116 protein-coding genes, 3 tRNA genes, 1 other RNA gene and 1 pseudogene are annotated in these 110,051 nt (G+C 65.4%); 56 read left to right on the top strand and 65 right to left on the bottom strand.

Annotated elements, in window-relative coordinates; all coding sequences use genetic code 11:
- Positions 1-50 precede the first annotated feature (50 nt).
- Positions 51-602 carry a hypothetical protein gene (locus J1N50_RS04545; protein WP_215350562.1) on the bottom strand — a complete coding sequence of 184 codons (552 nt, stop codon included), beginning with the start codon at positions 600-602 and terminating at the stop codon, positions 51-53.
- Positions 603-1,033: 431 nt separating this feature from the next.
- On the bottom strand, positions 1,034-1,201 hold the full coding sequence (locus J1N50_RS17735) for a hypothetical protein (RefSeq protein WP_343227840.1): 168 nt from the start codon (positions 1,199-1,201) through the stop codon (positions 1,034-1,036).
- Positions 1,202-1,446: 245 nt separating this feature from the next.
- Here J1N50_RS17735 and J1N50_RS04535 point away from each other — a divergent pair, with 245 nt between their 5' ends.
- The 8 genes from J1N50_RS04535 (at position 1,447) to J1N50_RS04500 (ending at position 9,888) form a co-directional block, all read left to right on the top strand.
- The gene (locus J1N50_RS04535; protein WP_215350561.1) at positions 1,447-2,931 is read left to right on the top strand and encodes a DUF5677 domain-containing protein; all 1,485 of its coding nucleotides are present in this window, start codon (positions 1,447-1,449) and stop codon (positions 2,929-2,931) included.
- A 118-nt stretch (positions 2,932-3,049) separates the two neighbouring features.
- Positions 3,050-4,099, top strand: coding sequence for a substrate-binding domain-containing protein (locus tag J1N50_RS04530; protein WP_215350560.1), 1,050 nt, complete (start codon positions 3,050-3,052; stop codon positions 4,097-4,099).
- A gap of 264 nt (positions 4,100-4,363) precedes the next feature.
- On the top strand, positions 4,364-5,740 hold the full coding sequence (gene pstC / locus J1N50_RS04525; protein ID WP_215350559.1) for a phosphate ABC transporter permease subunit PstC: 1,377 nt from the start codon (positions 4,364-4,366) through the stop codon (positions 5,738-5,740).
- On the top strand, positions 5,733-6,989 hold the full coding sequence (gene pstA / locus J1N50_RS04520) for a phosphate ABC transporter permease PstA (protein ID WP_215350558.1): 1,257 nt from the start codon (positions 5,733-5,735) through the stop codon (positions 6,987-6,989). The genes pstC and pstA overlap by 8 nt, the downstream gene beginning before the upstream one ends.
- Before the next feature lie 17 nt (positions 6,990-7,006).
- A complete protein-coding gene (pstB, locus tag J1N50_RS04515; RefSeq protein ID WP_425516926.1) occupies positions 7,007-7,789 on the top strand; it encodes a phosphate ABC transporter ATP-binding protein PstB in 783 nt (260 codons plus the stop codon).
- A gap of 172 nt (positions 7,790-7,961) precedes the next feature.
- Entirely contained in the window at positions 7,962-8,684 is a 723-nt protein-coding gene (gene phoU, locus J1N50_RS04510) for a phosphate signaling complex protein PhoU (RefSeq protein ID WP_215350556.1), read from the top strand.
- Positions 8,684-9,382, top strand: a complete 699-nt coding sequence (gene phoB / locus J1N50_RS04505; protein ID WP_058456099.1) for a phosphate regulon transcriptional regulator PhoB — start codon at positions 8,684-8,686, stop codon at positions 9,380-9,382. Before phoU ends, phoB begins: the two co-directional genes overlap by 1 nt.
- Before the next feature lie 293 nt (positions 9,383-9,675).
- Positions 9,676-9,888 (top strand): hypothetical protein, encoded by a 213-nt coding sequence (locus J1N50_RS04500; protein WP_215350555.1) that lies wholly within the window; start codon positions 9,676-9,678, stop codon positions 9,886-9,888.
- A 748-nt stretch (positions 9,889-10,636) separates the two neighbouring features.
- Here J1N50_RS04500 and J1N50_RS04495 read toward each other — a convergent pair.
- Entirely contained in the window at positions 10,637-12,007 is a 1,371-nt protein-coding gene (locus J1N50_RS04495) for an OprO/OprP family phosphate-selective porin (protein ID WP_215350554.1), read from the bottom strand.
- A 194-nt stretch (positions 12,008-12,201) separates the two neighbouring features.
- Here J1N50_RS04495 and J1N50_RS04490 point away from each other — a divergent pair, with 194 nt between their 5' ends.
- On the top strand, positions 12,202-13,104 hold the full coding sequence (locus tag J1N50_RS04490; protein WP_215350553.1) for an SDR family oxidoreductase: 903 nt from the start codon (positions 12,202-12,204) through the stop codon (positions 13,102-13,104).
- Between the two features lie 114 nt (positions 13,105-13,218).
- Positions 13,219-14,292: a hypothetical protein gene (locus J1N50_RS04485; RefSeq protein ID WP_215350552.1), complete on the top strand. Its 1,074-nt coding sequence runs from the start codon at positions 13,219-13,221 to the stop codon at positions 14,290-14,292.
- Here J1N50_RS04485 and J1N50_RS04480 read toward each other — a convergent pair.
- The 7 genes from J1N50_RS04480 to eno form a co-directional block, all read right to left on the bottom strand.
- Entirely contained in the window at positions 14,270-14,617 is a 348-nt protein-coding gene (locus J1N50_RS04480; RefSeq protein ID WP_215350551.1) for a DUF2794 domain-containing protein, read from the bottom strand. The genes J1N50_RS04485 and J1N50_RS04480 overlap by 23 nt on opposite strands.
- Entirely contained in the window at positions 14,617-15,336 is a 720-nt protein-coding gene (gene cysE, locus J1N50_RS04475; protein WP_215350550.1) for a serine O-acetyltransferase, read from the bottom strand. Before cysE ends, J1N50_RS04480 begins: the two co-directional genes overlap by 1 nt.
- A gap of 86 nt (positions 15,337-15,422) precedes the next feature.
- Complete coding sequence (locus tag J1N50_RS04470; protein ID WP_246553087.1) at positions 15,423-15,998, bottom strand: hypothetical protein; 576 nt, start codon at positions 15,996-15,998, stop codon at positions 15,423-15,425.
- A 46-nt stretch (positions 15,999-16,044) separates the two neighbouring features.
- A complete protein-coding gene (locus J1N50_RS04465) occupies positions 16,045-17,418 on the bottom strand; it encodes a pyruvate dehydrogenase complex E1 component subunit beta (protein ID WP_215350549.1) in 1,374 nt (457 codons plus the stop codon).
- Between the two features lies 1 nt (position 17,419).
- Entirely contained in the window at positions 17,420-18,490 is a 1,071-nt protein-coding gene (gene pdhA, locus J1N50_RS04460) for a pyruvate dehydrogenase (acetyl-transferring) E1 component subunit alpha (protein WP_215350548.1), read from the bottom strand.
- Between the two features lie 129 nt (positions 18,491-18,619).
- The gene (locus tag J1N50_RS04455; RefSeq protein WP_167541763.1) at positions 18,620-18,916 is read right to left on the bottom strand and encodes an FtsB family cell division protein; all 297 of its coding nucleotides are present in this window, start codon (positions 18,914-18,916) and stop codon (positions 18,620-18,622) included.
- 99 nt (positions 18,917-19,015) lie between these two features.
- Entirely contained in the window at positions 19,016-20,290 is a 1,275-nt protein-coding gene (gene eno, locus J1N50_RS04450; protein WP_215350547.1) for a phosphopyruvate hydratase, read from the bottom strand.
- Between the two features lie 216 nt (positions 20,291-20,506).
- Between eno and J1N50_RS04445 the strand changes: the two genes are divergently transcribed.
- The 5 genes from J1N50_RS04445 (at position 20,507) to J1N50_RS04425 (ending at position 22,566) form a co-directional block, all read left to right on the top strand.
- Complete coding sequence (locus tag J1N50_RS04445; protein ID WP_215350546.1) at positions 20,507-21,049, top strand: hypothetical protein; 543 nt, start codon at positions 20,507-20,509, stop codon at positions 21,047-21,049.
- A 19-nt stretch (positions 21,050-21,068) separates the two neighbouring features.
- Entirely contained in the window at positions 21,069-21,521 is a 453-nt protein-coding gene (locus J1N50_RS04440; RefSeq protein WP_215350545.1) for a hypothetical protein, read from the top strand.
- Positions 21,521-21,895: a hypothetical protein gene (locus J1N50_RS04435; protein WP_215350544.1), complete on the top strand. Its 375-nt coding sequence runs from the start codon at positions 21,521-21,523 to the stop codon at positions 21,893-21,895. The genes J1N50_RS04440 and J1N50_RS04435 overlap by 1 nt, the downstream gene beginning before the upstream one ends.
- Entirely contained in the window at positions 21,879-22,268 is a 390-nt protein-coding gene (locus tag J1N50_RS04430) for a hypothetical protein (RefSeq protein ID WP_215350543.1), read from the top strand. The genes J1N50_RS04435 and J1N50_RS04430 overlap by 17 nt, the downstream gene beginning before the upstream one ends.
- An 82-nt stretch (positions 22,269-22,350) precedes the next feature.
- Complete coding sequence (locus J1N50_RS04425) at positions 22,351-22,566, top strand: DUF4170 domain-containing protein (RefSeq protein WP_215350542.1); 216 nt, start codon at positions 22,351-22,353, stop codon at positions 22,564-22,566.
- A gap of 38 nt (positions 22,567-22,604) precedes the next feature.
- Here the strand turns inward: J1N50_RS04425 and J1N50_RS04420 are convergent, their stop codons facing one another.
- The 4 genes from J1N50_RS04420 to J1N50_RS04405 form a co-directional block, all read right to left on the bottom strand.
- Positions 22,605-22,883, bottom strand: a complete 279-nt coding sequence (locus J1N50_RS04420) for an ETC complex I subunit (protein WP_215350541.1) — start codon at positions 22,881-22,883, stop codon at positions 22,605-22,607.
- Positions 22,884-23,061: 178 nt separating this feature from the next.
- Complete coding sequence (gene hrpB, locus J1N50_RS04415; protein ID WP_215350540.1) at positions 23,062-25,527, bottom strand: ATP-dependent helicase HrpB; 2,466 nt, start codon at positions 25,525-25,527, stop codon at positions 23,062-23,064.
- Positions 25,524-25,901, bottom strand: a complete 378-nt coding sequence (locus tag J1N50_RS04410; protein WP_215350539.1) for a DUF1801 domain-containing protein — start codon at positions 25,899-25,901, stop codon at positions 25,524-25,526. Before J1N50_RS04410 ends, hrpB begins: the two co-directional genes overlap by 4 nt.
- A gap of 148 nt (positions 25,902-26,049) precedes the next feature.
- The gene (locus J1N50_RS04405; protein ID WP_215350538.1) at positions 26,050-27,063 is read right to left on the bottom strand and encodes a polyprenyl synthetase family protein; all 1,014 of its coding nucleotides are present in this window, start codon (positions 27,061-27,063) and stop codon (positions 26,050-26,052) included.
- 104 nt (positions 27,064-27,167) lie between these two features.
- Between J1N50_RS04405 and J1N50_RS04400 the strand changes: the two genes are divergently transcribed.
- Together J1N50_RS04400 and J1N50_RS04395 are read left to right on the top strand one after the other, a co-directional pair.
- Entirely contained in the window at positions 27,168-27,452 is a 285-nt protein-coding gene (locus J1N50_RS04400) for a chorismate mutase (RefSeq protein ID WP_215350537.1), read from the top strand.
- Positions 27,449-28,138: a glutathione S-transferase N-terminal domain-containing protein gene (locus J1N50_RS04395; protein ID WP_215350536.1), complete on the top strand. Its 690-nt coding sequence runs from the start codon at positions 27,449-27,451 to the stop codon at positions 28,136-28,138. The genes J1N50_RS04400 and J1N50_RS04395 overlap by 4 nt, the downstream gene beginning before the upstream one ends.
- 107 nt (positions 28,139-28,245) lie before the next feature.
- On the opposite strand, the gene J1N50_RS04390 is transcribed toward J1N50_RS04395, so the two are convergent.
- The 11 genes from J1N50_RS04390 to J1N50_RS04340 form a co-directional block, all read right to left on the bottom strand.
- Positions 28,246-29,643 carry a sensor histidine kinase gene (locus tag J1N50_RS04390; protein WP_215350535.1) on the bottom strand — a complete coding sequence of 466 codons (1,398 nt, stop codon included), beginning with the start codon at positions 29,641-29,643 and terminating at the stop codon, positions 28,246-28,248.
- Between the two features lie 3 nt (positions 29,644-29,646).
- Positions 29,647-30,309, bottom strand: coding sequence for a response regulator transcription factor (locus J1N50_RS04385; RefSeq protein ID WP_215350534.1), 663 nt, complete (start codon positions 30,307-30,309; stop codon positions 29,647-29,649).
- A 105-nt stretch (positions 30,310-30,414) separates the two neighbouring features.
- Positions 30,415-30,723: a hypothetical protein gene (locus tag J1N50_RS04380; RefSeq protein ID WP_215350533.1), complete on the bottom strand. Its 309-nt coding sequence runs from the start codon at positions 30,721-30,723 to the stop codon at positions 30,415-30,417.
- A gap of 97 nt (positions 30,724-30,820) precedes the next feature.
- Positions 30,821-30,895, bottom strand: a tRNA-Val gene (locus tag J1N50_RS04375).
- A 164-nt stretch (positions 30,896-31,059) separates the two neighbouring features.
- Positions 31,060-31,332 carry an HU family DNA-binding protein gene (locus tag J1N50_RS04370; protein WP_003044445.1) on the bottom strand — a complete coding sequence of 91 codons (273 nt, stop codon included), beginning with the start codon at positions 31,330-31,332 and terminating at the stop codon, positions 31,060-31,062.
- Positions 31,333-31,514: 182 nt separating this feature from the next.
- Entirely contained in the window at positions 31,515-33,911 is a 2,397-nt protein-coding gene (gene lon / locus J1N50_RS04365) for an endopeptidase La (RefSeq protein ID WP_215350532.1), read from the bottom strand.
- Positions 33,912-34,044: 133 nt separating this feature from the next.
- A complete protein-coding gene (locus J1N50_RS04360; RefSeq protein WP_215350531.1) occupies positions 34,045-34,380 on the bottom strand; it encodes a YbaB/EbfC family nucleoid-associated protein in 336 nt (111 codons plus the stop codon).
- A complete protein-coding gene (locus J1N50_RS04355; protein WP_215350530.1) occupies positions 34,377-36,080 on the bottom strand; it encodes a DNA polymerase III subunit gamma/tau in 1,704 nt (567 codons plus the stop codon). Before J1N50_RS04355 ends, J1N50_RS04360 begins: the two co-directional genes overlap by 4 nt.
- A 185-nt stretch (positions 36,081-36,265) precedes the next feature.
- Positions 36,266-36,363, bottom strand: an RNA gene (ffs, locus tag J1N50_RS04350) — signal recognition particle sRNA small type.
- 78 nt (positions 36,364-36,441) lie between these two features.
- Complete coding sequence (locus tag J1N50_RS04345) at positions 36,442-36,777, bottom strand: 2Fe-2S iron-sulfur cluster-binding protein (protein WP_215350529.1); 336 nt, start codon at positions 36,775-36,777, stop codon at positions 36,442-36,444.
- On the bottom strand, positions 36,778-37,869 hold the full coding sequence (locus J1N50_RS04340; RefSeq protein ID WP_215350567.1) for a cysteine desulfurase family protein: 1,092 nt from the start codon (positions 37,867-37,869) through the stop codon (positions 36,778-36,780). It abuts the gene before it with no gap.
- Between the two features lie 291 nt (positions 37,870-38,160).
- Between J1N50_RS04340 and J1N50_RS04335 the strand changes: the two genes are divergently transcribed.
- Positions 38,161-38,817: an alpha/beta hydrolase gene (locus J1N50_RS04335; protein WP_058453864.1), complete on the top strand. Its 657-nt coding sequence runs from the start codon at positions 38,161-38,163 to the stop codon at positions 38,815-38,817.
- A gap of 120 nt (positions 38,818-38,937) precedes the next feature.
- Here J1N50_RS04335 and J1N50_RS04330 read toward each other — a convergent pair whose 3' ends face one another.
- Positions 38,938-39,102 (bottom strand): hypothetical protein, encoded by a 165-nt coding sequence (locus J1N50_RS04330; protein ID WP_215350528.1) that lies wholly within the window; start codon positions 39,100-39,102, stop codon positions 38,938-38,940.
- 111 nt (positions 39,103-39,213) lie between these two features.
- Between J1N50_RS04330 and rpiB the strand changes: the two genes are divergently transcribed.
- Genes rpiB through J1N50_RS04300 form a run of 6 tightly spaced genes read left to right on the top strand, consistent with a single transcriptional unit; the run spans position 39,214 to position 42,657 of the window.
- Positions 39,214-39,666 carry a ribose 5-phosphate isomerase B gene (gene rpiB, locus J1N50_RS04325; RefSeq protein WP_215350527.1) on the top strand — a complete coding sequence of 151 codons (453 nt, stop codon included), beginning with the start codon at positions 39,214-39,216 and terminating at the stop codon, positions 39,664-39,666.
- A complete protein-coding gene (glyA, locus tag J1N50_RS04320; protein WP_215350526.1) occupies positions 39,663-40,970 on the top strand; it encodes a serine hydroxymethyltransferase in 1,308 nt (435 codons plus the stop codon). The genes rpiB and glyA overlap by 4 nt, the downstream gene beginning before the upstream one ends.
- A 4-nt stretch (positions 40,971-40,974) precedes the next feature.
- Entirely contained in the window at positions 40,975-41,193 is a 219-nt protein-coding gene (locus J1N50_RS04315; protein WP_215350525.1) for a hypothetical protein, read from the top strand.
- A gap of 3 nt (positions 41,194-41,196) precedes the next feature.
- On the top strand, positions 41,197-41,664 hold the full coding sequence (gene nrdR, locus J1N50_RS04310) for a transcriptional regulator NrdR (RefSeq protein ID WP_215350524.1): 468 nt from the start codon (positions 41,197-41,199) through the stop codon (positions 41,662-41,664).
- Positions 41,661-42,389: an RNA methyltransferase gene (locus J1N50_RS04305; RefSeq protein WP_215350523.1), complete on the top strand. Its 729-nt coding sequence runs from the start codon at positions 41,661-41,663 to the stop codon at positions 42,387-42,389. Before nrdR ends, J1N50_RS04305 begins: the two co-directional genes overlap by 4 nt.
- 28 nt (positions 42,390-42,417) lie before the next feature.
- Positions 42,418-42,657: a hypothetical protein gene (locus tag J1N50_RS04300; protein WP_215350522.1), complete on the top strand. Its 240-nt coding sequence runs from the start codon at positions 42,418-42,420 to the stop codon at positions 42,655-42,657.
- A 12-nt stretch (positions 42,658-42,669) separates the two neighbouring features.
- Here J1N50_RS04300 and J1N50_RS04295 read toward each other — a convergent pair whose 3' ends face one another.
- Complete coding sequence (locus tag J1N50_RS04295) at positions 42,670-42,978, bottom strand: chorismate mutase (protein WP_215350521.1); 309 nt, start codon at positions 42,976-42,978, stop codon at positions 42,670-42,672.
- Between the two features lie 201 nt (positions 42,979-43,179).
- Here J1N50_RS04295 and rpsD point away from each other — a divergent pair, with 201 nt between their 5' ends.
- Positions 43,180-43,791 carry a 30S ribosomal protein S4 gene (rpsD, locus tag J1N50_RS04290; protein ID WP_215350520.1) on the top strand — a complete coding sequence of 204 codons (612 nt, stop codon included), beginning with the start codon at positions 43,180-43,182 and terminating at the stop codon, positions 43,789-43,791.
- A gap of 70 nt (positions 43,792-43,861) precedes the next feature.
- Here rpsD and J1N50_RS04285 read toward each other — a convergent pair whose 3' ends face one another.
- Positions 43,862-45,844 (bottom strand): alpha/beta hydrolase family protein, encoded by a 1,983-nt coding sequence (locus J1N50_RS04285; protein ID WP_215350519.1) that lies wholly within the window; start codon positions 45,842-45,844, stop codon positions 43,862-43,864.
- A gap of 170 nt (positions 45,845-46,014) precedes the next feature.
- Here J1N50_RS04285 and J1N50_RS04280 point away from each other — a divergent pair, with 170 nt between their 5' ends.
- From J1N50_RS04280 to J1N50_RS04260, 5 genes are all read left to right on the top strand, one after another.
- Positions 46,015-47,694, top strand: coding sequence for a M28 family metallopeptidase (locus J1N50_RS04280; protein ID WP_215350518.1), 1,680 nt, complete (start codon positions 46,015-46,017; stop codon positions 47,692-47,694).
- Positions 47,695-47,800: 106 nt separating this feature from the next.
- Positions 47,801-48,784, top strand: a complete 984-nt coding sequence (locus tag J1N50_RS04275; protein ID WP_215350517.1) for an agmatine deiminase family protein — start codon at positions 47,801-47,803, stop codon at positions 48,782-48,784.
- A 5-nt stretch (positions 48,785-48,789) separates the two neighbouring features.
- Positions 48,790-49,143: an energy transducer TonB gene (locus tag J1N50_RS04270; RefSeq protein ID WP_215350516.1), complete on the top strand. Its 354-nt coding sequence runs from the start codon at positions 48,790-48,792 to the stop codon at positions 49,141-49,143.
- Positions 49,140-49,991 carry an N-carbamoylputrescine amidase gene (gene aguB, locus J1N50_RS04265; RefSeq protein WP_215350515.1) on the top strand — a complete coding sequence of 284 codons (852 nt, stop codon included), beginning with the start codon at positions 49,140-49,142 and terminating at the stop codon, positions 49,989-49,991. Before J1N50_RS04270 ends, aguB begins: the two co-directional genes overlap by 4 nt.
- A gap of 20 nt (positions 49,992-50,011) precedes the next feature.
- Entirely contained in the window at positions 50,012-50,656 is a 645-nt protein-coding gene (locus tag J1N50_RS04260) for an FABP family protein (RefSeq protein WP_215350514.1), read from the top strand.
- A 3-nt stretch (positions 50,657-50,659) separates the two neighbouring features.
- On the opposite strand, the gene J1N50_RS04255 is transcribed toward J1N50_RS04260, so the two are convergent.
- From J1N50_RS04255 to J1N50_RS04230, 6 genes are all read right to left on the bottom strand, one after another.
- On the bottom strand, positions 50,660-51,280 hold the full coding sequence (locus J1N50_RS04255; protein WP_215350513.1) for a PilZ domain-containing protein: 621 nt from the start codon (positions 51,278-51,280) through the stop codon (positions 50,660-50,662).
- Between the two features lie 290 nt (positions 51,281-51,570).
- The gene (locus tag J1N50_RS04250; RefSeq protein ID WP_281414803.1) at positions 51,571-52,611 is read right to left on the bottom strand and encodes a rod shape-determining protein; all 1,041 of its coding nucleotides are present in this window, start codon (positions 52,609-52,611) and stop codon (positions 51,571-51,573) included.
- A gap of 213 nt (positions 52,612-52,824) precedes the next feature.
- Positions 52,825-52,909, bottom strand: a tRNA-Leu gene (locus tag J1N50_RS04245).
- A 65-nt stretch (positions 52,910-52,974) separates the two neighbouring features.
- A complete protein-coding gene (locus tag J1N50_RS04240) occupies positions 52,975-54,429 on the bottom strand; it encodes a coniferyl aldehyde dehydrogenase (protein WP_215350511.1) in 1,455 nt (484 codons plus the stop codon).
- A 148-nt stretch (positions 54,430-54,577) separates the two neighbouring features.
- Complete coding sequence (locus tag J1N50_RS04235) at positions 54,578-55,792, bottom strand: glycosyltransferase family 4 protein (RefSeq protein ID WP_215350510.1); 1,215 nt, start codon at positions 55,790-55,792, stop codon at positions 54,578-54,580.
- A gap of 35 nt (positions 55,793-55,827) precedes the next feature.
- On the bottom strand, positions 55,828-56,547 hold the full coding sequence (locus J1N50_RS04230) for an exosortase C-terminal domain/associated protein EpsI (RefSeq protein ID WP_215350509.1): 720 nt from the start codon (positions 56,545-56,547) through the stop codon (positions 55,828-55,830).
- 401 nt (positions 56,548-56,948) lie between these two features.
- Here J1N50_RS04230 and J1N50_RS04225 point away from each other — a divergent pair, with 401 nt between their 5' ends.
- From J1N50_RS04225 to J1N50_RS04215, 3 genes are all read left to right on the top strand, one after another.
- The gene (locus J1N50_RS04225) at positions 56,949-58,136 is read left to right on the top strand and encodes an acetyl-CoA C-acyltransferase (protein WP_215350508.1); all 1,188 of its coding nucleotides are present in this window, start codon (positions 56,949-56,951) and stop codon (positions 58,134-58,136) included.
- A 190-nt stretch (positions 58,137-58,326) separates the two neighbouring features.
- Positions 58,327-58,791, top strand: coding sequence for a hypothetical protein (locus J1N50_RS04220; protein WP_215350507.1), 465 nt, complete (start codon positions 58,327-58,329; stop codon positions 58,789-58,791).
- 109 nt (positions 58,792-58,900) lie between these two features.
- The gene (locus J1N50_RS04215; RefSeq protein ID WP_215350506.1) at positions 58,901-59,296 is read left to right on the top strand and encodes a hypothetical protein; all 396 of its coding nucleotides are present in this window, start codon (positions 58,901-58,903) and stop codon (positions 59,294-59,296) included.
- A 34-nt stretch (positions 59,297-59,330) separates the two neighbouring features.
- On the opposite strand, the gene J1N50_RS04210 is transcribed toward J1N50_RS04215, so the two are convergent.
- Positions 59,331-59,789: an SH3 domain-containing protein gene (locus J1N50_RS04210; RefSeq protein ID WP_215350505.1), complete on the bottom strand. Its 459-nt coding sequence runs from the start codon at positions 59,787-59,789 to the stop codon at positions 59,331-59,333.
- Positions 59,790-59,913: 124 nt separating this feature from the next.
- Here J1N50_RS04210 and J1N50_RS04205 point away from each other — a divergent pair, with 124 nt between their 5' ends.
- Positions 59,914-60,912: a 2-hydroxyacid dehydrogenase gene (locus J1N50_RS04205; protein WP_215350504.1), complete on the top strand. Its 999-nt coding sequence runs from the start codon at positions 59,914-59,916 to the stop codon at positions 60,910-60,912.
- A gap of 117 nt (positions 60,913-61,029) precedes the next feature.
- On the opposite strand, the gene J1N50_RS04200 is transcribed toward J1N50_RS04205, so the two are convergent.
- The 4 genes from J1N50_RS04200 to J1N50_RS04185 form a co-directional block, all read right to left on the bottom strand.
- Positions 61,030-61,332, bottom strand: a complete 303-nt coding sequence (locus J1N50_RS04200; protein ID WP_215350503.1) for a GIY-YIG nuclease family protein — start codon at positions 61,330-61,332, stop codon at positions 61,030-61,032.
- Between the two features lie 44 nt (positions 61,333-61,376).
- The gene (locus J1N50_RS04195) at positions 61,377-62,780 is read right to left on the bottom strand and encodes an NAD(P)H-dependent flavin oxidoreductase (RefSeq protein WP_215350502.1); all 1,404 of its coding nucleotides are present in this window, start codon (positions 62,778-62,780) and stop codon (positions 61,377-61,379) included.
- Between the two features lie 100 nt (positions 62,781-62,880).
- Positions 62,881-64,026 (bottom strand): glycosyltransferase, encoded by a 1,146-nt coding sequence (locus tag J1N50_RS04190; RefSeq protein ID WP_343227839.1) that lies wholly within the window; start codon positions 64,024-64,026, stop codon positions 62,881-62,883.
- Complete coding sequence (locus J1N50_RS04185) at positions 64,023-64,898, bottom strand: alpha/beta fold hydrolase (protein ID WP_215350501.1); 876 nt, start codon at positions 64,896-64,898, stop codon at positions 64,023-64,025. The genes J1N50_RS04190 and J1N50_RS04185 overlap by 4 nt, the downstream gene beginning before the upstream one ends.
- A 163-nt stretch (positions 64,899-65,061) precedes the next feature.
- Between J1N50_RS04185 and astD the strand changes: the two genes are divergently transcribed.
- From astD to J1N50_RS04155, 6 genes are all read left to right on the top strand, one after another.
- Complete coding sequence (gene astD, locus J1N50_RS04180; RefSeq protein ID WP_215350500.1) at positions 65,062-66,507, top strand: succinylglutamate-semialdehyde dehydrogenase; 1,446 nt, start codon at positions 65,062-65,064, stop codon at positions 66,505-66,507.
- A 172-nt stretch (positions 66,508-66,679) separates the two neighbouring features.
- The gene (cobA, locus tag J1N50_RS04175) at positions 66,680-67,477 is read left to right on the top strand and encodes a uroporphyrinogen-III C-methyltransferase (RefSeq protein WP_215350499.1); all 798 of its coding nucleotides are present in this window, start codon (positions 66,680-66,682) and stop codon (positions 67,475-67,477) included.
- A complete protein-coding gene (locus tag J1N50_RS04170) occupies positions 67,474-67,770 on the top strand; it encodes a DUF2849 domain-containing protein (RefSeq protein WP_215350498.1) in 297 nt (98 codons plus the stop codon). The genes cobA and J1N50_RS04170 overlap by 4 nt, the downstream gene beginning before the upstream one ends.
- A 1-nt stretch (position 67,771) precedes the next feature.
- Positions 67,772-69,403 carry a nitrite/sulfite reductase gene (locus J1N50_RS04165; RefSeq protein ID WP_215350497.1) on the top strand — a complete coding sequence of 544 codons (1,632 nt, stop codon included), beginning with the start codon at positions 67,772-67,774 and terminating at the stop codon, positions 69,401-69,403.
- The gene (locus J1N50_RS04160) at positions 69,396-69,809 is read left to right on the top strand and encodes a DUF934 domain-containing protein (protein ID WP_215350496.1); all 414 of its coding nucleotides are present in this window, start codon (positions 69,396-69,398) and stop codon (positions 69,807-69,809) included. The genes J1N50_RS04165 and J1N50_RS04160 overlap by 8 nt, the downstream gene beginning before the upstream one ends.
- On the top strand, positions 69,802-70,602 hold the full coding sequence (locus tag J1N50_RS04155; RefSeq protein ID WP_215350495.1) for a phosphoadenylyl-sulfate reductase: 801 nt from the start codon (positions 69,802-69,804) through the stop codon (positions 70,600-70,602). Before J1N50_RS04160 ends, J1N50_RS04155 begins: the two co-directional genes overlap by 8 nt.
- A 50-nt stretch (positions 70,603-70,652) precedes the next feature.
- On the opposite strand, the gene J1N50_RS04150 is transcribed toward J1N50_RS04155, so the two are convergent.
- A complete protein-coding gene (locus J1N50_RS04150; protein WP_215350494.1) occupies positions 70,653-72,164 on the bottom strand; it encodes a replicative DNA helicase in 1,512 nt (503 codons plus the stop codon).
- Positions 72,165-72,296: 132 nt separating this feature from the next.
- Between J1N50_RS04150 and J1N50_RS04145 the strand changes: the two genes are divergently transcribed.
- From J1N50_RS04145 to J1N50_RS04115, 7 genes are all read left to right on the top strand, one after another.
- A complete protein-coding gene (locus J1N50_RS04145) occupies positions 72,297-72,794 on the top strand; it encodes a UPF0262 family protein (RefSeq protein WP_215350493.1) in 498 nt (165 codons plus the stop codon).
- Positions 72,795-72,796: 2 nt separating this feature from the next.
- Positions 72,797-73,546, top strand: a complete 750-nt coding sequence (locus tag J1N50_RS04140) for a glycoside hydrolase family 25 protein (protein WP_215350492.1) — start codon at positions 72,797-72,799, stop codon at positions 73,544-73,546.
- Positions 73,543-73,995 (top strand): cytidine deaminase, encoded by a 453-nt coding sequence (locus J1N50_RS04135; protein ID WP_215350491.1) that lies wholly within the window; start codon positions 73,543-73,545, stop codon positions 73,993-73,995. Before J1N50_RS04140 ends, J1N50_RS04135 begins: the two co-directional genes overlap by 4 nt.
- Before the next feature lie 39 nt (positions 73,996-74,034).
- Positions 74,035-74,589, top strand: coding sequence for a dCTP deaminase (gene dcd, locus J1N50_RS04130; protein ID WP_215350490.1), 555 nt, complete (start codon positions 74,035-74,037; stop codon positions 74,587-74,589).
- A gap of 171 nt (positions 74,590-74,760) precedes the next feature.
- Positions 74,761-76,482: a cellulase family glycosylhydrolase gene (locus J1N50_RS04125; protein WP_215350489.1), complete on the top strand. Its 1,722-nt coding sequence runs from the start codon at positions 74,761-74,763 to the stop codon at positions 76,480-76,482.
- Between the two features lie 74 nt (positions 76,483-76,556).
- Positions 76,557-77,720 carry a saccharopine dehydrogenase family protein gene (locus J1N50_RS04120; protein WP_215350488.1) on the top strand — a complete coding sequence of 388 codons (1,164 nt, stop codon included), beginning with the start codon at positions 76,557-76,559 and terminating at the stop codon, positions 77,718-77,720.
- 124 nt (positions 77,721-77,844) lie between these two features.
- A complete protein-coding gene (locus J1N50_RS04115) occupies positions 77,845-78,651 on the top strand; it encodes an acyl-CoA thioesterase (protein ID WP_215350487.1) in 807 nt (268 codons plus the stop codon).
- Here J1N50_RS04115 and J1N50_RS04110 read toward each other — a convergent pair.
- From J1N50_RS04110 to J1N50_RS04090, 5 genes are all read right to left on the bottom strand, one after another.
- Complete coding sequence (locus tag J1N50_RS04110) at positions 78,642-79,988, bottom strand: sensor histidine kinase (RefSeq protein WP_343227838.1); 1,347 nt, start codon at positions 79,986-79,988, stop codon at positions 78,642-78,644. The genes J1N50_RS04115 and J1N50_RS04110 overlap by 10 nt on opposite strands.
- The gene (locus J1N50_RS04105) at positions 79,985-80,713 is read right to left on the bottom strand and encodes a response regulator (protein ID WP_215350564.1); all 729 of its coding nucleotides are present in this window, start codon (positions 80,711-80,713) and stop codon (positions 79,985-79,987) included. The genes J1N50_RS04110 and J1N50_RS04105 overlap by 4 nt, the downstream gene beginning before the upstream one ends.
- Positions 80,714-80,845: 132 nt before the next feature.
- Complete coding sequence (locus tag J1N50_RS04100; protein WP_215350486.1) at positions 80,846-81,457, bottom strand: EF-hand domain-containing protein; 612 nt, start codon at positions 81,455-81,457, stop codon at positions 80,846-80,848.
- 159 nt (positions 81,458-81,616) lie between these two features.
- Positions 81,617-82,699, bottom strand: coding sequence for a 2OG-Fe(II) oxygenase (locus J1N50_RS04095; RefSeq protein WP_215350485.1), 1,083 nt, complete (start codon positions 82,697-82,699; stop codon positions 81,617-81,619).
- Positions 82,700-82,902: 203 nt separating this feature from the next.
- Positions 82,903-83,076 carry a DUF1328 domain-containing protein gene (locus J1N50_RS04090; RefSeq protein ID WP_215350484.1) on the bottom strand — a complete coding sequence of 58 codons (174 nt, stop codon included), beginning with the start codon at positions 83,074-83,076 and terminating at the stop codon, positions 82,903-82,905.
- 235 nt (positions 83,077-83,311) lie between these two features.
- On the opposite strand from J1N50_RS04090, the gene J1N50_RS04085 reads away from it, so the two are divergent.
- The 3 genes from J1N50_RS04085 (at position 83,312) to dinB (ending at position 85,903) form a co-directional block, all read left to right on the top strand.
- Positions 83,312-84,559, top strand: a complete 1,248-nt coding sequence (locus J1N50_RS04085) for a bifunctional alpha/beta hydrolase/OsmC family protein (protein ID WP_215350483.1) — start codon at positions 83,312-83,314, stop codon at positions 84,557-84,559.
- 58 nt (positions 84,560-84,617) lie between these two features.
- Positions 84,618-84,691 (top strand) — tRNA-Gly (locus tag J1N50_RS04080).
- 84 nt (positions 84,692-84,775) lie between these two features.
- Complete coding sequence (dinB, locus tag J1N50_RS04075) at positions 84,776-85,903, top strand: DNA polymerase IV (RefSeq protein ID WP_215350482.1); 1,128 nt, start codon at positions 84,776-84,778, stop codon at positions 85,901-85,903.
- A gap of 122 nt (positions 85,904-86,025) precedes the next feature.
- Here dinB and J1N50_RS04070 read toward each other — a convergent pair whose 3' ends face one another.
- Both J1N50_RS04070 and J1N50_RS04065 read right to left on the bottom strand, forming a co-directional pair.
- Positions 86,026-86,499: a hypothetical protein gene (locus J1N50_RS04070; protein ID WP_215350481.1), complete on the bottom strand. Its 474-nt coding sequence runs from the start codon at positions 86,497-86,499 to the stop codon at positions 86,026-86,028.
- A gap of 56 nt (positions 86,500-86,555) precedes the next feature.
- On the bottom strand, positions 86,556-88,163 hold the full coding sequence (locus J1N50_RS04065) for a peptide chain release factor 3 (RefSeq protein ID WP_215350480.1): 1,608 nt from the start codon (positions 88,161-88,163) through the stop codon (positions 86,556-86,558).
- Between the two features lie 77 nt (positions 88,164-88,240).
- Between J1N50_RS04065 and J1N50_RS17730 the strand changes: the two genes are divergently transcribed.
- Entirely contained in the window at positions 88,241-88,879 is a 639-nt protein-coding gene (locus J1N50_RS17730; RefSeq protein WP_246553083.1) for a hypothetical protein, read from the top strand.
- A 122-nt stretch (positions 88,880-89,001) separates the two neighbouring features.
- On the opposite strand, the pseudogene J1N50_RS17725 reads toward J1N50_RS17730, so the two are convergent.
- From J1N50_RS17725 to J1N50_RS03995, 14 genes and pseudogenes are all read right to left on the bottom strand, one after another.
- Positions 89,002-89,172 (bottom strand): annotated as a pseudogene (locus J1N50_RS17725) (hypothetical protein); the annotation flags it as partial.
- Between the two features lie 356 nt (positions 89,173-89,528).
- Positions 89,529-89,762 (bottom strand): helix-turn-helix domain-containing protein, encoded by a 234-nt coding sequence (locus J1N50_RS17915; RefSeq protein WP_051035681.1) that lies wholly within the window; start codon positions 89,760-89,762, stop codon positions 89,529-89,531.
- Between the two features lie 4 nt (positions 89,763-89,766).
- The gene (locus J1N50_RS04050; RefSeq protein WP_017499928.1) at positions 89,767-89,979 is read right to left on the bottom strand and encodes a DUF2274 domain-containing protein; all 213 of its coding nucleotides are present in this window, start codon (positions 89,977-89,979) and stop codon (positions 89,767-89,769) included.
- The gene (locus tag J1N50_RS04045; RefSeq protein WP_017499929.1) at positions 89,972-91,210 is read right to left on the bottom strand and encodes a TraB/TrbI/VirB10 family type IV secretion system protein; all 1,239 of its coding nucleotides are present in this window, start codon (positions 91,208-91,210) and stop codon (positions 89,972-89,974) included. The genes J1N50_RS04050 and J1N50_RS04045 overlap by 8 nt, the downstream gene beginning before the upstream one ends.
- Entirely contained in the window at positions 91,207-92,058 is an 852-nt protein-coding gene (gene trbG / locus J1N50_RS04040) for a P-type conjugative transfer protein TrbG (RefSeq protein ID WP_006635655.1), read from the bottom strand. Before trbG ends, J1N50_RS04045 begins: the two co-directional genes overlap by 4 nt.
- Positions 92,055-92,897: a conjugal transfer protein TrbF gene (trbF, locus tag J1N50_RS04035; protein WP_026108910.1), complete on the bottom strand. Its 843-nt coding sequence runs from the start codon at positions 92,895-92,897 to the stop codon at positions 92,055-92,057. Before trbF ends, trbG begins: the two co-directional genes overlap by 4 nt.
- Positions 92,898-92,900: 3 nt before the next feature.
- Positions 92,901-94,208: a P-type conjugative transfer protein TrbL gene (gene trbL / locus J1N50_RS04030; RefSeq protein ID WP_017499931.1), complete on the bottom strand. Its 1,308-nt coding sequence runs from the start codon at positions 94,206-94,208 to the stop codon at positions 92,901-92,903.
- A 136-nt stretch (positions 94,209-94,344) separates the two neighbouring features.
- The gene (trbJ, locus tag J1N50_RS04025; RefSeq protein WP_017499932.1) at positions 94,345-95,097 is read right to left on the bottom strand and encodes a P-type conjugative transfer protein TrbJ; all 753 of its coding nucleotides are present in this window, start codon (positions 95,095-95,097) and stop codon (positions 94,345-94,347) included.
- 6 nt (positions 95,098-95,103) lie between these two features.
- Complete coding sequence (gene trbE, locus J1N50_RS04020) at positions 95,104-97,572, bottom strand: conjugal transfer protein TrbE (protein WP_017499933.1); 2,469 nt, start codon at positions 97,570-97,572, stop codon at positions 95,104-95,106.
- On the bottom strand, positions 97,566-97,796 hold the full coding sequence (locus J1N50_RS04015; protein WP_051035683.1) for a VirB3 family type IV secretion system protein: 231 nt from the start codon (positions 97,794-97,796) through the stop codon (positions 97,566-97,568). The genes trbE and J1N50_RS04015 overlap by 7 nt, the downstream gene beginning before the upstream one ends.
- Positions 97,797-97,846: 50 nt before the next feature.
- Entirely contained in the window at positions 97,847-98,200 is a 354-nt protein-coding gene (locus J1N50_RS04010; protein WP_017499935.1) for a TrbC/VirB2 family type IV secretion system protein, read from the bottom strand.
- Entirely contained in the window at positions 98,197-99,219 is a 1,023-nt protein-coding gene (gene trbB, locus J1N50_RS04005; RefSeq protein ID WP_017499936.1) for a P-type conjugative transfer ATPase TrbB, read from the bottom strand. Before trbB ends, J1N50_RS04010 begins: the two co-directional genes overlap by 4 nt.
- The gene (locus J1N50_RS04000; protein ID WP_017499937.1) at positions 99,216-99,641 is read right to left on the bottom strand and encodes a hypothetical protein; all 426 of its coding nucleotides are present in this window, start codon (positions 99,639-99,641) and stop codon (positions 99,216-99,218) included. Before J1N50_RS04000 ends, trbB begins: the two co-directional genes overlap by 4 nt.
- A gap of 2 nt (positions 99,642-99,643) precedes the next feature.
- Positions 99,644-101,671 (bottom strand): conjugal transfer protein TraG, encoded by a 2,028-nt coding sequence (locus J1N50_RS03995; RefSeq protein ID WP_038292469.1) that lies wholly within the window; start codon positions 101,669-101,671, stop codon positions 99,644-99,646.
- Positions 101,672-102,013: 342 nt separating this feature from the next.
- On the opposite strand from J1N50_RS03995, the gene J1N50_RS03990 reads away from it, so the two are divergent.
- Genes J1N50_RS03990 through J1N50_RS03970 form a run of 5 tightly spaced genes read left to right on the top strand, consistent with a single transcriptional unit; the run spans position 102,014 to position 105,175 of the window.
- On the top strand, positions 102,014-102,352 hold the full coding sequence (locus J1N50_RS03990; RefSeq protein ID WP_017499939.1) for a hypothetical protein: 339 nt from the start codon (positions 102,014-102,016) through the stop codon (positions 102,350-102,352).
- Positions 102,349-102,723, top strand: a complete 375-nt coding sequence (locus J1N50_RS03985) for a helix-turn-helix domain-containing protein (protein ID WP_017499940.1) — start codon at positions 102,349-102,351, stop codon at positions 102,721-102,723. The genes J1N50_RS03990 and J1N50_RS03985 overlap by 4 nt, the downstream gene beginning before the upstream one ends.
- Positions 102,724-102,726: 3 nt before the next feature.
- Positions 102,727-103,737: an ImmA/IrrE family metallo-endopeptidase gene (locus tag J1N50_RS03980; protein WP_017499941.1), complete on the top strand. Its 1,011-nt coding sequence runs from the start codon at positions 102,727-102,729 to the stop codon at positions 103,735-103,737.
- A gap of 6 nt (positions 103,738-103,743) precedes the next feature.
- Positions 103,744-104,424 (top strand): C1 family peptidase, encoded by a 681-nt coding sequence (locus J1N50_RS03975; RefSeq protein WP_017499942.1) that lies wholly within the window; start codon positions 103,744-103,746, stop codon positions 104,422-104,424.
- Complete coding sequence (locus tag J1N50_RS03970) at positions 104,396-105,175, top strand: thymidylate synthase family protein (RefSeq protein ID WP_017499943.1); 780 nt, start codon at positions 104,396-104,398, stop codon at positions 105,173-105,175. The genes J1N50_RS03975 and J1N50_RS03970 overlap by 29 nt, the downstream gene beginning before the upstream one ends.
- Here J1N50_RS03970 and J1N50_RS03965 read toward each other — a convergent pair.
- The 4 genes from J1N50_RS03965 to rlxS are packed head-to-tail and all read right to left on the bottom strand — an operon-like array spanning position 105,142 to position 109,234.
- Positions 105,142-105,846, bottom strand: a complete 705-nt coding sequence (locus J1N50_RS03965; protein WP_017499944.1) for a uracil-DNA glycosylase — start codon at positions 105,844-105,846, stop codon at positions 105,142-105,144. The genes J1N50_RS03970 and J1N50_RS03965 overlap by 34 nt on opposite strands.
- A complete protein-coding gene (locus J1N50_RS03960; RefSeq protein ID WP_017499945.1) occupies positions 105,843-107,021 on the bottom strand; it encodes a nucleoside triphosphate pyrophosphohydrolase family protein in 1,179 nt (392 codons plus the stop codon). Before J1N50_RS03960 ends, J1N50_RS03965 begins: the two co-directional genes overlap by 4 nt.
- Positions 107,018-107,218, bottom strand: coding sequence for a hypothetical protein (locus J1N50_RS03955; protein ID WP_017499946.1), 201 nt, complete (start codon positions 107,216-107,218; stop codon positions 107,018-107,020). Before J1N50_RS03955 ends, J1N50_RS03960 begins: the two co-directional genes overlap by 4 nt.
- A 51-nt stretch (positions 107,219-107,269) precedes the next feature.
- Positions 107,270-109,234 carry a relaxase/mobilization nuclease RlxS gene (gene rlxS, locus J1N50_RS03950; protein WP_017499947.1) on the bottom strand — a complete coding sequence of 655 codons (1,965 nt, stop codon included), beginning with the start codon at positions 109,232-109,234 and terminating at the stop codon, positions 107,270-107,272.
- Between the last annotated feature and the right edge of the window lie 817 nt (positions 109,235-110,051).

Raw genomic sequence — 110,051 nt, 5'->3', positions numbered from 1 at the left:
TTCCTCCCTGTCGCTGCTGGGCCCCGGCTTTCGCCGGGGATCGCATCGGATCAATGCCACACCGCCGACAGCGGGTAGAGCGCGATCAGCCAGATCAGGCAGGCGCAGGCGACGCGCCGGTCCTTCGTCCAGATCGCGAGCAGCGCGACGGGAAAGAAGCTCCAAGCAACGATGACGGTGCGGATGCTGGTCGCCGCGGGCAGGCCGTGCAGCCAGCCGACGGTGGCCAGCAACGCGACGTTGCACAGGAACACGCCGCCGATCACCTTGCGCCGATGCGCGTCGAAATGGGCGTTCAGATCGTGCCACGCCTCCGGCTCGTCGGGAAAGACGAGGCTGGCCGCGACGAAATAGAGGGCGGTGACGATGAAGCCGCCGAACAGCACGGGCCAGCTCAAGGGCAGCAGGTCGCGCAACGACCAGCCGTACATCCAGAAGGTGACGACGTCGCACGACACGAACAGGCCGAGCAGCGCGGTCGGCCAGCCGATGCGGACGCGGTGGCTGGCCTTCAGCGCGCGGCTCAAGCCGCCCAGCCCCTCGGCGAGCGCGAGGCCGAGGATCAGCCCGAACAGCGAAAAGATGAATTCGAACCCGCTCATATGCCCCCGGCCCCGTCGCGCTGGTGTCCCGTCCTCGCCCCGGATTCGATCCGGGGTCGGTCGATCAGCCCTATCGCAACCGAGCCCCCGATCAAGCCCGTCGGGGGGCGGGTGGCGCGTCGGGGCCGGCCAAGCGGCGCCGAAGTCCAAAGTTCAGGAAAGTTCAGCCTTGTGCGCCGCCCTTTCGCGGTCCGGTTTCGGAGCCGGAAAAAACCGGACAAGGCCGCCCGGACATCGAACGGCACCTGTATTCGTGCAGGATTTGAAAGAGCCGGATGAAGGCTGACACAGCCGGATAATGTAGGAAAGCGGTTTTTTGAGAAGCCCCTCCCGCTTGCGGGAGGGGTTTGGGGAGGGCCTGTAACCTCTCCCGTTTTCCGGCCAGAAACACGCCCTCCCCCGGCCCCTCCCTGAAGGGAGGGGAGATCGCGTCACCCCATCAGCTTTGCCGTGATATCCTCGGCGGCATAGATGCGGATCGCGGGCGGCTGCGGCGAGAGCGCGCGCATTTCGGCGACGAAGGCGGCGGACGCGGGGACCGCGCTCCCGGATCGGGGTCCGGGATGACGCGGGTGCGCACCGCGTCGACGCTGTCCCACTCCTCTACGAACATCAGCCGGTCGGGGTTCTCGACATCGATATGGCAGTTATGCGCCAGACACCCCGGCTCGCCCCGCGACCGCGCGCCGTCACCCCTGACTTGATCCGGGGTCGACGCCGAGCGTAATCATGCGCTCGCGATGCTCGGGGGTCATGATGACGTGGCCGGTGATGAGGATCATTTGCGTTACCCTAGGTCTATTTTTTCGATATCGCATAGTTCGATTCAGAGTAAAGAAGTACCATGACAAGAAAGAAAAAATCTAACCGAAAAAAATGGTCCTCAGGAACCAGGCTGGAAGATCACAAACGAGACAAAAATACGCTTTTTTCTCGAATGTCTCGCCTTCCGGCCGTAACGCTCTCGTCATGGAGGGACGAGAGACTGCCAGAAATGCTCTGGGCAGCCATTCTGACCGCCAGATTGAATAGAGAGAACTATCTCAACATCTTTAGAGCAATAGCAGACGCTGCTTCGGGGATGAAAGACCTAAAATGGGACGGCATCGGGCACTCAAGGCTCGCATCCCTAACCGAGGCAGAATTTGACGCACTCTTGGGGCCGATTCTCAACGACGAAACGCTATCAATTCTGAGCCCCTTATCTCTCTACCCGGACATCCCCGATGCGAAACATTGGGCAAGGCACCTAAAGAATTGGGGTGAGCCTGACCCCGAGGATTATTCAATTGTCGGCATGGCGATCGGACTGAACAGCTGGCATCAATCCGAAACCGCCACCGACATAAGGTGGGCCCGAGTGCTTTCCATGGTTCTGGCTGCCAAGGTGATCTTCCAGCCAGAGATGAAGCACCTCGTTGACGAGATCGTCGGCTATCCGGATGTCGGAGATTTAAGAAAGGTCCGGCCTTCAATTCGAGCAATGGAACAAAGCTTTGGCGCGCCAGAATTGCAGGCCGAGGCCACACAACAAGGTTCTTGGACCGAAAATTTCTGGACGCAATCAAAGCGCGAAACGGAGTGTTATTTACTTCCTAGGAACATAGTATCGAGCGCAGATCACTCTGAGATATCTCGACAAATAATCTCATGCTACCGCGCTCTCGCTAAGCATTTCAACGATCAGGAGTCCTACGTCGTTGCGGACGCCCGTTTGGACGCATCCTTTGGGATCGCATTCTATATGATCCAACTGCTGGCGACAATGATCCACGGCAGGTCCGGTAGCAGACTAGAAGGACGAATTATTCTCCGTACGATGGCCGAGTGCCACATCGTTCTATCTTATCTCAAAGAGATAGATGCAGACGCGACTTGGGCCCAATATCGAAATTACGGAACAGGCCAAGCCAAGCTGGCATTCTTGAAGATAGTTGATCTTGACTCTAAAGACTTGCCTTCCTTCGTGAAAAAGGACGATCTGGAAGAGCTAGCGAACGAGGATAGATGGTTAGAATTTGTTGATATCGACTTAGGAAGCTGGGCGAAGATGAGCCTTAGAGATATGAGCGAGCGAGCGAAGAAGAAGGATATCTACGATAAATACTATGGATGGGCATCGGGCTACGTCCATGGCCATTGGTCGGCCGTTAGGGACACCGTTTTTGACCTTTGCGGCAATCCACTCCACCGCTTCCACAGAATTCCCGGCCCGCCCAGAATTAACATGGCTGATGCGACTCCTGATGCCGTCAAGCTCACAAACTTGACGCTCGATTTGGTCAATGCTCTATATCCATCGTTCAAGCCTCGCATCAAAATCTCATGACACTTCCATGACACTCCCTGTCACAAACACGTCACACAATTCCCCCAGAGGGCAGTCAGCGAGTCGCCGCAGGGGTGGCGGCTTGGTTCGGTAACGACCCCCTCTACAGGATTACTCCATGGCCAAGACATTTGCCCTCATCGCCTGCGTCGCGACCGCCGCGCTGGCGCTTTCCGCCTGTCAGGACCAGGCGTCCTCGGGCGGCGCGGCGCGCGATTATATCAGCGCGGTCGGATCGTCGACCGTCTATCCCTTTGCGACCGCGGTGGGCGAGAAGTTCGCCGAGGCGACCGGCAACAAGGTTCCGAAGATCGATTCGACCGGCACCGGCGGCGGCTTCGAGCGTTTCTGCGCCGGCGTCGGCGGCGACACCCCCGACATCGCGAACGCTTCGCGCCGCATGAAGAAGAAGGAATTCGACACCTGCGCCAAGAATGGCGTCAAGGACATCGTCGAAATCCAGGTCGGCATCGACGGCATCGCGCTCGGCGAAGCGCAGCGCGGCCCCGGCTTCAAGCTGACCGAGGAAGACGTCTATAAGGCGCTCGCCGCGAACCCCTATGGCAAGGCGAACACCGCGAAGACGTGGAAGGACGTCAACCCGGCGCTGCCCGCGGTCGCGATTTCGGTCTTCGGGCCGCCGTCGACCAGCGGCACGTACGATGCGTTCAAGGAGCTGATCCTCGGCAAGGGCTGCGACGCCAACCCCGAGATGAAGGCGCTGAAGGACAGCGACAAGGACAAGCACGAGGCGACCTGCACCACGCTGCGCGGTGCGCCCTTCTATGTCGAGCAGGGCGAGAATGATAACCTGATCATCTCGAAGCTGGACAAGAACCCCGACAGCCTGGGCATCTTCGGCTTCAGCTATCTCGACGCCAACAAGGACAAGATCAAGGCGGTGCCGGTGCAGGGCGTCAGCCCGACCTATGCCGCGATCGCCGACGGCAGCTATCCGGGGTCGCGCCCGCTGTTCATCTATGTCAAGAAAGCGCATGTCGGCGTGATCCCCGGCCTCGCCGAATATGTCGCCGAGTTCCTGAAGGGCGCGGCGTCGGGCGGCTACCTCGCCGCCAAGGGCCTGGTCGTGTCGCCGAAGGACGTCGCGGACAAGGCCGCGGCGAACGCCAAGGGCATGACCGTGCTGGACGGCGCGGAGCTGAACTGATCTCCCCCGCGGGTGGCCGGTGGAAGGGGCCCACATCCCCTTCCCCGGCCACCACTTTTTACGTCACCTTCCCACCCCGTTCGTGTCGAGCGAAGTCGAGACACCCATCGGGTCGGCGCATGGTCGAGGGGCATCTCGACTTCGCTCGATGCGAACGGGATTGGCAAATCCGGTGATTTTGGAAATTGTGACGCAGAGTCATGAAACTGCCACGTCATACCGCTTGGGGTGACGGGGGTATCCGGACAGGATAACGGGGACACAGTGACTTTCAACGCCGCCGCCCTACTGCTGCTGATCGCGGGGCTTGCCCTGATCGGCTGGCTCGCCGGCCGCGCGCGCTCGCTGATGCTGGCGGGCCGCGCGGGCGCCAAGCTGCATTCGCGCCCGCAATATCACGGCTGGTACGTCGCGCTGTGGCTGTTCGCCCCCGCCGCGATCTTCCTCGCCGTCTGGTCGGCGGTGTCGCCGGCGCTGGTCACCAACAGCGTGCTGGCGAGCGAGGCGGCGCAGAGCCTGCCCGCCTTCGGCTTCGAGCGCGGGGCGATCCTGAGCGATGCGCGGAGCGTCGCGCAGGGCGCGCAGTCCGCCGTGCGGATTCCCGCCGCGGCGCCGCTGGTCCAGCCCTATGCCGACGCGACGCATTTCTATGCGTGGATCGGCATCGCCGCGATGCTGGCGCTGGCGCTGGCGGGCGGGCTCTACGCCTTCACGCGAATCCGGCCCGATTTCCGCGCGCGGACGCGGGTCGAGAAGATCGTCATGGCGCTGCTCCTCGTCGCGTCGCTGGTGGCGATCCTGACGACCTTCGGCATCGTGCTGTCGCTGCTCTTCGAATCGATCCGCTTCTTCCGCCTCGTCTCGCCCGCCGAGCTGCTGTTCGGGACGACATGGGCGCCCACCAGCGGCGCGCCGCAGCCCGATACCTTCGGCGGCATCCCCCTTTTCTGGGGTACGGTGCTGATCGGCGCGATCATCGCGATGATCGTCGCGATTCCGATCGGGATGATGACCGCGGTGTATCTGACCCAATATGCCGCGCCGCGCGTGCGCCGCTGGGTGAAGCCGCTGCTCGAGATCCTCGCGGGGGTGCCAACGGTGGTCTATGGCTATTTCGCCGCGCTGACCGTCGCGCCCGCGCTGCGCGAGTTCGCCGCGGCGATCGGCATTCCGAACGCTTCGACCGAAAGCGCGCTTGCCGCGGGCATCGTGATGGGGGTGATGATCATTCCCTTCGTCTCGTCGATGGCCGACGACAGCATCAACGCGGTGCCGCAGGCGATGCGCGACGGATCGCTGGCATTGGGCGCAACGCCGAACGAGACGATCCGCCAGGTGCTGATCCCCGCCGCGCTTCCCGGCGTGATGGGCGGCATATTGCTCGCGGTCAGCCGCGCGATCGGCGAGACGATGATCGTGGTGATGGCCGCGGGCCTCTCCGCCAACCTCACCGCCAACCCCTTCGCCAGCGTCACCACGGTGACCGCGCAGATCGTCAAGCTGCTGACCGGCGACCAGGAATTCGACAGCGCCAAGACGCTCGCCGCCTTCGCGCTCGGCCTCGTGCTGTTCATCGTGACCTTGCTGCTCAACATCGTCGCGCTGCGCATCGTCAAAAAGTATCGCGAAGCTTATGAATAGAGAGACGGCCCCGACCGACTGGAAAGGCGCCGCGATGCAGAAGCGCATCGCGGGCCGCTACGCCGCCGAGCGCCGCTTCAAGCTGTTCGGGCTGGGCGCGGTGCTGCTTTCGGGCCTTTTCCTCGCCTTTCTGCTGTTCGTGATGGTCGGCAACGGCCTGCGCGGCTTCACCTATACGAATGTCGAGGTGCCGATCGACTTCAAGGCGATGCCGCTGACGGTCGATGCGTCGCGGCTCGGCGATGCCGACGCCGATCAGGCGATCGCCAATGCGGGGCTCGCCGATATCGTCGCCTTCGCCGCCGACGAGGCGCTCGGCGCCGATGGCGCGAAGATGATCAGCGAGAATGCGTGGAAGGAAGTGCGCAAGCAGATCAAGGCCGACCCCGCGATCCTGCAGGGCAAAACGGTCTTCCACCTCCCCGCCTCGTCCGAAGTCGACATCGCCGCGAAAGAAGGCGCGAAGGGCGCGCTGGGGGCGAAGATCGACGCGCTGCAGCGCGACGGCAAGCTGTCGACCGGCATCCACTGGCCCTTCTTCAAGAATGCCGACGCGACCGATCCGGCGGTTGCGGGCATCTGGGGGGCGCTCAAGGGATCGGTGCTGACGATCTTCATCGCCTTTCTGATCGCCTTTCCGACCGGGGTGCTCGCGGCGCTGTACCTCGAGGAATATGCGCCGAAGAACCGCTGGACCGACCTCATCGAAGTGTCGATCAACAACCTCGCCGCGGTGCCCTCGATCATCTTCGGCCTGCTCGCGCTGGCGGTGTTCATCAACTGGTTCGGCATCTGCCAGGCGAGCCCGCTCGTCGGCGGCCTGACGCTGGCGCTGATGACGATGCCGGTCATCGTCATCGCCAGCCGCAACGCGATCAAGTCGGTGCCGCCGTCGATCCGCGACGCGGCGCTCGGCGTCGGCGCGAGCCCGGTGCAGGTGGTGTTCCACCATGTCCTGCCGCTCGCGCTGCCCGGCATATTGACCGGCACGATCATCGGCATGGCGCGCGCGCTGGGCGAGACCGCGCCGCTGCTCCTCGTCGGGATGCGCGCCTTTATCGGCGACGTGCCGGGCGGCATCTGCTCGCCCTCGACGGTGCTGCCGATGCAGATCTTCCTCTGGTCGGACGAAGTCGACCGGGGCTTCGTCGAGAAGACCTCCGCCGCGATCATCGTGCTGCTCATCGTGCTGCTGTCGATGAACGCGCTCGCGATCTATCTTCGCAACAAATTCGAAAAACGCTGGTGAGCCAGAAAAACATGACCATGACCCAAGATGATCTGACCATCGCCGACCCCAAGATGACCGCCAAGGGCGTCGACGTCTTCTATGGGCAGAAGCAGGCGATCAACGACGTGTCGATCGACGTCGGCACCGACCTGGTCACCGCCTTCATCGGCCCGTCGGGCTGCGGCAAGTCGACCTTCCTTCGGTCGCTGAACCGGATGAACGACACGGTCGCGAGCGCGCGCGTCACCGGCACGATCCTGCTCGATGGCGAGGACATCTACGCGCCGTCGATGGACGTGGTGCAGCTGCGCGCGCGCGTCGGCATGGTGTTCCAGAAGCCGAACCCCTTTCCCAAGTCGATCTATGACAATGTCGCCTATGGTCCGCGCATCCACGGCCTCGCGCCCGGCAAGGCCGACCTCGACGTCATCGTCGAGCGCGCGCTGGTGCGCGCCGGCCTGTGGGACGAGGTCAAGGACCGCCTGGCCGAAAGCGGCACCGCGCTGTCGGGCGGCCAGCAGCAGCGGCTGTGCATCGCGCGCGCGATCGCGGTCGACCCCGAAGTGATCCTGATGGACGAGCCCTGCTCGGCGCTCGACCCGATCGCGACCGCGAAGATCGAGGAGCTGATCCACGAACTGCGCGGCAAATATGCGATCGTGATCGTGACGCACAACATGCAGCAAGCAGCCCGCGTGTCGCAGCGCACCGCCTTTTTCCACCTCGGGACGCTGGTCGAATATGGCAAGACCACCGACATCTTCACCAACCCGAAGCAGGAACGCACCAAGGACTATATCACGGGGCGCTATGGATAGATTTTCGATCCCCTTCCCGTCTCCCCGAGCGAAGACGAGGGGTTATGCCGAGCGAAGTCGAGGCAGGGGCGGTGCTGGTTCTCGCTTCGCTCGAACGGGCCCCTCGTCTTCGCTCGGGGATACGGAAATTGGGGATGGTTTTCTGGCCTGAGGCCACAAAAGGACGAAGCAGATGGCAGTTACCAACGATCATACCGTCAAGGCCTTCGACGAGGATCTGAATCGCCTCCGCGGCCTGATCAGCGAAATGGGCGGGCGCGCCGAACAGGCGCTGCTGCAGGCGATGAGCGCGCTGAACAATGGCGACCTCGCACTCGCGGCGCAGGTAGTGGAGGGCGACAAGAAGATCGACGCGCTCGAAGCCGAGATCGAGCAGCTCACCACGCAGACGATCGCGCTGCGCGCTCCGATGGCCGACGACCTGCGCGAGATGATCGCGGCGCTGAAGATCGTCTCGGTCGTCGAACGGATCGGCGACTATGCGAAGAATATCGCCAAGCGCGTCGCGCTGATGGACCAGACGCGCTCGATCGAGGCGATCCCGGTGCTGATGTCGATGTCGGCGGCGGTCGCCGAGTTGATCCACGACGCGCTCGACAGCTTCGCGGCGCGCGACGCCGAGCTGGCGGTGCGGGTGACCGCGCGCGACAAGAATGTCGACGATTTCTACAACAGCATCTTCCGCACGCTGGTGACCTTCATGATGGAAAATCCGAAGCATATCACCGAAAGCGCGCACCTGCTGTTCGTCGCCAAGAACCTCGAGCGGATGGGCGACCATGCGACGAACATCGCCGAAATGGTCTATTATGTCGTGACCGGCGAGCGGATGGAGGAACGCGAACGCGGCGAGACGCCCGAAGGCGCGGCCTCTTCGGGACAGGAGAAGGGCTGATGCCGCAACCCGACCTGCTGCTGATCGAGGACGACGAGGCGATCGCCGAGCTGATCGTCTGGCACTTCGCACGCGAAGGCTTTTCGGTCCGCCAGACCCCCGACGGCGAGCAAGCGCTCGTCCTCGTCGAGGAACGCGTGCCCGACATCGTCCTGCTCGACTGGATGATCGAGAGCCTGCCGGGGATCGAGGTCTGCCGCCGCCTGCGCCGCAACCCCAAGTCCGCGAACGTCCCCATCATCATGCTCACCGCGCGCGGCGAGGAAGAGGACCGCATCCGCGGTCTCGAAACCGGCGCCGACGATTATGTGACCAAGCCGTTCAGCCCGCGCGAACTCGTCGCGCGCGTGTCGGCGGTGCTGCGCCGCCTGCGCCCGGCGCTGGCGGGCGAGCTGCTCGCCTATGCCGATATCGAGCTCGACTCGGTCGCGCACAAGGTGGTGCGGGGCGGCCAGATCGTCGCGATGGGCCCGACCGAATTCCGCCTGCTGCGTCATTTCATGGAGCATCCCGGCCGCGTCTTTTCGCGCGGGCAATTGCTCGACAGCGTATGGGGCCAGGACAGCGACATCGAACTGCGCACCGTCGACGTCCATATCCGCCGCCTGCGCAAGGCGATCAACCTGCCGGGCACCGCGGATATCATCCGCACCGTGCGTTCGGCGGGCTATGCGCTGGATGCGGGGAAGAGCATCTGAGGGTTTTCGGGCCCGGAAGCTGCCTAACCTACCGCCGTTCGCATCGAGCCCTTCGACTGCCCTGACAGGCGCTCAGGATAAACTTCGGCCACTGGCCGAAGTCGAGATGCCCCTCGGCGTGGCGCAAGGTCAATGGGTGTCTCGACTGCGCTCGACACGAACGGAAAAGAGAGATCACCGGTTTCGACCGGTTGCGGACACCGGGCGGTGTGGTTAGCAGGAGTGGAACTCCGTCGCCTTGGCCGCGCTTCGTGCCGACCCAAAACGACTATGGACTCGGAGCTAGGTCAGACGTGAAATACATCGTTGTGATCGGGGCGGCACTCTTTGCCATTCTCTGCATTGCAGCCGTGTTTTCAGCGCTCGAGAGCGGGCGGTCATACTGGAAACCTGGATTCGTTGAGCGAACAGAAGATCCGGCGCTTTATTGGTTCTCGATTGCCACTTACGGGATAATGGCTGTCGCAGCGCTTCTTATGGCGCTGGGCGTTTTGCTCTTCCGCTGATCACGGCAACCCACCGTCCGCAAACCACCTCAAAGTCGCCGTTCGCCGCCGATCTGGATCGAATGACCGGAAACGACCGGAAGCTGCCTAACCTACCGCCGTTCGCATCGAGCCCTTCGACTGCCTTGACAGGCGCTCAGGATAAACTTCGGCCATTGGCCGAAGTCGAGATGCCCCTCGGCGTGGCGCAAGGTCGATGGGTGTCTCGACTGCGCTCGACACGAACGGAAAAGAGAGGTGACCGGTTTCGACCGGAAGGCGACATCTCTTTCATCGTCACCCTGAACTTGTTTCAGGGTCCATGGTCGGTCGCGTCCTTCACTGCAGCGGCCGACCGGAGCTCAGCCCATGGATGCTGAAACAAGTTCAGCATGACGGCTTTTGAACGTCCGCTCCCTACCCCGTTTCGGTCAATCGTCGGCGGTCTGGTGCGAATGACCGGTAACGACCGGAAGCGGTCCTTAATCCTCCCTGTGGCGCAGCCATGGGGAGGGGCACCGCTTGCGAAGCAAGTGGTGGAGGGGCGGCGAGCGTTAGCGAGCGCTACGCGCCCGGCCCCTCCGTCAGCCCTGCGGGCTGCCACCTCCCCATCGCAAGTCGATGGGGAGGATTTACCCTTCATCGTCATCCCGGCGAAGGCCGGGATCTCACCCTCTCGGATTTACGCACCGGAGAGATCCCGGCCTTCGCCGGGATGACCGATTAAGGAAGGTCCGCTAACCACCCCAAAGCGGAAATTCCGGGGCCGTCAAAAGTCGATCTGCGTCCGGAGACCGAAGGCGTCGGCCGAATAGTCGCGATCGCCGGTGGCGGAGCCGATCGTGGCGTCCTCGAACATCAGGTGGCCATAGTTCGCGGTGAGACGGACGTAGGAGATCGGCGCCCAGACGAGCGACACCCCGAACGTCTGCTGACGTCCGCCGACGATCCCCGCATCGTTGAGGTCGAGATAGTCGTAGCGCGCATTGACCTCGATCGCGCCGGGTCCGCCGGCGTTGATCGGGCGCGACGGGGCGAGGCGGTCGAAGGCGCCGTCCTTGTAGATGCGCGCGTCGCCGCGCGTCAGCACATAGCCGACCTCGGCATAGCCGCCGAAGAAGGTCGGATCGGCGAGGCCCGGACGGCGCGCGGTCTGCCAGAAGCCTTCGCCCGCGACGTGGAACGGACCCGCGAGGGCCGCGGCTTCGACGCCAAGGCCGCGTTCGCTGGTCGCGTTGAACGTGCCCGTGTCGACGATCCGGCTGTTCGTCGTATGAACGAACGGCCGCGGCGCGTAGCGCACGGCAGGCGCGTCGTTGATGTTGCGCCAGTGGCCCGAGCCGCCGAGATGAAGCTGGGCGTTGCCGAACTTCGGCATCCAGATCGCCCGCGCGTCGAGGCTGACGCTGTTGTTCGAATCGCTGTTGAGGTCGTTCGCATTGTCGCCGAACACCCCGCCCTGCAGCAGCACGGCCTTGCCCTTGTACTGCGCCGACAGCCCGACGCGGCGTTCGAAGCCGAAGGCCTGCGTGAAGGCCGCGCGCTCGAGCATCGAGGTGAAGAGGTCGCTGGTCAGCTCGTCGAGCGACCAGAAGGGCTTTTGCTGCCCCGCCGTGACGGTCAGCGGGCCGGTCGCGTAGGTCAGATAGACGTCGGTCAGGTCGACCGCGCTATTGGCGAAATCGGCCTCGATCCGATAGCCGAAACCGCCCGGAATCTTGCCTTCCATGCCGAGATAGGCGCGCCGGAATTCGGTGGCGAGGCCGCCGTGCGTGCCGGTCACGCCCGCGGGCGCGTCGATGCTGGCGACATCGACCTGCAGGCGGCCGCGCGGCTTGAAGCTCCAGCCGTCGGCGGTCTTGAGCTCGGGGGCACCCTTCCACGCGATTTCAGTCGCAGGCTTGGCCGTGACGCTCGGCGCGGCGGGCGCCGGAGCAGCAACCACGGGGGCCGGAGCGGGTGCGGACGGGGTCGTTGCCGCGTCGAGCCGCGCCTCGAGCGTCTGTACCTTTGCTTTCAGCGCATCGAGTTCGGCGCGCAGCGCGGCGGCTTCGTCGGCCGACATCGCCTGCGCATGGGCGGTCGAAGGCAGGCTGAGCATCGTGGTCGCCAGCAGGCTGGCGGCGAAAAGGTGGCGCATGGGGAATTTGCTCCGTTGCGAAAGGTGACAATCTCGCTGCGCCGCTATGACACGCGGATGACAGTTGCACGTCAATTCGATGACATTTTTGTTGCACAGGCCCATTTTCCTGACCCCTTGCCTGTCGGGCCCGAACGGGTAAGGACGTTCCGGTTTTACCGGGCAACCTCTCGTTGCCCCCCAGGGAGATCATCATGACGATCAAATTTGACGGACGTGTTGCCATTGTGACCGGCGCGGGCGGCGGGCTCGGCCGCGCCTATGCGCTCGAACTCGCGCGGCGCGGGGCGAAAGTGGTGGTCAACGACCTCGGCGGCGCGCGCGACGGCACCGGCCATTCGGATGCCGCGCTGGCGGTCGTCGAGGAAATCCGCGCGGCGGGCGGCACCGCGATGTCGAACGGCGGCAGCGTCACCGAATATGAGCAGATGGTCGAGATGGTGGCGCGCGCGAAGGAAGAATGGGGCGGCGTCCACGTCCTCATCAACAACGCCGGCATCCTGCGTGACAAGAGCTTCGCGAAGATGGAGCCCGCCGACTTCGACCTGGTGGTCAAGGTCCACCTGCTCGGCAGCGCCAATGTCACCAAGGCGGCGTGGGACATCATGCGCGAGCAGGCCTATGGCCGCATCCTGATGACCGCCTCGTCGACCGGCCTCTACGGCAATTTCGGGCAGGCCAATTACGGCGCGGCGAAGCTGGGGCTGGCGGGGCTGACCAAGACGCTCCACCTCGAGGGCGCGAAGTACAACATCCGCTGCAACACGATCGCGCCGGTCGCGGGCACGCGCATGACCGAAGACATTTTCCCGCCGGAACTGTTCGAAAAGTTCACGCCCGAGAATGTCGTCCCGGCGGCGCTCTATCTCGTCAGCGAGGATGCCCCGACGAACATGATGGTCGGCGCGGGCGCGGGGGCGTTCCACGCCGCCTATGTCACCATGACCCCCGGCGTCGCGCTGCCCGAAGGCGAGCGGACACCCGAGGGCGTCGCCGCGGCGTGGGAGAAGATCATCGACCGCAACGGCGAGATTGTCCCGCAATCGGGCGCCGAGCAGTCGATGGGCGTGATGCGCGCCTTGCAGGCGCTCGGCTGATCTGGTCGCGCCGCCGCCTCGCCGGGCGGCGGCGCATCACTGTATTGACACACCAATACGCCTATGCCATAAAATCGGCGGGGCAAGGGGATCGGTCTAAGAAGGACGACCCCGATGTATAGTGAAACCGACCTGCAAGCCGCGGTCGATGCAAAGATACTGACGCCGGAGGCCGCCGCGGCTTTCCGGTCGCATATCGCATCGGTGCGCGCCGCCCCCGGAGCGGACGAGGAATCGTTCCGCCTGATTACCGGGTTCAACGATATCTTCGTCAGCATCGCGGCGGTGATCCTGCTCGTAGCGGTGGCGTGGATCGGCGAATCGATCCACCCCGCCCTCGCCGGTGCGTTCGTCGCGGGATCGGCCTGGTTCCTCGCCGAATATTTCACCCGCGTCCGCCGCATGGCGCTGCCCAGCATCGTCCTCGTCCTCGCCTTTTCGGCGGGCGTCTGCGCGACGATGATCGGCTTCCTCGTCAAGCATGGCGAGGATATTTTCGGCCGCGATCCCGGCGAAACGACGCTTGCCGTCGTCGCCGGCACGATCGCCGCAGTGACCGCGGCGGCGACCTGGTTTCACTGGAAGCGCTTCATGGTGCCGATCACCGTTGCGGCAGGCACGGCGGCGCTGGCCGCGACCGCGGTCGCGCTGGTGCTCGCGATCACCGGCGTCCCGAGCCCCGACGGCACGCTGCCGATGATCCTCGTTCTCATCGCGGGCATCGGCGTCTTCGCGCTCGCCATGTGGTGGGACAAGAGCGACCGGCTGCGCCAGACGCGCCGCAGCGACGTCGCCTTCTGGCTCCACCTGCTCGCCGCACCGATGATGGTCCACCCGATCTTCCACCTGCTCGGCGTCACCCGGGGCGACGATATCGGCAGCGGCGCCGCGATCCTGGTGGTCGCCATCTACATTGCCTTCGGCTTGATCGCGCTCGCGATCGACCGCCGCGCGCTGCTCGTCTCGGCGCTCGCCTATGTGCTGTTCGCGATGACGCAGTTGTTCCGCACCTTCGGCGCGGTCGAGCTTAACGTCGCGCTGACCGCGTTCGTGATCGGATCGGCGCTGCTGCTGCTGTCGGCCTTCTGGCAGAATGCCCGCGCCGCGGTGGTGGGGATGCTGCCCGACAATCTGGCGAACCAGCTGCCCGCAACGATCCGCGCGGTCAGCCCCCAACCAGCTTCATAAGCTTTCGCTCGACGGGGGCGAGCACATTCGCGAGCTCGTCCCCGCGCTTCAAGATCGCCCCGGCTTCGGAGACAAGGGCCCACATGCCCTGCCGGCTCCGCAAGGCGGGGCGTTTTTCTATGCGATATTCAGGACGCTCGGCGGTACGGCGGAAGGCGGAGAAGATTGCGACGTCGCGGTGGAAATCCATCGCATAGTCGCGCCAATGCCCCGCCGCGACCATGCGGCCGTAGAGATCAAGGATGCGTAAAAGCTCGGTGCGCTCGAAGCCGGTTTGCTGCGATGCCGCCCTGTCGGGAAACGGCAGGGGCGTCACAGTCCCCATCAGGCGCTTTTCCGGCTCCCTTTGCGCCGCGGCGCGTCGAGTTCGGCAGCAAGCGCGTCGCGTTCCTCGAGCAGGGTCGCGAGCTGCTTCTGCATCTGCTCGAGCTGGCATTGCAGGATTTCGAGCTTTTGCGTCGCCGGATCGAAGATTTCGCTGCACGGCGTGCCATAGGGCACGAACTCGCGCGCATATTCGGATGCGTCGAGCAGGGTCGAGCGCGCGGGGATGCCGACCATCACCGCCCCCTCGGGCACGTCCTTGGTGACGACGGCATTGGCGCCGACGCGCGCGCGCGGGTTGACGGTGATCGGGCCCAGAACCTGCGCACCCGAACCGACGATCACGTCATCTGCCAGGGTCGGGTGGCGCTTGCCGCCGATGCCGTTGGCGGGATCCGTGCCGCCGAGCGTCACGCCCTGATAGATCGACACATTGTCGCCGATCTCGGCGGTTTCGCCGATGACGACGCCGAATCCATGATCGATGAAGAGGTGACGGCCGATCTTCGCGCCCGGGTGGATGTCGATACCCGTCATCCAGCGCGAGAAATGATTGACGAAACGCGCGAGGAAAAACAGGTCCGCCTCGAACAGCCAGTGCGCGACGCGGTGCATACCCACGGCGAGCAGCCCCGGATAAAGGAGGATTTCCCAGCGCGACCGCGGCGCCGGATCGCGCGCCTTGATCGAATCCAGATAGGCGATCAGCCCGTTGAACATCCCTATGTCCCCTGCGACCCTATTTCTGTACCGCGCAAGATAGATGTTCGGCGGCGGCTTTTCCAGTCCCGACCGCATTTATTCGGTCAGCGGCCGATCAGGCCGATCCGCAGCAGCAACAACCCTTCGCCTCGCCAGCGCCGTTCGCCGTCATGTCTGGCGATGGCGGCGGCCCAGCGGTCAAGCATCACCAAGGCACGGCTTCCATCGAAGGATACGCGCGGCGGCGCGGGCCGGTTACGCGCGTCGGCAAACAAATCGCGGCCTTCCTGCCCGCCCTCCTGCAGCATTGCGCCCCAGACCAGGCCCCAGCGCGCGCCGCCGCCGCCGCCCGAAAGCGTGAACAGCGCGTCGCCGAACGCGGCAGCAGCATCGCGGCGCGCCGTCGCATCCCCGGCCAGCAGCATCGTTTCGGCCGCATCGACAAGCGTGTCGAGCCCCCGCTGCCCCGCCCAGCTCGCCTGCAGTTCGGCAAGCAGCGGCTCGCCCTTCGGCAGCGCTTCGGGATCGCTCGCGAGCATCGCCATCATGTCGCGCCACCAGGCGAGCTTGATCTGCCCGATCAGCGGCTCACGCGCGTCCTGCAACAGCTTGGTCAGCCGTCCGGCAAGCGCCCACAGCGCGGCGATCGCAGCGCGCCGCTCGCGCGGCACCGCCACCATCACGCGCGGATCGCGGATGTCCGGATAGGCTACCGCTTCCGGTGCGTCAGGCGCGATTTGTGATCGCCTTTACGGCCGCGATGACGCGCGGGGTGTCGACCAGTGCCGCCTTTTCGAGATTGTGCGCATAGGGGAGCGGCACATCCTCGTTGCAGACGCGGACGACCGGCGCGTCGAGATCGTCGAAGCCCTGCTCCATCGCGACCATCGCGAGTTCGCTGGCGATCGAGCAGACCGGCCAGCCTTCCTCGACGACGACGAGGCGGTTGGTCTTTTTGAGGCTTTCGAGCACCGTCGCGGTGTCGAGCGGACGCAGCGTGCGCAGGTCGATGACCTCGGCCTCGATCCCCTCGCCCGCGAGCGCGTCGGCGGCTTCGAGCGCCAATCCGACGCCGATCGAATAACTGACGATCGTCACGTCGCGACCCTCGCGCATGATGCGCGCCTTGCCGATCGGCAGGACATAGTCGGCGACGTCGGGCACCTCGAAGCTGCGGCCGTAGAGCAGCTCGTTCTCGAGGAAGACGACGGGATCCTCGCTGCGGATCGCGGCCTTGAGCAGGCCCTTCGCGTCGGCGGCGTCATAGGGCGAGATCACGATCAGGCCGGGGACGCTGGCGTACCAGGGGGCATAATTCTGGCTGTGCTGCGCAGCGACGCGGCTGGCCGCGCCGTTGGGTCCGCGGAACACGATCGGACAGCGCATCTGGCCGCCCGACATATAGTTGGTCTTCGCGGCCGAGTTGATGATGTGGTCGATCGCCTGCATCGCGAAGTTGAAGGTCATGAACTCGATGACCGGCTTCAAACCGCCCATCGCGGCGCCCGAACCAAGCCCCGCGAAGCCATATTCGGTGATCGGCGTGTCGATGACGCGGCGGGCGCCGAATTCGTCGAGCAGCCCCTGCGTCACCTTGTACGCGCCCTGATATTCGGCGACTTCCTCGCCCATCACGAAGACGCGGTCGTCGGCGCGCATTTCCTCGGCCATCGCATCGCGCAGCGCCTCGCGGACGGTCAGGCGGACGGTCGCGGTGCCTTCGGGGATCGACGGATCTGCGGCGCGGGCGGTCGGCGCCGGTGCGGCGGATGCCGGCGCAGCGACCGGGGCCGGTGCCGGCGTTTCGACAGGCGCCGGGGCAGCGACGGGCGCAGGCGCCGGAGCGGCAGCCTCTTCGCCCTCGCCCGCGATCGTCGCGATCACGGTGCCGACCTTCACATTGTCGGTGCCCTCGGCGACCAGGATCGACGCGATAGTGCCCTCGTCGACGGCTTCATATTCCATCGTCGCCTTGTCGGTCTCGATCTCGGCGAGGATGTCGCCCGACTTGACCGTATCGCCTTCCTTGACGAGCCACTTGGCGAGCGTGCCCTCTTCCATCGTCGGCGACAGTGCCGGCATCTTCAGTTCGATGGCCATCTCAATATTGCTCCACCAGCACGTCGGTATAAAGTTCATGCAGTTCGGGTTCGGGCGCACTTTCGGCGAAGTCGGCCGCGTCGCTGACGATCTGGCGGATTTCCTTGTCGATCGCCTTGAACTTGTCCTCGCCGATCCCGGCCTCTTCCATCAGCTTCTTGAGATGTTCGATCGCGTCGCTCTTGTCGCGCACCGCCTGCACTTCCTCGCGGCTGCGATATTTGGCGGGATCGGACATCGAGTGGCCGCGATAACGGTAGGTCTTAAGCTCCATCAGCACCGGACCCTTGCCCGCGCGCACCCATTCGATCGCCGCCTCGGCCGCGCCGCGCACCGCGAGCACGTCCATGCCGTCGACCTGCATACCGGGAATGCGGAAACTCTCGCCGCGCCGATAAAGCTGGTCCTCGGCGCTACTGCGGTTGACCGAGGTGCCCATGGCGTACTGGTTGTTCTCGATCACGAAGATGATCGGCAGCTTCCAGAGCTCCGCCATGTTGAAGCTCTCGTACACCTGGCCCTGGTTCGCGGCGCCGTCGCCGAAATAGGCCATCGCGATGCCGCCGTCGCCGCGATATTTGTGCGCGAAGGCAAGTCCGGTGCCGAGCGACACCTGTGCGCCGACGATGCCGTGGCCGCCATAGAATTTATGCTCGACGCTGAACATGTGCATCGAGCCGCCCTTGCCGCGCGAAATGCCGGCGGCGCGGCCGGTCAGCTCGGCCATGATGACCTTCGGGTCGATGCCATAGGCGAGCATGTGGCCATGGTCGCGGTAGCCGGTGATGACGCTGTCCTTGTCGCCGTCGAGCGCCGACTGCAAGCCGACCGCAACGGCTTCCTGACCGATGTAGAGGTGGCAGAAGCCGCCGATCAGGCCGAGGCCGTAGAGCTGGCCCGCCTTTTCCTCGAAGCGGCGGATGAGCAGCATCTCGCGATAGAATTTCTCGAGCTCTTCGGGCGTCGCATCATAGGGTGCGGGGTCGCGCGGGGACTCGCGATTGGTCGCGGGAGCCGGGGTGGAGGCGGTGTTTTTCGGCGCAGCAGCTTTGCGCGCTGGGGCTTTGGCCAAGGCGGGTTTCCTTTACGGTTAGCCGTTACGGCAGGGCTCCCCTATAGGAGCGCCAAGCCCTGTTTGGCAACGCCCGCTTGGGTATGGCAATGTTGCTGTTTTCGTATGCAGCGAAGGCAGCGACGCCGCTCAGGGCTTCGCGCCGGGCTCCAGCGGAATCGCGATCTCGTCGGGGTGCATCACGCCCAGTTTCTCGCGCACATATTCGTCGGCAAGGTCGGGATCGACGCGGCGCCGGTCGAGCAGGTTGACGCGGTTCTGCAGCTCGGTCTGCTTCTTCGTCAGTTCGCTCAGGATGACGCGCTTCTTCTCGACCGACTGGCTGTAATCGCCCCAGGCATAGAGCCCGGTCGGACCGAAGATGATATAGCCGATCATCGCCAGCACCGCGATCAGCGCCACCGCAGGGCCAACCGCCCGATTCATCGATTTCCGGAATTTGTGCCGCTGCGTCATTTCAGCCCTTGAATCAGAGTTGATTCGCGGCGTCAAGGCGTCAAACAGCACTTATCCATCAGTATGGCCTTATCCGAAGATCGACGCGCCCGGATAGCGCGCCATGTCGCCCAGTTCCTCCTCGATACGGATCAGCTGGTTGTATTTGGCGAGCCGGTCCGAGCGCGCGAGGCTGCCGGTCTTGATCTGGCCGCAATTGGTCGCAACCGCGAGGTCGGCGATGGTCGAATCCTCGGTTTCGCCCGAGCGGTGCGACATGACGGCGGTGTAGCGTGCGCGGTGCGCCATATCGACCGCGTCGAGCGTTTCCGACAGGGTGCCGATCTGGTTGACCTTGACGAGCAGCGAATTGGCGAGGCCGGTCTTGATGCCGTCCTCCAGCCGCGCCGGATTGGTGACGAACAGATCGTCGCCGACGAGCTGGCACTTGTCGCCGATGAGGTCGGTCAGCGCCTTCCAGCCGGTGAAATCATCCTCGCTCATACCGTCCTCGATCGACTTGATCGGATAGTCGTTCACCAGAGCAGCGAGATAGTCGGCCATCTGTTCGGGGCTCAGCGACAGGCCTTCGCCGCTGATCTCGTACTTGCCGTTCCGGAAAAACTCGGTCGCGGCGCAGTCGAGCGCGAGCACGACGTCGGTGCCGAGCTTGAAGCCCGCCTGGTCGATCGAGGCGGCGATGAAGTCGAGCGCATCGCGCGTCGAGGCGAGGTTCGGGGCGAAGCCGCCCTCATCACCCACGGCGGTCGCGAGGCCCTTCGCCGACAGGCCCTTCTTCAGCGTGTGGAAAATCTCGCTGCCCCAGCGCACGGCTTCGGCGAGGCTGCCGGCGCCGACGGGCATGATCATGAACTCCTGCACGTCGATCGGATTGTCGGCATGTTCGCCGCCGTTGATGATGTTCATCATCGGCACCGGAAGCGTGCGCGCCGAGACGCCGCCGACATAGCGATAGAGCGGCAGGCCGCGCGCGTCGGCGGCCGCCTTTGCGGCGGCGAGGCTGACGCCGAGGATCGCGTTGGCGCCGAGGCGGCCCTTGTTCGGGGTGCCGTCGAGGTCGATCATCGCCATGTCGAGCTCGCGCTGGTCCTCGGCATCGAGGCCGATCAGCGCGTCGGCGATTTCGCCGTTCACCGCATCGACCGCCTTGGTCACGCCCTTGCCGAGATAGCGCGCCTTGTCGCCGTCGCGCAGCTCGACGGCCTCGTGCGCGCCGGTCGATGCGCCCGAGGGCACCGCGGCGCGGCCGAAGCTGCCGTCCTCCAGCAGCACATCGACTTCGACGGTCGGATTGCCGCGGCTGTCGAGGATTTGGCGGCCGTGGATGTCGATGATGGCGGTCATGGAGGATCGTCCTGCTGAACGGCCCGCGACGGGCCGGGTGGGAAAGGCGCCCGCCTGTTATCGGCGCCGTGCCGCCAGCGCAACCGTCCGCATAGGAATTTAGCGGGAATTTTGCGCGGGGATGGAACCATTCGGCATGTGTTGCTATATTGATGCAGACAGAGGGAAAACCGCCGCGCCCGCTCGGCGCATGGAATAAGAAGAAGAGGATAAACCATGGCCAAAGCCGCTACTCCCGCCGCCAAGAAAGCCACTCCCCGCGCCCCTGCCAAGGCCGCCGCGACAAAGGCCGCGCCCGCGCGCAAGCCCGCGGCGAAGAAGGCCGCAGCCAAGGATCATCCGATCCGCGACCAGCTCGCCGCGACGCGCGACACGATCAAGTCGGAAGCGTCGAAGAAGGCGGCGTCGCTGAAGGACGAAGCGGCCGCGTTGAAGAGCCAGGCCTCGGCAAAGGCGCGCGAAGCCGCAACCAAGGGCAAGGACAAGGCGGCCGAAGCGGTCGGCAGCCTCGCGAAGCTGCTCGAAGATGGCGCCGGCACCGTCGACAGCAAGTTCGGCAAGCAGTACGGCGACTATGCCCGCTCGGCCGCCGCGACCGTCGCCGGCCTCGCCTCGAGCCTCGACAAGAAGGATCTCGACGAGCTTGCGGCCTCGACCCGCGACCTGGTGAAGAAGAATCCGGCGATCGCGGTCGGCGCGGCGACGGTGGTCGGCTTCGTGCTCGCGCGCCTGCTCAAGGGTGGTTCGAGCAGCGACTGACCGCTACAGTCGTCCCGCGATGCCTGCACCCGATTCCGATACGCCGCCGCAGGGCGAAGCGCGTGGCTATGACCGCGTGAGCCACGGCTATGCGCCGGACGGGCGGCCGCTCGCGCCGCCGCCCGTCCCGCTCAAGGATATTGTCGACGAGGTGGTGGAGAACCTGTCGGCGACCGCGAAGGCAGAGATCGCGCTGATCGAGGCGCGGAGCGAGCTGGCGCTGCATGGCGTCAGCTGGACCGCAGGCTGGGGCGCCGTCGCCGCATCGGCGGCGGGCATAGCGATGCTGGCGCTCGCCTTTGGCGCGATCCTTGTGCTGTTGCCGCACGTCGGCCCGCTGCTCGCGACCCTGATCGTCGTCGGCGTGCTGCTGGCGATCGCGGCCTTTGCCGGATGGCGGGCGCAGGTCGCCTATGGCGACATCCGCACCGCGCTACGCCGCGATCTCACGAACGAGGAGCCCGACGACTGATGCCGCGCACCCGCAACCGCCTGATCAACGCCGCGCGCCGCTCGATGCTCCAGCGCGCCGAACTGCACCGCCGGCTCGACGTCGCGAAAGCGGCGTTCAAGCCGCAGGCGCTCTATGCGCGCGGGAAGTACAATATCGATGCGAAGGTCGACGAAGCGGCGCAGGCCGTCCGGCAGCAATTCCGCGACAACCGCCTGCCGATCGCGATCGCCGCCGTGGCCGGGCTTGCGTGGATTTTTCGCGAGCCGATCAAGGACCATGCCCCGAAGCTGGCGCAGAAGGTACAGGAGCTGGCCGACGCGGCCAGGGCGAAGTTTCAGCCCGGTGCGGCTGAGGATGATTTGACGGAGGACCAGGATGAAGCCGCTGAGTGAAACCGCAAACGAAGCCCGCGCGAAGGCGGCCGAGCTTGCCGAGAAGACCGCCGAAAACGCCCGAGCGACCGCCGAGGCGGCCAAGGCGCGCATCCAGGACGGCTATGGCCGCGCCCGCGCCGCGACGAGCGAGCTTGCCGACCGCACGCGCACCGCGACCGGCGAACTCGCCGCGAAAGGCCGCGAGCAGGCCGAAGCGGCGCGCGAGGTTGCCAGCGAAGCCTATGAAAAGGGCAAGGCACAGGCGAGGCGCGCGAACAGCAAACTGAAGGACGTCGCCGAAAAGCAGCCGCTCGCGCTCGTCGCGGGCGCGGTCGCGATCGGGGCGTTGCTCGGCTCGCTGCTGCCGAAAGGGCGCAAGGACGAGGATTGAGGCGGACTTGCCGTAAGGGCGAAGCGCTGATAGGGGGCCGCCATCTCCCCCTCCCCGCGCTAACCCGCAAGGAAAGCTAGCCATGAGCAAATTGCACCTCGTGTTCGGCGGACGCGTCAGCGATCCGCAGGGCCTCGACTTCGTCGACCTGAACAACCTTGATGTCGTGGGCCTGTTCCCCGATTATAAATCGGCCGAAAAGGCCTGGCGCAGCGCCGCGCAGCGCACCGTCGACGACGCCGAGATGAAATATGTCGTCGTCCACCTGCACAAATTGCTGCAGCCCGAGGCGGAATGATCGGTCGCCCCCGCCGTCGCGGGGCGACGCTTATTTGATCAACGGAAATTGTCGGCGTAGGCTTGGATCTTCAGCGTGCGGACGGGCGTCGGCATAACCTCCGCCTCGATACCGTTCTTTTCGGCATAGGCGACCGCCTCTTCGCGCGTCGCGAAGCCGAGACGAAGCTGGCGCTGCGTGTCGCCGCTGCCTGCCCAACCCATCAGCGGATCGGCCTTGCGCGCCTCGGCGGGCGCAAATTCGAGAAACCAGCGCTGCGTGCCCGCACGGCCCGACTGCATCGCATTCTTGGGCTTCTGGAAGATACGCGCTTTCATGGGTGGTCGTCCTGACTGGGATGCTTCTGTCGTCGCCTTAGCGTCAAGCATTTCAGACGAAAAGAGGGAAAGCCGTGCGCTCCCTCTTCGTCATCCCGGACTTGATCCGGGATCCATCTATCCAACATCGCGTCGGTGGACCCGGGATCAAGTCCGGGGTGGCGAATGATGGAGAGGCCTATTGCGTATCACGCCGCGCCTGCGCCGCCTTGGTGAGCAAGGTCGCCCGCGCGTTCGCCGGATCGTCGGGCCAGCTATGCTTGGGATAGCGGCCGCGCATCTCCTTCGCGACCTCCGACCAGCTGCCGCGCCAGAAACTTGCGATGTCGCGGCTGGTCTGGATCGGCCGGTGCGCGGGCGAGGTCAGCGCGAGAACGAGCGGAACCGGCGGTTCGCCGATCACCGGGTGCCGCGCGAGGCCGAACATCTCCTGCACGCGCACGCTGACCGTCGGGCCGCCGTCGGCGCCATAATCGATCGCATGGCGGCTGCCCGCGGGCGTGATGAAATCGGCGGGGGCGAGCTTTTCGAGCGACTGCCGAGCGGGCCAGTCGAGCAGGGCCGCGAGCGCATCGGCCAGGCGCTGGTCGCCGATGTCGCGCAAGCCGCGCGATTTTTCGAGCAGCGGCGCGAGCCAGATATCGAGGCTGTCGGCAAGCGCGGGCGCCGACAGCGCATCGAGCCCCGCGAAGGACGCGCGCTGACGCAATGCCTGCGACACCGGCCCCCAACCGATCAGGCCGAGGCCCTTTTCGCGCACCGCGGCGAGGCGCACCGCGACATCGTCTTCGGCGCCCTCGCTTCGCGCCGCCTGCCCGCTCGACAGCGCAATCGCGCCGAGGCGGCGTTCGCGGCGATGGTCGACGCGGTCGGTCTCGGCATCGTAGCGGCTCGCCGAGCGGCTTTCGATCCGGTCGGCGAAGATCGTTTCGACCTCGGCCAAGCCGATCGGCGCCGCGCCCAGAATGCGCACCCCGGCGGCATGGCCCTGCGCGTCGGCGATGGCGAGCCATTCGCTGTTCGCCAGCGGATCGAGCGGGTCGAGCTTGTAGGCGCGGCCGCCCGCGCTCAGATAGTCGCCGCGCTGCCCCGCGCGCCGGCGCGCGACCCGGTCGGGCCAGGCGGTCGCGATCCAGCCGCCCACCGACCGTCCGCCGGGTTTGCTCTCGCCCGATGCGCGTTTCTCGCCAAGCTCGGCAAGGCGTCGTGCCAGCCGCCACGCGCCTTCGGAACGGTCGCCGCGCATCGCCTTCCAGCGTTGCAGCCGCGCCTCGACATCGACGCCGCGCCCGCCCAGGCCCGGCTCGGTGAGCAGAACCGCCAGCTTTGCCGCAAGATCGGCCTCCCCCGCACGCGCCGCGTCGAGCAGCATGTGCGCGAGCGGCACCGGCAGCGGGATCGAAGCAAGCGCCTTGCCGTGCGCTGTGATGCGCCCGTCGTCGCCGAGCGCGCCGATCGCCCGCAAACGCGCTTTCGCCTCGGCGATCGCGGCGGGCGACGGCGGATCGAGCCAGCCCAATTGCCGCGGATCGACAATGCCCCAGCTCGCGCAGTCGAGCACCACGGGCATCAGGTCATTCTCGTGGATTTCGGGCGGGTCGAACGGCGGCATACCCGCGGTCGCCGCGGCTTCCCACAGGCGATAGGCGACCCCCGGCCCCTGCCGCGCCGCGCGTCCCGCGCGCTGGGTCGCCGATGCCTGGCTGGCGCGTTCGGTGACGAGCCTGGCGATCCCCGCCGCCTTGTCGAAGCGCGGGCGCCGCGACAGGCCGGCGTCGATCACGATGCGCACGCCCTCGATCGTCAGGCTGGTTTCGGCGATGCTCGTCGCGAGGATGAGCTTGCGGCCGCCGTCGGGGTCGCGGACGAGCGCTTTCCGCTGCTGCGCCGGGTCGATCTGGCCGTGCAGGCGATGGACGACGAGCGGCAGCCCCGCCGCCTCGACCGCCGCCGCGGCGCGCTCGATGTCGGCCGCGCCGGGCAGGAATACGAGCATGTCGCCGTCCGCCTCGTCGGCCATCGCCTGTCGCACCGCCGCCAACACCGAGGCCTCGAGCCGATCCTCGGCGCGGCGGCCGATATGGCGCAACTCGAGCGGCCAGCTCTTGCCTTCGCTCTTCACCACCCGCGCATCGCCAAGCAGTGCACCAAAGCGCGCGCCGTCGAGCGTCGCCGACATCGCGACGAGGCGCAGGTCGTCGCGCAGCCCCTGTTGCGCGTCGATCGCGAGCGCGAGCGCGAAATCGCCGTCGAGGCTGCGTTCATGCACCTCGTCGAAGAGCACCGCCGACACCCCCTGAAGCTCTGGATCGGCGAGGATACGGTTGCGGAAAAGGCCCGGCGTCATCACCAGCAGCCGCGTCGCCGCCGACTGTTTGCTGTCGAGGCGAGTCGCATAGCCGACCCTGCCGCCGACCGCCTCCCCCATCTCTTCGGCGATCCGTTCGGCGGCAGCGCGCGCGGCGAGACGGCGGGGCGAGAGCAGCCACACCGCGCCCTTGCACCACGGCTGGTCGAGGATCGCGGGGGCGACGCGAGTCGTCTTGCCCGCCCCCGGCGGCGCCACGACCACGACATTGGGTTTCAGCACCAGCGCCGCCATGATGTCGGGCAGCACGGCATCGATCGGCAGCGGCTGCGTCATGTGCGGGCTGCGGGATTGCCCAGTTCGGCGTTGAGTCGGAACGCTTCGGCCGCGAGCGCCGCGACCTGTTCGGCCGTCACCTCGGTCGCCTCGGTCATCACCAGGTTGCCGAGTTCATATTTGCCGCTCGCCTTGATCCGCGGATCGACCTCGCGCAGCCTTTTGCCGCGCCAGAAGCCGAGCAGCACGCGATGCTGTTCGGCGCGGATCAGGATGCACGGACCGTTCGCCATGAAGACAAGGTTGGTCCATTTGATTGTCTCTTCGAACGGGGCGGCGCCCATGATCGCGGCGCGCATCATGGCGCATCGTTCGAGCTGCCAGCCCGAGAGGGCGGCGATATAGGCATCGGGCGTTTCGGCGGCTGGACCCATCGTCGGCATATTTCATACCTGGCCTAAAAAGATCGTGTTTCCCAGCGAAGGCGGGGATCCATCATCTGCCGGTGCTATCTGGCGCCGACCGGAGATGGCCCCCCGCCTTCGCGGGGCAACACCAAGAAAGGATGGTGGTCAAAAGCCACTAATAAGCGCGCGCGACCGCGAAGGCGACCGCTTCGGTCAGCGCCGATTTCGCCTGGCTCGCGCGGAAGCCGCCGATCGCGTCGACCGCGCGCTGACCATAGTGGCGCGCGCGCGCGAGCGTGTCGGCGATCGTGTCATGCTTCAGCAGCAGCGACTTGGCGTAGGCGAGATCCTCGTCCGACGTCTTGTGTCCGACGATCGCCTGCTTCCAGAATTCGCGTTCCTCGGCGCTGCCGCGCGCATAGGCGAGGATGACCGGCAAGGTGACCTTGCCGTCGCGGAAATCGTCGCCGACGCCCTTCCCCATCGTCTCCGCGTCGGAGACATAGTCGATCGCATCGTCGACGAGCTGGAACGCGATGCCGAGATTGCGGCCATAGGTGTCGAGCGCCGCTTCGGTCGCGTCGTCGCGTTCGGCGACGACCGCCGCGATCTTGCACGCGGCGGCGAACAGTTCGGCGGTCTTGGCGTTGATGATCGCGAGATACTGGTCTTCGCTCGTCTCGATCCGGCGCTGCGCCGAGAGCTGGTTGACTTCGCCCTCCGCGATCACCGCCGAGGCGCGGCTGAGGATCTTCAGCACCTTCAGCGACCCGTCCTCGACCATCACCTCGAACGCGCGGCTGAACAGGAAGTCGCCGACCAGCACCGAGGCGCTGTTGCCCCAGATGGTGTTCGCGGTCTTGCGGCCGCGACGCAGGTCCGATTTGTCGACGACATCGTCGTGGAGCAAGGTCGCGGTGTGGATGAATTCGACCGCGGCGGCGAGCTTGCAATGGCGGCGCCCCGGATAGTCGAGCAGCTTGCCGCACGCGAGCGTCAACATCGGGCGCATCCGCTTGCCGCCGCCCGCGATCAGATGCCCCGCCAGCTCGGGGATCAGCGGCACTTCGGACTGCATCCGGTCGAGAATGACCGAATTCACCTCGTTCATATCGGCGGCGACGAGCGCCATCATCGGGTCGAGCGAGGGCGGCCGGTCGCCGTGGAGGAGGTGGATTTCCGCAGTCATGACAAGCGCCGCCTTGGCCGGAGGGGCATAAATTTGCAACGACTTTCGGCTTGCCTTGCAGGCCCGCGCGGTGCCAAGCGTTCGGGACACCAAAGGAGCCGCGCATGGACCAACTCAGCCGTTACCGCCAGAGCATCGACAATATCGATGCGGCGCTCGTCTATATGCTCGCCGAGCGGTTCAAGGTGACGAAGGCGGTCGGCGAGCTGAAGGCGCGCGAGGGCCTGCCCCCCGCCGATCCGGGCCGCGAGGAGCGCCAGATCGGCCGGCTGCGCGAGCTGGCGCGCGACGCCGACCTCGACCCCGATTTCACCGAGAAATTCCTGCGCTTCATCATCGACGAAGTGATCCGCCACCATCAGCAGGCGAAGCGGGAGACCGAGGCGTGACGCATCCGATTTTCGCCAGATGGCCCGCCGAGCATCCCGACCGCTTGCAACTGTTCGGGGCGCCGACGCCGAACGGGGTGAAGGTCAGCATCATGCTCGAGGAATGCGGCCTGCCCTATGAAGCGCACCGCATCGACATCATGGCGAACGAAAGCCACGACCCGGCGTTCCTCGCGCTCAATCCGAACGGCAAGATTCCGGCGATCTACGACCCCGACGGGCCGGGCGGGACGCCGCTGGCGCTGTTCGAATCGGGGGCGATCCTCCTCTATCTCGCCGACAAGACCGGCCGCTTCCTGCCCGCCGATCCGGGTCGGCGCTATGAGGCGATCCAGTGGCTGATGTGGCAGATGGGCGGCGCGGGACCGATGTTCGGCCAGCTCGGCTTCTTCCACAAATTCGCCGGGCGCGGCTATGAGGACAAGCGTCCGCGCGACCGCTACGCGGCCGAATCCGCCCGCCTGCTGGGCGTTCTCGACGGGCGGCTCGACGGGCGCACGTGGATCATGGACGACGATTACAGCATCGCCGACATCGCGCTGCTCGGCTGGGTGCGCAATTTGATCGGTTTCTATGACGCCGCCGAGATCGTCGGCTTCGAGCGGTTCGGGCATGTGCAGGCGTGGCTGGAGCGCGGCCTGGCACGACCCGCGGTGCAGCGCGGGCTGCTGGTGTGTTCGACTTAGCGGTTAGGTGACCGCTGGCGACCGGAAGCGGACGGTCTTCTCCCCTCCCGCAAGCGGGAGGGGAGTGAGCGGACGTCTTCAACCCTGGCTCCCCACCGCTGAGCAGCCTAACCAGCCGGCAATCTCAGCCGCACCAGCAGTCCGCCCAGATCCTCGCTCTCTTCGAGCGCGATGCTGCCGCCGTATATTTCCGCGACGTCGCGGACGATGGCGAGCCCCAGCCCTGTTCCCGGCTTGCCGCTGTCGAGCCGGACGCCGCGGTCGATGACGCGCTGGCGATCGGCGGGCGAGATACCCGGCCCATCGTCCTCGACGAGGATTTCGGCCATGGCCCCGGCGCGCTGGATGGTGACGAACACGCTGCCGCCGCCATATTTCGCGGCATTTTCCAGCAGATTGCCGATCAGCTCGTCGAGATCCTGCCGTTCGACGCGCACGACCAGCGTCTTGTCGCCCTCGGCATCGAGCCGGACATTGGGGTAAAGCAGGCCGACCGCACGCGAGACGCTTTCGACGCTGTCGCGCACATTCGCGCGCGCCTGCGCGGCGCCGCGGCGCCCGACGGCGCGCGCGCGGGCAAGATGATGGTCGACCTGCCGCTGCATCGTCGCCGCCTCGCGCCGCACCGTTTGCGCAAGCTCGCTGTCCGACCCGGTCGCGCTGTTGACGAGCACGGTCAGCGGCGTCTTGAGCGCGTGCGCCAGATTGCCCGCGTGGAGCCGCGCCTCCTCCGCCTGCTTCTCGTTGTGCGCAAGCAGCGCGTTCAATTCGTCGACCATCGGCTGCACCTCGAGCGGGAGCGGCGCGACGATCCGGCGGTTCTCGCCGCCGCGCATCGCGGCGATCGCGCGGCGGATCTGGCGCAGCGGCAGCAAGCCGTAGAAGGTTTGGAGCGCCGCAAGCACGATCAGCCCGAGCCCGAGCAGACCGAGGCTGGGGATCAGCGTCGCGCGCACCGCGCGGATCTGCAGGTCGAGCGCGTCGCGCGACTGGGCGATCTGGAACCGCCAGCTCACCTTGCTGCCCGGCAGGATGACGTTGCGTTCGAGGACGCGAAGCTGTTCGTCGGGAAACTGGTTGCTGTTGTAGGTGTGAAGCGCGTTGTCGATATGCGCGTGCGGCGGCGTTAGCGTGCGTTCCCACAGCGAGCGCGACCGATAGGGTTCCTGCCCGCCGCCGCTGATCTGCCAGTAGAGGCCGCTATAGGGTTCGAGGAAGCGCTGGTCGCCGAGCGGTTCGATCAGCCGCACCTCGCCATCGGGCCCGATCTCCGACGAGCGGATCATCGCGATCAGCACATATTCGAGGCTGGCATCGAAGTTGCGCGTGATCGCGCCGGTCAGCACGCGATCGAGCGCGAAGCCGCCGCCGATCAGCAGCACCGAAATCCAGATCGTCGCGATCGCGATCATGCGCCGCGCGAGCGAGCCGGTGATACGGCGCGTCAACGCGGCGGGCTTTGCGGCTTCGGTCGCTATCGCAGGGGCGGCATCGGCCTCCGCCATGCCTTACTGCGGATCGTCGAGCTGGTAGCCGAGACCGCGGATGGTGGTGATGATGTCGGCCCCGAGCTTTTTGCGGATGCGCGTCACGAACACCTCGATCGTGTTCGAATCGCGGTCGAAATCCTGATCGTAGATATGCTCGATCAGCTCGGTGCGCGACACGACCTTACCCTTGTGATGGAGCAGGTAGGACAGGAGCTTATATTCCTGCGCGGTGAGTTTCACCGGCGCGCCGTCGAGCGTCACGCGGCCCGAACGCGTGTCGAGGCGGACGTTGCCCGCGATCAGCTCGCTCGACGCATTCCCCGCGGCGCGGCGGATGAGCGCGCGCAGGCGGGCGATCAATTCCTCGGTCTGGAAGGGCTTGGCGAGATAATCGTCGGCGCCCGCGTCGAGCCCCGCAACCTTGTCCGACCAGCTGTCGCGCGCGGTCAGAACCAGCACCGGGAAGTTGCGCTTTTCCTTCCGCCAGCGGTCGAGCACCGTCAGCCCGTCGATTTCGGGCAGTCCGAGGTCGAGGATCGCGGCGTCGTAATTTTCGGTCGAGCCCAGGAAATGGCCGTCCTCGCCGTCGGTGGCGAGGTCGACGGCATAGCCGGCGCCTTCGAGCGTCGCCTTGAGCTGCGGACCCAGCGTGGGTTCGTCCTCGACAATCAAAATCCGCATTCAGGCGCCTTTCCTTTGCGCGGCCGGTGCGTCCCGCGCCGCGATGGTGCAACTCTGTACCAAGTCCCAACGATCATCGCAAAATGTCGTTGCGCTCGAAAAATGTCAGGGTTTGCGTCCGACGATCCGACCGGTCCGCGCATCGACATAGACGACAACGACCTGCGCGCCGTCCATGAATTTCAACGCATAGAGCATCCGGTCGGCATCGAACTGCGGCCCGCCGAGATAGGTCATGCCGCTGTAGGGCGGGCGCGATTTGACGTCGGCGATCAGCCGGTTGAGCGGAATCACCTGCCCCTGCGCCGCGGCTTCGCGCAGATTGTCCTGGTCACGGTCGCCGCGGGCGAACGCGGGCGTGCCCGCGGCAAGCAGCGAGGCGGATGCAAGGGTTATGGTCAAAATACGGAACATGCCCATGGTCCTAGTGCGAACGCATTGAATAGGCGATGAATGGGGTCGACAGGCGATATTCGGCCTTTGCCGCCGCGCAGCGAAGCGCTTCGGGGAATGGTGGGCGCGACAGGGATTGAACCTGTGACCCCACCCGTGTGAAGGGTGTGCTCTACCGCTGAGCTACGCGCCCATTCCGAGGCCGGCCGATCGACCGGCGCGTCCGAAAGCCGGACGGCCATAGCCGCTCGCGCCGGTAATGCAATGTCCATTTGCCGAAAATTCATCCGTCGATGCAAATCGGGCCGCAGCTTGCGCCACGGCCCGAGATGTTTTCACCAAAAGGGTCCAGCCAACTTAGTTGACGGCGTCCTTGAGGGCCTTGCCGGCCTTGAACTTCGGCTGGTTCGACGCCGCGATGGTCATCGTTTCGCCGGTGCGCGGGTTGCGACCGGTCGAGGCCTTGCGCTTGCTGACCGCGAACGTGCCGAAGCCGACGAGACGAACTTCGCCGCCCTTCTTCAGCGCGCCGGTGATCGAATCGAACACGGCTTCGACCGCCTTGCTCGCGTCGCCCTTGGTCAGGCCGCTCGAGTCAGCGACGGCGGCGATCAGGTCTTGTTTGTTCATGCCTAAGGAACCCCTGCATTATGGTTGGATAATCGATTCATGGCCCGAAGCCATGGCGCGCCACTAACGATGTTTCCCCCCGCCTTGTCAAAGCAAAAAACGGCGAAAAACGCCCCAAAAAGCCGATTATGCGACGAATTTGGGTCCAAAAAGGGCCGGTTGCGCGAACCGGCCCTTCGGGGTCAGTGCCGAATCGCGGATTCGGGGTCGCTGCCGGGCGAAATCGGCGGCGATGCGGCGAGTTCGTCGGCCTCGGTCCACTCGATCGGTTCGACCGGCGCCACCAGCGCCTCGGCGAGCACCTGGTCGACATGGCTGACCGGAATGATCTTCAGCGACGACGTGATGTTCGCCGGAATCTCGACCAGATCCTTTTCATTCTCCTCGGGAATGAGAACGGTGGTGATCCCGCCGCGCAGCGCCGCGAGCAGCTTTTCCTTGAGCCCGCCGATCGCGAGCACACGGCCACGCAGCGTGACCTCGCCGGTCATCGCGACATCCTTGCGAACCGCGATGCCGGTGAGGGTCGAGACCATCGCCGTGACCATGCCGACGCCGGCCGACGGACCATCCTTCGGCACCGCGCCTTCGGGAAGGTGGATATGGATGTCCTTGCGCGCGAACAGGCTGGGCTTGATGCCATAGGCCGGGGCGCGCGCCTTCACGAACGACAGCGCCGCCTGCACCGATTCGGTCATCACTTCGCCGAGCTTGCCGGTGGTCCGCACCTGGCCCTTGCCCGACGCGGTGACCGCCTCGATCGTCAGCAGTTCGCCGCCGACCTCGGTCCAGGCGAGCCCGGTGACCGCGCCGACCTGATCCTCGCGGTCCGAAACGCCGTGGCGGAATTTCCGCACACCGGCGAATTCGGCAAGATTGTCGGGGGTGACGACGACGCTTTCCGCCTTGCCCTCCAGGATCTTGCGCAGCGCCTTGCGCGCCAGACGCGCGATCTCGCGCTCGAGCGTGCGGACGCCGGCCTCGCGCGTGTAATAGCGGATGAGGTCGCGCAAGCCTTCTTCGGTCAGCTCGAACTCGCCGGCCTTCAGGCCGTGCGCCTCGATCTGCTTCGCGATCAGGTGACGCTTGGCGATCTCGACCTTCTCGTCCTCGGTATAGCCCTCGAGCCGGATGATCTCCATGCGGTCGAGCAGCGGCTGCGGCAGGTTCAGCGAGTTGGCGGTCGTCACGAACATGACGTCCGACAGGTCGACATCGACCTCCAGATAATGGTCCTGGAACTTCGCATTCTGTTCGGGGTCGAGCACTTCGAGCAGCGCCGACGCCGGATCGCCGCGGAAATCCTGGCCGAGCTTGTCGATCTCGTCGAGCAGGAACAGCGGGTTCATCGTGCCGGCCTTCTTGAGGTTCGTCACGATCTTGCCCGGCAGCGATCCGATGTAGGTGCGGCGGTGGCCGCGGATTTCGGCCTCGTCGCGCACGCCGCCGAGCGACTGGCGGACGAATTCACGGCCGGTCGCCTTGGCGATCGAACGGCCGAGCGAGGTCTTGCCGACGCCCGGAGGGCCGACGAGGCAGAGGATCGGCCCCTTCAGCTTGTTGGTGCGCGCCTGCACCGCCAGATATTCGACGATCCGGTCCTTGACCTTCTCGAGCGCGAAATGGTCGGCGTCGAGGACGTCCTGCGCCTTTGCGATGTCCTTCTTGAGCTTCGACTTCTTGCCCCACGGCAGGCCGATCAGCGTGTCGAGATAGTTGCGCACCACGGTCGCCTCGGCCGACATCGGGGCCATCGCGCGCAGCTTCTTGAGCTCGGCATTCGCCTTGGCCTTGGCTTCCTTCGACATTTTGAGGCTGTCGATCTTGAGCTGCAGTTCGGCGAGGTCGTCGCCGCCCTCGCCATTGTCGTTGCCGAGCTCGCGCTGGATCGCCTTCAACTGTTCGTTGAGGTAATATTCGCGCTGGCTCTTCTCCATCTGGCGCTTCACGCGGCCGCGGATCTTCTTCTCGACCTGCAGCACGCCGAGTTCGCCTTCCATAAAGGCGAACACCATCTCGAGCCGCTTCGCGGGCGCGTCCTCGACGAGCAGCGCCTGCTTGTCGGAGACCTTGATGTTGAGGTTGCCCGCAACCGAGTCGGCGAGGCGCGAGGCGTCGTCGATCTGCGAGAGTTGCACCGCGGTTTCGGCCGGCATCTTCTTGTTGAGCTTGGCGTAGCTTTCGAACTGGTCGACGACCGAACGCATCAACGCGGCGGTGTCGACGCTGTCGTCGATGGTGTCGGCGATCGGCTTCACGCTCGCGAGCACGGCCTTGCCTTCGTCCTCGAGGCTGACGAGCCTGGCGCGCTCCTTGCCCTCGACGAGCACGCGGACGGTGCCGTCGGGAAGCTTGAGCAACTGCAGAACGGTGGCGATCACGCCGGTGTCATAGAGGTCGTCGCGCTGCGGGTCGTCCTCGCCGGGATCGAGCTGGGCGACGAGGAAGATTTCCTTGTCGCTTTCCATAGCGGTTTCGAGCGCGGCGACCGAGCGGTCGCGGCCCACGAACAAGGGAACGATCATGTGCGGGAATACGACGATATCGCGCAGCGGCAACAGGGGATAGGATTGCGTCATCGGGGCTCCTGGACGCGCGCCGCGACCCGGCGCGCCGTCCTTCTTATAGGCGGTTCATCGCTAATATGGCGTAACTTGCCGCGCATTCAATGACGCAGGCCTGAACGGGCAGCGGAAGCGGGGGACAAGACCGTCAGAAAGGCAGCTTGAACCCCGGCGGCAGCGGCAGGCCGCTCGTCATCTTGCCCATTTCCTCGTTGCTCGCCGCATCGGCCTTTTCGCGCGCATCGTTGAACGCAGCGGCGAGCAAATCCTCGAGCATCTGCTTGTCGGATGGGACGATCAGGCTGTCGTCGATATGGATCGCCTTGATCCGGCCCTTGGCGCTGGCACGAATCCTGACGAGCCCGCCGCCCGACACGCCTTCGACCTCGACGGTGTCGAGCTTCGCTTGCGCCTCCCGCATCTGCGCCTGTACGGTGGCGGCGGCTTCCTGTGCCGCCTTCATCATTTCTTCGATCGATTTCATGGGTTCAGCCTTTGATGGTTGGCGTCGTCTTCGACAAGCCTTGCGTCGGGGAAAGCCGCGAGCGCGGCCTTCACGACCGGCAGTTCGCGAATACGGGACTCATTGTCGGCCAGTTTCGCGGCGCGCATCTGGCCGAGGCTCGGGCGCCCCTCGCCCTCGCCCGACCGGACCTGCCAGCGGCTGCCGGTCTGGGCAAGCAGCGCCTCGCCCAGCCGGCGCGCGAAATCGCCGTCGAGCGCCGGAACGGGGGCATAGACGAGCAGGCCGGGTTCGAGCTCGACAAGTTTGAGATCGTCATAAACCTGGCGCGCAAGCTGATGATGACCGGTGCTTTCCAGCAGCTGGTGGATTTGCGCGATGGTGAGCGCCGAGGCGGGAGTTTCGGCGCTTTCCGGCACCGGTCCGGCCGCAGCCGCGCTCTCGCGCCCGGTCGGTGCGGGCGGCGCACCGAGCGGCATCGCCGGCACGCCGCCCGATTCGAGCAGCTTCGCAAGCTCGCCCGGATCGGGAAGCGAGGCGGCGTAGATGACGCGCAGCAGCAGCATTTCGAGATGTTCGAGCGGGTTGGTCGCGCGCAGCACCTCGTCATGCCCCTTGAGCAACAGCTGCCAGAGGCGGTTGAGCGGCGCGAAACCCAGCTTTTTCGCCCAGTCGCCGATGCGTTCGCGGTCGCTCGCGGCGAGCGCGGGATCGTCGTGGCGCGACACTTTGGCGAGCGTCACCGCGTGCGTCAGGTCCATCAGCCCGCGCACCATCGCGACGGGCTCGATCCCCAGCGCATATTGGGCGCGGGCAAGGTCGATCGCGCCGCCGCTGTCGCCCTCGAGGATCGCCGCCATCAATTGCGCGATCGCGGTGCGATCGGAGAGGCCGAGCATCGTCCGCACCTGATCGGCGCCGATCCTGCCGCCTCCATCGAGATCGGCGTGGGCGATCGCCTGGTCGAGGATCGACAGGCCGTCGCGCACCGACCCTTCGGCGGCATTGGCGATCAGCCAGATCGCCGGCGCTTCGGCCTCGACGCCTTCCTTCTGCAGGATCGCGCTGAAATGCGCGAACAGCATGTCGGGGGTGATACGGCGCAGGTCGAAGCGCTGGCAGCGCGAGAGCACCGTCACCGGCACCTTGTTCACTTCGGTCGTCGCGAACAGGAACTTGACGTGCGGCGGCGGCTCTTCGAGCGTTTTGAGGAGCGCATTGAAGGCGTTACGCGACAACATATGCACTTCGTCGATGATGTAGATCTTGTAGCGCGCCGACACCGCGGCATAGCGCACCGCCTCGATGATCTCGCGGACGTCGTCGACCCCGGTGTTCGACGCGGCGTCCATCTCGATCACGTCGATATGACGCCCCTCGGTGATCGCGCGGCATGGTTCGCAGACACCGCACGGATCGATCGTCGGCCCGCCCTGCCCGTCGGGGCCGATGCAGTTCAAGGCCTTGGCGATGAGGCGCGCGGTCGAGGTCTTGCCGACCCCGCGCACCCCGGTCATCAGAAAGGCATGCGCCAGCCGGTCGCGGGCAATCGCGTTGCCCAGCGTCTTGACCATCGCATCCTGCCCGATCAGTTCGGCGAAGGTTTGCGGGCGATATTTGCGGGCGAGGACGCGGTATGGGCCGCTCGATGCCGCGGGCGCGGGCGTCTCCGGCAAATCCATGCCCGGCATCGTCGGTTCGTCGTCGGCGGAATCGTCCATAGCCCCGTCTTAAGGGGCGGCGGCACGCTTGTCGAAGGGGAATGCGGACCGTGCCTCCCGCCCCTCGTCATGCTGGACTTGTTTCGGCATCCATGGCGCGCCGTTGCCCGCGGACGCAGCGTCGAACGAGAGCAAGGGGCCATGACCCCTGAAACAGGTTCAGGGTGACGAGGTTAAAAATGTCCGAGGGTGGGAGCCGGAACGACCCGCAGCGAATTCGTTGCGGCTGCTTCCTTCCGGACCTGACCGGGTTGGCGAAGACTGCGTCCGCCCGACTCCCGCGGCGCATATGGCGGCGGACGCGGAGAAATGCAAGGTTGGTCCTTTTGTCCGCTTTGGGGCAACAACCGGTCGCAACCTGTTACCGCGATCGCTGCATATTGCGGCTTTCAGCGGGAATATGGACGGTCAGCCCGTCCAGCTCCTCGGTCAGCACGATCTGGCACGACAGGCGGCTGGTGCGGCGCACCCCGGCGGCAAGGTCGAGCATATCCTCCTCCATCTCGCTGGCTTCGGGGAGGCGGTCGAAGTCCTGCCTGTCGACGATGACGTGGCAGGTCGAGCACGCCATCTGCCCCTCGCACGTCCCTTCGAGCGGCATCAGATGCGCCTGCGCGACATCGAGCAGAATGGAACCCGGCTCGGCCTCGGCCTCGGTGCGGCCCTTGCCGTCGGCGTGGATGAAGGTGACGCGCACTCAATTCACTCCCTGCAGCCGCGCCGCATCCTTGATGGCGTTCAGCCCCTCGCGCAACGCCTCTTCGGTCGTGTAGCGCCCCCAGCCGAGGCGGATCGACGCGCGCGCGTCGGCTTCGCCGACCCCCATCGCGCGCAGCACATGGCTGACCTTGCCCGACCCGCTGCCGCACGCGCTGCCAAGCGAGAAAGCGACATTGCGGGCGTCGGACATCAGACGAAGGCCGTTCACGCCGTCGCGGCGGACGTTGAGATTGCCGTGATAGCGCGGGCTTTCGGCGCCGTTGAGCGTCCATTCGGGCAGCATGTCGCGCGCGACCGACCACAGGCGCTCGACATGCGCGGCATCCTGTTCGAACCGCTCCGCCGCCAGCGCCGCCGCGGCGCCGAAACCGGCGCACAGCGCGGGCGAGACGGTGCCCGACCGCATCCCCTGTTCCTGCGCGCCGCCGAACATCAGCGGCTCGAGGTCGATTCCGTCGCGCACCCACAGCGCACCGATGCCCTTCGGCCCGTGAATCTTGTGCGCCGAGATCGCGATCAGGTCGGCCTCGCCCGGAATCGCGACGCGCCCATAACCCTGCACGGCGTCGCAGAGCAGCAGGCTGTTCTTTGCATGGGCGGCGGCGGCGAAGGCGGCGACCGGCTGGATCGTCCCGACCTCGTTGTTGACCAGCATCGTGGCGACGATGCCGTTTTCGGGAATCAGGACATCATCGGGCGCGACGGCGACCCCTTCGCCATCGACCGGCAAAATCGTGGCATTCAGCCGTTCGAGGCATTGCAGCGAGGCGGCATGTTCGATGCTCAGTCCCGCGACGCCGCCCGGCTTCGCCTTCGCGCCGCTGAACAGCGCCCAGTTGAGCGCCTCGGTCGCGCCCGAGGTGAAGAACACGCGCCCGCCCCTCGGCAGCAGCGCCGCGACCTGGTCGCGCGCCACTTCGACCGCGGCCGCGGCAGCGCGGCCGGCCTTGTGCGTGCTCGACGGGTTGGCGAAGCCGTCTCCTTCGCCGGCTCCTTCCAGCCAGCGCAGCATCGCCTCGCGCGCCTCGGGGGCGAGCGGCGTCGTGGCCTGATAGTCGAGGTAAATCATCGGTGGCATTTGCCCATTAATCTCTTTGGTGTCGAGCGATGCTCTGGATCGTCGTCATCCCGGACCCTTCGACAGGCTCAGGACAGGCTTGATCCGGGATCCCTTCTAGCGGCGCCGGAATAGTGGATCCCGGATCGAGTCCGGGATGACGAACCGGGCTGAACGCCTTATTGCGAGCGATTCGCAAAAGTTGCAACTTGCTACCCGATTTCTATATAGGCGCCACCTTCGCTCCGCCACCCCGCCAGCCGGCGATTCGGCCTTGAGCTCAAAAAGACAAGAGGTGCGCCCATGCCCGACGTGATTTTTCCCGGCCCCGAGGGCCGCATCGAAGGCCGATTCTCGCCGCCGCCGCGCCCGCGCGCGCCGGTCGCGCTCATCCTGCACCCGCACCCGCAGGGCGGCGGCACGATGAACGACCGCATCACGCAGGCGATGTACAAGAGCTTCGTCGCGCGCGGATTTGCGGTGCTGCGCTTCAACTTCCGCGGCGTCGGGCGCAGCCAGGGCACGTTCGACAACGGCATCGGCGAACTCAGTGACGCCGCCTCGGCGCTCGACTGGGTGCAGTCGATCCATCCCGAGGCGCAGACGACGTGGGTCGCGGGCTTCAGCTTCGGCGCGTGGATCGGGATGCAGCTGTTGATGCGCCGCCCCGAAATCCGCGGCTTCCTGTCGGTCGCGCCGCCGGCGAACATGTATGATTTCAGTTTCCTTGCGCCCTGCCCCTCGTCGGGCATCATCGTCGCGGGCGGGCAGGACGAGATCGTGCCCCCGGCCGCGATCCAGAAGCTGGTCGACAAGCTGCGCACCCAAAAGGGCATCACGATCCACCACGACGAAATCCCGCGCGCCAACCACTTCTTCGAGCATGAGCTCGACCAGCTGATGAAGTCGCTCGACAACTATCTGGACATGCGGCTCGCCCCCGATTCGCCGATCCGTTGACCTGCTGATCCAGCCATCTTCGTCATTGCGAGGAGCCGAAGGCGACGCGGCAATCTCCAGCGATCGGTATTGACGATCGTTAGCTGGAGATTGCTTCGCTTCGCTCGCAATGACGATGCGCTATTTCGTGGGCACCAGCCAGATCGCGACATTGGCGAACATCACCAACGCGGCGACGAGCATCAGCAGCGCGCGGCGCCGGTCGCCCTTGCGGAAGACATAGACGGCGCCGCCGGTCAAAATGACGCCGGTCAGCATCAGCACGGACAGGATCGTGTCGGACATGGCGCGCCCATATCGCCGGCGTCACAAATTTGCCACCTCGCTTATGGCCAATCGGCCGCGCTTCGCCTAAAGGCGCGTCATCGATTCCCTTTCTCCAGCGGGAGCCGCGCCATGCGCATCGCGATAGCCTCTGACCACGCCGCCTACGAGCTGAAGGCCGTGCTCGCCGACTGGCTGCGCGGCGAGGGGCACGAGGTCGCCGACCTCGGCACCAACGGCCCCGACAGCGTCGACTACCCCGATTATGGCTATCGCCTCGCAGCGGCCGTCGCGAGCGGCAGCGCCGACAAGGGCGTCGCCCTTTGCGGTTCGGGGATCGGCATCTCGATCTCGGTCAATCGCAACCCGGCGTGCCGCTGTGCGCTCGTATCCGAACCGCTGTCGGCCAAACTGGCGCGCGAGCATAACGACGCCAATGTCATCGCACTCGGCGCGCGGCTGACCGGCATCGACATGGCGAAGGCGTGCATCGCCGCCTTCCTGACCACCGACTTCGCGGGCGACCGCCACGCACGCCGCGTCGACAAGCTTTCCCACCCGCCCATCCTGGAGACCAGCCGATGACCACCGAAACGCTCGCCAAGCCCATCAAGTCGGCCGGCTATTTCACCGATGGGGTCGGCGCGACCGACCCGGCGGTCGCCGCCGCGATCAAGCACGAGCTCGAGCGCGAGCAGTATCAGATCGAGCTGATCGCCAGCGAAAACATCGTCTCGAAAGCGGTGCTGGAGGCGCAGGGCAGCGTCTTCACCAACAAATATGCCGAGGGCTATCCGGGCAAGCGCTATTATCAGGGCTGCGCCCCGTCGGACGAGGTCGAGACACTGGCGATCGACCGCGCGAAGACGCTGTTCGACTGCAATTTCGCCAACGTCCAGCCGCATTCGGGCGCGCAGGCGAACGGCGCGGTGATGCTTGCGCTGACCAAGCCCGGCGCGACGATCCTCGGCATGAGCCTCGACGCCGGCGGCCACCTGACCCACGGCGCGCCGCCCGCCATGTCGGGCAAATGGTTCAACGCGGTGCAATATGGCGTCCGCGCCGACGATCATCTCGTCGATTTCGACCAGGTCGAGGCGCTGGCGAAGGAACATCGCCCCTCGCTGATCATCGCGGGCGGTTCGGCCTATCCGCGCACACTCGATTTCGCGCGCTTCCGCGCCATCGCCGACGATGTCGGCGCGCTGCTGATGGTCGACATGGCGCATTTCGCGGGCCTCGTCGCCGGCGGCGCACACCCCTCGCCGCTGCCGCACGCGCATGTCGTCACCACGACGACGCACAAGACGCTGCGCGGCCCGCGCGGCGGCATGATCCTGACCAATGACGAAGCGATCGCCAAGCGCATCAATTCGGCGGTCTTCCCGGGCCTGCAGGGCGGGCCCCTGGTCCATGTCATCGCCGCCAAGGCGGTGGCGTTCGGCGAAGCGCTGCGCCCCGAGTTCAAGGATTATGCGAAGGCAACCATCGCCAATGCGCAGGCACTCGCGAACCGGTTGAAGGCGCGCGGCGCCGACGTTGTCGCGGGCGGCACCGACACGCACCTCGCGCTGATCGACCTGCGTCCGCTGGGCGTCACGGGCCGCGACGCCGACGAGGCGCTCGAACGCAGCGCAATCACCTGCAACAAGAATGGCGTTCCCTTCGACCCGCTGCCGCCGGTCAAGACCAGCGGCATCCGCGTCGGATCGCCCGCGGGCACGACGCGCGGTTTCGGCATCGCCGAGTTCGAGGAAATCGGCGACATGGTCGCCGACGTGCTGGAAGCGCTGCGCGACAAGGGCGAGCATGGCGACGCCGATGTCGAGGCCGACGTTCGCGGTCGCGTCCGCGCGCTTTGCGAACGCTTCCCCATCTATCAGGGATAAGGCGATGGCGCGGCAGCACCCCGAGGAACCGACGCTGGTCGAGCTGACGATCGAAGAGGTCAAGGCGATGGGCAAGCAGGGGATGGCGCACCCGTCGACGCGGCCGGTGCTGATCGGCGGTGCGATCGGGGCTGCGCTCGGACTGGTGCTCGACGCGATCAGCTGGCCCGTCGGTCTGTTCATCGGCGCGGCGATCGCGCTGCTCATGCGGGTGCGTCGCTGATCCATGCGCTGCCCCTATTGCGGACATGAAGACAGCCAGGTGAAGGACAGCCGTCCGACCGAGGACGGTGCGGCGATCCGTCGCCGCCGCCAGTGCGAGGATTGCGGCGCGCGCTTCACGACCTTCGAGCGCATCCAGCTCCGCGAGGTCGCGGTGCTGAAGGCGGGCGGCGGCCGCGAGCCCTTCGACCGCGAGAAACTAATGCGCAGCGTCCAGATCGCGTGCCGCAAGCGCCCGATCGACGGCGCGCGCATCGAAAGGCTCGTCTCGGGGATCCAGCGCCAGCTCGAAACCTCGGGCGAGAATGAGGTGCAGGCGGCGCAGATCGGCGCGATGGTGATGGAAGCGCTCAAGGGCTTCGACAATGTCGCCTATATCCGCTTCGCCAGCGTCTATCGCGATTTCACCGAAGCCAGGGATTTCGAGGAATTCGCCTCTTCGATCACCGAGGCGGCACGGCCCGGCAAATGAGCGCGGCCGCCCCGCCCCCCGTCATCGTTCTGGTACGGCCGCAGCTTGGCGAAAATATCGGCAAGGCGGCGCGCGCGATGCTCAATTTCGGGCTGACCGAGCTGCGTCTCGTCGCGCCGCGCGATGGCTGGCCGAACCCCGATGCGGGGCCGGCAGCGTCCGGCGCCGACATCGTGCTGGCAAGGGCCGAGGTCTTCGACACGCTGGCGGACGCAGTGGCCGATTGCACGACCATCTATGCGACCACCGTCCGCAAGCGCGGCGTGAGCAAGCCCGTCCTCACGCCCGAGGAGGCGGCGAAGCAGGTCCATGCGACGGCGGGCCGGTCGGCCTATGTCTTCGGCCCCGAACGATCGGGGCTGGAAACCGACGACGTCGCGCTCGCCCACACCATCGTGACGGTGCCGATCAACCCCGAATTCGGCTCGCTGAACCTCGCGCAGGCAGTGATCCTGCTCGCCTATGAATGGTCGAAGGGCATCGCGCTGGCGAGTCCGCCCGAAGTGCCGCTCGACCCGCCCGCCGAGCATGGCGAGATGGAGCAGCTGATCCAGCATTTCATCCGCGACCTCGACGCCGCGGGCTATTTCTTTCCCGCCGACCGCACCGAAGCGACGCTGCGCACCTTGCGGACCGCGCTCACCAAGACCGGCTGGTCGTATAATGATATCAGGATGATGCACGGCATCATTACGATACTTGGCAGGACGCCGCGGCCGCGATAACGGAGCGCATCCTCATTCGGAGATTATGATGCTCTCTCTCGTTCTTTCGCTGATGCTGTCCGCGGCCGCCCCCGAAGCCGCCACCCCTGCCGATCCGGCAACGACCACCGTCAAGGCCAAGAAGCCCAAGAAGATCTGCCAGAGCCACACCAACACCGGCTCGCGCATGAAGCGCCAGACCTGCAAGACGCAGGAAGAGTGGGAAAGCGAGCAGCAGACCAACGTCGGCAGCGATGCGCGCCTGACCCACGGCGCAGCAGGGAATTGAGCCTTTCCGGCGTCAGCCGCGAAGGGCGTCCCACCTGATCGCTTCATAGGCGATCGACTGTTCGACCAGTTCGTTCCAGACGGCGCGCAGCCGCGCGGGCTCCAGCCCCGCGGCCTCGGCTGCGCGCGCGACATTGTCGAGAACCTCGGCCTTGCGGGCTTCGTCGCGCACGGAATTCCGGTCGGTCTTGATCCGGGCCGCGGCATCCATATAGCCGAACCGGCGCGCCAGCAGCGCGACGAGCTCGCGGTCGATCTGGTCGACCCCGGCGCGCACCTCGATCATCGTTTCGCAATCGTCGGGTAGTTTGATGACGGTCATGCGCGCTGCCTTTAGCGGCTTTTTCCGCGCCGTCCAGCATGGGACGCGGACTTGACTCCTCCCTCCCCACCGTCTAACGGCGCGCCTTCGCAAATTGACCCCGCACCCCGGTGAAGCGGTGGTCGCATATGGAGCCTTCCATGTGGTGCGATCCGGGAAACCGCCGAAATCCTTCGGCACACAGCAAATTGGAGACGACATATGTCGAAGCGCCAGAGCGCCAAATATAAACTCGACCGCCGGATGGGCGAAAACATCTGGGGTCGCCCGAAGAGCCCGGTCAACCGCCGCGAATATGGCCCCGGCCAGCACGGTCAGCGCCGCAAGGGCAAGATGTCGGACTTCGGCATCCAGCTCCGCGCGAAGCAGAAGCTGAAGGGCTATTACGGCGACATCACCGAGAAGCAGTTCAAGAAGAATTATTTCGAGGCGTCGCGCATGAAGGGCGATACCGGCCAGAACCTGATCGGCCTACTCGAACGCCGCCTGGACGCGGTCGTCTATCGTTCCAAGTTCGCGCCGACGATCTTCTCGGCCCGCCAGCTCGTCAGCCACGGCCACGTCTATGTGAACGGCGTGAAGTGCAACATCGCAAGCCGCCTCGTGAAGCCGGGCGACGAAGTCACCCTCGGCAAGAAGGCGCAGGAAATGGCGCTGGTCGCCGAAGCGCAAAGCCTGCCCGAGCGCGACCTGCCCGAATATCTGGCGCTCGACGGCACCAAGGCGACCTTCGTCCGCGTGCCCACGCTCGACGAAGTGCCCTATCCGGTGAAGATGGAACCGAACCTCGTCGTCGAATTCTATTCGCGCTGATCGGGTTCGATATCGAATTCAAGGGGGCGGTCCGGAAACGGGCCGCCCCTTTTCGTTTAACCGGCCTTCCTCAATGCGGCAGGAAGGCCGCGATCTTCCGCAGCATGTCGGTGCGCGCCTCCGACGCCTCGAGCGAGTGGGCAAGGTCGGGATATTCGACAAGTTCGACGCGTTTGCCCGCGCCTTCGAGCGCGCGCTTCATCGTGCGCGATTGCGCGATCGCGACATTCTGGTCGAGCGTGCCGTGGAACATCAGCACCGGCGCCCTGATCGCGGCGACATTCTGCGCCGGCGAACCCTCGCGGACATGCGGCCCGGTGCCGATGAATTTCCCCTCGATCCGGGCAGAGCCGTCGCGCATCGCTTCATCCTTCAGCTGCGCCAGATCGGTGACGGGGGCGATCGCGACGATCGACTTGAACAGGTCGGGCGCAAGCACCCCCGATTGCAGCGCGGCATAGCCGCCATAGGACCAGCCGACGATCGACAGCTTCGCGGGATCGGCGCCTTCCCTGACCAGCCAGCGGCCGGCGTCGGTCACGTCGCCCACTGCGATGCGCCACGACTGGAAGCCGTTGTTCTGATACCATTGGTCGCCATAGCCCGACGAGCCGCGATAATTGGGCTGGAGCACGGCATAGCCGCTTTGCGCGAAATATTGCGCGAGCCAGTCGAACCCCCATTCGTCGCGCGCCGACGGCCCGCCGTGCGGCATCACGATCGCGGGCAGCCCCTTCGCATCGGTGCGCCCCGGCGGCAGCGTCAGATAGCCGGGCACCATCGTGCCGTCGCCCGCGGGATAGGTGATCGCCTTCACCGGCGACAGTTTCACGGTCGCCAGCTGTTCGCGCGACAGCAGCAGCGGCCGCAGTTCCTTCGCCGCGGGAACGTAAAGATAATAAGCGCCGGGATCGGTGTCGGATTCGGCGCGGACGATATAGCGGCTCTCGTCGGCCGATGCGTCGACGATCACCACCGGCTTGCCGCCCAGCGCCCGCGACAGCGCGTTCGTCATCTTGGCGATCGCGGGGTCGGTCATGACGGCCGTGCGCTGGTCGGTGGCATAGGACACGCCGACGATCCGGCCGTTGCGCCCGACGCGGACGATATCGTCGACGTCGACCTCGGGATGTTTGTAGATGGTCGTCGTCGTCCCGCTGCCATCGAGCGCCATCGCGACCACCGCCTGGCGGCCGTCGATCTTCTGGAACCCATAGACGCGGTTCGTCGCGGCATCGACCGCGGCCGGCAGGAAGCCTTCGTCGGTCACGATGTCGCGTTGCGACAGATATTGCCAGCTGCCGCCATCTTTCGGACGGAAGGAATAGCGGATCACCGGATCGAACTGCCCGACGCTGCTGGTGAAGCCCTGCGTCGCCATGATGCGGACATTGCCGTGCCCGTCGGAGAGATAGTGGATCGCATCGCGGTTCGCCGCTTCGACCCGGCGCGCTGTGCCGTCCACCGAATCGACGCGGTCGACGCCCAGACCTTCCGCCTTCTTGGCAAGATGCGTGCCCGTGCTGACCTCGGGCACATAGCTGCGGGTCATCAACAGCGAGCCATTGTCGGTCGACGACCAGTCGATCACGCTGCCACCGCGAAAATCGGCATAGAGCGAGCGGGCGCTACGGCGATTGCTGAGCACCCGCAGGTTGCCGCCGGCAGCGTCGACTGCGATGATGTTCGTCGCCGCGAGCACGTCGCCGGCGATATTGTCGCGCGCAAAGGTCTGGCAGGCGAGCCGTGCGTTGGTGACCCAACCGCACCAGCTGAGGCTGCCCGCCGCGCCGCCGTCGCTCGACAGGATCAGGCGCGGCTGCGCCCCTTCGGTCGTGTCGACGATGAAGAGCTGGCGCTTCTGCTTCGTCCCCTGCCCGATGAAGGCAAGGTGCTGGCCATCGGGCGAGAGGCTGACGTCGAGGATCGATTCCAGCGCGCCGAACCGCGCCGCAAGGTCGTTGTCCTGCGCCTGCGCGGCGGGAACAGCGACAAGCGAGGCCTGCAGGGCCAGTACCGACAGGCCCCGAGCGAAAAATTTATGCGAAACCAAGATATAGTCCCCCGTTAGAATCTTGTGCCGAAGGACTGCCACCCGCACCGAAATTATCAAGTCTCTTTGGAACCTTATCGGCGGCATCGTCCCCTGCCGCTCCGCCTTGCATCGGTACGCGACGACTGGCACAAGCCCGGTCGCCCGCAAACGAAACCCCGAGGAATTCCATGCTTCGTTTCCCCCGAACCACCGCGGCTTTCGCGGTCCTCCTGACCGTCGCCGCATGCGGCGGCGCCGACAAGGCGGCCACCGCCGTCGCCCTGCCCGACGTCCAGTTCCCCGACCTGTCGCTGCAGACGCTTCAGGACGTCACCAGGGAATTGTCTTCCGACGCCTATGAGGGCCGCGCGCCCGGCACGGTGGGCGAGGAAAAGACGATCGCCTATCTGATCAAGCAATATGAGGCGGCGGGACTGAAGCCCGGCAACAACGGCAAGTGGACGCAGGATGTCCCGCTGGTCGAGATCACGACGAAAAACGCGACCCCGCTGACCTTCTCCGGCGGCAAGGCGCCGGTCACGTTGCAATATGCGAAGGACTATGTCGCCTTCAGCTACCGCGTGCAGCCGAAGACCGAGATCAAGGACAGCGACGTCGTCTTCGTCGGCTATGGCATCAACGCGCCCGAAAAGGGCTGGAACGACTATGCCGGGCTCGACGTCAAGGGCAAGACCGTCATCATCCTCGTCAACGACCCCGACTGGCAGACGAAGGAAGCCAAGGGCGAATTCAACGGCCGGGCGATGACCTATTACGGCCGCTGGACCTATAAATATGAGGAAGCGGCGCGTCAGGGCGCCGCCGCCGCGCTGATCGTCCACGACACCGAACCCGCCGCCTATGGCTGGAACGTCGTCGAAAGCAGCAACACCGGCGCCAATTATCTGGCCGAAAGCAAGGACGGCGGCGCCAAGGAAACCGCCGCGAACGGCTGGATCCAGCTCGGCAAGGCGAAGGAGCTGTTCGCGAGCGCGGGGCAGGATTTCGACGCGCTGCGCGCCGCCGCCGCGAAAAAGGGGTTCAAGCCCGTCGCGCTGACCGGCGTGAAGGCGACCTTCGGCTTCGATAACGCGATCGCCAGGAAGATGTCGCATAACGTCATCGGCGTGCTGCCGGGCGCCAAGCGGCCCGACGAATATGTGCTCTACACCGGCCACTGGGATCACCTCGGCCGCTGCACGCCGGTGAACGGCGACGGCATCTGCAACGGCGCGGTCGACAATGCGAGCGGAATCGCGGGTCTCGTCACGCTGGCGCAGGCTTACAAGAAGGCCGGAGCGCCCGATCGCAGCATCGTGTTCCTGGCCGTCACCGCCGAGGAATCGGGTCTGCTCGGTTCCAAATATTATGCCGAGAACCCGATCTTCCCGCTCGGCCAGACCGTCGGCGGGGTGAACATGGACTCGCTCAATCCCAATGGCCCCGCGAAGGACATCGTCGTCGTCGGCCGCGGCAAGTCGCAGCTCGACGCCTATCTCGAAAAGGTCGCCAAGGCTGCGAACGTCGCGATCGTCGACGAACCGACCCCCGAAAAGGGCTTCTACTACCGTTCGGATCACTTCAGCTTCGCGAAGCTGGGCGTGCCCTTCTTCAACTTCGGCGCGGGCGAAGACCTGGTCGCGGGCGGCAAGGAAGCCGGCAAGAAGGCGGCAGAAGATTATGAAAAGAACCGCTATCACGCACCCGCCGACGAATATGCGGCGATCAAGAATTGGGACGGGATGCTCGCCGACCTCAAGCTCTATTATGCCGCCGGCCGGATGCTCGCATCGACGACGGCGTGGCCGAACTGGAACGAAGGCGACGAGTTCCGCGCCGCGCGCGACAAGTCGCGCCCTGCGAAGTAGAGCTTCGTCATTGCGAGCGAAGCGAAGCAATCCAGAGCGGTATAGGCAGCTCTGGATTGCCGCGTCGCTTCGCTCCTCGCAATGACGAGATAAAGGACAAGCGCCCATGACGCTCAAGATGCCCGCAGAATGGGCGCCGCACGAGGCGGTGTGGATCGGATTTCCGCACCTCGATGAAGAATGGGCGGGCGCGATCGACGCGGCCCGCGCCGACATCGCCGCCTTCGCGAACGCCGTCCATGACGGCGGCCGCGGCGAAGAGGTGCGGCTGGTCGTCAACGACGAGCGACAGGCGGAAGTCGCCGCAAAGCTCGTCGACGCGGGCGTCCGCATCCTCGTCCAGCCGCTCGGCGACATCTGGCTGCGCGATACCGGGCCGATCGTCGCCGGCACGGGCGCGGCGCGGCGCGCGCGCAATTTCGAATTCAACTGGTGGGGCGAGAAATTCGTCATGCCGGGCGATCAGGAAGTGGGCGCGGCGCTCGCCGCCGGATCGGGCCTGCCCGTGGACGATCAGGACTGGGTGCTCGAAGGCGGCGCGATCGACGTCGACGGCAGCGGCCTCTGCGTCACCACCGAGGAATGCCTGCTCAACGCCAACCGCAACCCGGTGCTGACGCGCGAGGATATCGCGGTGCGCCTCCACCAGTCGCTCGGCATCGACCGGCTGCTGTGGCTCGGCAACGGGCTGATCGGCGATCACACCGACGGCCATGTCGACAATCTCGCGCGCTTCGTCGGCGAAGGTCGCCTCGCGCTGCCTGTTGCGGCGGGCGACGATGACCCCAACGCCCATATCTATGCCGACGCCCGCGCGCGCACCGCGGCCTTCGACGGAATCGAGATCGTCGACCTGCCCTCGCCGGGCCGGGTCGAAATCGACGGCGAGATCGCGGCGGCGAGCTATATGAATTTCTACATCGGCAATACGGTCGTTGTCGTCCCGACCTATGGCGTGGCGAACGATCAGGCCGCGGTCGACATGCTTGCCGCGCTCTTCCCCGATCGCCGCGCCGTCGGCGTGCCCGCGCGCGGGATCATCGTCGGCGGCGGCAGCTTCCATTGTTCGAGCCAGCAGGTGCCAACATGAGCAGAATGTCACACAAATCGTTTGCAGTCCCAGCCCATTTTTTTGCCCTTGTCATCGCGTTGCCAGTGTACGGGCAAACGACAAACTGGGATTATCCAAGCGGCGCTCAAAAGGAACAGGTCGAAGGCGTCACAAGGGTCCGATTGCAGGTGGGGGCCGACGGCCTTCCCAAATCTTGCGAGATCGTGCAGTCAGCCGATCCCGAACTGGATGCCTCCGCTTGCAAACTGATGATGGAAAAGGGACGCTTTAAACCGCCATTGGATGATAAGGGGAAACCCAAGGCATTCCAGTTTGAACAGTCGATCCGTTGGAAGCTTCCTCCCCCGTCCGAGCCAGCCGAGCCCACAAAGCCATGACCCGCACCATCACCGTCGCCGCGCTGCAGCTTCCCTTGCCCGGTCCCGTTCAGCCCAATATCGAGGCCGTCACCGCGCTCGTCGAGGAAGCGGCGGTGAAAGGCGCGCAGGTGATCCTGCCGCCCGAACTCTTCGAAGGCCCCTATTTCTGCCAGGTCGAAGAGGAAGAACTCTTCGCGAATGCGCGCCCGACCGCCGAGCACCCGAGCGTCGTCGCGATGCAGGCGCTGGCGGCGAAGCTCAAGGTCGCGATCCCGACCAGCTTCTTCGAGAAGGACGGGCCGCATTATTACAACACGCTCGCGATGATCGGCCCCGACGGAGCGATCATGGGGACGTATCGCAAGAGCCACATTCCCGATGGCCCCGGCTATGAAGAGAAATATTATTTCCGCCCCGGCAATACGGGCTTCAAGGTCTGGGACCTGTTCGGGACGCGGATCGGCGTCGGCGTGTGCTGGGATCAATGGTATCCCGAATGCGCGCGCGCAATGGCGCTGATGGGCGCCGAACTGCTCTTCTACCCGACCGCGATCGGGTCCGAGCCCTATGACGCCGATCTCGACACCAGCCGCATGTGGCGCCGCGCGATGCAGGGGCACAGCGTGTCGAACTGCATGCCGGTGATCGCCGCCAATCGCATCGGGACCGAGGGCGATGCGACTTTCTATGGCCACAGTTTCATCACCGACGAATGGGGCGACCTGGCGCAGGCGTTCGGCGCAAGCGAAACCGGCGTGCTCGTCGAAACGATCGACCTCGACCGCGCCGCGAAGCACCGCGCCGGCATGGGCTTCTTCCGCGACCGCCGCCCGCAGCTTTACGGACGGCTGGTCGAGGACATCTGACCGATTGGAGAGGGGCGAGCATGGACATACCCGACGATATCTTCACCGAGCCCGAGGACGTCGATCCCGAAACGCTGAACAATCTCGGCCCGCTGCGCCGGCTGGCCGGCATATGGGAGGGCCAGCGCGGCGTCGACGTCAACCCGAAGGCCGACGGCCCCGAAACGCGCAAATATTACGAGCGGATCGAGATGCAGCCGATCGACCCGCAGGCGAACGGTCCGCAGCTTTTCTATGGCCTGCGCTATCATGTCCATATCAACACGCGCGAAGAGGACATCACCTTCCACGATCAGGTCGGCTATTGGCTCTATGAGGCCGCGACCGGCCTGATCCTGCAGACGCTGGCGATCCCGCGCGGCCAGATCGCGATCGCGGCGGGCCACGCCAAGCCCGGCGACCGGAAACTGGTGCTGAGGGCCGAGCGCGGCCAGACCGAATATGGCATCTGCTCGACCACCTTCCTCGACCTCGCCTTTCGCACCGACAGCTACCAGCTGACGGTCGATTTTCACGACGACGGATCGTGGAGCTATGTGTCCGACACGATGCTGATGGTGAAGGGCCGCGACGAGCCTTTCCTGCACCGCGACCACAACCGGCTGAGCAAGATCGGCGAGCCCGACCTCAATCCCTGGGCGAAGATCGTCAAAGGCGCGGCATAGCGCTCAGCCCTGGAAGCGGCGGATGCTCTCAAGGTCGGCGCGGTCGAGCGGCTGCGTCAGCCACAAGCCGCCGCGCGTCCCGCGCGCCCAGCGGACGATCGCCTTGCGGTGGATGCCGCTGGCGAGGACCAGGTCGACTTCCTTGCCGACCTCGAGCGCGCCGTTGTGGACGAAGCCGGCGCCGCTCTGCGACAGGTCGACGAGCTCGATGTCGCTCGTCCCCTCTTCGGTCGTGACCTTTGCCTGCGTGTGCACCGGCAGGCGCGGCTGGCGATAGCCGCTCGCGCGCTGTTCGGCGGCGAGCTGCTTCAGCACGTCGGCGACATCGACTTCCCGGTCGAATTCGACGCCGAGACGGCCGCCCTCCGCCCACACGACCTTGCCGCGGACGACGACGGCGTCCGACAGCGCGATTTCGAGCTTCTCGCCGACCGCAACCGGCACGTCGGCGGCAAGCATCATCCCGCGATCCGACATGTTGCGGACGCGCCACAACCCGACGTCGCCGTCGCGCGTCACCTTTGCGATGCGCCAGACGGTGCGATAGCGATCGCCGCCGCGGCGATCGGCATCCGCTCCGGCGACCGGCTGGGACGCGGTATTGGCAGCGATCGGTTTCTTCATGCCATCCTCATTCGGAATAGCGCCGGGCGAGCGGGAATAGGTCATCGTTATACTTCAGTACGCATGAATAACGCCACCCTATGCATAGCGAAAATCTTCTTGTTACTCAACGTCGCCGCTTCCCGCAGTTAACGGTTCATCAATGAGTTAACCTGAATCCACCGCCACATTGCCTGCCGAATATGAATAAAATTCCCAATTTGCGAAATTTAACGGCGCCAGAACGGCGGCATTAAGTGCAGAAATGGGTAGATGACGGTCGGGGTGGAGGCCCGCCTCGACGCGGCGGGTCAGGCGGCAGCCAGAGCGCCGTGAAAGGCGGCTTCTTCCATGGCCTGCCCGGCCCCCATCGCGACGCAGATCAGGGCGTCGGACGCGACCCGCACCGGCAGGCCCGTCCGCTTCGCAATCGCCTGGTCCATCCGGCCGAGCAGCGCGCCGCCGCCGGTCAGCGTGATCCCGTCGTCGATGATGTCGGCCGACAGTTCGGGCGCGGTCTCCTCGAGCGCCGCCATCACCGCCATCAGGATCTGGCCGACGGGCTCGGCGAGCGCTTCGGCGATTTCCGCCTCCGACACGGTGATTTCGGACGGACGGCCGCTGACCAGATCGCGACCCTTGACCGCCATCGCCATCCCCTCGCCCTCGGGCGGGAGCGCGCAACCGAGCAGCAGCTTGACGCGCTCGGCGGTCATTTCGCCGATCATCATATTATGCTTGCGGCGGATGTAGGAGGCGATCATGTCGTCCATCTTGTCGCCGCCGACGCGCACCGAATTGCAATAGGCGACCCCGCTCAGCGACAGCACCGCGACCTCGGTCGTCCCGCCGCCGATATCGACGACCATTGTCCCGCGCGGCTCGGTGACGGGCAAGCCGGCGCCGATCGCGGCGGCAAGCGGTTCGTCGATCAGCCGCACGCTCGCCGCGCCGGCATTGGTCGCGGCATCGCGGATGGCGCGGCGCTCGACGGCGGTCGAGGCCGACGGCACGCAGACGACGATGTGGCTGCGCGAGCGGAGCGGCCCGGCGACGCCGACCGCCTTTTCGATGAAATGCTTGAGCATCTGCTCGGCGATGTCGATGTCGGCGATCACGCCGTCGCGCAACGGACGCAGCGCCTGGATATTGGCGGGCGTCTTGCCCATCATCAGCTTGGCCTCGTCACCGACAACCTTGACGCGGCGGACGCCGTCGCGCGTTTCCAGCGCGATGACCGACGGTTCGTTGAGCACGATCCCGCGGTCGCGGGCGTAGATGACGGTATTCACGGTCCCGAGGTCGATGGCGATATCATGCGCGGCCGGTGAGAAGCGCCGGAACATATTCATAAGCGAGGCGACACCCTTGTTGCTGGGGCACGGAAAGCACCCGGAAAGGGCCGACCCGCCCCAAGGCCCCCGCCTCGAAGCTCACGCATGTTAGCTGGCCGTCATGGCGTCAATTGTTACAGGAGGCAGCGCGACCGATTCATAAGCCCGACCGTTTGCCAGACCGGACGAGCGGTTCGTCGCACGGCGAATGGAGGATTTGCGCGGCGGTTATGGTGCCCCTGGCCGGACTCGAACCAGCACTCCTTGCGGAACTCGATTTTGAGTCGAGCGCGTCTACCAATTTCACCACAGGGGCACAGCGTCGGCATGATGCCGAAAGCGCGGCGCTTCCCCTAGGGCGAAGCGCCGCCGCTTGCCAAGCTATTTCTTGAGTTCTTTCGCCAGCGTCTTCGCGGTCGCCTTGCCATAGGGCGGCTTGAAGCCCGCGAGCCCGGCGACATCGAGCTTGGGCTGGCGATAGACCGCGCGCGTGTGGCTGAAGGTACGGAACCCGTCGACCCCGTGGTAATTGCCCATCCCCGACGGCCCGACCCCGCCGAAGGGCAGATCCTCCATCGCATTGTGGAACAGCACGTCGTTGACCGTGACCCCGCCCGAGATCGTCCGCGTCAGCACGCGGTCCTCCTCGCTCTTGTCCTGCCCGAAATAATAGAGGCCGAGCGGACGGTCGTGCTCGTTGACATAGTCGATCGCGTCGTCGATCGTCTTGTAGGTCCTGACCGGCAGGATCGGGCCGAAGATTTCTTCCTGCATCACCTTCATCTCATCGGTCGCGCCCCGGACGATGTGGAGCGGCATCTTGTGGCCGTTGGCGCTCGCGAAATCTTCGTTCGCAGGGTTCACCTCGATCACCTCGGCACCCTTCTCGCGCGCGTCGGCGAGATAACCCTGCAAGCGGTCGTAATTCCGCCCGTTGACCACCGAGGTATAATCGTCGTTCGCGAGCAGGGTCGGATAGAGCGCGGTCGCACCCTTGACGACGCTGTCGATCACCTCGCCCTCCTGATCCTCAGGCACGAGCAGATAGTCAGGCGCGAGGCAGATCTGCCCCGCGTTCATCATCTTGCCGAGCGCGACGCGCTGGCCGACGAGATCCTTGTTGGCACTGCGCCCGATGAAAGTCGGCGACTTGCCGCCGAGTTCGAGCGTCACCGGCACCAGATTGTCGGCGGCGGCGCGCATGATGTGCCGCCCGACACCCGTCGCACCGGTGAAGATAAGATGGTCGAAGGCGAGCTTCGAGAAAGCGATGCCGACCTCGGCATCACCGGTGAACACCGCCATTTCGCTCTCGTCGAAATAATCGGGGACGAGCCGCGCCATCAGGCCTGAGACATTCTCGGTAAACTCGCTCGGCTTGATCATCGCGCGGTTGCCCGCGGCAAGGATGCCCGCCATCGGCACGAACACCATGCCGACCGGGAAGTTCCACGGCGCGACGACGCCGACGACGCCCTTCGGCTGATAAATCACCTCGGCCTTCGCGCCGAGCAGGCCGAGCGGGAAAGTCGGCTTGCGCTTCTCACCCTTCGACCAGGCAGCGAGATGCTTCTTCGCATGCTTGAGCGCGCTGACCGAGGGCATGATGTCGGTCATCAGCGTCTGCTCGCGGCTGCGATGGCCGAAATCCTCGCTCACCGCCTTGGCGAAATCCTCGGCATGATCGACCAGCATCGCAATCGCGCGGTCGAGCCGGTCAGTCCGTACGGCAAGGCTTTCTGGCATGGCGGCCGTAAAGCTCGCCTTCTGCGCCGCGAGCACCTCGTGCATACGCTGCGTTTCGCCGGCAATATCCTGTTTGATCGCGGTGGCCATGACCCGTCTCCCCTATGATTTGCGGGCGCTGTTTGATCATGTCGCGAAGCGGGTTGCAAGTTGAAACCAACCAATGGCTTCGTCGATCAATCGGGCGACGGAAGCCGCAATCCGCCCCCATGAGCGGCCGCACTAAAGACGCGGCATCTCACCGAACGTCGGAATTTTCCGCCAGTATCGTCCTGTATATTTCCGTCCAGCGACCCAGAAGATCGCTCCAATCAAATCCTTCGGCCTTCGCTTTCGCGTAGCAATTTTGGGAAAGGCGCTCTGCCAGGTTGCTCGATGAGGACAATCGATCCATTGCCTCGGCAACCCCCGATATGATGTGTTCCTCGCTAACCGGGTCGACAAGCACACCCGTGTTTTCGTCAATCAACAGCGCGGGTCCGCCCCAATTGACCGCAATCACGGGCAAACCGATCGACATAGCCTCCTGGACAACAATTCCGTTTGCTTCGGAAAGCGACGGCAGGACGAACGCGCGCCCGCGACGCATGACCTGCAAAAGCGGCGCGCCCGCCGGAACCCATCCGTGAAAAATCACGCGATCCTTGATCCCCAGTTCGGCCACGAGCTGCTCCAGCCGATCGCGCTCCACGCCGTCTCCGACAACATGCAGCACCGCATTCCGGGCCCGAGCGACCGCACGAATGGCGAGATCGCACCCCTTTAAGCTGATAAGCCTTCCGACAAACACGAATTCATTGTTGGCTTCCGAATGGGTCAAGCGCGGGCTCGACGAAAATTCCTCGCTCACACCGGAATCGAGCGTTTCGATCATCCGTTCTTCGCGGCAGCCGCCGAGTTTCAGGGCGTCGACCGTCCTGCCGCCCCCCGCCACGAGAAGGGCGGCCGCCCGCTTCTTGCCCTGGAATGCCATCCCGGCCAGGCGCTGAAAAACCGGTAATATCCGCCCAGCCAGCCGCCTGTGCCATTCTTCGCGAAAGGCAAGGCCCGGAGGATAATGGATATTGCCGTTCAAAGGCCCGATAACAACCTTCGGACCATTCATCGCGAAATAGGGCAAAGTCGTCGAAATGGGCGAAGTGAAATGGACAAGATCACATCCTTCGCTGTTCGCCAGTTCTTGCGCCTTCTTGTGGAGCAGCCACGAACCCCAAGCCCCCAAAATCCAGTTGAGACGCAACTTGAACAATATTATCTGAATAAAATCATCTTCGACATAGAAGAATTTCAGATCAGAAAATTCACTTTCACTCAATTCCTTCCTCACCCTTGCATGGGTGAGCTGAATGGAGTCCAATCCAATCTTATTTATTTCCTTTATTATATTCCATGACTTTATAGCTTCTCCGCCCATTTTCCTGGAAACATTCGGAGAAACCAAAAGTATTTTCATAGAAAACTCTCTCAATTGAATTTTTCAATTATAGACTACTTACCGAAAAAAATTCTATGTAGATCGTTCGGTATATGGGCACTCATAATATTCGCAAAATCAACCAAGGCCTTCTCGGCAAAATTTTCATCATGATGGATGAGAGACAGCCGCACCAGGACCCCATCAGGAAGCTCTCCTGACAAGCTTTCCATCGCCATATCGATCCGTTGATCAATCCACCTGACCGGAAATTCGCTCCCCACGCGCATCCAGTATAGGATCATTTCCTTTTCAGGCTTGCGATCGGCCACGAGAAATCGGCACGGAACATCCACATTCCCGATCCGATGATCGCGTATTTCATTTTTCAATATGGGATATCCGGATACCGGATAACACACCTCCGGCCGGTGTACCTGTATATCTCCCTTTTGAATGCTACTATATGCGACAAGAAACATTATACTATAATCAACGGATGGATATTGATATATTCTGGTTTGAAGATTCTCGTATAGCTTCTTGCTCAACTCATCTTCGGGAGGCAAAATCAATTCGGAACTCAAGCGAGATTTCCAAGGCCCGACCTGGCTAGGGATGAGGCCGTTGAATTTTTCTTCCGAGTAAATTGCGCGGCCGCGCACGGGATTCATTATCGCCGATAATGCCGCGCCAAGGGCCAAAACACCCCCCACGGCCATGGTGCGCCGGTCAATGACCCGCGGCGCGGCAGCCGCACCCTCTGCATCGAAGCCTGCACCTTCATGGGACATGCCAAACTCGCTCCACCTGGGCTAAATTAAGGCCACCGCGTCGACCATGTCAGGATCGACGGCGGCGGCCCGAACCGCGCGATCATCATATGCTTTGCAAACATATTATTAGGACGCGACACTGCCCAACCGGCAGGAACTCGTCAAACTAATAGTCAAACCGACGCCGGGCAAACTCGACCATGGCACGACCCGGACCCGGTTGCCCGGGGAATCGTGCCAGGCGCATTCCCACCGCTTGGGAAGCCGCATAAACAATATAGATATTACAATATTTTGCGAAATTAACGGCCGACAGACCGGACGCAAACCGGCAATGGAACGCCCCCGCCCCTTTTATCGCCGCAGCAAAGGCGCTAAACGCGCCGCCGACGTATCTTTCCCCTACGGAGTCTCTTGTCATGACCGCCACCGATCCCGTCGTCTTTCTCTCCTATGCCCGCACCCCGATGGGCGGCATGCAGGGTGCGCTTTCGGACGCGAGCGCAACCGATCTCGGCGCAACCGCGGTCAAGGCGGCGGTCGAGCGCGCGGGCGTTGCGGGTGACGATGTCGAGCGCATCTATATGGGCTGCGTGCTTCCAGCGGGCCTCGGCCAGGCGCCGGCGCGGCAGGCCGCGATCAAGGCGGGCCTGCCCAAATCGGTGCAGGCGACGACCGTGAACAAGGTTTGCGGCTCGGGCATGCAGACCGTGATCATGGGCGCCGAAGCGCTCGCCGCGGGGAGCGTCGACCTGATCGTCGCGGGCGGCATGGAATCGATGACCAACGCGCCCTATTTGCTGAAAAAGCACCGCTCGGGCGCGCGCATCGGCCATGACACCGCCTATGACCATATGTTCCTCGACGGGCTGGAAGACGCCTATGAGGCCGGCCGCGCGATGGGCACCTTCGCGCAGGATACTGCCGACGCCTACCAACTCAGCCGTCAGGCGCAGGACGATTACACGCTGGAATCGCTGAGCCGCGCCAAGGCCGCGATCGCCGACGGCGCCTTCGTCGCCGAAATCGCACCGGTGACCATCGCGGGTCGCAAGGGCGACGTGATCGTCGACACCGACGAAGCGCCGGGCAAGGCAATGCCCGACAAGATCCCGACGCTGAAGCCCGCCTTCGCGAAGGACGGCACGATCACCGCCGCGACCAGCAGTTCGATCTCGGACGGCGCCGCCGCGGTGGTGCTGACGCGCCAGTCGGTCGCCAACGCCAAGGGCGCGAAGCCGGTCGCGCGCCTCGTCGCGCACGCCGCGCACGCGCAGGAACCCAAGGATTTCACCGTCGCCCCCGTCGGCGCGATCAACAAGCTGCTCGCCAAGGCCGGCTGGTCGATCGGCGACGTCGACCTGTTCGAGGTCAACGAAGCCTTTGCCTGCGTCGCGATGTTCGCGATGCACGACCTCGGCATCCCGCACGAGAAGATCAACGTCCACGGCGGCGCGACTGCGCTCGGCCACCCGATCGGCGCCAGCGGGACGCGCATCATCACGACGCTGATCGCCGCGCTCCAGCGCCACGGCAAGACGCGCGGCATCGCCAGCCTCTGCATCGGCGGCGGCGAAGCGACGGCAGTGGCGGTCGAGCTGGTCTGATCCGCTTTCGACGAAAGTTCCGGGGCGCCGTCGCAAGACGGCGCCATTTCGTCGTTTAGGGCGCGACAAATTGCGACACTAATGACCTGAAAATAAACGCGGCATTCCGGTTCGGTTCAAACCGGCGCGCCTATTCCATGCTTGTCATCGGGCAGATCCCCTCCCCCTGACGATGCAAAGGAATGGCACAATGAAGAGCAAAATTCTCACCGCCGGCCTGATCGCCGCGATGATGGTTCCGGCGATGGCGCAGGCCCAGACGAGCGAACTCCGTCGCGACCGTCAGGACATCCGCAAGGAACAGCGCGACCTCAATCACGCGAAGCGCTATGGCGACCGCCACGACGTGCGCGACGCCCGCAGCGACCTGCGCGACGCGAAAAAGGAATATCGCGAGGACAAGCGCGACTGGCGCCGCGACGCGCGCTACCAGAATTACCGGGCGCCGTTCCGCTATCAGCCGTTCCGCGTCGGGCAGGTGCTGCGTCCCACCTATTACGCCCCGGCCTATCGCCCCGCATGGGACAGCCGTTGGGGCGTGCCGCGGGCGGGCGCGGGCCTGACCTATGTCCGCCACTACGACGATCTGCTGCTGGTCAACGTGCGAACCGGCAAGGTGGTCAAGGTCTATCGCAACGAGTTCCGCTGGCGCTAAACGAGGGCGGATCGGAATGGGTCGGGCGGGAAATCGTCCGGCCCTTTTCGCATTTGCTTGCCGCGCCGATCGGCGTAGCTTCGCCCCACCTTCGATGGGGAGAGGTCCGATGAAGAAAATCGTCCTGCTGGCGGCGCTGTCGATGCTCGCCGCCTGTTCGCAAAAGACTGAAGAGAAAAAGGAAACGCCGGCCGAACCGGTCGCCGAGGCGGCACCGGCACCGGCGGCCGAATCGGGAACGGCGCCGGGCACCTACGACGTCAAGATGGCCGATGGCACGATGGGCACCACAACGATCAACGCCGACGGCACCTATGTCGACACCGACGCGAAAGGCAAGCAGGTGAAGGGGCTTTACGCCACCCACGACGGCAAGGATTGCTTCGATCCCGAGGGTGACGAGGCGGGCATGTGCTGGGCGGTGTCGAAACCCGCCGCCGACGGCAGCTTCACCGCCACCGCCGACGACGGCACGGTCGTGACGGTGACCCCGAAGAAGAAATGACCGGGCGCGCCCGACGTCTGCCGCAGGGGCGCGATCAGTCGCCCCAGATATGGTCGGTCTGGATCCAGCCCTTGCGGCCACCGACGTTGAACAGGCACCAACCGTTCTTGCAGTCGGTGATCCGGCCGACGACGCCCGGCTGCGCGCGAAAGGCGACCGCGGCCGACGTATCGGGCTCGTCGCGCATCGGACGGACCTCGCCGGTGACGATCGCGGTGCGCGTGCGGCTCAGCAGCCGCGCCGCCATCCAGCCCTGTGTGCCGTCGGGATCCTCGATCTTGCGCCAGGTCTCGTGCCGCGCGATCACCTTTACCGGCAGATCCTTGCGGCGATATTCCCACGTCACGGGTACGTCGGGCGACGGCCCCTTGCGCATTCGCGCTTCGTCGACGCTGATCGACGCCCAATAGGGCAATTCGACGTCGGATTGCGCGGCGGCGGGCCCCACGGCGGCAAGCAGCATCAGGCTGGTCAGGATCTGGCGGCTGGTCATGTCCCTGCCTTGTCAAACTCGTGCCGGCATTTCAACCGCTCGCCGCGCAAAAGGATGCGTTCATCCCCGGCCTTTTCGTGCCGTCCCTCTTGACCCCCGTGCCGCGGCGGCTCTATCCGCGGCCATGCCCGATTCATCCCGCCCGAAGCGCCCGCGCGTCATCGTCACCCGCCAGCTGATGCCGCATGTCGAGGCGCGCATGGCCGAACTGTTCGACGCGCAGCTTTCGGCGCACGATCACGCCTTCACCAAGGACGAATTGAAAGCCGCGGTCGCGGACTGCGACGTGCTGGTGCCGACGGTGACCGACGAGATCGACGCCGAAGTGATCGGCGCGGCCGGCGAGCGGCTGAAACTGATCGCCAATTTCGGCGCCGGCGTCGACCATATCGACCTCGCCGCCGCGCGCGCGAAGGGCATCATGGTCTCGAACACGCCGGGCGTGTTCACCGAGGACACGGCCGACATGACGATGGCGCTGATCCTCAGCGTTCCCCGCCGCCTTGCCGAGGGCGAGAAACTGATGCGGTCGGGCAAATGGGCCGGCTGGGCGCCCAGCGCGATGCTGGGGCACCGCGTGGGCGGCAAGCTGCTCGGCATCATCGGCATGGGGCGCATCGGCTTGGCGGTCGCGCGCCGCGCCCGCGCCTTTGGCCTCTCGATCCATTATCACAACCGCCGCCGCCTTCCCGAAGCGATCGAGGAGGAATTGGGCGCCAGCTATCACGCCAGTGTCGACACGCTGCTGCGCATCAGCGACGTGGTGACGATCCATTGCCCGCATACGTCCGAAACGCACGAGCTGGTGAATGCCGCGCGGATCGGCGCGATGAAGCCGACCGCGTACCTGATCAACACCGCGCGCGGCGAAATCGTCGACGAAAAGGCGCTTATCGCAGCGCTGAAGACCGGCCGCATCGCGGGCGCGGGGCTCGATGTCTATACGCACGAGCCCGCGGTCGATCCCGAACTGCTGGCGCTCGACAATGTCGTGCTGCTGCCGCACCTCGGCTCCGCGACGATCGAGGGCCGCGAAGCGTCGGGCGAAAAGGTCATCGCCAACATCCGCGCCTGGTGCGACGGCCACCGCCCGGCCGATCAGGTGCTGGAGGGATGGGCCTGAGCCCAGCCTCGCGGGGCGGCGCAAGACCGCTCTGGATTGCTTCGCCGCTACGCTCCTCGCAATGACGAAATTTTGCAACTTGCCGTCATTGCGAGCGTAGCGAAGCAATCCAGAGCGTCACTCGCTGCCGTCGATGATCTGAGACCACAAATCCTGCCAAAGCGGATTTTCGGCTTCGATCAGAACAAGCTTCTTTGCTCGACTACCCGCCTTGATCTGCTTCTCGCGCGCGATGGCGGCTTCCATCGTCGCGTGCATTTCGAACCAAACGAGCAACTTGCAGTCGTAGCGTTCGGAAAAGCCACCCGAACCTTCGCGATGCTGCCATACCCGCTGCACCAATTGCGACGTGACGCCGGTATACAGCGTGCCGTTGCGCTTGTTTGCCATGATGTAAACCGCCGGATGACGTTCGCGCATGGCCGCTCTGGATTGCTTCGCTTCGCTCGCAATGACGGGGGAGATCAATCCCCCGTCAAAATCCGGTCGACCAGCTGCTTCACCGTCGGGGTGAAATTGTTCGAGTAGAAGGGGTCGGTCTTGAAGTTGAACGCCGCGTGGCCCGCGAACATCAGATTCTGTTCGACGTCGCCGCCATGCGCGATGTCCTGCAGCGTCTTCTGGATGCAGAAACTGCGCGGATCGGCGAGGTAGCCGGTCGAATAATCGTCATGGTCCTTCCACGCCGAAAAGCCGCAGTGCGAAAGGCAACCCATGCAGTCGGCCTGGTCCTTCCGGATCACGCCCTTGTCGGTGTCGGTGACGAAGACAACGGTGTTGTCGGGGGTCTTGAGCGCTTCGGTATAGCCCTCTGCAACCCAGTCGCGCGCGCGGTCGCGGTCGTGCGGGGTGACCCAGAAATTCTTGCCCTTCACCCCGACGTCGAGCTGGACCACATGGTCGCCCGCTTCCTGTTTCGAATAGGGAATCTGGCGTTCCGAGCGCGCTTCGAGGTCGCGGAGAAACGGATTGCGCACCGCGCTCGAATAAAAACCGGTCGGCGAGAAGCGGTGGAGCAGCACGTCGCCCTCGTCGAGCGTGCGCAGGCGGTCCTTCCACTCCTGCGGGATCGGGCTTTCCTCGGTGAGCAGCGGGCGCGTGCCGTACTGGAAGACGATCTGGCCGAGTTCGGGATTGTCGATCCAATGCTCCCAGTCGCGCAAATACCAGACGCCGCCGGCCATCACGATCGGTACGTCATCCGAAATCCCTTCGGCGCGCATCGTGTCGCGTAGCGCCTTGACCCGCGGATAGGGATCCTCGGGCTTGCGCGGATCCTCGGCATTCGACAGGCCGTTGTGGCCGCCGGCAAGCCACGGATCCTCGTACACCACGGCCGCCATCAGGTCGGCGACCTTGTGATAGGCGCGTTTCCACAGCGCGCGAAACGCGCGCGCGGACGAGATGATCGGCAGGTAATTCACATTGTGCTTCGCCGCGATCTCGCTGAGCTTGTACGGCATCCCCGCGCCGCAGGTCACGCCGGTCACGAGACCCCTGGTCCTTTCGAGCACGCCTTCGAGCACCTGCTGCGCACCGCCCATTTCCCAGAGCACGTTGATGTTGATCGCGCCCTTGCCGCTCGCGATATCATAGGCGCGCCGCACCTGTTCGACCGCGCCGTCGATCGCATATTGGATCAGTTCCTGGTGACGCTCCTTGCGCGTCGCAGCGTGATAGATTTGCGGAATGACATTGCCGTCGGCGTCATAGCTGTCGGCATTGACCGCCGAAACGGTACCGATCCCGCCCGCGGCCGCCCAGGCGCCGCTCGACATATGGTTGGTCGCCGACACGCCCTTGCCACCCTCGACGAGCGGCCATACTTCACGGCCGCCGTAAAGGATGGGCTTCAAACCTTTGAACACACTAAACCTCTTTCTCTCCGCCCGGCCTTCGTCGCGCCGGAACCCCCGTTTACCGCTTCCGTAAGCGGAAGCCGGCCATGAAAGTCAATGGGGGCGCCCGCTATTCCCCGGAGAACAGGCTGCGCCCCTTGAGCGCGCGACCATAGAGATTTTCATAGGCCGCGACCATGATTGATTCGTCGAAGCGAGCCGACGCGACATCGCGGTTGGCATGGCCAATGCGCGCGCGGAGCACCGCGTCTTCGGCCAATGTTGCCAAGGCCTTGCGGAAGGCGGCCTCGTCGGCGGCGACGAAGGGGAAATTCTGCCCCGACACCATGGCCGCGACATCGCCCACGTCGGGGCTGACAACCGGAAGGCCCGCCGCCATCGCCTCGATCACCGCGATCGGCGCCTGCTCGCTCTGCGACGACAGCGCGAGCAGATCGAAATGGCCGATCCAGCGTGCCGGCTCGGCCATGAAACCCGGCATGACCAGCCGGTCGGAGATACCGGCTGCTGCCGCCTCGGCAGCGATCGCCGCACGTTCGGGCCCTTCGCCGACGATCACCAGCCGGACTTTCGCTGGCAGCGTGGCGACGGCGCGGACCAGCCGCGGCAGATCCTTGACCTTGCGCAGCCCGGCGACCGTACCGATCACCACGTCGCCCTCCCGCCGCTCGAACCCCGGGATCGGCACGTCGGGACCGCGGGCGTAGGCAGCAACGTCGATCCCGTTGCGAACGAGCAGTACACGGCGGCGCTTGCGCCATTCGTCGGCGGCGATCCGTTCGAGCTGCATCGACGGCACAACCAGCGCCTCGGTCGTCGGCAGCGCGGCATAGCGGAACCAGTTGCGCTTCCAGTTGCGACGGAGGCTCTCATCCTCGTTGAAGCCGTCCTCGTGGTGGATCATCGGCGGCAGGTGCAGGAAGGGCGAAAATATCCGGTGCGCCATCACTCCGTCCATCGCGCCCCAATTATAGCTGAGGACCAGATCGAAGCGCCGCATGTAGCGCGCAAGTGCGCGATAGCGCGACAGCCCGGGCTTGCCGTGCAGCGGCGGTGCATCGGCGGGAAAACGCACGTCGATGCCGGGGTCAATCGCTGCGCGTGCGTCCAGCGCGTCGGGCATCGCGGACAGGACGACATGACGCGCACGCCGCCCCATCAGGTTCATCAGGCGGACGGCGCGCGCCTCCTTCCCGCCCAGCGAAAAGCTGGAATGGAGGTGCAGTATCCGCACGGGGGCGCGGGTGTCCGTCACGCGGCCGGCAGGTCCGACATCCACATATCGATCGCGGCGCGCGCTTCGCCTTCGTCCATCGTCGGGGCGTGGCCGACGTCCGGCACCTCGACAAGCCGCGCTTTGGCCAAGGCATCCGCCATCTTGCGGGCCGCTCCGGCCGACACGATGTCCGACAGCGCCCCGCGCAGGATCAGGACCGGAACGTCGCCGAGCGCCTGATAGGCCGGCCACAGGTCGACCCCGGCATCGTCTCCGTTCGGTACGCGCAGCGGCGCGGCGATCTGTTTGTCGTAATCGGTGACGATCCGGCCCTCCTGCGTCAGCCGGTGGGTGCGCTTGGTGATGCGCAGCCAGTCGTGGATGTCATAGGCGGGATAGATGGCGGCGTTGAGCTCGCCATAGGCGCGCGCCGCGTGGATCCACGTCGGCTGGCTGCCGCCGGCGCCGATATAGTCGCGGATACGGTCGAGCCCCGCCTTCTCGAGCTCGGGCCCGACGTCGTTGAGGACCGCCCCGACGATCCGTCCCGGCTGGGTCGCCGCCAGCAGCATCGAAACGAGCCCGCCGAGCGACGTGCCGACGGTCGCGAACCGCTCGATGGCCAGCTCGTCGAGCAGCGCGACCACATCCTGCACATAGGTGAGCGGGACGTAGGTCATCGGATCCTTGGCATAGGCGCTCTCGCCGCGACCGCGGAATTCGGCGACGATCACCCGCCGTTTTGCCGCCATGTGCGGGGCGAGCGCCTCGAAATCGCGGGCGTTGCGCGCGAGACCCGGCATACAGAGGATCGGCGGGGCGGCCTCGCTGCCCTTCGGCCCCGCATAGATGCGCGCGTGCAGGCGGACGCCGTCGTGCGACCACCAATAATGGTCGTCCCAGTCGCGCATGATATCCTGCCTTGCCGAAATCGCGCGTCCCCTTCTCGTCGCCGCAACCATCGCCCCTTGCGCGTCTATCGCCGCCCAGCGCGCCCGGCGCAAGCCATCCGTCGCATCGGCGCAGCGAGCCCGGTTGCCGCCATCCGCTTTCACCGATAAGAGGCGGGGGACCATGAGCGACACGCTGCTTTCCTTCGAACCCGCGACCGGCAACGAACTGTGGCGCGGGGCGGCGAGCGATGTCGACCGGGAAGTCGCGATCGCGCGCGCCGCCTGGCCCGCATGGGCGTCGAAGGCGGTGACGTTCCGCTCCGAAGCGCTCCGCCGCTTTGCCGACCGGGTGAAGGCCGAGGGCGAAGTTCTGGCCGACCTGATCGCCCGCGAGACCGGCAAGCCGCTGTGGGAGGCGCGGACAGAAGTCGAATCGGTCGCGAACAAGGTCGATATTTCGATCAAGGCCTATGCCGAACGCACGCCCAACCGCCGCATCGAAGGAGCGATGGGGCTGCGCAACGCGGTGCGTCACAAGCCGCACGGCGCGCTTGCCGTCCTCGGCCCCTATAATTTCCCCGCGCACCTGCCGAACGGCCATATCGTCCCCGCGCTGCTCGCGGGCAATTCGGTGCTGTTCAAGCCCTCCGAAAAGACGCCCGCGGTTGGCGCGAAACTCGTCGAGCTGTTCCACAGCGCGGGCGTCCCCGAAGAGGTGCTGCGCCTCGTCATCGGCGGCCCCGATACCGGCAAGGCGCTTGCGGGCCACGACGGGCTCGACGGGCTGCTGTTCACGGGGTCTGCGCGCACCGGCGTCGCGCTCAGCCGCCAGTTCGCCGACAAGCCGGGCAAGATACTCGCGCTTGAAATGGGCGGCAACAATCCGATCGTGGTGTGGGACACCGCCGATATCGCGACCGCCGCCATATTGGTGGTGCAATCGGCTTTCCTCAGCGCGGGGCAGCGTTGCAGCAACGCGCGCCGCCTGATCGTCAAGGAAAGCATGGCAGAGCCGCTCCTCGAAGCGGTCAAGACGCTGTCGAACCGGCTGATCGTCGACCATCCGCACGCCGACCCAGCGCCCTATATGGGGCCGGTGATCGACAATGAGGCGGCCGACCATCTCACCGAAAGCTTCCTGATCCTGATGTCGAACGGCGGCCAGGTGGTCCGTCACATGGCGCGTCCGGTCGAGGGGCGCCCCTTCCTCACCCCCGGGATCATCGATGTGACCGCGATGCCCGAACGGCCCGACGTCGAGCATTTCGGCCCGCTGCTTCAAGTGGTCCGCGTCGGGAGCTTCGAGGCCGCGATCGCCGAGGCAAACAATACCAGCTTCGGCCTGTCGGCGTCGCTGATCGGCGGCACGCCCCAGCTCTACGACCAGTTCTGGGCCAATGCGCGCGCCGGCGTCATCAATTGGAACCGCCCGACCAATGGTGCCTCGTCGGCCGCGCCCTTCGGCGGCATCGGCCTGTCGGGCAACCACCGCCCGAGCGCCTTCTACGCCGCCGACTATTGCGCCTATCCGGTCGCCAGCGCCGAAAGCGACACAATGCGGGCGTCGATCGGTGTGGGTTTGCGCGATCCCGAAGGGTCGGGGCTGATCCGCAAGAGCTACTCCTGATCCATTTTCGTCATGCCGGAATTGATCCGGCGTCGATTCCAGCGGTGAAGCCGTGCACCCGGGATCAAGTCCGGGACGACGATCGCGGTTGAATGACGGCGCAATTTTACCTTCACCAGCGCCAATAAAGCCTGCTTTGCTATTCGCGGCACGCTGGACCACCTATCATGCCATGGAAAAGTCTCTCCCTTCTGCGGGCAAGCTCTGGCTCGTCGGCGCCGGTCCCGGCGATCCCGACCTGCTGACCTTGCGCGCCGCCCGGCTGCTGGCAAGCGCCGACCTTGTCGTCCACGACGGGCTGGTCGGCGACGGCGTACTCGCGCTGATCCCGCCGCACGTCGAACGGATCAGCGTCGCCAAGCAGCGCAGCCGCCATACGATGAAGCAGGAGTTGATCAACGAATTGCTCGTGCGTGAAACGCTCGCGGGCAAGCAGGTCGTGCGCCTGAAGGGGGGCGATCCGTTCATTTTCGGGCGCGGCGGCGAAGAACTCGACGCGGCGCGCGACGCGGGTGTTGCGGTCGAGGTCGTCCCCGGCATCACCGCCGCAGCAGGCTGCGCCGCGCAGGCGGGACTCCCCCTCACCCACCGCGAGGATGCGAGCGCGGTCAGCTTCGTCGCGGGCCAGTGCAAGGATCTGACCGATCAGGACTGGTCGGGGCTCGCGGGGCATGGCCGCACGCTGGTCATCTACATGGGCCTCGCGACCGCCAATGCGATCGCCGACAAGCTGATCGCGGATGGTGTCTCGCCCGATCTGCCCGTCGCGGTGGTCGAGCGCGGGACCACGGCCGAAGCGCGCGTCCTTCGCACGTTGCTGACCGACCTCGGCGACCTTGTCGCGCGCGAACGGGTCGCCAGTCCGGCGCTGATCATCGTCGGCCGGGTTGCGGCGCGCGCAGACGCGCTCGATTGCCTCGGCGCGCCGGGCGTCGCCAAAAACCTGGAAAATATTGGGGATTTCACATGAAATTGCTCACGGGCAATGACCTGAAAACAGGATTTGTCACCTGGTGGACCGGAAGCGACTGGTCGATCCATATCGAGGATGCCGTCGATGTCGGCGAGCATGGCGAGGCGATCCTCGCGGTCGAGGAAGCCGCGCGCCGCGTCAACGCGCCCTATATCATCAGCGGCGAAATGACCCCCGACGGCCCGCGCCCCGCGCATATCAAGGACCGCATCCGCGCGCTTGGCCCGACGGTGCGCCCCGACCTGACGTTGAAACCCGCCGATCCCGCGGCCGGCGACTGGGTGATCTGACATGTATAAATATGACGAATATGACCATGCGATGGTCGCCGCCCGCGTTGCCGAATTTTCGGATCAGGTGCGCCGCCGCCTCGCCGGCGAAATCACCGAGGACCAGTTCAAACCTCTGCGCCTGATGAACGGTCTCTACCTCCAGCTCCACGCCTATATGCTGCGCGTCGCAGTGCCCTATGGCACGCTCGACAGCCGCCAGATGCGGATGCTGGCGCATATCGCGCGCAAATATGACCGCGACTACGGCCATTTCACCACGCGCCAGAACATCCAGTATAACTGGATCAAACTCGAGGATGCGCCCGCGATCCTCGAGGACTTGGCGTCGGTCGAAATGCATGCGATCCAGACGAGCGGCAACTGCATCCGCAACATCAGCTCGGACCAATGGGCCGGCGCCGCCGCCGACGAGATCACCGATCCGCGCCCCTGGGCCGAACTGCTGCGCCAATGGTCGAGCTTCCACCCCGAATTCAGCTATCTGCCGCGCAAGTTCAAGATCGCCGTAATCGCCGCCGACGAGGATCGCGCGGCGATGCGCCTGCACGACATCGGCATCCAGATCGTCGAGAAGGACGGCGTCCATGGCGCCGCTTTCTACGTTGGCGGCGGCATGGGCCGCACCCCGATGATCGCACCGCTGATCAAGGATTTCGTGCCGCTCGAGGATATGCTGAGCTATGCCGAAGCGTGCCTGCGCGTGTACAACCGCTACGGCCGCCGCGACAATATCTACAAGGCGCGGATCAAGATCCTGATCCACGAGCTTGGCGCCGACGAATATCGCCGCCAGGTCGAGGAAGAGTTCGCGCATGTGAAGTCGCTGGGCATCGACCCGCCGAAGGCCGAGTTCGACCGCATCGCGAAGCAATTCGCGCCGCCCGCGCTCGACGCCTCGGCCCCCGACGCGATCGACCGCAGCGATCCCGACTTCGCTGTCTGGGTCGATCAGAATGTCGCCGCGCACAAGGTACCCGGCCATGCGATCGTCAACATCAGCCTGAAGCCCATTGGCGGCATCCCCGGTGACGCCAGCTCGGCCCAGATCGACCTGATGGCGGATCTTGCCGAGCGGTACAGCCACGACGAACTCCGCGTCACCCATGCGCAGAACATCGTCCTGCCGCACGTCCGCAAGGCCGACCTTTACGCGATCTGGCAGGCGCTCGACGCGGCGGGGCTCGCGACGCCGAACCTCGACCTGATCAGCGACATCATCGCCTGCCCCGGGCTCGATTATTGCAGCCTCGCCAATGCGCGCTCGATCCCGGTCGCGCAGAAGATCGCGGCGCGCTTCTCGGACCTTGGCCGCCAGAAGGAGCTTGGCGAGCTGAAACTCAAGATTTCAGGCTGCATCAACGCCTGCGGGCACCACCATGCCGGCCACATCGGCATCCTGGGGGTCGATCGCAAAGGCACCGAGAATTACCAGCTTTTGCTCGGCGGGTCGGGGGCGGAGGATGTGTCGCTCGGCACGATCACCGGCCCCGGCTTCGACGAGGACGGCATCGTCGACGCGATCGAGCGCGTGACCGACAGATATCTCGCAGAACGGTCCGAGGGCGAGCGCTTCGTCGACACCTTCCGCCGCGTCGGCATGGCTCCCTTCAAGGAGGCGATCTATGGTTGAGCATCTGCAAACGGGCGGCGAGGAGCCCTGCGTCACGCTCGACGCCTTCCTCGAACAGTCGAACGCCACCGCGGTGCGGCTCGAGCCCGACGAGGACGCGCGCGCGCTGATCCCCTTTCTCGACCGGCTCGCGCTGATCGAGGTCGCCTTTCCGAAATTCCGCGACGGCCGCGGCTATTCGTCGGCGCGCATCCTGCGCGAAGCGGGCTACACCGGCGAACTGCGCGCGCAGGGCGACGTGCTCGTCGACCAGATCGCCTATATGAAGCGCTGCGGCTTCGACAGCTTTGCGCCCGAAAAACCGATCAATCCGGCCGATGTCGAAGCGGCGCTGACCCGCTGGCCCGCGCATTATCAGGGCGCCGCCGACGGCGCGGTGCCGATATGGAAATTGAGGCATGGCTGACGTGAAAGTCTCTCCCCCCGAGGCCGCCGACCGCACCCGCGACCGGATCGACGTTGCGCCGCGCTTTACGCAGGCCGACGTCATTCGCCTCAACAACCTCTTCCGCGGCCAGGACGCGGCCGAGGTGGTGGCGAGCGTGATCGGCGCAGGGCTGCTCGGCGAAACCGCGATCGTCTCCAGCTTCGGCGCCGAAAGCGCGGTGCTGCTGCATCTGGTGAGCCGCGTCGCGCCCGACATGCCGGTGCTCTTCCTCGACACCGGCAAGCATTTTCCCGAGACGCTGGCCTATCGCGACGAGCTGGCGACGAAGCTGGGCCTCAACATCGTCAACCTGACGCCCGATGCCGACGAGCTGGCGAAGAAGGACGCGACCGAGCTGCGCTGGTCGTACGACCCCGATGGCTGCTGCGAAATCCGCAAGGTGAGGCCGCTCGAAAGGGCACTCGCCGACTTCGACACCTCGATCACCGGCCGCAAGGGCTTCCAGTCCTCGACGCGCACCGGCCTGCCGCGCTTCGAGCTCGACGGCAACACCGGCCGGCTGAAGTTCAACCCGCTCGCCAACTGGAGCCGCGACGACCTCGACGCCTATTTCGAGGCGCACGACCTGCCGCGCCATCCGCTCGAGGCCGAAGGCTATCCGTCGATCGGCTGCTCGCCGTGCACATCGAAGGTCCAGCCGGGCGAAGACCCGCGCTCGGGCCGCTGGCGCGGCTGGGACAAGACCGAATGCGGTATCCACACCGCAGTCACCCCGATCGACGACGATCCCGCGAACGATCCGGCGTTTTAGAAACAATCCGTCATCCCAGCTTTCGCTGGGATGACGTGTTGGCGATGGGGCTATTCATAATCCGCATAGGCCTGACTCTCGTCCGCCAGGTCGCTGAACTTGGTCGTCTTCGCCTCGAAGTGCATCCGAATCTTGCCCGTCGAACCGTGACGCGATTTGGCGACGATCACCTCGGCGAGGCCAAAGACGCGTTCCATCTCGGCCGCCCATTCCTCGTGCGCGGCGTGGATCTTCACATCGTCGCCCTCGACCGGGCGCTTGGGCTCGCGCGCCGCGACATAATAGTCCTCGCGGAACACGAAGAGGACCATGTCGGCGTCCTGCTCGATCGAGCCCGATTCACGAAGGTCGGAGAGCTGCGGGCGCTTGTCCTCGCGACTTTCGACCTGACGGCTCAGCTGCGACAGCGCCATCACGGGGACATTAAGTTCCTTCGCCAACGTCTTCAGACCGCGTGAGATTTCCGAAATTTCCTGCACGCGATTGTCGCCGCTCTTCGACGACCCCTGGAGCAGCTGCAGATAGTCGACGATGATGAAGCCGATGCCGTGGCGGCGCTGCAGGCGGCGCGCGCGGGTGCGCAGGCTCGCGATCGTCAGGCCCGGCGTATCGTCGATGAACAGCGGCAGGGTCTGGAGCGCCTGCGCGGCGCGGCTGAGCTGTTGAAACTGCTCCTTGCTGATCTTGCCCATACGCAGCGCCTCGCCCGACACCCCCGACTGTTCGGCGAGGACGCGCGTCGCAAGCTGATCGGCCGACATTTCGAGGCTGAAGAAGGCGACTTTCGCGCCCATATTCTTCTCGGGCGGAATCCCGTCCTCTTCGTCGCGGCGGAAACGCTCGGCAGCATTATAGGCGATGTTGGTTGCGAGCGAGGTCTTGCCCATGCCCGGACGCCCGGCGAGGATCATCAGGTCCGAGTTGTGCATACCGCCGATCTTGGCGTTCATGCTGGCAATGCCGGTGGTGATCCCCGACAGGTGGCCGCCCGAATTGAGGGCACGTTCCGCCGCCTGCAGCGCGGTGAGGCTCGCCGTGCTGAAACTCTTGACCGATCCCATCTCGGCCTCGCCGCCCGCGACGCGATAGAGAGCGGTTTCGGCCTCCTCGATCTGCGCGTGCGGATCGACGCTCTCGCTCGTGTCGAGCGCGTTGTCGACGAGCGTGCGGCCGACGCCGACGAGTTCGCGGAGCAGCGCGAGATCGAAAATCTGCCGCGCGAAGTCGCGCGCGCCGATCAGGCCGGCGCCGCTGCCGGTCAGCTGTGCGAGATAGCCCACCCCGCCGACCGCCTTCATCGCCTCGTCATTCTCGAAAAACGGCTTCAGCGTAACCGGCGTCGCGATGCTGTTGCGCTCGATCAGCGCCATCGTCTGCGCGAAAATGCGTCCGTGCAGCGGCTCGAAGAAATGTGCGGCGTGCAATTGCACGGGCAGATCCTCGACGACTCGGTTGTCGATCAGGATCGCGCCGAGAAAGGCGGCTTCAGCCTCGATATTGCGGGGCAATTGGCGCTCTTCCCCGGAAGGCGCCGGGGTGGGAATCAGGGCTAGTTCGGGCATGGCGACCTTCATGCGTTGCCACCTCTGGCGGTGCAACAAGCGATGCCCGCTTCCCTAACATAGTTGTGGGTTGCTGTGAATAAGTCGCCCCCCTTGCCCTTCGCGCCCGGCCAAGTAGAAGCTCTTCGCAGCATGACCGACGCCGACCCTTCGCAGCAGCGTATCATCTCGATCGACCTCGACGAGGGGTCTATCGTCTGGCGCAATCCCGATGTCGAGCAGGAGCGGCGCGTTGCGATCTTCGACCTGCTCGAAGAGAATAAGTTCGTGCCCCAGCGCGGCCACCCCGACGGCTATGCCGGCCCCTACCGGTTGATGTTGCGGGTCGAGGAAGGGCGGCTGATCTTCGAGATCAGCCGCGAGGACGGTTCGCCGCTGGAGGCCATCATCCTCGGCCTTGGCCGATTTCGCCGTCCGATCCGCGATTATTTCGCGATCTGCGACTCCTATTATCAGGCGATCAAGACCGCGACCGCGCAGCAGATCGAGACCGTCGACATGGCGCGCCGCGCCCTCCACAACGAGGCGGCCGAGATGCTGATGGACCGGCTCGACGGCAAGATCGCGGTCGATTTCGACACGGCGCGGCGGCTGTTCACGCTGATCTGCGTGCTCCACATCAAGGGCTGAGCATGGCGACGCGCGCAGCGAAACGACCGGTCAAGGCAGGCGGCGACTGGCGCGGCGCGATCGCGCGTTTCCTGCGCCGCACCGCGGGACTGATCCTGCTCGCCGTGCTGCTGGCGGGCCTTGCGCTGTGGTGGGCGGCGCGTTGGACGCCAAACCGCGATCTCTATCCGCTGCAGGGCGTGACGATCAGCGCCGACAATGGCGAGGTCCACTGGGGATCGATCAAAGCCGCGGGCGCCGATTTCGCCTATGTCGCCGCGACCGATGGCGCGAGCGGGGTCGACCCGATGTTCGCGCGCAACCTGGCGGGCGCGCGCGAGGTCGGTATCCAGGCCGGCGCGATCCATCGCTACAGCCTCTGCCAGCTTGCGACCGATCAGGCCGCGAACTTCATCCGCCATGTTCCGCGGCGCGCGGATGCGCTGCCCGCGGTCGTGTGGCTCGACTATGACGACCGCTGCCCCGACCGGCCGACGCGCGCGCTGCTGCTTTCCGAACTCGCGACCTTCCTCGCCCAGATCGAAGCGCATACCGGCAAGCGCAGCCTGATCGCGCCCGGCCCGTCGTTCGAAAGCGATTACAGGGTGACGCAGGGCATCGCGCGCACCACATGGCTGCGCCGCGATTTCTTCGAACCCGATTATGGCGCGCACCCCTGGGCGATGTGGCAGGCGAACCACTATATTCGCCTGACCGGCGCCGACGGCACCGTCGGCTGGAACGTCCTGCGCCCCGAAGGAGAGACGCCATGAGCGAGACCCGCGATGCCCTGATCGCCGCCGCGCGCGACGCCGCGAGCCGCGCCTATGCGCCCTATTCGGGCTTTCACGTCGGCGCGGCGCTGTTGCTCAGGAACGGCGACGTCGTCACTGGCGCCAATGTCGAAAATGCGAGCTATGGCCTGACGCTTTGCGCCGAGACGGCGGCGGTCGCCAAGATCGCCAACGAAGGCTGGATCGGCGAGCTCGCCGAGGTCGCGATCGTCGGCGGGCGCCCCGACGGCGACGACCTGATCGGTAGCGCCCCGATCAACCCGTGCGGTCGCTGCCGCCAGATCCTGAACGAAGCCGCCGAGCGGTCGAAGACCGATATCCTCGTCCATTGTGCCTCGGGAGATGGCTCGGCGGTGACGAGTTACAGGCTCAGCGAATTGCTTCCGGTTGCCTTCGGACCCAAGGATCTGGGGATGATCCCCGACTGACCGCTTGCGCGAAGCCCGACTGCCCGACAAGACAGCGGCATGAGCATTCTTTCCGACAAATGGATTCGCGACGCCGCCCGGACACAGGGCATGATCGAGCCGTTCGTGGAGGCGCAGCGCCGCGACGGGTGCATCAGCTACGGCCTCTCCTCCTACGGCTATGACGCCCGCGTCGCGCCCGAGTTCAAGATATTCACCAATGTCGACAGCACGATCGTCGATCCGAAGGCGTTCGACCCCAAGAATTTCGTCGATCGCGAAACCGATGTCTGCATCATTCCGCCGAACAGCTTTGCGCTCGCCCGCACGGTCGAATATTTCCGCATCCCGCGCGACGTGCTCGTCATCTGCCTCGGCAAGTCGACTTATGCCCGCTGCGGCATCATCGTGAACGTCACCCCGCTCGAGCCCGGCTGGGAAGGCCATGTGACGCTGGAGTTTTCGAACACCACCCCCCTGCCCGCCAAGATCTACGCCAACGAAGGCGCGTGCCAGTTCCTGTTCCTGCAGGGCAACGAGCCGTGCGAGACAAGCTATGCCGACCGCGCGGGCAAATATATGGGGCAGAAGGGCGTTACGCTGCCCAAGCTGTAAGGGGCTTCGTCATTGCCAGGAGCCGAATGCGACGCGGCAATCTCCGGCCACCGACCATGCGCGAGGCCGATGGGTGGAGATTGCTTCGCTGCGCTCGCAATGACGAAGATCGGTTGCACCTATTGTCAAAATTGATAACGTTCTCAAAACCGCAAACATGGGGACGAGGACATGATATTCCGTTCGGTCGCGCTCGCGCTCGCAGCGCTGTTTTCTTCCACCACCGCACATGCCGAAGGCTTTCTGAGAGCCGAGGGGACCAAGATCGTCGATGACAGCGGGCAACCTGTCATCCTCCGCGGCATGGGTCTCGGCGGCTGGATGCTGCAGGAAGGCTATATGCTGCAGCTCGGCGAGATCGGGCAGCAACATAGAATCCGCGCGAAGCTCGTCGAGCTGGTCGGCGAGAAGCGCACCGCCGAATTCTACCGCGCCTGGCTCGACAATCACACGACCGAAGCCGACATCGACCAGATGGCGAAATGGGGCTTCAATTCGGTTCGCCTGCCGATCCATTTCGACCAGCTCACCCTGCCCGCCGACAAGGAACCGAAGCCGCGGCAGGACACATGGCTGGAGGAAGGTTTTCAGCGCATCGACCGGCTGCTCGAATGGTGCAGGAAGCACCGCATCTACCTGATCCTCGACCTTCACGCCGCGCCCGGCGGCCAGGGCAACGATCTCGCCATCTCGGACCGCGACCCGACCAGGCCTTCGCTATGGGAGAGCGCGGAGAACCAGCGCAAGACCGTCGCACTGTGGAAGAAGCTCGCCGCCCGTTACAAGGACGAACCGTCGATCGGCGCCTATGACATGATCAACGAGCCCAACTGGAGCTTCGCGACGCCGGGCAAGGGCAATGGATGCGACGAGACGGCAAGCAAGGGTGTCTGGGAGCTTCAGCAGCGGATCACCAAGGCGATCCGCGAGGTCGACAGCAAGCATATGGTGATCATCGAGGGCAATTGCTGGGGCAATAATTACAAAGGCCTGCCGCCCGCCTGGGACGCGAATCTGGCGATCAGCTTCCACAAATACTGGAACCGCAACGACCCCGCGAGCGTCAGCGCGATCGAGGAATTGCGCGACCGTTATAACCGCCCGGTCTGGCTGGGCGAGTCGGGCGAGAACAGCAACGTCTGGTTCCGCGATTCGATCGCGCTGGTCGAGGGCGACGGGATCGGCTGGGCCTTCTGGCCGCTCAAGAAGATCGGCTTCAACCAGCCGCTCGAAATCGATCCGGGGCCGGGCTGGGCGAAGATCGTCGCATGGGCGACCGGCAAGGGGCCGAAGCCGGGCGCCGACGAAGCCTTTGCCGCGATGATGCAGCTCGCCGAGAACAGCCGCTTCGACCGCAACATTCCGAAGCCCGACGTGATCGACGCGATGATGCGCCAGCCGCACGATTCGGCGCCGCGTCCGTTCGCCGTGCGCCGGCTTGACGCCGCGCCGCTGACGGTTCGCGCGGTCGATTACGATCTCGGCACGGCGGGGGTCGCCTATTCCGACACGGCGGACGCCAATTACCATGTCGCGACCGGTGGCGAGCGGACCCTCTGGAACAACGGCGCGACCTATCGCAACGACGGCGTCGATATCGCCCGCGAGGTGGACGGCACACCCTATGTGCGCGATTTCGTCACCGGCGAGTGGATGCGCTACACGCTCGACGCCGCACGGGCGGGGAACTGGAGCATCGCCATCCGAGCCCGATCGGAGAAGGGCGGGCGCATCGCGGTGGGTGACAGCGAAGTCGCGGTGCCCACAAGCGACGGCTGGCAGGAACTCCGCGTGCCTGCCATCGCGTTGCCCGCCGGCGCCAACGCCGTCACCCTGCGCGCGGTCGATTGCGGCGATTGCGAGGTTGCCGGACTCACCCTCACGCCGGGTTGACGCTTCATGCTTGGCAACCCTTCATGCCTGCGCTAGCCTCCACTTAACGTTTACGTAAAGGGAGGATTGCCGACATGGCTCGCGATCTCGACATCGTCGTTTACGGCGCGACCGGTTTCACCGGGCGCCTCGTCGCCGAATATCTGGCGCACCACTACAAGGGTCACAAGGACGCGCCGAAATGGGCGATGGCGGGGCGCAGCCTTGCCAAGCTGGCCGAGGTCCGCGACCTGATCGGCGCCGACGAGGAGACGCCGCTGATCGTCGCCGACGCGAGTGATCCCGCCAGCCTCGACAAGATGGCGGAAAGCGCCAAGGTCGTCCTGACCACTGTCGGCCCCTACCAGCTTTACGGCAGCGAACTCGTTGCCGCCTGCGTCCGCGCCGGCACCGCCTATGCCGATCTGTGCGGCGAACCCGGCTGGATGCGCGAGATGATCGACACGCATGAGGCCGCCGCCAGGGCGTCGGGCGCGCGCATCACCTTCTCGTGCGGGTTCGACTCGATCCCCTTCGACCTTGGCGTCGCCTTCCTGCAGGCCGAGGCCGTCAAACGCCACGGCAAGCCCGCGCCGCGCGTCAAGGGCCGCGTCCGCAAGATGGCCGGCGGCGCTTCGGGCGGCACGATCGCGAGCCTGACCGAGACGCTGAAAGCCATCGCGAAAAGGCCATCGCTTGCGCTGCTGCTCAAATCCTCCTTCGCGCTGACCCCGGGCTTCGAGGGACCGTCGCAGCCGACCGGGCTCGTTCCCGAATATGACAGCGCGACGGGCACCTGGACAGCGCCCTTCGTGATGGCGCCGATCAACACCAAGAATGTCCACCGCACCAACTTCCTGCTCGGCCATCCGTGGGGCGCGGATCTGGTCTATGACGAGATGGTGATGACGACGATCGGCGACGCCGGGAAAGCGATGGCGGAAGCGATGGCCAAGGCGAACCCGTTCGATCCGAGCATCAAGCCCGGCGAAGGCCCGAGCAAGGAGGAGCGCGAGAATGGCTTCTATGATGTCCTGTTCATCGGCGAATATCCCGACGGCACGACGGTTCGCACCAGTGTGCAGGGCGACCGCGATCCGGGCTACGGCTCGACGTCGAAGATGCTCGCCGAGACAGGGATGGCGCTGCTCGAAAACAAGGGCGCAGGCGGCGTCTGGACGCCGGGGGCGCTGCTCGGCGACAAGCTGATCGAGCGGCTTACGGCGAACGCGGGGCTGACGTTCCAGATCGAAGACTAGCTCCTCTTCCGTTCGAGCCGAGCTTGTCGAAGCACCGTCCTTCTCTCCCCGCAGGAGCAAGAGCGGCCCTTCGACAAGCTCAGGGCGAACGGGTTCGGGGTGAACCAACCAAGAAGAATGAGGCATGACTGAAGCAACCTCCCCCAGCGCGCTCGACGCGCTTCTCGCGACGCTGCGCGTCGACGGCGATGTCGCCACCGGGCATATTGACGACGGCTGGATGCAGGGCCGCACCGCCTATGGCGGGATCAGCTCGGCGGTTGCGCTTGCCGGCGCGATGGCGCTCCATCCCACCGAGGCGCCGCTGCGCTATGCGCAGATCAGCTTCGTCGGCCCGGTCGGCGGCGATTGCACGGTGAATACCCGGGTGTTGCGCCAGTCGAAGTCGAGCCTCTTCATCGATGCCGGCGTGTCGAGCGACCAGGGCTTCGGCACCGCCGCCGTCTTTGCCTTCTCGGGCGAGCGAGCGAGCCATCTCGACCATAATCGCCTGACGATGCCCGAAGCGCCCGATCCCGAGACGCTTCAGCCGGTGCCCGAGCATAAGGCCCGACCGTCCTTCACGCGCCATTTCGACATGCGTCCGACCACCGGTCCGCGCTTCGCCTGGAAAAGCGACGTCGGCGAATATCTCACCTGGGTGCGCTTCGTCGACCAGCCCGCCTGCCATCCGGCGGTCCAGTTACTCGCGCTCGGCGACGCCCTGCCGCCAGCTGCGATGGCGCTGTTCACCGAATTCGGCCCGATCAGCTCGATGAACTGGACGGTGAACATGCTCGGCGGAACGCCGACGACCGACGACGGCTGGTGGCTGCTTTCGGCCAAGACCGGCTATGCGCGCGGCGGCGTGTCGGTGCAGGACATGATGCTGTGGAACCGCGCCGGCGAGCCGGTGCTGAGCGGCAGTCAGGCGATCGCGATCTACGCCTGAACCGGCAGCTCGATCACGGCATCGAGCCCGCCGCCGGCACGGTTCGCCAGCGTCAGCGCCCCGCCCTCGCCCTCGGCAATCTCGCGCGCGATCGAGAGGCCGAGCCCGGCGCCGCCGGTCGCCCGGTTGCGCGATTGCTCGCCGCGCGCAAACGGTTCGACCAGCACCCGGATCTGTTCCTTCGTCAGACCCGGACCGTCGTCCGAGACGATGATCTGCATCCGGCCCGCTGCGGCGGTCACCGACAGCCGCGCGCGCATGCCATAGGCAAGCGCATTATCGGCCAGATTGCGCAGCGCGCGCTTGAGCAGCATCGGGCGGACCAGCGCATGGACGTCGGCGATAGCGCCCACCGCCACATCCTTGCCCCGCTCCTGATAATCGGCCGCCAGCTCGCCGATCAGTTCCCGGATCGGAACGCGCTCCTGCGCCTCGGTCCCCGAGCCCGACCGCGCGAGCGCCAATATGTCGGTCAGCATCGCGGTCATCTCGTCGATCGACGCGATCATCTTTTCGCGCAGCTTGTCGTCCTCGACGCCTTCGACGCGAACGCGCAGGCTCGCGAGCGGCGTGCGCAGATCGTGCCCGACCGCGCCGAGCATCCGGTCCTTGTCCGACAGCATCGTCGCGATCCGTGCCCGAAAGGCGTTGAAGGCGGCGATCAGATCGCGCACATCCGACGGCCCCTCCTCCTCGAGCGGGACCGCGTCGCGCGATGCCGGATTGGCTCTTGCCGCCCGCGTCAGGTCGCGCAACGGACGCGCCGCGCGCCAGGCAATCACCATGATCGGGATCAGCAGCAAGAGGTAGAGGGTAAGCGTCTGCCAGATCAGGAAGCCCGACAGCCGATTGCCCGTCGCCGCGATACGCGAGCGCACCGCGAAATATCGCCCATCGACCTTCGCGACGACGACGACCGCGCGGTCGGGGAAAGCCGCGCGCTGCAGCCGTTGCCTCGACCGGGGCGGCAAGGCCCAGGCGTCGATCGACTCGGCGTGGACATTGGTATCGTTCAGCAGCCCGCCGATATAGCTGGACAATTCCGGAAGGTGCACGGCGCCGGGGGGAAGCGATGGCGGCGTTGCGGAAATCTGCAGCTTCTGCGCCCGCTCGCGCGCCATCTCGTCGCGCGGCGGTCCACGGAACTCGCCGCGCCGGTCGCGCTCGATCGCGTCGATGACGCGCGCGACAGCCATGCCGCCGCCGTGCGCCAGCGTCTGTTGCCGGATCCCGCGCGACAGGAGGACGAAATTGATCGCCTGCGCGAGGAACAGCATCACCGCGACCGCAAAGACGAGCTGGCCGACAAGGCTGCGGGGCCAAAGGCGAAGTTTCACGTCGCCGGCCCCATGCGCCGGACCTCGCACGCGAGCGTATAGCCCCCGCCCCACACGGTCTTGACGATTTGCGGATGCGCGGGGTCGTCTTCGATCTTCTTGCGCAGGCGGCTGACGAGATTGTCGATCGCGCGATCGAAGATATCGGCCTCGCGCCCGCGCACCAGGTCGAGCAGCCGGTCGCGGCTCATCACCTGCCGCGGGTGGCGCACCAGCGCGTGAAGCAGATGATATTCGCCCGACGACAGCGCGACCTCATTACCCTCGCCATCCACAAGCACACGTTCCACCTCGCGCAGTACCCAGTCGCCGAAGGCGTAGCAGGTTCCGCCCGGATCGAGCGCGCGGCCACTCTGCTGCGTCCGGCGCAGCACGGTGCGGATGCGCGCGACCAGTTCGCGCGGATTAAAGGGTTTGACGACATAGTCGTCAGCCCCGATCTCCAGCCCGATGATCCGCTCGGTGTCCTCCGCGCGCGCGGTAAGCAGGATGACGGGAATGCTGCTTGTCTCGCGCAGGTGGCGCGTGAGCGACAGGCCATCCTCGCCGGGCATCATGATATCGCTGACGACCAGGTCGACCGTCTGCGCGCGCAGCACCGACCGCGCCTCAGAGGCGTTCGCCGCATCAGTCACCGCAAAACCCTGTGCCTCCAGATATTCGGAGAGCGGCTCGCGGATCGAAGGCTCGTCGTCGATCAGCAATATGCGCGGCGTGTCGGTCATCATGCGTCCGTGATATTCAGTGGTTCGCCCACCGGCCGAAGGCGACCGGTGGGCGATGCTGGCAGGGGGCGTTGGCAAAGGCAATGCCGGGAGGGGATGGCCCGCCTCTTCCAGCAGCCCCGCGCCAAAGGCTTATTCGCTGGCGGGAGTGGCCGGCGCGGCCGCGCGCTTGGCGCGCCATTCGCCCGCCTTCGCCTTCCATGCCTCGCGCTGCGCGGCGCGTTCCTCGGCCGTCACCTGACCGTCCTTGTTCGCGTCGGCCGCGTCGAAGCGCGCGAGCGCCGCGGCCTGGAACTCGGCCTGGCTGACTGCCTTGTCGCCGTCGGTGTCGGCGCGCGCCATCATCATGCCGTGGCCGCCGCGCTTGCCGTGATGGCCACGCATTCCGCGCTTGCCGTCACCGGCATCGGCGCGCTTCTCGCCTCGGTCACTACGCTTCGCCGCCCGATCGGCGCTGTGCTGGTCCCATTCGGCCTTACTGATGCTGCCATCCTTGTTCGCGTCGAGGCGCTCGAACATCTTCGCCTGCATCTCGGTCCGCTTGGCGGCGCGATCGCTCGCGTCGAGCCTGCCGTCCTTGTTGGCGTCCATACGGGCGAACATTTCGTTGGCATGGGCCTGCGCCTCGGCGCGCGTCAGCGTGCCATTGGCGTCCGCGTCGCCCCTTGCCCCCGGACCGGGGGCGGCGAAAACGGGTGCAGCGATCAACGCGGCACCGAGCGTCAAAAGCGAAATCTTTTTCACGTCACGAACTCCTCATGCGGGAACAAGCGCTGTTCCGATAAGGACGTTCTAGTTACGATTTGTCCCAGCCAATTGCCGGATGGGCGAAAATTTGTCGCAAACTGTCGCAAAAACGCCGCCGCGTTCATCGGGGCGCAAGTCGCATCGATCCGGTCATGGCTAGCCCGCGCGATAGGCTCCGACGCCCTCGCCCAGATAGACGTTGTTCGCCTCTCGCTGCGCCGCCGCGGCATCATCGTACAGGAACGGCAGAAAGGCATACCGCCGTCCGCGGGTCACCGGCGTTGCTTCGTGAAGCAAGCCGCAGCCGAACACGATCGCACCGCCCGGCGGCGCGCGATAGGTGCGCGACCCGAATTCGGGAAAGCGCAGCTCGCCGCCGTCGAAGTCGTCGTTGAGGTTGATGGTCACCGCAAAGCGCCGGTGCGCGGTGCCCTTTGTGGTATTGTCGCGATGCGGTCGGAAATGTCCGCCAACCGATGCGTCGTAGCAGGCGACGATATAGCGCTCCATGCGTGTCGCATCGAAATTATAGGCCAGATTGATCGCCGGCCGCACACAGTCGTTGATCCGGCCGACGAGCGAGCGGCGCAGATCCATATCGGTGATAGTATAGTCGGACCGCCGTTTGTGGCCATGGTCGATGATCGAAACCGTTTTCCCGTCGACTTCGCGCATGAATCCCGAATCCGCGCCGCCATCGGCCTCGTAGAGGTCGATGAGATGCCGGCATGTTGCACGATCGAGGACGCGCGGAATGCGGAGTACCGGCGCCCAGTCTTCGGGTCGGTCCTCGTCGATCAGACGTCCTGCGAGCGCCAGCGCTTCGGTCGCCTGCGACGGCGGATAGCGGCCCGCGACCCGCAGCTGGCGGTCGAGAACGGCAATATAGGCTTCGTAGCGATTCGATCCTTCGCGGCACGCGCCGTAGGTGGTGCCGATCGCGCGGTCATAGTCGAGGAAGTGGCGCACCCCATATTGCCCTGAAGCGATCCGGCCCGAGGACACATCGTCGGGATCGTGCGTCACGGTAAACAGGCAGACGCGCGAATCCTCGTAGCGGTCCGACGAAAGAAGCACGTCGAGCGCCGATTTGACCGCCGCATCGCGCGCCGATCCCATGAAGAAGAGGACCGCGACGCGGCCCGCCACCGTATGGAAGGAGTATCGGGGATTCCCGCCCAGAACCTGGCCCTTGAACCAGGGCGCCGGGACGCCGAACGCCGGCTTCGGTATCGACATGGTCACAACGGAAGATTTCTGCACCGCTCCGCCCCCACCCGTTTTGAAGGCGGCATCCTACCATCGCGCGGAATGGGGGCACAAATGCCCAAAAGAGGTAAGCCCCGCCGCATTCACGCGGCGGGGCTCGCCGATTCCGTCCGGGGACCGGCACCAATGCCGCCTGTCCCGATCACGGAGGATTGTGAAACGACCGGTCGCCGTCAAACGACCTTGCGTCCAGCGACCACGCCGAGAATGAGGAAAAGCGCGACGAGCGCCAAACCGACGAAGAACAATATCTTTGCTACGCCCGCGGCTGCCCCGGCGACACCGCCGAAACCGAGCAGCGCCGCCACCAACGCGATCACGGCAAAGATCAAAGCCCATTTGAACATCAGACATCTCCTATCCGGCGGGCGCGGAACGCCACCTTCCGGAGAGGCAGGAAAACGGCCCTCCGCAAGCCGGGCGATCTATCGTCGCGCCGCCTGTTTCTGCATTTCGTGTGCGCTGTTAGAACGAGAGGCAGCGCCGAAAGTTCCTGTCGACCGATCGGCGTCGGCGCATTCCGCGTGACCCGTCGCGGAGACACGCGTAGCATGGGCACGTCACCGAAGAAGGAGAAGGCGCATGGTCACCCAGCCGTTTCGGTTCCCTGGCTCGGCGGGCAAGACTTTGTCGGGGCGGATGGAGCTTCCCGGCGGGCGTGTGCGCGGCTGGGCGATTTTCGCGCATTGCTTCACCTGCGGAAAGGATAACCGTGCAGCGGTACGGATCGCGCGCCTGCTCGCGCGCGAGGGCATCGGCGTGCTGCGGTTCGACTTCGCCGGTCTCGGCGAGAGCGAGGGCGATTTCGCCGACAGTCGCTTTTCATTCGACGTGCACGATCTGCAGGCGGCCGCGCGGGCGCTCGCGGACGACGGCAAGGCACCGTCGCTGCTGATCGGCCACAGCCTTGGCGGCGCGGCCGCCATTGCCGCGGCGGTCGACCTGCCCTCGATTCGCGCGGTCGCGACGATCAATGCGCCGTTCGATGTCGCCCATACGCTCCATCAGTTCGATCCCGCCGCGATCGCGACGATCGATGCCGAGGGCGCCGCCGACGTCCTGCTCGCCGGGCGGCGCTTTCGCGTCGGGCGCGGCCTGATCGACGATTTGCGCTCGCAGGATCAGGGCGCGCGCATCGCGGCGCTTCGCCGTCCGCTACTCGTGATGCACGCTCCACTCGACGATACGGTCGGCATCGAGAATGCCACCAAAATCTATGTCGCGGCGCGCCACCCCAAGAGCTTCTTCTCGCTCGACGACGCCGACCATCTGCTCAGCCGCCCGCAGGACGTCCAGCGCGTCGGTTCGATGATCGCGGCTTGGGCGAGCCCCTATCTGACCCCGCCGCCCGAAGCGCCCGTGCCGCCGGTCGATGCCGAAGCCGAAGAGACGGGCGACGGAAAGTTCCAGGTTGCGATCAGCACGGGCGACCATGTGTTCCTGGCCGACGAGCCGGTCAGCGTCGGCGGCGGCGGCACGGGCCCCAGCCCCTTCGACCTCCTCTCCGCCGCGCTCGCCGCCTGCACGACGATGACGCTGCGCCTCTACGCCGACGGCAAGAAATGGCCGGTGGCGCGCATCCGTACCGCGGTCGGCCACCAGAAGGAGCTCGCCGATCCCCAGCCCGACCTTTTCAACGTCCGCATCTCCATCGAAGGCGCGATCGACGCCGAGCAGCGCACCCGAATGATGGAGATCGCCGAACGCTGCCCCGTTCACAAGACGCTGGAACGCGGCGCGCGCTTCACGACGGCCGAAGGCGATCCGCCCGCCCCGTGCGAGCCGCCCGAGGCGCATATGGAGGCGATGGACCGCGCGACCGGCGTTTGACGACGGGTTGCGCTTGACGTCGGCGAGCCAAACTGGCAATCGCCGCGGCCTTGGAAACGCGGGTATAGCATAGTGGTAATGCTCTAGCCTTCCAAGCTAGCTAGGCGGGTTCGATTCCCGCTACCCGCTCCACCCCCCTCCCCGCTACCCACGATCGCCTCGGCCAAGGGGCGCTTGCCGTTGAGAACATTTCGGCAACATGCTAAGGCTGGCGCCGTGAAAGACGGCGAAGACCAGCCCCCCGACGGCGATGCGGCCGCGCCCGTTCGCAAGATCATCCATGTCGACATGGATGCCTTCTACGCGTCGGTCGAACAGCGCGACGATCCGGCACTCCGCGGCAAACCCGTCGCAGTCGGCGGCTCGTCGCGGCGCGGCGTCGTCGCCGCCGCCAGCTATGAAGCGCGCAAGTTCGGGGTGCGGTCGGCGATGCCCAGCATCACCGCGAAGCGCCAATGCCCCGACCTCATCTTCGTGCCCCCCCGCTTCGAGGTTTATCGCGACATCTCCCATCAAATTCGCGCGATCTTCCGCGACTATGCCGACGAGGTCGAGCCGTTGTCGCTGGACGAAGCCTATCTCGACGTCAGCCGCGACAAGGCCGGACTCGGCAGCGCAACCGCGACCGCAAAGCTGATCCGCCGCCGGATCCGCGAGCAGACGGGACTCACCGCCTCGGCGGGTGTCTCGTACAACAAGTTCATCGCGAAACTCGCATCGGACCAGAACAAGCCCGACGGGCTGACCGTCATTCGCCCCGGCGAAGGCGCTGCCTTCGTGCAGACGCTGTCGATACGCCGCTTTCACGGCATCGGCCCGGTGACCGCGGCGAAGATGGAAGGACTCGGCGTGTTCTCCGGCGCCGATCTTGCCGCGAAGGATATGGGGTGGCTGGCCGACCATTTCGGCAACAGCGCCGAATGGCTCCACAATCTGGCGCGCGGGATCGATCATCGGCGGGTGAAATCGAACCGGCCGCTGAAATCTCTGGGCGGTGAGCGCACCTTCTTCAACGACCTGATAACCGACACCGAGATCCGCGAGGCGCTGGCGCATGTCTGCACCGTGGTCTGGGACCGCGCGGCAAAAAAAGGCGCGCGCGGACGGACCGTGACGCTGAAACTGCGCTACGCCGACTTTCAGACCATTACGCGCGCACGGACCGTTCCTGCGCCGATCGTCGACGGCGCGGCGCTGCTCGCCGCAGGCGAGGCGATCCTCGCCCCGCTGCTGCCCACCGAGCAGGGCATCCGGCTGCTCGGCATCACGCTGAGCAAGTTCGAGGGCGAAGAGGATGAGGAAGCGGCCGAAGCCGCGACCGCCGATCTGCTCAGCCTGCTCTGACCGCGACCCCGCGATCGCCCCCGACGGGCGCTATTATTGCTTCGAGGTCAATCCGAGCCCCGTCTTTTCCTGTTACGAGTTCGACACCGGCCAGCAGATCGCCGCGTCGATCGCCGCGTTGCTTATGGCCGCGTCGCCGGGCTCGCCGCCAGTGCGGGCGCAAGACGCCGGATCGCCGCCTGCATCTTTGGCGACAGCGTCTTGAAATCGCAGCGGATCAGCGTCTCGTCCGATTCCTGTATCTCGTCCCGAAACGGAGCCCCGACGCGATAGAGCGCGCGGCCGGGGCCAAGCGGTTTGATGCGGAAATAGCCCGCGCCGTCAAAGCCGCCGAACTGCATCTGGGTGAAGCCGCCCGCCACAACCCGCGTCTGCGTGATCGGCTCGAGTTCGGCGGCCGGCCCCATGCTGCCGTTGGGTCCGTAATAATAGAGGGCGCCCCAGCGTTTGCCGTCGAACACGTATCCGTGATGCACGGTCCCACATTTTTCGGTGTCGTTGGTCCAGAACCCCGCCGCGACCGGAAGCTTGATCCCCTGTGCCGCCGCCGGCGCGCTGCCCGCGACCAATGCCAGCGTCAAAATCCATCCGCGCATCGATACCCCCACCATAACCGGCCTGGACGTCATGGTGCCGGACTTGGCGGACACGATCAACCCGCGTCGGCGAAAACGCGCTCTTTCGTCGCGGTGAAGCGGATCGCCGGGTGGCGCTGGGTCACATAGCCGACTTCCCACGCATCCTTCGCCATAAACACCGGCGCGCCGTCGCGGTCGGCGGCGCTGGCGCCGCGGTGATCGGCCTGGAACGCCTTGAGCGCGGCCGGATCATCGCTCGCGATCCAGCGCGCCGTGTCCCAGGGCGATGCCTCGAGCTTCGCCTCGACCTTATACTCCGCCTCAAGCCGGCTGATCAGCACCTCAAGCTGCAACTGGCCGACAACGCCGACGATCATGTTCGAGCCGATCTCCGGATAGAAGACCTGAATGATCCCCTCTTCGGCCATATCGTCGAGCGCCTTGCGAAGCTGCTTGGTCTTGGTCGGATCGACGAGCGCGACCCGACGCAGGATCTCGGGGGCGAAGTTCGGCAGGCCCGTGATCGTGATGTCGGTGCGTTCGGACAAGGTATCTCCGACGCGCAAGGTGCCGTGGTTCGGAATGCCGATGATGTCGCCGGGATAGGCTTCCTCGGCCATTTCGCGGTCCTGCGCAAGGAACAGCATCGGGCGGCTGATCGCGATCGCCTTGCCCGTCCCGCCCTGCATCAGCCGCATCCCGCGCTCGAACTTGCCCGAGCACAGGCGCATGAAGGCGATACGGTCGCGGTGCGCGGGGTTCATGTTCGCCTGCACCTTGAAGACGAAGCCGGTGACGGCCTCGTCGTCGGGCTGGACCGGCGCGGGCTCGGCGGGCTGCGGCTGGGGGCCCGGCGCGTGGCTTGCGAGCGCGTTCAGCAGGTCGACGACGCCGAATTCCTTCAGCGCCGACCCGAAATAGACCGGGGTCAGGTCGCCGCCCCGGTACGCCGCGGCGTCGAAGGGCGCGTAGCAGGCCGACGCCAGCTCGGTTTCTTCCTTGAGGTGCGCGAGCGCGTCGGCGCTGAGCTGCGCGGCCAGCGCTGCATCGTCCAGCCCCGACACGCTGAAGCGGTCGCCTTCATACATGCGCGACGCGTCGCCGCCCGGCTTCATGATCGCGGGATCGACGAGGTCGTAGATTCCCTCGAACTGCCCGCCCATGCCCGCGGGCCAGTTCATCGGGCAGACGTCGAGCGCGAGCCGGTCGGCGACCTCGTCGAGCAGTTCGAACGGCGGCAGGCCTTCGCGGTCGACCTTGTTGACGAAGGTGATGATCGGGACCGAACGCAGGCGGCACACCTCGAACAGCTTGAGCGTCTGCGGCTCGATGCCCTTCGCGGCGTCGATCACCATCACGGCGCTGTCGACCGCGGTCAGCGTGCGGTAAGTGTCCTCACTGAAATCCTCGTGCCCCGGCGTATCGAGCAGGTTGAAGACGAGCCCGGCGTGCTCGAAGGTCATCACCGACGAGGTCACGGAAATCCCGCGCTGCTGCTCGATTTTCATCCAGTCGGACCGCGCGCGCCGCGCCTGGCCGCGCGCCTTCACCTCGCCCGCCATATGGATTGCGCCGCCCGCGACGAGCAATTTCTCGGTCAGCGTCGTCTTGCCCGCGTCGGGGTGCGAGATGATAGCGAAGGTGCGGCGGTCGGGATGCTTTCGCGAGTTGTTCTGGGACATGGCGCGGGCGCCTAGCAGGTGGGGCGCATCGTGGAAAGGGGCTGGCGCGATGGCGTCGACATGCGCAGTATCGTTCCATGCGCCAGTTTTTCCTCGCCATCGCCCTTCTCGCCGCGCCAGCAATCGCACAGGACAATGCCTTCGTAGGCGAATATGGCATCGCCGAAGGCCCCGACGTCGGCGGCGGGCTGCTGATCCGGAGCGACGGCCGGTTCCAATATGCGCTCGCCGTCGGCGCGCTGGACGAACGCGCCGAGGGACGCTGGGAGGCGCGGGGCGACCGCATCTGCCTGACGACCGAACCCAAGCCGGTTCCGCCGGCCTTCGAGAAGGGAGCGCCGATCGCGGTCGACGGCGCGATCCCCACCCTGCTCGTCACCTGGCCGAACGGCGAAGGCATTCCGGGAGTCGATTTCCGCATCGGGTTCGACAGCGGCGATCCCGCAGAGGGCTATACCCAATATTATGGCTGGACGATGCCCGAGGAGGACAAGCGCGCGCCGCGCTGGGTCGAAATAAGCGAGCCGATTTATGGCATAACCGCACCGCGCTTCGTCCTCACCGAAGCCGACGGCGGCAGGCTTCGCGTCACCCTGATCCCCAACGATATCGGCGTTGTCGATATGGAGGGTGCGTGCCTCGAAAAAACGGACCGCGGCGTCCTCCTGCACCGCGAGGACGGCAATATTCGTTTCGTGCGCCTGGGGGGCGAGTGAGACGAATCCGTGATGGCGTTCGCGCTCACCGCCAGCCCTTGGCGCGCGCCATGTTTGGCGGGGTGGACGATGCGACCGCGATCGTCGCAATAGCATTGGAAGGCGCCGGCCATGCCGTCGGGCCGCTTGCGCTCGATGACGAGCCCGACGGTGCCTGCGACCGGGCGCTGCGGCGCGTGCGGGACATGCGGCGGCGCCAGGATGACGATTTCATCCAGCCCGCCGCTATCCGATTCCGACGCATCCTGCCCAAATGCGAGTTCGGGGACGATCAGCGCCGATACCGATCCCATCAACAGCGCCACAATGCAGGTCTGCTCTACAGGAATTCCGTGATATAGAACCGAAACGGTCGCGCGGCCGCCGACGTCGGTGGCAAGCGGATACAGACACAAAAGTCGGGATGATCGCCGATCCGCGAGCCCCGCCGCGAATGGCGACCGGCAATGCAGCCGACCGCGAACCAAACTATACGCCAAGTGTTTGAAAACTGGTAGCGGAGGAGGGATTCACACGAAAAACATAAGATACTGATTTATAACAACGTTCTTGATCGTCGTGCCGATAATTCCGCTCAATCCACCCCCAATTTTACCCCTTCGCGACAGGCCGTGCCGAAATATCGACAGGCCGACATGCGCGATCCCTGCTACGCCCGAGAACGCGGCTGTTTACAGTGTGATCGCAGAAAGGACCGCAGACTATCGACAAACACCACGGTTGCACGGCCGACCTTGGCTGCCTCGATGTCGCCGGAAGCGATGAGCTGGTAGATCTTGGATTTGCTGAGCCCCGTCATCCGTACTGCGTCGGGAATGCGAACGCTTATCGGCCCAATCGGGGGCGCGTCGTCGCCATTCGTTGCAGGCTGCCGGGCCGACATCGGACTATTTCTTACGTGCCCGGCTGAACGAGCGGTCGCTCGCCAGGAAGCCGCTAAGCATGAATGGAATGAGGTCCGGTACGGACTCGCGTCGGCCGTAGGCCGCCTCATAGGCCTCGGCGTAGTCGTTCAGCGCTTCGATGAGATCCGGCATGACGTTGATCGTGATCTTAGCCGGCGTCCGATCGGGCAGCCTTGGCAGCTTCAAATCAGCCATGACGGCCTCCCCAGGGTCCGGGCAATATGATGTCTTTGTGCACGACCACCCGTAGCGGCCAGCCGGGACGCACGCGCAAGGTCGGCTGGATATTGAGATTGCGCGTGACGAGCTGATCGCCGGCGCGCGCGCCGCTCTGCTGCGCTGACTCGCGGATCGCCCGGACAAGGTCGCTTTCGGTGCTGCCGAAGCTCAATTCAGTGCCGACGCCCAGCAGTGTCGACAGGGCGACGCCCTTCAGAAGTTGCCAAGTATGCCGGTCGATCCGGTCGGACAGACCCGCATAGCCCTGCGTATCGGTCGCCGGCACATTGTCGATACGAATCGACGAGCCGTCGGGCAGGATAATCCGCTGCCAGACGACCAGCGCACGGCTCTGCCCAAACGCTACAACGCTGTCGTAGCTGCCGATCAGCCGCGATCCTTGCGGAATGAGCAGACCGCGCCCGGTCACACTGTCATAGACGTTCTCCGTGATCTGCGCGGTGACGAGCCCGGGAAGATCCGAGTTGAGCCCGGTTATGAGGCTCGCGGCAATGATGCTGCCGGCCTGCAAGGTCCAAGGCGATACGGACTGCGCCAGCGCGTGCGGATTGATGTCGTCGTCGCGATTGGCGTGGCCGACCAATTCGTTCTTGCGCCCCTGGGCGTTAGGATCTCGGTCAGGGTCGAGGAGCGGCTTGGCAGTCTCGGCCGATGCTGGCGGAACACTTGCATCGGTAGTCACCGGTGCAGGGGCGGCGGCGCGACCGCCGCCCGCCAATTGCAGCATGACGCCAGACTCGCGTGCGGCCTTCTGCTCAGCGGCGATGCGCTGGCGCTCGGCTTCGGCTTCCTGCGCGGCCCGGCTCACCGCATCGGCAGCGGGGTCAGGGGGAACCATCCCGCCAAGCTGCCGCTGGCGCTCGAGGATCGGCCGCCCGAGATCACCGGGAAGCGGTAGCCCGAGCTTCGGCACGTCGCCATAGCTCGTCGGCGCGCCCGCGAGCGCATCAGGCGGCGCCTTCGCGCCAACCAGCTTTTCATCGCTTCGTGCGATCAGGCTCAGGGTCGCGGGCTTGAGCGCCAGCCAGGCGACGCCGATGATCGCGGTCGAGCCGGCGGCAGCGATGGCGACGATCGCACCGCGGCGAAAACGGGTGACGCGGCCCGGCGCCGCGCGCAGAACGAGCGTTTCGGGGTCGGCTTTGGGCGCCGCGATCGGCGCGGAAGAAGCGGTTGGATCGGTCACGCGCCCCTCCCGGCCTTGCGCTGCCGGCTCTTCGGCTGGGCGGCGGTGATACGGACAATCTGCTGTTTCTTGCCGCCAAGGCGCAGCTCGGCGACACCGAACAGGCGGTCGACCACATAATAGCGGCCGGCGACGCGATAGTTGACGAGCTGGGCCTCGCCATCCTCGCCAATCACGAACAGCGGGGGCGCCTCACCCACGGCGATCGCAGGCGAGAACTCGATGTAGGTCTGCCGCCCATCGTCGAACGCGCGCAGCGGCCGCCAGGCCGGCTTGTCGCCCGAGATCGCATAGTTGAAGTTGAGGCTTTCGACCGAGAGGCCCGACGCGATCGGCGTCGCCGCCACGGCTGCATCGCGCTGACGCCGGAGCGCGATCAGCTCGTCATGTGGATAGGTCCAGGAGATCGCCGCCATCGCGGTCGCGGGCGTGCTTTCGAGCTGGAGATGGTAGGTCCGGCGATCGGTAGCAATGACAAGGTTTGTGCGTAGGCCCGCCGAAAACGGCTTGACGAGGATGTGCACGCGCTTGCTTTCGCCGATGCCGCTGGTGGTATCGCCGACAGTCCAGCGCACGGTGTCGCCGGCGGCGACGGACACAATCGTTTCGCCCGGCTGCAAGGCAATGTCGGTGATGCGCTCGGGCGCGGCATAGAGCCGGTAGAGCACGCCTTCCGCCCAGGGATAGACCTGGACGGCATATATATATCCCGCGCTCGACGGCTCGCGCAGTGCCGCCCGGTTGGCGGCAGTGACGCGCGCGGTGGGTGACGCGGGTTCGCGGCTCTGCGCAGCGACGCCCATGGCAAGCGCCATCGCGCTCGCCGCCAGGATGAGGGCACGGATCATTGGTCGGTCCTTTCGGGGGATGGTGCGGCTGCGGGTTGAGCAAGGGTCGGATCGAGCGGCGAGCCCAGCGGAATGTCGGTGGGCGGCGCGACCGGGAGTGATTGTGCGGGATCGGGCACGGCCGATGGTTGCGGCGAAGGCGGCCGGTCCTGAGGCGTTTCCAGTTCGCGGCTCCAGTCGATCGCGTCAACATAGAGACCGAGCGGGTTTTTTCGGAGCACATCGGCCAAGCGCGGCGGCTTGATCTTCACCGTGAGCATCGCCGTCCAGCGTGACGTGCTGGCGAGGCTTCCCCGCTCATATTGCTGCTCGGTCCATTTGACCTGGAAGCTCGTATCCGACGCGCGGACGACGCTCGTCACCTGCACCGAAACCGTCTTGCGCCCGACATCGGCGAACGGATTGGAGGTGCGGGCATATTCGCCGAGGAACAGTGACGCACGTTCGGTCGCGAAATCATAGGCTGATAGCCAGTTTTCACGCATCAATACCGGATCGAGCGAGCGCGCTCGAACGCCGGTGATGAACCGGCCGAGGAACCATGCGATCTGCGGATCGGTCGGCCGATAGTCCTTGGCGGCAGGCGCGACGGCCTGTGCTTGCCCGAGTGCATCGACCTCGACCACATAGGGCACGACGCGGCTTTGCATCGATTGCCAGACCAGCGCGCCCGACAGACCAGTGGTCAGGAACAGGCCGCCGAAGGCCATCAGCCGCCAGTTCTTCGCCTGTGCGCGAGCCGAGCCGATACGCTCATCCCAAAGCTGGCCCGCTCGTTGGTAGGGTGTCTCGGGTTCGGGCGTTCGCCCATAGCGCTGCAATGCGCGTCGAAATTTCATCGCTCAGTCCCTTTCCTTGATGTCTGGAGTGGCGCCAGCGCCGCCGCGGTCGCCGCCCTGGATTGCGTGGATCGCCATCTGGCGGCGGTGGCGAGCATTCTGGCTGGCATGAAGCTTCTGCGCCCAGGCGGGTGTTCCTTCAGCTGCGCCTATCGGCGCGGCTGCGGGGGCGGCGCCGCCGGCACGGGTGCTTCCTGCTTCCCATGCGGCGCGCTGCCCACGATCGGCGGCAGCGCTAACGCCGAGACCGCCGCTCATCCGGTTGGCAGCCGCGCCGCGCATGGCGGTCGCAACGCCGCCGAGGCCCGCGCCGACGCTGGTCGAGCCCGAGGTTTCCTGCCCGAGCTTGTAGGCAGTGGATGCGGCAGACCCCATCGATGTACCGGCGCGGATCGCGCCGAGACCGGCCCCCGCGAGACCGCGTGCCGCGCCGACGGCGCCAGCGCCTGCCATCGCAAGACCTCCGCCGGCAAGCACGGTAGTGGCGATCACCGATCCGGCGCCGAGCTGCGGCGCGCCGGCGACGAGGCCGGATGCGATTCCCGGGCCGAAGATGGAGAGGCCAAAGATCGCGAGGCTCGCGAGCATCAGCGACACGGCCTGTTCGATCGACACCTCGTCGCCGGTGATCGCACTGGTGAAGTCGGCGAAATAGTTAGAGCCGATGCCGACGATGACCGCGAGCACCATGACCTTGATGCCCGAACTGACGACGTTCCCGAGCACCCGTTCGGCGAGGAACGACGTGCGGTTCCACAGCGCAAAGGGCACGAGCACGAAGCCGGCGAGCGAAGTAAGCTTGAATTCGAGGATTGTGATGAAAAGCTGGATCGCGAGGATGAAAAAGGCGGCGATGACGACGACCCAGGCGATCACCAGCACGGCGATCTCGATGAAATTGTCGAAGAAGGCGATCGGGCCAACCAACTCCTTCGCCTGCTCGAGGAGCGGCCATGCTGCCTCGAAGCCGGTCCCGGCCAGCTTGCCGGGTCGCAATAAATCGTCAGCCGTAATCGCGCTGCCCCCTGCGGTGAGGCCGAGGCCGGCGAAGCTGCGAAAGATGATATCGGACAGTGTCGAGAAGCTGTTGAGGATCAGGGCGAAGACGCCGACATAGAGGATCTTTTTGAGGAACTTGGCGATGACGTCGTCTTCGCCGCCGAGCGCCCAGAACAGCCCGGCGAGCGTGATGTCGATGCCGATCAGGATCGTGGTCAGGAAACCGACGTCACCGCCCAACAGGCCGAACCCGCTGTCGATGTAGGAGGCGAAGGCCTCCATGAACTGATCGATGACATTCAGGTCATCCATATGGGCGGGTTCCTGCTTGAAGTTGAAAGGTGTCGCGGGGACCGGCGGCCATGAGAGGGGCAAGCCCTACGGCCCCCGCGACGAGACAGGTTCGGACCCGGGGGGAGCTGGGGGCGCGGTCCTCGCCTGCCTCAGCTCATTGGCGTGGCGTGTAAGCCTTGCCGTCGCCGAGGAAGCGGCGCGTCGACTCGCGTGCCTCGCGCGCGATCTGGCCCCGCTGCGCCTGCTCGACCGATTCCGCCCGGAACTGCGCCGCCATCATTTGCTGAAGCTGGAGCTGCTGCTTGGCGGTGAGCGCGAGAAGCTGGTTCGTGGCCTGCTGCGCCTGAAGCGAGCCTTCCGCGCCCTGGCTGCGCGCGACGATGTCGGCGAGCGCCTGCGTGTCGCTCCGTACGTTGTCGACGATGCGGTTCTGGACCCCCATCGTCTGGCGAAACGCGGACATCGCGGTATCGAGTTGATCGCGTGCGCGAGCCACACGCTGATCGCGGCGGAACACCTGATCGAACTCCTGCGGGTAGAGCTGGCGGAAGCGCTCGTCGAGCTGATCGATGCGGAAGTCGACGCCCTGCGCCTGGCCCATGAGCTGGTCGATCTGCTGGAGGCGCTGGCGAAGCTCCTGAAGTTGCGGGAAATCGATCCGGGACAGGTTCTTGCCCTGGTTGATCAGCATCTGCGCTTCGTTCTGGAGACTCTGGATCTGGTTGTTGATCTGGGCAAGCGTGCGCGCGGCGGTGAGCAGGTTTTGCGAATAGTTCGATGGATCGAACACACTGAGCTGGGCCGCGACGGGCGTCGAGGTCAACGCGATGCCGATACCGAGCGAGCCGACGGCGCCGAGCGCGAGAGCGGAGAGGCACGCATATTTGCGGATAGGGATACGGGGCACGGGAAATTACTCCTTGTCTTCTGGGGGGCGGGCGGCAGGGTGACGCCCAAGCAGGTCGGCCGCCCAATCGAGGCCGGCTTGGGAGAGAAAGGTCGCGGCGAAGTCGGCCTGGCCCTTTTCGGCCAGCACCGCGTCTATGCGCTTCTGGCTGTCGGGATCGGACGCGCCGCACAACGCCAGCGCGATCGGGCCTAGCCCAAGCTCGAACAGCCGGTTGCCGCGCGCTGATTGCAGATAATATTGCCGCTTGGGCGTCGCGCGGCTGACCAGTTCGATCTGGCGCGCGTTGAGACCGAAGCGGACGTAGACCGTCTGGCCCTGCGGCTCGATCGCCCGATCATTGGGCAGCAAGATGCGCTGCGGACAGCTTTCGATGATGGCCGGCGCGATCGTGCTGTCGGCGATATCGGCTAGGCTCTGTGTCGCGAACACGACGCTGACGTTCTTCTTGCGCAGCACCTTCAGCCACTCACGGATGCGCGCGGCGAACAGCGGGTGGTCGAGGAACACCCAGGCTTCATCCAGTACGAGAAGCGTCGGCCGCCCGGTGAAGCGCTCCTCGAGACGATGGAACAGGTAGGTCAGCACGGGCGCAACGACGCCCGCCTGCCCCATCAGCGCTTCAGTCTCGAAGCACTGCACGTCGGCGATCGCTAGATCGTCTTCGGCGGCGTCGAGCAGGCGGCCGAACGATCCTTCGAGCGTATAGGGCGCGAGCGCCGATCGCAGCGGTGCCGATTGCAGCAGCAGCGACAGGCCGGTGAGCGTGCGTTCCTCGATCGGGGCGGTCGCGAGATTGGTGAGCGCCGACCAGACGGCCTCCTTGATCTCGGGTGTGACCAGTACTTTCTCATGGGCGAGCAGCGCGCCGATCCATTCGGTCGCCCAGGCGCGTGCGTTGGAGCGATCGATGTGGCGCAGCGGCTGGAAGGCGATCGTTCGCCCGCCCACGTCATCGGCATGACCGCTCTCACCGCCAAGCCCGAGCGCGTGATGCGCGCCGCCCATCGCCAGCACGGCCGCGCGCGCCGAAAATCCCTTGTCGAAGACATAGACCTGGGAGTCTGGATATCGCCGGAACTGAAGCGCGAGCATTGCGAGCAGCACCGACTTTCCGGCCCCGGTGGGTCCGACGATCAGCATATGACCGACGTCGCCGACATGCGTGCTGAGACGGAACGGCGTCGAGCCGCTGGTTTCCGCATAAAGCAGCGGCGGACCGTCGAGGTGCGGATTACGCGCCGGTCCTGCCCATACCGAGGACAGCGGCATGAGATGCGCGAGATTCAGGGTGTGGACGATCGGTTGCCGGACGTTCGCATAGACATGGCCCGGCAGGCTCGACAGCCACGCCTCGACCACATTCATGCCCTCGCGGATGCAGGTGAAGCCGAGCCCGTTGACGATGCGCTCGACCGCGCGGACCTTTTCCTCGACGCGGGCGCGGTCGATATCGGCAACGGTGATCGTCGTCGTCAGATAGCCGAACGCGACATGATCGCCGCCGAGCGCCTGCAAGGCGAGGTCGGCATCGACCACCTTGTTGTCGGCATCGCTGTCGAGAAGCTGGACCGGCTGGTTGTAGATGACTTCGCGCAGCAGCGCGGTGATCGACTTGCGCTTGTTGAACCACTGCCGCCGCAGGCGAGTGAGCGCTTTGGTTGCGTCGGTCTTGTCGAGCGCAATGAAGCGCGTCACCCAGCGATAGCCAAAATCCTCATGGTTGAGTCCGTCGAGGATGCCGGGACGGCTCGCGTTCGGAAATCCGAGGATGGTGAGCGTCCGCAGATGCTCGTCGCCGAGCATCGGTTCGAGCCCGCCGGTCAGCGGCGTGTCGGCGAGCAGCCCGTCCAGATAGATGGGCGTTTCGGGCACGGCGACGACATGGCGGCGCGCGGAGATCGCACCGTGGAGAAAGGTCAGCATTTCGCTGTCGCCGAGCGCGCGCACCTCGGGCATGAAGCCTCTGAACAGGTCAAGCGCACGATCCGTCTCGGCGATGAAGCCGGCAAGCGCTTGTCGCCAGTCGCGGCCCTTCGCGTCGTCGCTGCGCTCGATCAGCGCTCGGCCCGCCGTGTCCGCCTGATCGGGCGGAGGCAGGAGGGTGAGCGTCAGATAATAGCGGCTCTCGAAATGCGCGCCCGCGCTTTCGAACGCCGCGCGCCGTTCCTCATCGACCAGCCACGACGCCGCATCGGGAAAGCTGCTGTCGGGATAACCCAGCGCTTCGCGCCGCTCGGCCTCGAAATGGAGTGCCCAGCCCGAGCCGAAGCGCTTCAGGACATTGTTCGCCCGCGCGCAGGCGGCGACAAGCTCGGCTTCGGTGGCGGATTCTAGATCGGGGCCGCGGAACCTGAGGACGCGCAAAAAGCTGCCGTCCTTGTTGAGCACCACGCCGGGCGCGACAAGCGCCGCCCATGGAAGATGATCGGCGAGCCGGTCGGCCTTCTGACGGTATTCGCGCAGATTCAGCATGACAGATGCCCCTTCTGGCGAAGGTGGCGGACAAGGACCGGGGCGAAGTCGGGATCGCGCTTGGCGGCGAACACCGCGAGAGTGTGCCCGAACGCCCACATGGCCAGCCCGGCGATCCACTGCTGGAGACCGAGTCCGAGCGCGGCCGCGATCGTACCATTGACGATCGCGATCGCTCGCGGCGCCCCGCCAAGCAGGATCGGCTCGGCAAGCGCGCGGTGCATCGGCGCCTCGAACCCCTCGATATGGCTGGCGCCATAGGAATTTGGCGCGTTCACGAGATGAGCGCCCCGCCGCCGAAGCTGAAGAAGCTGAGGAAGAAGCTCGACGCCGCAAACGCGATCGACAGGCCGAAGATGATCTGGATGAGGCGCCGGAACCCGCCTGCCGTCTCGCCGAACGCGAGCGTCAAACCGGTGACGATGATGATGATCACCGCGACGATCTTGGCGACAGGACCCTGGACCGATTCGAGGACCTGCTGAAGCGGTTCCTCCCACGGCATGCCCGAGCCGGCGGCCTGCGCGGTGGCGGCGAGCGCAAGCCCGAGGCCGATGGCGGCGCCGGTGAGGAAGATGCTCCGACGATCGGGAATACGGGCAGGAATACGGGACAAGCGCATGGTCATTCTCCTTGGGGTTCGAGGGCGTGGTCGGGAGTAAGGTCGAGGACGGCGTAGCCGCCGTCGGGATCGAGGCCGGCGACGCGCGCGATCGTGTCGACGCGGCGCGCGAGGCCGCGCCCGGCGATGAACACGATCATGTCGATGGCGTCGGCGATCAGCCGGCGCGGAACGGTGACGACGCTTTCCTGCACGAGCTGCTCGAGCCGGTAGAGCGCCGACACTGCCGAATTGGCGTGGACGGTTGCGATGCCGCCCGGATGCCCGGTGTTCCAGGCTTTGAGCATGTCGAGCGCTTCGCGCCCGCGCACCTCGCCAACGACGATGCGATCGGGGCGGAGCCGCAATGTCGAGCGGACAAGATCAGCCATCGTGACGCCGCCGGCTCCGGCAGTGCCAATCGTACGCGTGCGCAGCCCCACCACGTCGGGCGCGGCGCATTGCAACTCACGCGTGTCTTCAATGATGATGACGCGTTCGTCGAGGTGCGCCATCTCGGCGAGCAGCGCGTTGGCAAGCGTCGTCTTGCCCGAACTGGTGCCACCCGCGACCAGGATGTTCTTGCGCTCGACCACGGCCATCGACAGCAGTCGCGCCGTGTCGGCGGGCATGATGCCGTCCCGCACATAGTCGAGCAAAGTGTAGATGCGCGCCGCGGGCTTGCGGATCGAGAAGCACGGCGCGAGGCTGACCGGCGGCAGGATACCCTCGAACCGCTCGCCCGCGCCTTCGCCGTGCGGTGGCAGCTCGGCTGACACGATCGGCGCATTGCCATGAACCTCTGTCCGTGCGTGGCTGGCAACCAGGCGGATGATCCGCTCGACCTGCGCGGGCTCATATTTGGTGCCGGTATCGATCCGGCCTTCGCCGAGTCGATCAAGGCGCAACACGCCGTCCGGGTTCACCATGATCTCGATGACCACCGGATCGGCCAGCGCTGCGGCGATGGTCGGCCCCATCGCGGTGCGCAGCATCGCGCGCCGACGCCCTGCGGAATTATCGGAGCCGAAAAGCGTGTCGCTCATCGCCCACCTCCATTGTCTTTCGCGGAGGCAGCAAGCGTGCGCTGGCCGCTGGCGAGCGCTTCGCCGACGCGGGCAATGAACGCCTCGAAGCGGTCTCGGCCGATCGCACGCGCCGCTTCGTCGGCTTCGGCCAAAGGGGCCTGCACCATCAGTTCATAGCGGATGAACAGCGCCAGGCTCTCGAGCAGCACATGCCCGTCACGCTCGACACGCCCCAGCGCGAGCGACATGCGATCGAGCCGCTGGCTGAACTTGTTCTCCAGCTCGCTCGCCGCCTGCCGGTTGAGCCAGGCGGTGAGCGCGTCGGTGAGGATCGCCGATTTGGACGCGCCGGGCTGGCTCGCCAGCGCCTCGAAGCGGTGGCTCAGATCTTCGGGCAGGAAGAGCTGGTAGCGGACGCGGTTGGGTTTGATCGCGGCCATTGTCAGAAGTCCGGCAGCATGTCGGCGCTGCGACCCTGATTGATCGCGTGAGCGCGGATCAGCGTGCCGGTGGCGCCGGCGCGGTCCATCGCGTGCTTGTCGGCGATCGTGTCGGTGTCGTCGCTGTCCAGGCCGAGCAGGTCGAGCTGCTTTGGCGGCTCGGGTTTTTTGGCGGGTTCTTCGCCGAGGCCGGGGTGGCGCTGCTGTTGCAAGCCGCCGTCCTCATCCGCCTTCGCATCGTCATCGGGCTTGCCGAGCCGGGTATCGGGCGCGCGGACCAGTCCGCTCCAGTCGTTGGGGCGTGCCTGCGGCCGGTCGGGATAGTCTCCGGGCGCGGGCTGCGGCGGCGGTGCGATCCGCTCGCGGAAATTGCGGTCCTCGTAATAGCGCAGCTTCCTCGCGCGGATCGGGGCCATGCCGGAGACAAGGACAAGCTCATCCTTGGGCGGGAGCTGCATCACCTCGCCGGTGGTCAGGAGTGGCCGGGCGGTCTCCTGCCGGCTGACCATGACGTGCGCCAGCCAGGGCGCGAGCCGGTGGCCGGCATAGTTGCGCATCGCGCGCTGTTCGGTGGCGATGCCGAGCGCGTCCGAAATCCGCCGCGCCGTGCGCTCGTCGTTGGTCGCAAACGCGACGCGGACATGGCAGTTGTCGAGGATCGAGTTGTGCTCGCCATAAGCCTTCTCGATCTGGTTCAAGGACTGCGCGATCAGGAAGGCGCGCACTCCATAGCCCGCGAGAAAGGCAAGACTGGTCTCGAAGAAGTCGAGCCGCCCCAATGCCGGGAACTCGTCGAGCATCATCAGGAGCTTGTGCTTGCCCGCCCTGGCGGGATCGGCATCGAGCTTTTCGGTGAGGCGGCGGCCGATCTGGTTGAGCACCAACCGCACCAGCGGCTTGGTGCGGCTGATGTCCGATGGCGGGATGACAAGGTAGAGCGAGACCGGATGGCCGGCCTCGACGAGATCGGCGATCCGCCAGTCGCAGCGCGATGTCACCGCGGCGACGGTCGGGTCGCGATAGAGCCCGAGAAACGACATTGCGGTGGAGAGGACGCCGCTGCGCTCGTTCTCGCTCTTGTTGAGCACCTCGCGCGCCGCCGAGGCGACGACGGGATGGATCTGCGGCGCATCCTTCGTGCCGAGGTGATTGGTGGTCATCATCCGCCGGAGCGTGGCGGTGAACGGCCGCTGCGGGTCCGACAGGAATGTGGCTACCCGTGCGAGCGTCTTTTCTTCCTCCGCATAAAGGACGTGGAGGATCGCGCCGACCAGGAGCGAATGGGAGGTTTTCTCCCAGTGGTTGCGCCGTTCGAGCGCGCCTTCGGGATCGACCAGGATGTCGGCGATGTTCTGGACGTCGCGGACCTCATGCTCGCCGCGCCGGACCTCCAGCAGCGGGTTGTATTTGGCGGAAGCGGGATCGGTCGGATTGAACAGCAGGACGTGGGAGAAGCGCGCGCGCCAGCCGGCGGTGAGCTGCCAGTTCTCGCCCTTGATGTCGTGAACCACGGCGCTGCCGGTCCAGCCAAGCAGTGTCGGTATGACCAGCCCGACGCCCTTGCCCGAACGGGTTGGCGCGAACGCCATGATATGTTCGGGGCCGTCATGCCGGAGATAGCGGCCGCGCGAGCGGCCCAGGAATACGCCGGCATCACCGTAAAGGCCGGCCCGCTCGATCTCGTTCGGCCTGGCCCAGCGCGCCGAACCATAGGTGGTGACGTGACGCGACTGCCGCGCGCGCCAGAGCGAGCCTGCGATCGCCGCGCCGCAGCCGATGAAACCGCTCGCGCCGGCGAGCGCGCCGGCCTTGTCGAAAACATGCGGCGCATAGGCATCGTAGTGATACCACCAGGGGAAGAGCGCCCAGGGACGATAGACCGGCGTGCTTCCAGCCATGAACCAGGCCGGACCAAGTTCGGGCTGGTAGGCGAGCATCGCCGCCGCCCATTGGGTCGCCGCCCAGAGGCCCGCGATCACGATTGCGAACACGACAAGGATCTGGCCGATGAGCAATTTGGTCGGGGTCACGTTGAAGCTCCCGCCCATACCGCCGGATGCGGTCGGGGCGCGGCTTCAAGACTCGGCTATGGGCCGCCCGAAATGAACGGAGCCGCTGGGGGCTGGTGGGTGACCGAAGGAGATCACTCGTCGGCGACTGACTCAATATTCCAGCTCTGTTCTTTTGATCGAGCTATGACCCGAGTTGATGATTCTGCCCTGTCGTTGTCCCTCGAGGTGGCACTGACCACCACACCGCACCGCCGATGACCCGCTACACCCTGCAAAAATCCGAGCTGCAAATTCGGGCTTGCGTGTCGGATTATCAGACATTATATCGCATTTAATGTAGTGAAATCGTGCGAGGCATGCATGGCGACAATCGCTCCTCCGCAGCCCGCGGCAACCGCGTTTCCCAAAGCCGACGCCATTAGGGCGTTGGTCGACGAACTGCTGCAAGTGGCCAGGGCTGAGGCACAGGTGCGCGGAATTGCCCTGCCTCCGGAAAACCCGAAGATCATCCAGGCGCCCGTGCCACTCGACTCCTTGTCCGTGGTCGACACGCTTTGCGCGGTGGAGCAGGTCCTCGACATCGAGCTTCGCGACAGCATCGTCCGCACCGGCGGCTACAATTCGATCGAGAAGGCGATTGACGACCTCCTCCCTAAGATCGAACGCGTCTGGGTTAAGAAGAAAGGGTCGAAGCCATGACCAATCTCGCACTCCGCCAGGAAGGCGACGAGCAGGAGCGGCGGCGCTTGGGCGACCGTCTGCGCGAAGCACGGAAATATCTCGGCCTCAAGCAGGAAGAAGTTGCTGCCTATCTCAAGATTCCCCGGACCGCGCTTACCGATATCGAGAATGGCCAGCGCCGCGTTGAAGCGATCGAACTGACGCGGCTTGCCCGTCTTTACCGCCAGTCGGTGGCCTATTTTACCGGCGAAGACGAGGCCTCCGCGAGCCTTCCCGCCGATGTCGCCCATCTGGCGCGACGCGTTGCGGCCTTGTCGACTGAGGACCGGGCCGAGCTGAGCCGGTTTGCCGAATATCTCCGCTCGCGGTCTGGCGGCGAACGGAGCTGATCGATGGCGTCGGATTATGCGAGCGCGGTTCGCGCTGGTACGATGGCAGCGGGCCGCCTGCATCGCGAACTCGATACGCGCGCACTGATCGAGACCCAAGGCGGCAGCGTCGATGTCTTCGGCGCGATCCATGCCGTGGGTCTACCCTTGCTGCTTCGTCCTCTGAAAGGCCTGCTCGGCGCCTATCTCAGCGCACCTGCTCCTGGCGTTCTCGTCACGACGGAACGACCGATGAGCATCCAGCGCTTCACGGCCGCGCACGAACTCGGGCATTTTTCGATGCGACACGAGCCGAGCCTCGACGATGAGAGCATCCTGCGCCGGATGCCGATGTCGCCCGAACCGGGAAACAACTTCGAGGAAACCGAAGCCGACGCCTTTGCGATCGCCTTCATGATGCCGAAATGGCTGGTGCTCGCGCACAGCGCGCGACAAGGATGGCAGATCGATCATTTCCGGCGCCCCAATGTCGTCTATCAGCTCTCGCTGCGGATCGGCGCCAGCTATGAGGCGACGTGCCGCACCCTGGTTCGCTACAATCTGATTTCGCCATCGGTGATGACCGACCTGCTCCGGACGCAGCCGCGCAGCCTGAAGGTCGATCTCCTCAAGGACTATCGGCCCGACAACTATCGCGGCGACGTCTGGCTGCTGACCGAGCGCGATGCCGGCTCGCGGATCGATGGCAGTCGCAATGATCTTTTCGTGCTGCAGCTCGAAGAACATAGCGGCGGTGGGTATCTCTGGGATCTCGACCAACTGATCGCCAGCGGCTTCGCCGTCGTTCGAGACGAGCGTGAGGCAATCGACGGCGATGGCATCGGTGGTCCCGTTGTCCGCCGTGTCACCGCGGCGCCCGATGCGCCGCGGCGCGGCCGCATGTCGCTCGACGAGCGGCGGCCGTGGCAGCCTGCGCCGGCCCTCACCAGCCTGACGCTCGATTTCGACCTCACCGGCCCGGAACAGACGGGCCTGTCGCGCGCCGAACGGCGGCACCTGCTCGAGGCCGCCTGACGCCCCATGATCGATATCGTCCGTGACCTTCGGCCGCTGTTCGGGCCTGCGCGCGATCAAGGCGCGCGGCCGACATGCCTCGCATTCGCCGCGAGCGACACCCACGCCGGGCTTCGCGACGGCTGGGCACCGCTGTCGTGTGAATTCGCCTTTTATGCCGCGCAGAAACGGGCGGGCAGACCGCCGACGAGCGGCGCACTGCTATCCACAATGCTGGACGCGCTACGGCTCGATGGCCAACCCGACGAGAAAGGCTGGCCGTATCTGGCAGCGGTTCCAGCCGATCATCGACTGTGGACGCCGCCGGCGACCGTTGGCCCGCTCTATGGCCGCAACGGACAGAGGGATGGAACCGACCTGTCATCCATCCTTGCCGCGCTGGATCGTGACACGCCGGTGCTCATGCTGACGATGCTGTCACGGTCTTTCTTCCAGCCGCGCGGTGATGGCGTCGTCGATCCGGCGAACGACGAACTCCCCGAGCCAGCGCAACGGCACGCGGTCGTCGCGGTCGGGCATGGAACCGTGGACGGCACCCCGGCCATTCTCATCCGCAACAGCTGGGGACCAGGTTGGGGCTTGGAAGGCCACGCCTGGCTTACTGAGCGCTTTCTAGCGCCGCGCCTTTTCGCCACGGCAAATTTGACGGAGGAAGTCGATGTATCTTCCCATACCGCCGCAGCCTGACTGCGTTGCTGGCTGGCGCGAGGCGGTCCGGCTCGTCGACCTCGCCACCGGACACCAGGCGCAGAATGTCGTCATCTCCGTGGCCGAGCCGACTGCGCGCGCAACACTCGCCGATCCCGTCGTGGCGGAAGTCGATGCCTTCCTTTCGGGCCATGGCAAGAAGCCCATCGAGACGGTCGCCAACACGATTTTTCCGGCAGCGCTGTACAGGCGCTACGGCGCGCCGCAATTCTTCGACCGGTTTCGCGACAACGTGCTGCCGAAGGTCCGGAGGTCGGGCGCTTGGTCGGGCTATTATTTCGAACGGATGATGGAATTGCCCCGCGCCGACGGCCAGCCAATCAATCAAATCTGGGGCATCGTCGAGCGCCTGCGCAACCCGAACGTCCGAGCGCTCAACAAATTCGAACTGCTGATCTTCGACCCCGCCCGCGACGTGAATGACTCGCCCTACGGCGGTCAGTGCCTGAGCTTTGCCAGTCTCAAGCTGATCGGCAAGGGCGACGATCGTCGCCTCGGCATGACCGCGCTCTACCGCAATCACTACTATATCGAAAAACTGCTCGGCAATCTGATCGGCCTCGGCCGTCTGCTCGAATTCATCGCCAAGGAAGGCGGGGTCGCGCTGGGTCCGCTCACGATCGTCTCGACCAACGCCACGGTCGACACCGCCAACTGGAACCGCGGCGATCTTAAGCAACTCTTTGAACGCTGCGATCAGGCGAGCGCACATCTCCGTGCTGCGGCGTGAGGCGCGCCCAACGGCAGTTCTAGCGGCTCATCGTTGTCATCCGCGACACCGTACAGGCTGAACATGCCCTCGATGAACTCGCGCTGCCCGCCGTAGCTCGGATGGCGGACCGCGGTGGTCGGAATGTCGAGACCGTCCAGCGCCAGGTGAGCGTCGCGCCCGATCGCGACGATCTGGCGGGGCCGGATCATTGACACGAGGGCTTGCAATATCGGCCAGGTCGCCTCGCGCTCGCTTCGCGTGTGGCATCGGTTCGACATCGGATCATCCGCTTCATGGGGATGGAACGGGAAAACGTTCCAGAGCATGACAGGCTGACCGATCCGCTCTAGCACACGCCAGACGATCGCCGCGGTGCGCTCCGCCACGGCGGGTCCCTGCGTCGCACGTTCAAATGCGATGCCGCCCATCAGCGTGCCGGCATGTCCGAGGTGAATTTCGTCGGTCAGCGGTACGCCCGTACGCCGCCCCCCGCGATAGCCGAGATCACGCGCGATCCAGATCGTTTCGACGCGATGATCAAGCGCCGCGGTGAGCAGCATTTCGAGATTGTCGCGGCGCCGGGCGGCGGCGTCGCTGCGGTCATGGACCGTGCAGCGATCGCGCCAGGGATTGAACACTGAGGGAAGTTCGGTCGCCGCCAGGGTGGACACAAAGGATTTCGGGGTCATGACGGCAATTCCTTGATACGCAGGCGGCGATTGGCGAAGTCGATCAGGACGCGGCCGCGCCGATGCTCCTGAAGGAAGCGGAAAGCCGTATAGCCCTGGAGGATCGCTTCCTCCCAAAGCCACAGCGGACAGCGTTCTGATTCGTAGCCGGCGACGAACTGGCGGACATGCTTCAGCATGTCCAGCGGAAGGCCACCGCGCTTCACGTTTTCAAAGTACCGGAGTTGCTGCGCTTGTCCGAAAATCCAGGAAGTTATGCCCTCTTCGATGAGAATCGCCCGAGCACCGTCTTCGGCGTCGTCGAGTTTCGGATCGCTCTTGCGCTTGAGACGGAGCAGCGCACGCAGCACTGGCGACCAGCCAAGCACCGCGACATAAGCGTAGTGAAAGACATCGTGGAAACGATAGTCGTCGGGTTCGAGCGCGTTGTCGGTGAGCCGGTCGCCGACATACACACCGCTTGAGCGTTGATACACGAATGTCTGCCCGCGAACGGTGCGTTCATAGACGTCGATCGCCATCCGCCGCGGCAATTGCTCTTCTGGGTCGAGCGCCGCATCGGTCGGCGCCGGATAGATGCGCTCGCGCGGCCAGCGATCGAAGATCTTGTGAAGATTCTTCACGGCGGCAGCCTCGATGGTAACACCGGATTCGTTTGCCGCCTGGATCAACCGGCGCATGACCGCGACCAGCCGGCCCGCGAGTGCTTCGCGGTCCTTCGCAAGACCGCCCGCCTGGAAATCGTTGATGAGCAGCCCAACGTCGCCTGCCAGCGCGAGCAGGCTATGCTCGAACTGCGGCATCGGTGCCTTGGCAAGCGGAATGTGCTGCGGCTGCAGCGCATGGAAACTGAGCGTTTCGTTGCCGCCCGTCTGCCATTGTCCGCCGTTTGTCGCCGCGGCGGCAGCGATGTCGCTGAGCGCCATGCGGCTGCGCCGTGCGATCGCCGCCAGATACCAAAGGACGTCACCAAGCTCTTCCGCGACGGCGTGAGCGTAACCCAGGTAGGAGGCATCGTCGCGCTGCTTTTTCTTGGCCTCACTGAGCAAGCTGCCGACTTCGCCGAAAAGGCCAAGCATCGAGAAGCCCAGTGCGCGGCCACCGCTGCGTTGATCAGTCCGCGCGGCCTGCTTCGCATAATCCGCAACAGTGAGAGCTTCGAAATCCTCGCTCATCGCCTGCCCTTCCGGCGATCCGATATCGCGTCTGCGGGGACGCTCACGCCATAGGCTTCAAGTGCCCGCAGTACGATCATCCGGATCGGCTCGCGGGAATCGAGCGACCGTTGACCGAGATCGCGTTTCGTAACGGCAGGAATCTGCACCTGAAGATGCTCGTCGCCGACATCGGTTTGCGCTGCGATATTTTTCATGAATCCATGAAAACATAATTTCATGAAAATAGAAAGCCCGAATCCTCCGGATCAGGAGACGCTCGGCCCGCTGCGCTGCCGCCCGAGTGTCCAGTTGATCCCGCCGTCGCGCATGATGCCCGAGACCGATTTACCGACATGGCGATCGAGAACAGAGCGCCACGGCACCAGCGTGAAATCGCGCGACCGTTCGATGAGCGCATGGCGACCACTCGTCATCTCGACTGCGCGCACGAGCCTGCCTTGAACAGCCTCCCCCTCTCTGGCCTCGGCGAACGGAACGCCTAACTTGTCGGAGAGCTGGCGGGCGACACGCAGCAATTCTCGCCGCTGGAGCGCGGCGAGCATCCCTCGCCGATAGACCGTCTGCCCATCCTGTTCGTCTGCAAGCTGTTCGGTGATCAGCCATTGCCGTCGCATCGCCTGCGCTGAACGAACCTCGTGCCCGAACCCAGCATCGCGCACTGGCACCGGCGCTTCGGCGACCAGCTCGCGATCGAGCCAGGTCGCGGCATCGGTTCCCGGTAATTTGTCGAGCGGGATCGCCGACAGGGTTTCAATGGCAACGGGGTGGTCGCGGAACTGCATGGCTTCGAACCTCTCGACCCTGGCGAGATGGTCCGGCGCGATGATCCAGCTTCCGTCGGGCTCGCGCTCGACGACGCCCGAGATTTTTCGCATCGCTTCAAGCCGCCGGACATGCGTTTCGGCGAAGCGTTCGCTGGCGGTCGGATCGTGCTTCAGATGGGCGTCGATCGAATAGCGCCCGCCGTTCGCCGCCGCGATCTCGTCGATCGTCCGATCGACGGCGCGAATGCCGCCCTCGCGTGGCGCGATCCGGACGATGGCATTTTCGGGGATCGTGTCGACCAGCTCGCCCTTGCCGATCTCGGCATAATGGGTGCGCCCGTCGATGCCGTCGACCAGCAGATAATGACGGTCTTCATGTTCGTCGGCGAGCCCGCGCATCACGACGCGGCCGATGATCGGCGTCGCCTCCTTCGCGACCGGGTCGTAGATGACGCGATCGACCGCAGCACGATCGAGCTTCCGCGCGGTCAGCTCGCGCTGCATGGTGCGGATGATGTCGCCGCGCTCGCCGATCTGGCGCAGTGTGTTCGCAAGGTCGGGCTCAAGCCGCCAGGTGCCGTTGCCGACATGCGAGGCGAGTCCCATGCGCCCGAGTTTCTGCAGGCGACCGACGCGAAGCGATTGCTGGAAGGGATCGCCATCGCTCGCGCTGACCAGCCGCGCGGTATCCATGTCGCGGATCAGCCGTCTGTCGATCGCGGTCAGCCGCTCGGCACCCGTATCGCTGCGAAGCCGCTCTTCGATTTCAAGGTCGGTGCGCGGCCCCAGGTCGAGGTTGACGATCTCGATCGCCCGCTGCCGGCTCCCGTGCGAGATATACTCGCGCGCGATCAGCAGATTCTCACCCCGATCGTTTACGCCGCGCACCACGATATGCGTGTGCGGATGGCCGGTATTGAAATGGTCGACCGCCACCCAATCGAGCTTTGTCCCAAGATCCTGCTCCATCTGCGTCATCAGCCGGCGCACGAACGGCTTCAAGTCGGGATACTGGTCGGCGTCCTCGGCCGACACGATGAACCGGAACTGGCGGCGGTCGCCGTCACACCGTTCGAGGAACGCCTTGCCATCGGCGACGTCGCTGTCGGGCGAGTAGAGCGCACCAGCCTCGCCCTCACGGGTCACGCCGTCGCGCTGAATATAGCGAAGGTGCGCCTTCGCACCGCCCATGCCTTTCCCGCCAAGGCCGACAGGCCGTATCTTGACGATCACGCGGCGCGACCGGAACGCGCCCAATCGGTCGCGCGATCTGAGCACCCGCGCAACACTCGCGCCGCGCCCGATCCGGCTGCCGTCGAAACGGCCGCGCCTGCCCGTTTTCATGCCGGCCCGCTTTGCCGCTTTCACGACGCGGCTCAGGTAGCGCTGCTCCTTGCCCCGGCCGCGCATCCGGCCCAGCTGCGGTTCGAACTCATCATCGCGCATAGCGGCGTCCTTCCATGCCGGAATGACGCTCCCCGCCGATAAGAATGGCGCGTCCTCGCCAGAGCGCAAGGAGTCTCGCGATTGGGATCGGAAAAGCCCAGAAAACCGCCACTCCTGGTAACCCTGTCTCGCACTCAAAGGGCGAGTCTCGCAAAAGCCTTCAAAAAACGATGTGCAGACAAACACTTACAAAATCGCGAGATTTTGCCTCTATCTTGCCATCGAGCCCGACTGCCACCTGCCGCCCCAGACGCCCGCTTTGCCTTCCCGCCTTCCCGATCAAAAAAGGGGAGCGGCGCCATGCGGCACCACTCCCGCGAACCTGCCCCTTCAACAGCGCATCGCCTTATTGCCAGCCTGCCTGTTCGGCCTGACGCAGCGCCCGATTGCACCGCTTCAGCCTCTTCTCAGCGGCCCTTAATTCGGCTTCGATCTGCCGCCGTTCTCCCGCGTCATCGCACCATGAAAGCTCCGCGCGAAGCTCCTCGATCTGTTGTTCAACCGACATCTCATCCTCCTGATACAAGCGAAAGATGAGCCATCGCCCGGCGGGGAGCGGGCGGGGTCAACCACCGCGCAGCGGCCGCGAAGCGGGCGACGGGGGAGCCGATTTTCTCGTCGCCGGAGTGGAGCGAAGCGGAACGCAGGTGGCGTGAAAATTGGGGGAACCGTCGATGGTTGAGGCGGTCCGTTCGCCGCCGGATACTCGGTGCTTGCTGAGCGGATTTCTTCCTCTCTGCAGGCCCGCAAGCGCGTTCCGGTGCAGGAAAAGGCCCACGCCAAGCCCTCAAGGCATGAGGAAAGCCCCGCGCCGGGT

This window comes from Sphingopyxis soli (assembly GCF_018682675.1).
In the GTDB taxonomy this organism is placed as follows: domain Bacteria; phylum Pseudomonadota; class Alphaproteobacteria; order Sphingomonadales; family Sphingomonadaceae; genus Sphingopyxis; species Sphingopyxis soli.
The sequence above is the reverse complement of the archived record's forward strand: the minus strand, read 5'-3'. Positions and strand labels throughout refer to the sequence as shown.

Excerpts from the sequence above, each read along its gene's own strand:
- J1N50_RS04420 (WP_215350541.1), bottom strand. The coding sequence starts at position 22,883 with ATGAAAGCGCGTATCTTCCAGAAGCCCAAGAATGCGATGCAGTCGGGC.
- J1N50_RS04440 (WP_215350545.1), top strand. The coding sequence starts at position 21,069 with ATGCCTGCACCCGATTCCGATACGCCGCCGCAGGGCGAAGCGCGTGGC.
- J1N50_RS04425 (WP_215350542.1), top strand. The coding sequence starts at position 22,351 with ATGAGCAAATTGCACCTCGTGTTCGGCGGACGCGTCAGCGATCCGCAG.
- J1N50_RS04330 (WP_215350528.1), bottom strand. The coding sequence starts at position 39,102 with ATGTCCGACACGATCCTGTCCGTGCTGATGCTGACCGGCGTCATTTTG.
- J1N50_RS04145 (WP_215350493.1), top strand. The coding sequence starts at position 72,297 with ATGACCGACGCCGACCCTTCGCAGCAGCGTATCATCTCGATCGACCTC.
- J1N50_RS03980 (WP_017499941.1), top strand. The coding sequence starts at position 102,727 with ATGGCGTCGGATTATGCGAGCGCGGTTCGCGCTGGTACGATGGCAGCG.
- J1N50_RS04270 (WP_215350516.1), top strand. The coding sequence starts at position 48,790 with ATGTCACACAAATCGTTTGCAGTCCCAGCCCATTTTTTTGCCCTTGTC.
- trbG (WP_006635655.1), bottom strand. The coding sequence starts at position 92,058 with ATGATCCGTGCCCTCATCCTGGCGGCGAGCGCGATGGCGCTTGCCATG.
- J1N50_RS04260 (WP_215350514.1), top strand. The coding sequence starts at position 50,012 with ATGGACATACCCGACGATATCTTCACCGAGCCCGAGGACGTCGATCCC.
- J1N50_RS04380 (WP_215350533.1), bottom strand. The coding sequence starts at position 30,723 with ATGTTCCGTATTTTGACCATAACCCTTGCATCCGCCTCGCTGCTTGCC.
- hrpB (WP_215350540.1), bottom strand. The coding sequence starts at position 25,527 with ATGACGCAGCCGCTGCCGATCGATGCCGTGCTGCCCGACATCATGGCG.
- J1N50_RS04480 (WP_215350551.1), bottom strand. The coding sequence starts at position 14,617 with ATGGGGACTGTGACGCCCCTGCCGTTTCCCGACAGGGCGGCATCGCAG.
- pstB (WP_425516926.1), top strand. The coding sequence starts at position 7,007 with ATGACCCAAGATGATCTGACCATCGCCGACCCCAAGATGACCGCCAAG.
- dcd (WP_215350490.1), top strand. The coding sequence starts at position 74,035 with ATGAGCATTCTTTCCGACAAATGGATTCGCGACGCCGCCCGGACACAG.
- J1N50_RS04225 (WP_215350508.1), top strand. The coding sequence starts at position 56,949 with ATGACCGCCACCGATCCCGTCGTCTTTCTCTCCTATGCCCGCACCCCG.
- lon (WP_215350532.1), bottom strand. The coding sequence starts at position 33,911 with ATGACGCAATCCTATCCCCTGTTGCCGCTGCGCGATATCGTCGTATTC.
- J1N50_RS04210 (WP_215350505.1), bottom strand. The coding sequence starts at position 59,789 with ATGACCAGCCGCCAGATCCTGACCAGCCTGATGCTGCTTGCCGCCGTG.
- J1N50_RS04065 (WP_215350480.1), bottom strand. The coding sequence starts at position 88,163 with ATGTCCCAGAACAACTCGCGAAAGCATCCCGACCGCCGCACCTTCGCT.
- J1N50_RS04165 (WP_215350497.1), top strand. The coding sequence starts at position 67,772 with ATGTATAAATATGACGAATATGACCATGCGATGGTCGCCGCCCGCGTT.
- J1N50_RS04545 (WP_215350562.1), bottom strand. The coding sequence starts at position 602 with ATGAGCGGGTTCGAATTCATCTTTTCGCTGTTCGGGCTGATCCTCGGC.
- J1N50_RS04050 (WP_017499928.1), bottom strand. The coding sequence starts at position 89,979 with ATGGCTGATTTGAAGCTGCCAAGGCTGCCCGATCGGACGCCGGCTAAG.
- J1N50_RS04085 (WP_215350483.1), top strand. The coding sequence starts at position 83,312 with ATGGTCACCCAGCCGTTTCGGTTCCCTGGCTCGGCGGGCAAGACTTTG.
- J1N50_RS04340 (WP_215350567.1), bottom strand. The coding sequence starts at position 37,869 with ATGATTTACCTCGACTATCAGGCCACGACGCCGCTCGCCCCCGAGGCG.
- rpiB (WP_215350527.1), top strand. The coding sequence starts at position 39,214 with ATGCGCATCGCGATAGCCTCTGACCACGCCGCCTACGAGCTGAAGGCC.
- J1N50_RS04280 (WP_215350518.1), top strand. The coding sequence starts at position 46,015 with ATGCTTCGTTTCCCCCGAACCACCGCGGCTTTCGCGGTCCTCCTGACC.
- J1N50_RS04300 (WP_215350522.1), top strand. The coding sequence starts at position 42,418 with ATGCTCTCTCTCGTTCTTTCGCTGATGCTGTCCGCGGCCGCCCCCGAA.
- J1N50_RS03955 (WP_017499946.1), bottom strand. The coding sequence starts at position 107,218 with ATGAAAAATATCGCAGCGCAAACCGATGTCGGCGACGAGCATCTTCAG.
- J1N50_RS17915 (WP_051035681.1), bottom strand. The coding sequence starts at position 89,762 with ATGTCGGCCCGGCAGCCTGCAACGAATGGCGACGACGCGCCCCCGATT.
- J1N50_RS04155 (WP_215350495.1), top strand. The coding sequence starts at position 69,802 with ATGGCTGACGTGAAAGTCTCTCCCCCCGAGGCCGCCGACCGCACCCGC.
- J1N50_RS04400 (WP_215350537.1), top strand. The coding sequence starts at position 27,168 with ATGGACCAACTCAGCCGTTACCGCCAGAGCATCGACAATATCGATGCG.
- J1N50_RS04535 (WP_215350561.1), top strand. The coding sequence starts at position 1,447 with ATGACAAGAAAGAAAAAATCTAACCGAAAAAAATGGTCCTCAGGAACC.
- J1N50_RS04485 (WP_215350552.1), top strand. The coding sequence starts at position 13,219 with ATGTATAGTGAAACCGACCTGCAAGCCGCGGTCGATGCAAAGATACTG.
- J1N50_RS04215 (WP_215350506.1), top strand. The coding sequence starts at position 58,901 with ATGAAGAAAATCGTCCTGCTGGCGGCGCTGTCGATGCTCGCCGCCTGT.
- glyA (WP_215350526.1), top strand. The coding sequence starts at position 39,663 with ATGACCACCGAAACGCTCGCCAAGCCCATCAAGTCGGCCGGCTATTTC.
- J1N50_RS04105 (WP_215350564.1), bottom strand. The coding sequence starts at position 80,713 with ATGACCGACACGCCGCGCATATTGCTGATCGACGACGAGCCTTCGATC.
- cysE (WP_215350550.1), bottom strand. The coding sequence starts at position 15,336 with ATGTTCAACGGGCTGATCGCCTATCTGGATTCGATCAAGGCGCGCGAT.
- J1N50_RS04205 (WP_215350504.1), top strand. The coding sequence starts at position 59,914 with ATGCCCGATTCATCCCGCCCGAAGCGCCCGCGCGTCATCGTCACCCGC.
- astD (WP_215350500.1), top strand. The coding sequence starts at position 65,062 with ATGAGCGACACGCTGCTTTCCTTCGAACCCGCGACCGGCAACGAACTG.
- J1N50_RS04115 (WP_215350487.1), top strand. The coding sequence starts at position 77,845 with ATGACTGAAGCAACCTCCCCCAGCGCGCTCGACGCGCTTCTCGCGACG.
- J1N50_RS04495 (WP_215350554.1), bottom strand. The coding sequence starts at position 12,007 with ATGCGCCACCTTTTCGCCGCCAGCCTGCTGGCGACCACGATGCTCAGC.
- J1N50_RS04385 (WP_215350534.1), bottom strand. The coding sequence starts at position 30,309 with ATGCGGATTTTGATTGTCGAGGACGAACCCACGCTGGGTCCGCAGCTC.
- rlxS (WP_017499947.1), bottom strand. The coding sequence starts at position 109,234 with ATGCGCGATGATGAGTTCGAACCGCAGCTGGGCCGGATGCGCGGCCGG.
- J1N50_RS04455 (WP_167541763.1), bottom strand. The coding sequence starts at position 18,916 with ATGAATCGGGCGGTTGGCCCTGCGGTGGCGCTGATCGCGGTGCTGGCG.
- J1N50_RS03985 (WP_017499940.1), top strand. The coding sequence starts at position 102,349 with ATGACCAATCTCGCACTCCGCCAGGAAGGCGACGAGCAGGAGCGGCGG.
- pstA (WP_215350558.1), top strand. The coding sequence starts at position 5,733 with ATGAATAGAGAGACGGCCCCGACCGACTGGAAAGGCGCCGCGATGCAG.
- J1N50_RS04370 (WP_003044445.1), bottom strand. The coding sequence starts at position 31,332 with ATGAACAAACAAGACCTGATCGCCGCCGTCGCTGACTCGAGCGGCCTG.
- J1N50_RS04070 (WP_215350481.1), bottom strand. The coding sequence starts at position 86,499 with ATGCGCGGATGGATTTTGACGCTGGCATTGGTCGCGGGCAGCGCGCCG.
- J1N50_RS04185 (WP_215350501.1), bottom strand. The coding sequence starts at position 64,898 with ATGCGCGACTGGGACGACCATTATTGGTGGTCGCACGACGGCGTCCGC.
- nrdR (WP_215350524.1), top strand. The coding sequence starts at position 41,197 with ATGCGCTGCCCCTATTGCGGACATGAAGACAGCCAGGTGAAGGACAGC.
- J1N50_RS04240 (WP_215350511.1), bottom strand. The coding sequence starts at position 54,429 with ATGGCCACCGCGATCAAACAGGATATTGCCGGCGAAACGCAGCGTATG.
- J1N50_RS03970 (WP_017499943.1), top strand. The coding sequence starts at position 104,396 with ATGTATCTTCCCATACCGCCGCAGCCTGACTGCGTTGCTGGCTGGCGC.
- J1N50_RS04530 (WP_215350560.1), top strand. The coding sequence starts at position 3,050 with ATGGCCAAGACATTTGCCCTCATCGCCTGCGTCGCGACCGCCGCGCTG.
- J1N50_RS04315 (WP_215350525.1), top strand. The coding sequence starts at position 40,975 with ATGGCGCGGCAGCACCCCGAGGAACCGACGCTGGTCGAGCTGACGATC.
- J1N50_RS04250 (WP_281414803.1), bottom strand. The coding sequence starts at position 52,611 with ATGAATATGTTCCGGCGCTTCTCACCGGCCGCGCATGATATCGCCATC.
- J1N50_RS04465 (WP_215350549.1), bottom strand. The coding sequence starts at position 17,418 with ATGGCCATCGAACTGAAGATGCCGGCACTGTCGCCGACGATGGAAGAG.
- J1N50_RS04355 (WP_215350530.1), bottom strand. The coding sequence starts at position 36,080 with ATGGACGATTCCGCCGACGACGAACCGACGATGCCGGGCATGGATTTG.
- J1N50_RS04015 (WP_051035683.1), bottom strand. The coding sequence starts at position 97,796 with ATGCACCGCGCGCTTGCCGAGCCGATCCTGCTTGGCGGGGCGCCGCGA.
- J1N50_RS04160 (WP_215350496.1), top strand. The coding sequence starts at position 69,396 with ATGGTTGAGCATCTGCAAACGGGCGGCGAGGAGCCCTGCGTCACGCTC.
- J1N50_RS04435 (WP_215350544.1), top strand. The coding sequence starts at position 21,521 with ATGCCGCGCACCCGCAACCGCCTGATCAACGCCGCGCGCCGCTCGATG.
- J1N50_RS04010 (WP_017499935.1), bottom strand. The coding sequence starts at position 98,200 with ATGACCATGCGCTTGTCCCGTATTCCTGCCCGTATTCCCGATCGTCGG.
- J1N50_RS04000 (WP_017499937.1), bottom strand. The coding sequence starts at position 99,641 with ATGGCCGCGATCAAACCCAACCGCGTCCGCTACCAGCTCTTCCTGCCC.
- trbB (WP_017499936.1), bottom strand. The coding sequence starts at position 99,219 with ATGAGCGACACGCTTTTCGGCTCCGATAATTCCGCAGGGCGTCGGCGC.
- J1N50_RS04140 (WP_215350492.1), top strand. The coding sequence starts at position 72,797 with ATGGCGACGCGCGCAGCGAAACGACCGGTCAAGGCAGGCGGCGACTGG.
- J1N50_RS04235 (WP_215350510.1), bottom strand. The coding sequence starts at position 55,792 with ATGAAAATACTTTTGGTTTCTCCGAATGTTTCCAGGAAAATGGGCGGA.
- phoB (WP_058456099.1), top strand. The coding sequence starts at position 8,684 with ATGCCGCAACCCGACCTGCTGCTGATCGAGGACGACGAGGCGATCGCC.
- J1N50_RS04125 (WP_215350489.1), top strand. The coding sequence starts at position 74,761 with ATGATATTCCGTTCGGTCGCGCTCGCGCTCGCAGCGCTGTTTTCTTCC.
- J1N50_RS04445 (WP_215350546.1), top strand. The coding sequence starts at position 20,507 with ATGGCCAAAGCCGCTACTCCCGCCGCCAAGAAAGCCACTCCCCGCGCC.
- J1N50_RS04490 (WP_215350553.1), top strand. The coding sequence starts at position 12,202 with ATGACGATCAAATTTGACGGACGTGTTGCCATTGTGACCGGCGCGGGC.
- eno (WP_215350547.1), bottom strand. The coding sequence starts at position 20,290 with ATGACCGCCATCATCGACATCCACGGCCGCCAAATCCTCGACAGCCGC.
- J1N50_RS04305 (WP_215350523.1), top strand. The coding sequence starts at position 41,661 with ATGAGCGCGGCCGCCCCGCCCCCCGTCATCGTTCTGGTACGGCCGCAG.
- J1N50_RS04200 (WP_215350503.1), bottom strand. The coding sequence starts at position 61,332 with ATGCGCGAACGTCATCCGGCGGTTTACATCATGGCAAACAAGCGCAAC.
- trbL (WP_017499931.1), bottom strand. The coding sequence starts at position 94,208 with ATGGATGACCTGAATGTCATCGATCAGTTCATGGAGGCCTTCGCCTCC.
- J1N50_RS04090 (WP_215350484.1), bottom strand. The coding sequence starts at position 83,076 with ATGTTCAAATGGGCTTTGATCTTTGCCGTGATCGCGTTGGTGGCGGCG.
- J1N50_RS03965 (WP_017499944.1), bottom strand. The coding sequence starts at position 105,846 with ATGACCCCGAAATCCTTTGTGTCCACCCTGGCGGCGACCGAACTTCCC.
- J1N50_RS04170 (WP_215350498.1), top strand. The coding sequence starts at position 67,474 with ATGAAATTGCTCACGGGCAATGACCTGAAAACAGGATTTGTCACCTGG.
- trbE (WP_017499933.1), bottom strand. The coding sequence starts at position 97,572 with ATGCTGAATCTGCGCGAATACCGTCAGAAGGCCGACCGGCTCGCCGAT.
- J1N50_RS04150 (WP_215350494.1), bottom strand. The coding sequence starts at position 72,164 with ATGCCCGAACTAGCCCTGATTCCCACCCCGGCGCCTTCCGGGGAAGAG.
- J1N50_RS04360 (WP_215350531.1), bottom strand. The coding sequence starts at position 34,380 with ATGAAATCGATCGAAGAAATGATGAAGGCGGCACAGGAAGCCGCCGCC.
- J1N50_RS04095 (WP_215350485.1), bottom strand. The coding sequence starts at position 82,699 with ATGTCGATACCGAAGCCGGCGTTCGGCGTCCCGGCGCCCTGGTTCAAG.
- J1N50_RS03975 (WP_017499942.1), top strand. The coding sequence starts at position 103,744 with ATGATCGATATCGTCCGTGACCTTCGGCCGCTGTTCGGGCCTGCGCGC.
- trbF (WP_026108910.1), bottom strand. The coding sequence starts at position 92,897 with ATGAAATTTCGACGCGCATTGCAGCGCTATGGGCGAACGCCCGAACCC.
- J1N50_RS04410 (WP_215350539.1), bottom strand. The coding sequence starts at position 25,901 with ATGGGTCCAGCCGCCGAAACGCCCGATGCCTATATCGCCGCCCTCTCG.
- rpsD (WP_215350520.1), top strand. The coding sequence starts at position 43,180 with ATGTCGAAGCGCCAGAGCGCCAAATATAAACTCGACCGCCGGATGGGC.
- J1N50_RS04430 (WP_215350543.1), top strand. The coding sequence starts at position 21,879 with ATGAAGCCGCTGAGTGAAACCGCAAACGAAGCCCGCGCGAAGGCGGCC.
- J1N50_RS04405 (WP_215350538.1), bottom strand. The coding sequence starts at position 27,063 with ATGACTGCGGAAATCCACCTCCTCCACGGCGACCGGCCGCCCTCGCTC.
- J1N50_RS04390 (WP_215350535.1), bottom strand. The coding sequence starts at position 29,643 with ATGGCGGAGGCCGATGCCGCCCCTGCGATAGCGACCGAAGCCGCAAAG.
- J1N50_RS04220 (WP_215350507.1), top strand. The coding sequence starts at position 58,327 with ATGAAGAGCAAAATTCTCACCGCCGGCCTGATCGCCGCGATGATGGTT.
- J1N50_RS04335 (WP_058453864.1), top strand. The coding sequence starts at position 38,161 with ATGCCCGACGTGATTTTTCCCGGCCCCGAGGGCCGCATCGAAGGCCGA.
- J1N50_RS04255 (WP_215350513.1), bottom strand. The coding sequence starts at position 51,280 with ATGAAGAAACCGATCGCTGCCAATACCGCGTCCCAGCCGGTCGCCGGA.
- J1N50_RS04470 (WP_246553087.1), bottom strand. The coding sequence starts at position 15,998 with ATGGTGGCGGTGCCGCGCGAGCGGCGCGCTGCGATCGCCGCGCTGTGG.
- cobA (WP_215350499.1), top strand. The coding sequence starts at position 66,680 with ATGGAAAAGTCTCTCCCTTCTGCGGGCAAGCTCTGGCTCGTCGGCGCC.
- phoU (WP_215350556.1), top strand. The coding sequence starts at position 7,962 with ATGGCAGTTACCAACGATCATACCGTCAAGGCCTTCGACGAGGATCTG.
- J1N50_RS03960 (WP_017499945.1), bottom strand. The coding sequence starts at position 107,021 with ATGAGCGAGGATTTCGAAGCTCTCACTGTTGCGGATTATGCGAAGCAG.
- J1N50_RS04120 (WP_215350488.1), top strand. The coding sequence starts at position 76,557 with ATGGCTCGCGATCTCGACATCGTCGTTTACGGCGCGACCGGTTTCACC.
- aguB (WP_215350515.1), top strand. The coding sequence starts at position 49,140 with ATGACCCGCACCATCACCGTCGCCGCGCTGCAGCTTCCCTTGCCCGGT.
- J1N50_RS03990 (WP_017499939.1), top strand. The coding sequence starts at position 102,014 with ATGGCGACAATCGCTCCTCCGCAGCCCGCGGCAACCGCGTTTCCCAAA.
- J1N50_RS04230 (WP_215350509.1), bottom strand. The coding sequence starts at position 56,547 with ATGTCCCATGAAGGTGCAGGCTTCGATGCAGAGGGTGCGGCTGCCGCG.
- J1N50_RS17730 (WP_246553083.1), top strand. The coding sequence starts at position 88,241 with ATGCGCCAGTTTTTCCTCGCCATCGCCCTTCTCGCCGCGCCAGCAATC.
- J1N50_RS04135 (WP_215350491.1), top strand. The coding sequence starts at position 73,543 with ATGAGCGAGACCCGCGATGCCCTGATCGCCGCCGCGCGCGACGCCGCG.
- J1N50_RS04275 (WP_215350517.1), top strand. The coding sequence starts at position 47,801 with ATGACGCTCAAGATGCCCGCAGAATGGGCGCCGCACGAGGCGGTGTGG.
- J1N50_RS04295 (WP_215350521.1), bottom strand. The coding sequence starts at position 42,978 with ATGACCGTCATCAAACTACCCGACGATTGCGAAACGATGATCGAGGTG.